Here is a 92,514-nt window from a genome sequence, read left to right as displayed (position 1 = left end):
AACCCTGTGTTGGTGAGGCTTTGGGAGTACTCCCAAAAGAGCCGAAAAACAAAAGTCGAACAAGTCCCCGCTGGTGCGCGATTGTATCGCGTTCCGTTTTTGCAGCCCTCGGACTCTATAATGCGCTTAGCGGTTCGGAACCGCTTAGCGCGTAGGCTTTTTCAAATGCGAGAGTAAAGTGATGCCCCGCGGTGCGCGATTGTATCGCGTTCCCTCAGTAAGGGATGTCATCTTTTTGAAAAGATTATATCCCTGAATTGGCCGCCGCTGGTACGATTTTGTAAATCATGCCTCTGCCAGCAAGGCTGAAAAAGTTGCAACAGCATTTTTATATTAATGGCCCTGGCCAATTTAGCTCTTCATAAAAGCTGTTTTCCCTTTTTGAGGGAAAATGTCGACAGTTGAGCTTGCCAAATCCCGTACTTTACGTCGGGGACAAAAGGGTAGGGTTAGTGATATTTGAAATTTAAGGGTTCTTTACCCCTCTCCCTGTAGGGAGCTCCCCTCAGGAGGGGAGCCAGTTTTCGAACGGTGCTGCATTACAAAGTATCATCCCGCTGGTGCGAGCTTGAATCGCGTTCCGGCAGGGTGGCCGCCGCTGGTACGATTTTGTAAATCGTGCCTCTGCCAGCAAGGCTGAAAAAGTTGCAACAGCATTTTTATATTAATGGCCCGCTGGTGCGAGCTTGTATCGCGTTCCGTTTTTGTAGCCCCGGACTTTTCTTTACAGGAGCTAATCGCATTCGTTGGCCGCAAAACAAAATAGCCCAACAACATTCTCTGGTTTCCAAAGTAAAAGGCGTGTTACATTTTTGTAATTTTAAATTGCATTAAACGTGGCTTTGGGAAACAGTTGTTTACGGTGTGTTGCAACAAATAAATTAATCGAATTGTAATATTATTGTAATTCCGGTGTAATCGTGTTGCGTCACTTTTGCCCGTGTAAAAAAACAGACAAAATTCAATCTTAAGTTATAAATGAAAAAAATGTTTTTGCTCTTGTTAATGATTCCAGGAATCGTAATAACAGGATTTAGTCAGGAAAAAGACGAAGCTTTTAAACCAAATGGAAAACCACTGGCGTTGATTTTTACCAACTTTCATACTGCATTTTCTGATGGCGAATCTGCCTCGGAGTTTGAAAATACCCGTGCTTATTTAGGTTACGAGTACAATTTTAGCGAGGATTTTTATGCCAAAGTTGTTTTCGATGTGGGCGATCCGAAGGATGGTGGAGATCATCAATTATCGGCATTTCTGAAAAATGCTTACGTGCAGTATTCGAAAGATAATCTGAAAGCATCCTTCGGAATGATTTCAACCACCCAATTCAAAGTTGCCGAAAAATTGTGGGGAAACCGTTACATGATGAAATCGTTTCAGGATGAGTACAAGTTCAACTCAAGTGCCGACCTTGGTTTTAACATCGATTACCAATTTGCCGATTTTATTAGTGCCGATTTTTCGGTGATCAACGGCGAAGGTTATAAAAAAGTTCAGAGCGACGATTTATTGCGCTACGGACTGGGTACTACCATTAAACCGGTAAAAAATGTATTGGCTCGTGTGTTTGTGGATCAAACCGGCGACGAGGTAAAACAAAAGTCGCTGGCTACTTTGTTGGCTTACACCAACGGAAAATTCACATTGGCCGGAGAATATAACTACCAGTCGAACTACAAAATGGTTGACGGTCAGAATCATTATGGAACATCGTTCTACAGCTGGTACAAACCAAACAGCAACTGGAAATTGTTTGCCCGTTACGATGATCTGAACTCGGATAAACTGGAAGGCGAAACAGAAGCATGGAATAGTAGTAAAGATGGTCAATTAATGATTGCCGGTGTTGAATATGCTCCTGTAAAAGGGGTGAAATTTACGCCAAACGTTCGCTTCTTTAATCCTGACAAGGTAGATGCAGAGAATATAACCTACCTGTATTTAAGTGCTGAGTTTAAATTTTAATCAGCCACAGAAAACAGAAAACTAGAAATTTAAATAATTAAAAATGAAAAATTTAGCCTTACTGATTTTAACCGTATTTATTCTGGGAGCTTGCTCTAATTCGTCAAACAAACAAGGCGGAGAAAAAGCCGGAACCTCGAAAGTGACTTTAACAGCTGCGGGAGCTACTTTCCCGATGCCCTATTACAATATGGTTTTTAAGAACTATACATCTGAGTTTGGTACACTGCTTACTTATGGCGGAATCGGTTCAGGCGGTGGTATCCGCAGTTTAACCGATAAGGTGGTTGACTTTGGTGCAACCGACGCTTATTTGAGCGACGATAAACTGGCAGAAATGCCTGCTGAAGTAGTTCATATTCCGACGGTATTGGGTGCTGTTGTTATTGCTTATAACCTTCCTGGTGTTGATGACCTCAAACTATCGAACGAATTGCTGGAGAAAATTTTCATGGGTGAAATTACCAACTGGAACGATCCGGCAATTAAAGCCAACAACGAAGGTTTGGCACTTCCTGATATGGAAATCACTTTCGTACATCGTTCGGATGGTAGTGGTACAACTTACATCTTCAGCGACTACATGACTAAAATTAGCCCGAAATGGGCTGATGCAATAGGAACAGGAAAATCGTTGCAATGGCCGGTTGGTATGGGCGCTAAAGGAAATCCAGGCGTTGCCGGTACCATTAGCCAAACCGAAGGAGCTATTGGTTACATTGGATCGGAATATGCTTTTGCGCAGAAAATCCAAACTGCATTGGTACAAAACAGCGCAGGCAATTACATCGAGCCTTCAATTGCATCGGTTAGTGCTGCTGCAAAAGGTGAGATTCCTGCTGATACCCGCATCATGCTTACAAATTCTGCCGATCCTGAATCATACCCGATCAGCGGATTTACCTGGATCATTCTTTACAAAGAGCAAAACTACGATGGTCGCTCCAAAGATCAGGCGCTGGCAACAGTTACTTTCCTTGATTGGCTGGTAAGTGCCGATGCACAAGGTGATGCCGAAAAGGTACACTACGCACCGCTGCCGGATGCAGCTGCCGAAAAAGCCAAAGCAATTTTACGTTCGGTTACCTTCGGTGGGCAACCCTTGTTGAAATAATTATAGCGCTTCCAGGCTTCCTAAAAGGGAGTAGAAAATATTCAATAACGAATATCCAATGTAAAACAACTTAAAACGGATCAATTTGAAGTTGATTTGGATATTGATTATTCAAAATTGGATATTTAGAATTTTAAGAATTGAAAAAACGAAATGAATAATTCCACGGTAAAAAGTTTTAATAAGTCCCCCATTGGGGGATTTAGGGGGCTTTTTAACAGCGATAAAATAACAAAAGGCGTTCTCCTGCTTTCTTCGTTCGTAATACTTTTTGTAGCCGGAGGAATGATCTTTTCGTTGGTTGAAGGTGCCATTCCGGCACTGAAAAGTTTTGGGCTGCGATTTATTTGGTCGAACAACTGGAACCCAACCGAAGGGAAAGAGAACTACGGAGCGCTTCCGTTTATTGCCGGAACAATCATTACATCGGTAGCGGCGCTGCTTATCAGTTTGCCTTTATCATTTTCGGTTTCATTGTTTCTGGGCGAATATTACCGCGGAACCCGAATGGCAAAAATACTGGGTACTATGGTTGATTTGTTGGCCGGAATTCCTTCAATTGTTTACGGTTTGTGGGGTTTTTATGTGCTTCGCCCGCTGCTTATCGATTTGGGATTACCCAACCAGGGATTTGGAATTTTCACTGCCAGCATAATTCTGGCGATTATGATTATTCCTTACGCCACTTCGCTAAGTAACGAGATTATTACCATGGTGCCGAACGAGCTGAAAGAAGCAGCTTACTCGCTTGGAGCTACCCGTTCGGAAGTGATCTTTAATGTGGTGGTACCATCAGCACGATCGGGAATTATCGCCGGTTACATTCTGTCGTTTGGGCGTGCATTGGGCGAAACCATGGCCGTAACAATGCTCGTTGGTAACGCCAATATTGTCCCCGATGGATTTTTCGGTACCGGAAATACAATGGCTTCGGTAATTGCCAATCAGTTTGGCGAAGCCGATGGCTTGAAACTCAGCTCGCTGATTGCGATAGGTTTGTTGTTATTTCTGCTAACAGGTATAATAAATGCCATTGGTAAGTTCATTATAAAACGAATGGGATAAGATGAATTCTGCAGCAAAAATAACCGCGGCCAACCTCAGCCGAAGAACTTTGAAAGACAAGCTTTTCAAAGGACTGGTGCTCTTTTTATCGCTTATCACCATTTCGCCGATTGTACTGATTATTTACAAATTGGTGGAAAAGGGTTATCGTCAGATCAGTTTGAATTTTATCATCAAAACGCCTCCAAATACTTTCGAGGCTATGACAGCTGTTAGCAATGGCGAGCTCATTCCCGGAGGTATTGCAAACGGTATTACAGGTACCTTGTTAATGGTGGTTCTGGCGTCGGTTATTTCCATTCCGGTTGGTGTTATTACAGGCATTTACCTGTACGAGAATCCGGGAAAACCACTGGCAAACCTTACCCGAAACATTTCGGATATCTTGCAGGGTGTTCCTTCTATCGTACTCGGGCTTATTGCTTACATGTGGATTGTAAAACCCATAACCAGCGGCTTTTCGGCACTGGCAGGTAGTGTGTCCTTGTCCATTATGATGTTGCCAATGATTGTGCGCTCAACGGAGGAAACGCTGAAAATGATTCCTCAATCGATAAAAGAAGCAGCTGTTGCATTGGGTGTGCCGTATTACAAGGTAATTCTGCGTGTGCTTATCCCCACCGGATTTAGCGGTTTGCTAACTGGAATTCTGCTCGGTATCTCGCGTATACTCGGAGAAACCGCACCATTAATGCTAACAGCACTGGGCAGCTCGGTAATTAATTTAGACATTACCAAACCAACAAGTGCGATCCCGTTGTTAATCTGGGAGTTTTACAACGACCCGAATATGGTTGACCTGATTTGGAGCTCATCGTTATTACTGATGGGAATGGTGCTGACCCTAAACCTGGTATCGAAACGAATTGCTGCCCGAACGAAATAGTAAAAAACAAATGAAGGAAGATAATCTAAATATCAAAGATCCTGTACTTTCAATTCGCAATCTATCGGTTGCGTACGATAAGGGGAGTTATGCTGTAAAGGACGTTTCGGCCGATATTAAACGAAACGCGGTAACAGCAATTATGGGCCCGTCGGGATGTGGAAAAAGTACCATGTTGCGTGCCATTAACCGCATGCACGAATTGTACGAAAACATCGAAACAAAAGGATCGCTAATACTAAACGGAAAGGATATTACTGACATGCCAACCATTCAATTACGTCGTATGGCCGGAATGGTATTTCAACGTCCGAATCCGTTTCCAACATTGAGCATTTACGACAATGTAATTGCCGGATATAAACTGAACGGCATTCGTTTAAAGAAAAAAGAACGCGACGATGTGGTTGAACGCTCGTTGCGCGATGTTACCCTTTGGGACGAGGTTAAAGATACATTGCATAAAAAAGGAACATTCCTTTCAGGTGGTCAGCAACAACGACTTTGTATTGCGAGGGCGCTGGCTTTTGATCCGGAAGTGATTTTGCTTGATGAACCAACCTCGGCACTCGATCCTGTAGCGACTTCAAAAATTGAAGATCTGCTGGTAAAGTTGAAAGAGAATTATTCGATACTGATGGTGACACATAACATGTCGCAGGCAGCGCGAATCTCTGATTATTCAATGTTTATGTACCTTGGCGAATTGGTAGAATACGGTAAAACAAAAGATATGTTTACCAACCCAAAAGACCGTCGTACAGAGGAATACCTGACCGGAAAATTCGGTTAATTTTTTTAACTTCATTAAAATTCTACAGTTATGACTTTAAAGAAGGATGATGCCATAAAAGCGATAATGAGTGATTTTGAAGACTTCGCTAACCTCGTACTTCACCAGCTCGATTTATTGGAGACGCTCATTTCTACCGGCGAAACACAATTTCCAAAAGAACAAAGTAAGGAGTTGTACGACAACGAGAATAAGCTGGATAAATTGGAAGTTAAAATTAGCGACAAGATTATTAATACCATTACTTTATATCAGCCGGTAGCTTCCGATATCAGGAAAATTATGGCCTGTTATCGTATAATTATCAGTCTCGAGCGGGTTGGCGATATGGTAATTAATGTGCTGCGTTTTGTTGAAAGCATTAAAACTCCGAAAGTGTATACCGAACTTTCTGAAGTGGTTTCAAACATGCTTATTCAAAGTGCCAATATGGTAAACAAATCTTTACTGGCGTTTACCAACGACGATAAAGATTATGCAATCTGGACCATTAAAAACGATGCAGTAGTTGATGAGCTCAACAGAAAGATGTTGAAGAAGGCCATCAAAAAAAGCACATCTTCAAACGATGATAAAGAACTTCTGCTAAGTTTTATTAATATGAATAGTATGGTTACAACCATCGAACGTATTGCCGATCAGGCCACAAATATTGCCGAGGCTGCTATTTATTCCATCGAAGGTAAGGATATACGACATAAAGATTTGAAGTAAACTCAGGTTATTATGAAGGATAATGTATTTTTAGTATCCTGAATGTTAGAGTGAAAATTATTTATCATGGGATCAAATCCGAAAATATTAATTGTTGACGACGAAAAAGATTTATGTGAAATTTTGGAGTTCAACTTGTCAAGCGAAGGTTTCGAAACATCAGTGGCACATTCTGCCGAGCAGGCACTAAAATTACCATTGGAAGAATACGACCTGATTTTGCTTGATGTGATGATGGGCGAAATGTCGGGTTACAAAATGGCTGATAAGATAAGGAGGGAATTACAGCTTACTCTGCCTATTATTTTTATGACTGCCAAAACCGCAGAAAACGATATCCTTACAGGATTTAATGTTGGTGGAGACGACTATATTTCAAAACCGTTTTCAATTAAAGAAATGGTGGCACGTATTAAAGCTGTGCTGAAACGTGGCCGACAAAACGTAAGGCAAACCAAGGTGTACAAAGTTGAAGGTCTTGAGGTGGATGCAAACAGTAAAATGGTACAGATTGACGACGAGCCAATTAGTCTTACCCGAAAAGAATTTGAAATTATTACCCTTTTGCTAAAACACCAGGGGCAATACATTGGCCGAAACGAAATACTCGACAGGGTGTGGAACGACGATGTTATTGTTACCGAGCGAAACGTGGATGTTAATATTGCACGACTCAGAAAAAAGATTGGCAAATACGGTCAATATATTCAAGGAAAATCAGGATATGGTTACGCTTTTAAGCAGCCATAAACTCTATAAGAAATAGAAAAATATAAACAATTAAAACAATACAAAGTGCCGATTCAGCAAACATTCAGACGGAAAATCTTTTACTACTTTATAGCGGTATTTTTACTGTTTACAGTAGCCATATTGTTGTTTCAGTTGCAGCGCGAGAAAAATTACAAAACATCGCAGCTCGAAAATACATTGCGTAATGTTACCGAAGTTGCCCACAACTACATCGAACATTACAACTTGATGGAAACGCAAAACTTTAGCAGTGCAGATATTTTAAAAGATTTGATACCGCAAGCCAATATTCGCTTAACCATTATCGACAAGCGGGGAATTGTTTTGTACGACAGTTTTGTGTACGAATATCAAAAAATGGAAAACCATTTCGAGCGTCCCGAAGTGCAAAAAGCATTGTTCGGGGGCGAGGGAGCCAATATTCGTCACTCGGAAACCACCGGTACCGACTTCTATTATTATGCCCAAAATTTCGACGATTATTTTGTGCGTGCTGCCATGGTTTACGATATTAACGTAGAGAATTTCCTGAAAGCCGAGCGTTTGTTCATCTTCTTTATTATCGCCATTTTCCTGGTAATCTGGCTGGTGATTAATGAGCTTACAAAACGTCTTTCCATATCAATTACCAAGTTGAAAGACTTTGCTATAAAAGCCGGAAAGAATGAATCCATAAACGAAGAAGAGGGTAAATTCCCCGACAATGAACTGGGTGAAATTGGTTCGCAAATAGTAAAAATCTACAATAATTTGCACGATGCAAATAACTCAATTGCGTTGGAAAAAGACCGCCTGGCTAATCACATGAATATTCTGAATGAAGGGATAGGATTTTTTACGCCACAAAAGGAGAAGATGCTGGTGAACAGTAACTTCATACAGTTTGTGAGTATCATTTCTGATACTATGACTATCTCTGCAGAAAACTTCTTTACTATTCCGGAATTTGAAAAAATCAACAAATTCCTGGAAAAATACTTACACAAAGACACAGAGTTCCAGAGTAACGAACTGCCGCAAATTGAGTTTACTATACAAAAAGACGACAGTTATTTCAAGCTGATGTGCATTGTGTTTGCCGATAAGAGTTTTGAGATTCTGATTACCGATGTTACCAAACCGGAAAAACGACGCCTGCTAAAACAGCAGTTGACATCAAATATTGCACACGAGTTAAAAACACCGCTGGCTTCAATAAAAGGATACATCGAAACATTGATGTCGAATCCGAATATCGACAAGGAGAAACAGCAGTACTTTATCGAAAGAGCAAGTAAACAAGCCGAACGCTTAAATCTGCTTTTAAACGACATTTCGTTGCTGAATAACATCGAGGATGCAGGGGAATTGTTCGAGATTAAGCCGGTGCACATCAAAAATATTGTGTCTGACGTGGTTGAGAACCTGGAAAGCAGAATGGCTGCCAAAAACATAAAGTGTAAACTGGATATTGATAAAGATGTGGTTGTAAACGGAAACGACTCGCTGCTTTCGTCCGTATTCCAAAACTTGTTGGAGAACTCGATAAATTATGCCGGAGAGGATATAAAAATAGAGATTCGGAATTACCTGGAGGATACCAAATTCCATTATTTCAGTTATTCTGATAACGGCAGGGGAATTCCTGAAGAACACCTTAACCGTATTTTTGAACGTTTCTACCGCATTGATTCAGGACGTACCCGCGAACTAGGCGGAACAGGCCTGGGACTGTCGATTGTTAGAAACGCCATCCAGTTGCATAAAGGAAATATCTCGGCCCGCAATAAACCTGATGGAGGTGTCGAGTTCCTGTTCTCGCTGGCAAAACAGTAAATTCCGAGCGAATAGTTCAACGCCAAAATTGATAAACAAAAGGCTTCCGGTAGTTCCGGAGGCCTTTTTTTGTGGAAGACAATTTTGAATGAAAGCAATTGTTTCTTTTTGTGCCGCTTTTTAATGGGGCAGTTTTAATTTTCGTCCGGAAATGCCATCAGCGTTGAACAGCTTTCGTCGCCGGACGATGTACATAACAACCTTCTACCCGGGGCGACGCAATTCAAAGAATTACTCTGCCCCGGGCTAAAATATCACGCACTTTCAGCGCTTTACATAGTGAAGCCCCAAGGGGGCGAGAAGCAATAACCCGGTGCGACTGACGGCAGTCAGGAAGCGCCGGGAAGAAGAATGATAAAGATCTCGTCCGGCGAAGAAAGTTGGATAGAGATCGTTCGTACCCCCGGACGAAAATGAAATAGAGCTTGTGTAGAGAGGGTAAATCAGTACAAGGATTAAGATTCGAAATCACTTATTGCAATAACATTTCACCATTCCCCAGATAATTACAAAACCATTAAAACAATGTAATACAAGTTTAAATAGTCTTTAATTTGCCTGTAACATATATCGGGTTGCTTTGCCTGTGTAAATTCTATGAGTTTATAAATAAACACTGCAACTTTTAAAATATATGAAACGTTTTTTCATTAGCATTCTATTGCTAATTCAGGTAATAGTAGTTACAGCTCAAACCGGGACTATCAAAGGAACTGTAACCGACGCCAAAACAAAAGAGGCTCTGATCGGGACCACCGTATTAATCAAAGGAACAACACAAGGAACAATTACCGATTTCGATGGAAATTACGTAATACCTAATGTAGCAGTTGGTAGCCATACCATCGCTGTTTCTTTTATTTCGTACGATTCACAGGAATTTCAGGTTGAAGTAAAACCCGACAATAACGTAGAATTAAATGTAGCGTTATTACCGGCAACACTCGAAATAGAAGGAGTTCAGGTGGTAGCAAAAGCCAGGCGCGAATCGGAGGCTATGTTGCTTGTCGATCAGAAAAATGCTTCGGGAATTAAAGAGAGTATCGGATCGAAGCGAATGTCGAGCCTCGGCGTTTCTGATGCGGCTACGGCTACATCAAAAATTACGGGCGTTACCAAAAACGAAGGTAGCGGCGATATTTACATTCGTGGTTTGGGCGACCGGTATTTAACTACAACCATGAACGGATTGCCAATTCCGTCGGATGATGTGGAGAAGAAAAACATCAATCTGAACCTGTTTTCAACAGACATTATCGGTAATGTTGGAATCAACAAAACCTTTTCAGTTGACACCTATGGCGACCAGTCGTCGGGAGCGGTAAATATCGGGTCGAAAACCTATTCTGAAGATTTGGAACTGGAAGTTTCGACCGGAACCTCAACCAATATTGTAAAAGATGGAACTTTTGGTGATTTTAAAGCCACTCAAAACATTAATGATGTAAACTTATTTGGTGGTTACAGCCGCACTTACGCCACCGGCGATGCTTTAAAATACCAAAGCTGGAACACTGAGGATCAGAAATTTCCTCTGAACCGTGGTTTATCGTTAATGGGAGGTAAAAAGTTTGAATTGTTTGACAACGATTTCTCGTTATTTGCATCACTTTCGCACTCAAACGATTTTGAATACCGCACCGGTACCTATCGTAAATACCGCTCGAATGTATTGGACAATTCGTTTACCGATGCCGAAACATTTCAAACCGAATTCAACACCACCGGTTTGCTCAACCTGGCTTACGATATTGATACAAAGCATTCGTTGAATTTCAACAGTATGGTGATTTTCAAAACGGTTGATGAGTTGTACGAACAAGGTAGAAACGGCGAAGGATACGCCTACGACCAGTTGCCGCAGCAGGAAGCTGCATTTACACGCGACCAGAACCTGAAAGAAACGCAGTTAATAATTAACCAGTTACTCGGAACACACGATATTACGGAAAACAACCGCCTGGACTGGGCTATAGGGTATAACATTGTTAATGCCGACGAGCCAAACCGTATTCATAACGAAGCAAATATGCTGGATGAAAATACAGTTGGGTTTGCTTATGTTGGCGACTTTCAGCAAAAGAAGTCGATGCAAACCATTAGCGACAACGAACTGAATGGTTACCTGAAAGACAACATCACTTTTATTGATGAAGATGACAAAACACTGAAACTGAATTTCGGTGGTAATTTCCGGATGAAAGGGCGTGATTTCTATTCGCTTCCGTATGGAGTTCGGGCAAAAAATGTAACCGTACACTCAATCGACAATATGGATGAAGCATTCCTTAATCTTGGTCTGTACGAAAGCGGAGACTTACGAATTCGCGAAGTAGATCCTGATTTTTACAATGCTACATTGAATGTTTATGCCGGATTTCTGAACGTTGATTTCGGAAAAAATAAATTCAGCGGTAACGTTGGAGTACGTTACGAACGCGATGATTTGGAGGTGAATTGGAACGTAACCAACTATGTAGGACGAGTTGGCAGCCTTAATGAATCGTACGATAATATTTTGCCGGCCTTAATGTTAAAATACCAGGCTACCGAAAAACAATCGTTACGTTTTGTAGCCAGTAAAACAATTACACTTCCTGAGTTTAAGGAATTAGCGCCCTTTGAATATGTTTCCCCAACCGGCCGTGTAACAAAAGGTAACCCTGACCTGATAAAATCCGATAACTATAACTTCGACCTGAAATGGGAATTCTTCCCTGCTCGCGGAGAGTTGTTTTCGGTAACGGGGTTCTATAAAATGATTAATGATCCGATAAATAGGGCACAAACACGAGGTTCATCAGGTAACTTTTATTTTGCGAATACCGGCGAACGTGCCGACGTTTACGGAGTGGAAGCTGAAGCCCGCTTTGGTATCATTAAAGCAGAAACTACCGGAACACCGGATTTGAATATGACACTGAACGCTACCAAAATGTGGCACAATCAGGATCTGTACGATATTTTCCAATACAACAGTAAAACCGAAACTGAATTACAGGGAGCTGCCGGATTTATTTTTAACGGTGCTTTAAGTTATTCAACCAATACCGATAATGAGTTTCAGGCAACGTTAACCGGTAACTATTCATCGGATAAAATTCTGGCATTGGGTGCACCTGAAGACTATGTAAACAGTGCAACTTTATTCAATAACGAAATTATAGAGAAAGGATTTACTACGGTAGATTTTGTAGCGAGCAAAGTGATAAACAAAACATTCGCGGTGAAATTTTCTGCGAAAAACCTGTTAAATCCTGAAATCGAGCAAACACAGGAAATAAAACCTTTATCGGATGAGGCCTTCACCGATGTGGTCAACTCCTACAAAAAAGGTATCAACCTAAGTTTAACTCTTAAGATAAGTCTGAATTAAAAAATTAGTGGAACGTATAATTTAAACGATTTTAAAATGAAAAAATTAACAATCAAATTTTTAAGTCTTGCTTTATTAGCAACAGCAGTTTTTATAAGCTGCGATGACGATGATCCTATTACACCAACGCTTACTGTTGTTGAAAAACTCGACAATGGTATTATGGAAGGAACCCTTGAAGAGAATTACACGCTTAGCGCAGGAATGTCGTACAACCTGAGTAGTTCTTTTATTGTAGCCGATGGTGCAACACTTACTATTCCTGCCGGAACAAACATTATTGCCGAAGCAGGTGGTACCGATGTTTACCTTGCGGTATTAATGGGTGGTAAAATTGAAATCAACGGTACTGCAAGCAGCCCTGTTGTAATGTCTTCGCCCAATGCCAATCCCGGCGATTGGGGTGGTTTAACCATCTGTGGTAAAGCTACTACTACTGCCGGAGCGAATTCAGAAGCTGAAGTGGGTGGTTTTATCTATGGTGGCGATGATGATACCGATAATTCAGGATCGGTTACGTACCTGGTTATTAAAGGAACAGGTGCACAAATCAACGAAGAATCGCAATACAACGGTGTTTCTTGTTATGCATTGGGTTCGGGAACAACGCTGAGTAACATCGCGGTAATCAACGGATCGGATGATGGTATCGAGTTTTTTGGCGGAACAGTTTCGGTTACTAACATCTTTTTGCAGAATAACGAAGACGATGCTATCGACTGGACTGAAGGTTGGAGCGGAACAGTTAACAACGCCTATGTTGAGCATACTATCGAAGGTTTTTCAACTGTAATTGAAGGCGATAAAGACAATAACAATCCTAAAATTAACAACCTGACAGCGGTTTCTACAACCGGTGGTACTGCATTGCAGTTCAAAAAAGAATCAGGAATGACTATCACCGGCTTGTCGTTGAGCGGTTATTCAGTATCTATCGATATGAAAGACGATGGCCCCTTGGCTAACGTAATTATCGATGGCGAAGAGGCAGACCCTACAAAAAGTTACAATGCTCCTGCAACGGTTGATCCAAGTGAGTGGACATGGATTGACGCAGAACTGGCAGAGGTGGTAGAATTGAGTGGAAATGTTGACTCGGATGTTACACTTGATGCCAGTAAAACTTACCGTTTAACCGGTTCGTACATTGTTCAGGATGGTGCTTCCCTGACTATTCCTGCGGGAACAAAAATTCACGCTGATAACGGTGGTACTGATGTTTACATCGCAGTATTGATGGGTGGTCAGATCTTTATTAACGGAGAAAATGATAATCCTGTTGTAATTGCATCAGACTTAAGCCAGCCGGGCGACTGGGGAGGTTTAACAATTTGTGGTAAAGCAACAACTACTGCCGGCGAAAATGCAGAAGCTGAAGTTGGTGGATTTATTTACGGTGGTACTGATGATTCGGACAATTCGGGATCAGTTACTAACCTTGTAATTCGCGGAACAGGTGCACAAATCAACGAAGAATCACAGTATAACGGTGTATCATTGTATTCTGTTGGATCAGTTACTACTTTGGAAAACCTTGCAATTTTCGACGGATCTGATGATGGCATCGAATTCTTTGGAGGCACTGCATCAGTTACAAATATTTATGTTGAAAACTGCGAAGACGATGCGATCGACTGGACTGAAGGTTGGAGCGGAGGAATTACCAATACTTATGTATCGCATACTATCGCTGGTTTCTCAACGGTTTTCGAAGGCGATAAAGACAACAATAATCCCGTATTTACCAATGTAACGGCTATTTCAACTGTTGACGGAACAGGGTTGCAGTTCAAAAAAGAATCGGGAGCTACAATTACCAACTTGCATATGGAAGGTTATGCAATCGACCTGGATATGAAAGACGGAGGTGCTTTATCGAACGTACAAATTGATGGCGCCAATCCAGACGTTACCTTAATGGATGGCGAAACCAGCAAATACACCCTGAATTCAGGTAAAGATGCTGATGCCATCGACATTTCAGGCTGGACATGGATTAACGCTGAGTTATAGGATCTAATAATGAATTTAAACGACAATCAAAAAGAGGTTATAAAGCATTGATAATGCAGTGTTTATTAAAGTCGGCCTAAAAACCGATTTTAAAAGCTCCGGTTCTTCCGGGGCTTTCCTCTTATTGAGTTCACACGTATAAGAATGAAGAAATTATTGGTTTTAGTTGGATTTTTGGCTTTGATAACCACTGCATCGAAAGCACAAAAAATTGAAGAAATTGATGGAATTTATTACAAGAATTCCAAAAAGTACACCGGAACTTACCAGGGGTATTACGACGATAATACGTTGCAAAGCGAGGTGAAAATAAAGAATGGCGAAAAACACGGAAAAGCAACCATTTATTTTAAAAACGGGCATGTTAACGAAATACGTTCGTACAAACACAACCAGATGCACGGCAAGTGGGTGATGTATAACGAGCACGGAATTAAGGTGTCGGTTGCACGGTACAAAAACGGCAAAAAACATGGTAAATGGATTATTTGGAACGACTACGGAAATTTATTGTATGAACTGGAATATGATAATGGAGAAAAAAACGGAGTCTGGAAGAAATACGACGAGCAGGGAAACCTGATAAGCGAACGAAAATATTAATTGTTTTCCAGCACAATTTAAAACGGATTTAATTAAACTGTAATCGTAGTGTAACCTCGCCGTAATTGTCATCCTGTATTTTTGTAGTACAAGATCGACAAAACAAAAAATGAATAGTATGAAGAAGTTACTAATTGCAGCGTTACTTGTTATTTCAGTTTTAGCGGTAAATGCAAAAGAATACGATAACAAATCGAAAAGTACTGATGCCGAAAGCCAGGCAACAATGGTAGTTTCAGGTTCTATCGCCGACGAATTATCAGGGGAGTCGCTTGTAGGTGTTGAAGTAAAGTTGGAAGGAACCGATAGGAAAGCTTACACCGATTTTGATGGAAACTTTACGTTTACAGGTGTTAAGCCGGGAGAATATAAGATTGTTACAACCTACATTTCTTACGAGAAAAAATCGGAAGTTGTAAATGTTGAAGCTAACAACGACAATATTAAAATAAAGCTGCAATCTTCTAAATAAGAGGTTGTAGTAACTTAAGATTGAATCCGCCTCTGAGAGCAGAGGCGGTTTTTGTCGTTTTTATTTTTTGGGGAAATAGAGTGTTAAGTGAAAACCCTGGAATTAGCAATATGCTATATATCAAATGAAAACCATGCGTCAGCTGACGCATGGTTTTTTTGTGGCTCAAATGTTACATTTTGTAATTCGCATTTTGTATATTGCAAAATGCGAAAAAATAAAACAATATGAAAACGTTGCAGCCAACAACACCTTTTGTTACAACAGGTTATTTCGGTCCGCAATATTTTTGCGACAGAGAAAAGGAAACGGAAACACTGATTTCGAATATTAACGGAGGCCTGTCTACTACTTTAGTTGCCATCAGAAGAATTGGAAAAACTGGACTAATACAGCATCTGGAACAAAAATTGTCAGCTAATTTGATTTGTATTTATGCCGATATTCTGGCAACAGAGAATACGAATGATTTCTTAAATAGCCTGGCAACAGCCATTCTGAATTCGGTGCCGGAGAAAACCGGAGTTGGTAAAAGAATCTGGAATTTCATAAAATCTTTGCGTCCGGTAATTTCTTTCGATTCATTATCAGGCGAACCAAATGTTACATTCACAGTTCAGGAAAAAGAAAGTGAACATCACATAGCATCGCTTTTTGCCTTTCTTGAGCAGCAGGATAAGCGGGTTTTGTTTGCAATCGACGAGTTTCAGCAAATTCTTAATTATCCTGAAAAAAATACAGAGGCGTGGTTGCGTACCATTATTCAACAGTTAAAAAACGTGGTTTTTATATTTTCAGGTAGTCAGCAACATTTAATGAGCGATATGTTTTCAAATCCTGCCCGGCCATTTTTTCGAAGCACTCAGTTTCTAAAATTGGATAAAATTAGCTTTGAAAAGTACCAGTCGTTTATTGTAACGAAATTTGCGGAGCATAAAAAAAACATTTCTTCTGAAACTGCTGCCGAAATACTGCGATGGACAAATAGGCATACCTATTTTGTGCAATTGCTTTGTAATCGGGTTTATATTCATGCGGGGAAAAATATAAGTACTAAAACCTGGAATGAAGAGGCATTGAAGATTTTGAAAGAGCAGGAGTATGTGTTTTTTGGCTATCGCGATATGCTCACCAAACAGCAATGGAATTTATTAAAAGCAGTAGCTTCCGACGGAAAGGTTTACAACATAACATCGAAAGATTTTATGCAAGATCATAAACTGGGAAGTCCGTCAACGGTTAACCGTTCTGTGAATTCGCTATTAAAAAAAGAGTTGATTTTTCAGGAACGAGGCATTGATGGAAAACAATTCTACAGCGTTTACGATGTTCTTTTTCAGCGTTGGATTCAAAATTTGTAATTATGATTTGTATTGTACTAAAAAACAATAACCCTTTTTACTGCCTGGCTAGCGAAGAGTATCTGCTAAAAAATTTCGACGACGATATTTTTATGCTTTGGCAAAGCGATAAAACCGTGGTGGTGGGCAAACACCAAAACGCACTGGGCGAGGTGAATTACCGCTACGTGCGCGAGAATGCGATTACTGTTACACGTCGTATTTCGGGTGGCGGAACCGTTTATCACGACGCCGGAAATGTAAATTTTGCCTTTATCAAAAACGTAAAAAGTCCGGCAGAAATTTCGTTTAAACAGTTTACCGAACCGGTGGTGGAAGCATTGGCCCAGTTAGATATTGAAGCTACAACATCGGGCAGAAACGATTTGCTGATTAAAGGGTTAAAGATATCGGGAAATGCCGAGCATGTTTTTAAAAACCGCGTGTTGCACCATGGTACTTTGTTGTTTAACTCCGATCTGGAAAATCTGGGAAATAGCATAAAAGTTATTCCCGGGAAATACACGAGCAAAGCCGTACAGTCGAACCGAAGTAAAGTGGCTAATATTTCTCCGTTCCTGAAAAACGAAATGGATATTGAGGCATTTATCGATTTCCTGATTGGCGTACAATTGAAAAAAGATGGCGCTGAAAGTTATACGATTTCAGCGGCCGATAACGAAGCAATAAACAAGTTGGTTGACGACAAATTTACTACCTGGGAATGGCGCTGGGGCTACTCGCCAAAATACACTTTTACGAATAAAGTGGAAATCGATGGACGAACACTCGAAATTCATCTGGAAGTAAAAAAGGGGCATATCGAAAGTGCCAATTTGCAAGGCAACTATTTTGACGCCGCGTACCTGGCCGAATTAACAGCAGCACTGGTAGGGAAGCAGCACTTTTACGAAACTATTCGCGATGTTCTAAAAACGGATAACGAAGAGTTGATTTACGCTTTCTTCTAAACAATAAAAAAGGCAGCCGATGCAAAGAAGGCTTGTGCTGTACGACCGAATGTTTTTATTTTATACCAATTTGATTATAAAATGCCGTATTGGATATGCCGGTTATTTTCCGTTTGTACAAGGCGAAAAATTTTAGCATAGCCGAGCTACGTTATAATTTTTCAACGCAGTAGAAACGGAAAATAACAAATTTATATGCGGCATTTTGTGGTCATTTTGGTATTAATCCCATTTTTGCAGGTAAATTATTTCGAAATGAAGAAAACAAATGCTGCCCGTTTACTCGACAGCAAAAAGATAGCGTACGAGCTGGTTGAATACCATGTTGATGAGGTGGATTTAAGTGCCACACATGTTGCCGAATCGTTGGGACAGAATGTGGAGCAGGTTTTTAAAACCCTGGTTCTGCGAGGCAATAAAACAGGCGTTTTTGTAGCTGTAATTCCCGGAGCCGCCGAACTTAATTTGAAAAAGGCCGCAAAAATATCGGAGAATAAAAGTGCAGAAATGGTGCTGATGAAAGAATTGTTGGGGCTCACCGGTTACATTCGTGGCGCGTGTTCGCCAATGGGCATGAAAAAACCGTACCCGATCTTTATTCACGAAACCTGCATGAATTTCGAAACCATTTTTGTGAGTGCCGGGAAACGCGGTATGCAGATAAAAATCAATCCCAAAGATATGGTTGTCTGCACCGGAGCCCAGGTTGCCGACCTGATTGATTCGTGATTTCCTCCCGTTTTTCATCAATACGGCTTCTTCTGTATTAATTTTTAGATCATAAGGAATTTTATTTTTTTACTTTCCCCACGAATCTCTATTTTTGCACTCACTTAAAAATCAGATGGCTTTGCGCATTGCGCACAACACCATATAAAAAACAAATAATGAATAAACCGACAGTTGTAAGCGGTATACGACCGACTGGATATTTGCACCTTGGAAACTACTTTGGAGCCGTGCAGAATTTCTTAAAAATGCAGGACGATTTTAACTGCTACTTTTTTATTGCTGACATTCACTCGCTGACTACGCACCCAACGCCTGAGAATTTACAATCGGGAGTGCGCCAGGTGCTGGCCGAGTATCTGGCTTGCGGCATCGATCCTGAAAAATCAACGATTTTCATTCAGAGCGATGTTCCTGAAGTTTCGGAATTGTACGCTCTATTAAACATGAATGCCTACTTGGGCGAACTGGAACGTACAACATCGTTTAAAGATAAAGCTCGTCAGAACCCGGATAACGTAAATGCCGGATTGTTGACTTACCCCGTTTTAATGGCTTCGGATATTATTATTCATAAAGCACATTTTGTACCGGTGGGAAAAGACCAGGAGCAAAACCTGGAAATGGCGCGTAAATTTGCCAAACGTTTTAACCGCATGTACAAAGCCGATGTATTCCCGATTCCACGTCCGTATACTTTTGGTGGCGGCGATATGATTAAAGTTCCGGGATTGGACGGCAGCGGAAAAATGGGAAAATCGGAAGGCAACGCCATCAACCTTTACGAAGATCCAAAATCGATTCGCAAGAAGGTGATGCGTGCGGTTACCGATTCAGGTCCAACAGAAATGAACCAGGAAAAACCGGAAGCTATTCAGAACCTGTTTACACTGCTGGATATTGTTTCTACACCCGATACAGTGGCGCATTTCGATGAATTGTACAACAAGTGCGAAATCCGTTATGGCGATCTGAAAAAACAACTGGCAGAAGATATTATCGCTTACACATCGCCAATTCGCGAGCGGATTATCGAGATTCTGCAAGACGATGCTTACCTGGCAAAAGTGGCTAAGATGGGTGCGGATAAGGCCCGCGAATCAGCCGCAAAAACATTGCAGGAGGTGAAAGATGTAATCGGTTTTAAGAAACTGTTTTAGGAAGAACATAAAATAAATTGTCATTTCGACGACGAAGGAGGAGAAATCTGTTCATTGAAGCGAAAGATTTCTCAGTCATGCTTCCTTCGAAATGACAGGAACAATCAAAATGAGTATAGAAAGAGAATTGCAAAAACACACTTCGGTTTGTGAATTATGCGGATCGGAAGATAACCTGGGGGTTTACACCGTGCCGCCGGCAACACAGGAAAGCGAAAAAGACAGCATTTATATTTGTGCAACCTGCTCGGGCCAGATTAACGATCCGGAGACAATGGATGCCAACCACTGGCGTTGTTTAAACGACAGCATGTGGAGCACCGTTCCGGCTGTTCAGGTAGTGGCCTGGAGAATGTTAAACCGACTGAAAGCTGAAGGCTGGCCACAAGACCTGCTTGATATGCTTTACCTCGACGAAGAAACTAAAGAGTGGGCCGAAGCAACCGGTGAAGGAATTGATCCGGACGATGTGGTAAAACACCTCGACAGCAATGGCGCTGTTTTACAAGCCGGCGATACCGTTGTGTTGATTAAAGACCTGAACGTAAAAGGCGGTGGATTTACTGCAAAACGTGGAACAGCGGTTCGTAACATTTCGCTGGTACACGATAATCCTGAGCAAATTGAAGGAAAAGTTAGTGGTCAGCAGATTGTTATTCTTACACAGTATGTGAAGAAGAATTAGGAAGAGTTTATTCCTGATAAGAAAAGATGCCATCTTTATTTACTTTAGGTAGAAAGATGGCATCTTTGTTTTAGGAGAGTGATAGCCTCACTTTGAGTGAGACTATCACTTTTTTTATAGCATTTTTGTTTTAATAACTTCTTGCAAAACGGTAGTCTGTTAGCCATAAAAACTTTTCAATTATTGCACGGCTGGCGATATCGTTACACAATTATTTTTTCTTTGCCGCAGGGTTGCATCAGGCAAACCATAAAGTTTAGACCCGTGTTGCAATGTTGCGAGAGGGGTCTAACGAAGTTTAGACCTATGTTGCAGAGCTGCGGGAGGCTCGCCACAAAAATTTCAGCCTGTTACACAGCTGCAGGAAGCCTTCCACAAAAGTTTCCGGGGTGTTACACAGTTGCGGGAAGCAATCCATAATATTTTTTTGCTTGTTGCAGTGCTGCGGCAAGGGTGCAAAAAAGTTTTCTGGGGTATTACACGGCTGCAGGAGGCCTGTTTGTGAGGTGATTACAGGATTCTGCGAAAAAATAGCGATAGCGTCACCCGGAGTGAAGCTATCGCTATTTAGGAAGAATTTATTCGGAATAAGAAAAGATGCCATCTTTCTACATAACGTAAAAAAAGATGGCATCTTTGTTTTAGAGACAGGTGATGGTCTCACTCCGAGTGAGGCTATCACTCTTTTACCATTATTCGCTCAAATCTTTAATTCTGATGTTCTTGAACCACAATTCTGAGCCGTGCCCCAGGAATCCGATAAAACCTTTATCGTTTTGTAATCCCGGGTGGTTTTTACCGTCCTTGGTACCGTGCTCGCGAGCATCAGCAATATCGCCATCCAGTATCACTTCGCCGTTTAAGGTAATTTTAATCTTAGTTCCTTTAACGATTACTTCTTGCACGTTCCATTCGCCAACCGGTTTCTGGAAGCCGCGTTTTGCAGCGATGGTTCCGTAAACCGAACCGTGGTACTGGTACTCGTGCAGGTTGGCATAAATTGGCGCGGTATTATCCAGAATTTGTAATTCCATACCCACATAAGCGGCATCGCCTTCAAGTGGGGCACGAATTCCCAGACCGTTATTGGCGCCCGGAGTGAGTTTAAACTCAAAACGGAAAACAAAGTCGCTGTATTCTTTTTCGGTGAAAAGGTTGCCGTGGCCGCCCATTTGAGGGTTTACTACCAACTCGCCGTTTTCGGCATAATAATCGGTCTTGTTACCTTGCCAGCCGTCGAGGTTTTTACCGTTGAAAAGTGACACAAATCCTTCGTCGATCTCTTCCTGCGTTAATCCAATTTCTTTGGTGTTGATCTCACGAACATACACATCGCGGAAAGCCAGCTCGTTGCCGTGCGCCTGCAGTTCGATTGTTCCTTCGCTGAAAATCGGAATGCTGCGGTCCCAGTAGTTGTCCATTTTTACGTTGTCAACCACCAGTTCACCATTCAGGTAAACCGTTACATTTTCGCCAATCATGGTAATGCGGAAAGTGTTCCACTCGTCAATCGGGTTATCGGCAACCAGCAATGGATCGCGCACATTGTCGGCATTGTTGTTATACAAACCACCCGAGCCAACCTGGGCACCTACTTCAACGCGCGAGGTATCCCAGATTTGCACCTGAGGTGTTCCGCGCAGGTAAATGCCGCTGTCGCCTTCTTTGCTGATGCGCCAGTCAACAATCATATCAAAATCGCGGTAATTTTTTGTCGATACCAGGTTGCCGCCATGACCATTGAAAACAATGCATCCATCTTTTACGCTCCAGTTTTCCAGCATCGCTTTGTTGGCTTCCTGCTGCGCTTTGGCACGTTCTTTTTCGCTCATTTTGGCAATGGCAATTGGGTTGCCACCGGCAATCATTCCCTGCCAGCCATCAAGGTTTTTGCCATTGAACATCGATACAAAACCATCGCCTTTCGGCATGTTGTTCAGGTAGTTTTCAATGTCGATTTTGTAGTACTGGCTGTCGCCGCCTTCCATAACCGAAGCTGCTTTTTCAAGGGCACCACGAACAATGTTGCCATAAAATTTACCTTGTAATGCAATGTCTTTAATTCCAAGAGCCGCACTTTGTTTTAAGGCCTTGTTGTCGAGGAAACTTTCGAGGTACACCAGCGCCAGGAAGGTGCGCAGGTTGCCAATCGATTTTACCATGTAGTTTTTATCAGCATCCGAACCGGCATATTCCATAATCTTACGGAATTGCAGTAACTTCTGGTCGTCGGGCAGTTGAGCCGAATTTACCATGCGGGCAAAGTTGATGGCCGCTTTTGCCTGGTAGTCGCCGGTGCTGTTTTGGCAAATTTCGTATAACGATTTCGCGGCGGAATAATCTTTCCAGTTGATTAAAGCTAAAAAGGCTGCTTGTTTTTGTTCGCCCGAAGAGGTGTTGAAATAGTTACTTACAGTTTTAAGGGCAGCGTCGCCGCCAATTTCGGGTAGTACAGGGAAAATCCTGGCTTTTTTGCTGGTAGCGGCAAGTGCCGAAAGTACCTTTCCATTGGCTTGTTGTTCTGCGTTTTGGCCTTTAGTTGCTGCAACCAATGCCATTTGTACGGCTGTAATTTCGCTTTCGTTCGAAACCGAAAGTAACAATTTTAGCAAGGCATCGGTATTCTCGTAGGTTGAAACGTGTTTTAAAGCATCGAAAGCTGCAGCTTTTTCAGCAGCATTGGCTGAGGCGGTTGCAGCCAAAATTGCATCGAAAGATTGCGATCCGGCTTTGGCACCGATAAGATCGATGAAAGCGGCTTTGGTTTTCCCGGTTGATTGGTCGAGGTTCGCGGCGATCAGGAATAAATGTTCTTTGTCAAGCAGGGTGTTCAACACCTTTGTTATTGCTTCAATGTCTTTTCCCTCTGCCAAATGTGCTGTTAATGTTGGAATGGCTTCACTTCCCTGTAGTTTTGCCAAAGCGGTTATTGCTTCTGTACGAACAACTTCAGCATCCGAATTAAGGCTGGCCAAAACAAAATCGTTCGCCTGCTTGCAACCCCGTCTTCCCAGCATGTCTATAATCTCTGCCTTAACTTCTGCGTTGGCAGTTTCTGCTTTGGCAATCCAATTTCGTGTGTCGGCAACTCCGCCGGTTTTTTCAGCAATATGTAAAGCTGAATAGCGGAAAGCTTTGTCGGCATTATCGACAGCATCGAGCAAAAGCGGAGTGGCTTCGTAACCCAAATATTTGGCAGAAATGGCCAGGGCTGCCGAGTAGTTGTGTAATTTATCGGTAGCTGTGTTGGCTTTAAAAATGGCTTTGCAGGCTTTCTCCATCAGTACCAGTTCTCCGTTTGCCCCCAGTTGGTTGGTGTAAGCAATAAATGCTTCGGCAGCGTTGGTGGCTTCGTAATTAAAGTCGCCGGCGGCTTTTAATAATGTTTTGTATGAATCAGGAGATCCGATATTTGCCAGCGCTGCCAGTGCTGTTTTTTGCATTGGCTCGTTTTCGGCCTCAACCAAAGGAGTGATCAGTGGTACGGCGCGTTTACATTTTAATTCGCCTAAAGCTCGAACGATGGTCATTTGTGTATTTCCTTCAGTTTTTGGAAATGCCGCAAGAAACACCTCTGCTGTTTTCGGATCTTTAGTAGAGAGGATGGTTTGTGCTGCCGGTTCTGCCAGGTGCTCATCGGTTAAGTAGTTTTTTACCTGCTCAACCGTTTTCTCGCCTGCAACCAGGTTCAGTTGGTTAAGCAAATACGTTTTTACCTCCACGTCGTTCTCCTTACTGAGCGCTTTTAAAAGGTTCTCTTCGGCAAAAGCACGTTCATCAGTTTTGCCAAACTGGCTGGCATAACGCGAAAAACTATTCAGCGCAAAACGCACTGCAGTATCGTCGCCGGTACCCAGCGGAACAAGTTGTGCTGCCAGTTTCTGATAGCCTTCGTTGCCCATCAAAAAGATTTCGTTCATCGCTTTGTCGCGGTGCGTGAGGTTTTTCGTTGGCATTTGTGCCAGAACATCGGCAACTTTGGTGTCGAGTGTTCGCTTGTCCTGCGCCATTCCGGCCATACTCAGGCAGGCCAGCAACAGAATCGTAGTAATTTGTACTATGTATTTTTTCATTGTCATTAATCCTTTTTATTAATCCTTACTAATTCATCCTTCATCCTTTAAATCGTCCACGGTGCGCGCATTGGTTGATTGATCAGACGGTTTGCCCCTTCATCATCAATAAACTCCAGTTTTTCAGGATCGAAATGCAATGTGCGTCCCAATCGAACTGCAGTAATACCAAGGTTCACAAGTGTTGCCGACCGGAATCCGTTGGTCTCGTTCAGTGCAAACTTCTTGCGGGTTTTTACCGATTCAGAGAAAATGCCGATCTGCGGTTCAGGATCAGGTAAGGTTTTAATAAAGCTTTGCAGGTTAGGAATGTCTGATTTGAAGCCCTGGTAGATTTTTCCGTGTGGTCCTTCAATGTAGGCTGCATCTTTGTCGCGGTTTTCGCCATCAAGAATGATTTGGCAACCATCGGCATAAGTATAAGTCACACGTCGCCAGGTACCCACGGCATCGTAATGTTGTTGTGGTGCGTCAACCTCAATTTTTACCGGGCTGGTATCGTCTTTGCCCAGCATGTATTGAACAGGGTCGAGGTAGTGTTGCCCCATATCGCCCAATCCGCCGCCATCGTAATCCCAGTAGCCCCGGAAGTTGGCATGAACACGCTCGGCATTGTAAGGTTTGTACGGCGCAGGCCCCAACCACATATCGTAGTTAAGGTTTTTCGGTACCGGTTGCGGAGCAAGGTTGTGTTTGCCTTGCCAGTAAAATTTCCAGTTGTAGCCGGTAATTCCGCTTACGGTAACTTTTAGCGGCCAGCCCAGAATCCCGCTATCGATTACTTTTTTTAGTGGCTTAACATCGGTTCCCAGTCCGTAAAACTGGTCTTTAAAACGGAACCAGGTGTTCAGACGGAACATACGTCCGTGGGCATTTACGGCTTCCATTACTTTCTTTCCTTCGCCAATGGTACGGGTCATTGGTTTTTCGCACCAAATGTCTTTTCCGGCTTTGGCGGCTTCAACAGCCATAATGCCGTGCCAGTGAGGTGGCGTAGCAATATGCACAATGTCAACTTCGGGGAGTTGGCATACTTCCCGGAAATCAGTGAATTGTTTCACATCGTAATCAATCAGGTTTTTGGCCAGTTTCAGGTGTTCGGTGTCCACATCGCAAATGGCAACTACACGCGTGCCCTCGTAAGGAATATGACCGCGGCCCATTGAGCCAACACCGATAATAGCTTTTGTTAATTGGTCGGATGGTGCAAGATATCCGTTGCCGCCCAACACGTGGCGCGGAACGATAACCAGGCCGGCTCCTGCAGCCAGCGCACCTTTTATGAAACTTCTTCTCGAAGTCGATTTCGTACTCATTGTTAATTGGTTATAGATTAAAATTTAAAATCAGTTTGAATGGATAAAAATATAAAAGTAATGAAAATAAATTCCTAAGAAATTAAAGACTTATTAAAAAAATGCAAAACCAAGCTGATTGATTATGGCTTCAATTCATTTTTTCCACACGCCAAAGTTTCATTCGCCTGCCTTTTTTCTATCTTTAAATCCTTTCGATTAGTAGAATCGCTAAAACTATTAAAATGAAAAACATTCCGGTGATTTCGATAACAGGAAAATCGTTGGCCGAAGCTTACGAAACTGCACTTATTTACTTGTATGGAAAAGGAACCCGTTTTAAAACACAGTACGACCGGCCGGGAGATCCGTTGAGTATTGATTGTACGATGAATTTAACGATTCTGGAGCCAGAGACCGATCCGATGATACACATGGCCTTTCCGGGTGGTGTTGAAGATTTGCGCGAATACGTGTTGGAACTGGAAGGATTGAAAGACCACCTGGTTAAAAACATGAATGATCCGGAAGATAAACGTCCGGAATATACCTATCACGGGCGTTTACAAAACTATGGTGTTTGGAAAGAACTGGTGGACGGAGAATCAAAAGAAGTTGGTGATTTTAAGGTTGACCAGATAAAAAATGTGATTAATAAACTGGCCGAACAGCCTTTTACGCGGCAGGCACAAATGATTACCTGGATGCCCAATGTTGATTTTGCCTGCGACGATCCGCCAAGTTTACAATCGTTGTGGTACCGTATCCTGGAAGACGAAGACGGTACCTGGTGGCTGAACAGCAACATCCGCTACCGAAGCAACGATGCCTGGAATGCCGGATTTTTGAATATGTTCGGATTTATTCAATTCAGTAAAGATGTTATTGCAGCCGGAATTGCCGAAAAAACCGGTAAAGCCGTAAAACTGGGGCGTATGAACTGGCAGGCCGATTCGTACCATATTTACGGAAAAGATATTCGCACGGCAAAAGAACGCCTATTTGGGCGCATTAACGATATGGCTTTTGAAGAGCGCACCATGAATTTTAACGATCCGCTAATTCGGAAAGTGTACGACAATGCTGAAGGCGAAATAATTGAAAAGATTAACAAATTAGGTCACCAATAATTAGAATCACACCAAATATATAAATCCGTTACGTCATGCTGAATTTATTTCAGCATCTTTCTTTTCGTAGAGAGATTCCGAAACAAGTTCGGAATGACGTGCCCGAAATTTAAGACTTAACGTGCTAGTAGATATTTAAAACGCTTCATTAAACTTCTCCATCGCAATTCTTTTTACCTCTTCCATCGGAATTTCTCTACCCAGCTCTTGCTGAATGGAAGTAACTGCCGACGAGGCAAATCCACACGGATTAATGTAATTGTAGTAACGCATGTCGGTATTTACGTTTAGCGCAAAACCATGCATGGTAACATAGCGACTCACACGCACACCGATTGCACAAATTTTTCGTGCACGTACTTTATGGTCGGGTTGCAGCCACACGCCGGTAGCTCCTTCTTTTCGTCCGGCTTCCAACCCGTATTCGGCAACGGTTGCAATAATGGCATCCTCCATTCTTTCGATGTATTCGCGTACGCCGATTTTATAGTATTCCAGGTCGATAATCGGGTAACCAACCAATTGCCCCGGGCCGTGGTAGGTAATATCGCCACCACGGTTTATCTTGAAATAGGTGGCTTCAATCTTTTTCAGAAATTCGGCATTAGCCATCATGTTGGCTTCGTCGCCACTTTTACCCAGGGTGTAAACATGCGGGTGTTCCACCAAAATAAAATGATTGTGAGACGTGGGTTTGCCCGTGCTTCTTTTTTCGGCTATGGTTTCCTGAAGTTTTTCTTCCTGGTAATCCCAACATGCTTTGTATTCTTTTAAGCCAAGATCGACGAAATTAAAATCTGCCATTTTGCTCTAGATTGAATCAGATTGATAAGAGATTGAATTAGATTGATTGTACAACTTATGCTTTAACATGTTCTTCGGCGCGGTACGAACTGCGCACCAGCGGCGAACTCTCCACAAACTTAAAACCTTTGCGGATGCCGATGTTGCGGTATTCTACAAATTTCTCTGGAGTAATGTATTCAACCACAGGCATGTGTTTAGTTGTTGGCGCCAGGTACTGACCGATGGTCATTACTTTACAACCGGCTTCCAGCAAGTCGTCCATTGTTTTCAGCACATCTTCGTGTGTTTCGCCCAAACCAAGCATAATCCCTGATTTTGCCCGGCCAAAATTGTCGGCAACGTATTTTATTACCTCCAGGCTACGGCGGTATTTTGCAGCAAAACGAATAAACGGAGTGCGTTCTTCGGTGGTTTCCAGGTTATGCGAAATCACGTCCGGACCGGCATCGATTACCTGCTGTATCAATTCTGTTTTTCCTCTGAAATCAGGAATCAGCACTTCAATTTTTGTTTCCGGATTTACGCGTTTCACTTCGCGAATGGTTTCGGCCCAGATTCCGGCACCCTGATCTTCCAGATCGTCGCGGTCAACCGAAGTTATAACGCAGTGTTTTACGCCCATAATACGCACCGATTCTGCCAGCTTTTTAGGTTCTTCCAAATCAGGAGCAAGCGGCATTCCATTTGGTACGGCACAGAATTTACATTTGCGGGTACAGATGTTTCCTAAAATCATAAACGTGGCTGTTCCGCGGTTCCAGCATTCGCCAATATTCGGGCAGTTTCCGCTGGTGCAAATGGTGTGCAAACCATGTTTATTTACCAGGTTTTTTACCTTCGAATAGCTTTCTCCCTTCGGCATTTTCATCTTCATCCACTTGGGCAGGCGTTCCCTGCCATTCAACTCATGTGCCATAACAAATTAATTTTGTGCAAATGTAAAAGTTTAAAATCAAACTAAAATTGATTAAACTCCTAACTCTCAAAATTGTTTTGAAAAAAAGCATAGTTTAAACAACTGTGTTATTTTTGTATTACAAGCTGAAAACAATGAGACAATTCATTATACTACTCCTCTTAATAACGGGATTGAATACCGGATTTGCGCAACAACAGCGCTCCGAGGTGCAAACGAAATCGAGTTTGGCCATTCGTTATTACAATGCAAAGGACTTTGAAAAAGCAGCGCCTTTGTTAAAAGAGGTGTACGAGTTGACGCGCAACAGCACGTACTTCCGATATTACATCAACAGCCTGATAAGTTTAAATGAATTTGCTGAGGCAGAGTCGGAGCTTCAACGTGAGATAAAAAAACAGAAAACGCCGCGGCCGGAATATTACGTACATCTGGGGCAGGTTTATAAAAGCCAGAACCGTAATGAAGAAGCCCTGCTAATGTTTCAGGATGCGATTAGCAAAATACCCGCCAACCGCGGCGCTTATTTAACTACTGCCAATTCGTTTTTGGGCTGGGGCGAATACGGTTTGGCGCGTGATACCTATTTAAAAGGGAGAGCAACTTTGCCCGAAGAATCGTTTAATTACGAACTGGCGCGTTCACATCTGTATTTGCGCGATTACACCAATATGATGGAAGAGTACCTGAACCTGTTGCGCGAAGATGAAAAACACCTGGCGCGGGTGCAAAGCAGTTTGTCGTCGGCTATGCGGCTGGATATCGACGATGGTTTGCGCGACCAGTTTCGGGGGCAGGTACTAAAACGTATTCAGGCCGAACCTAGAATAATTGGCTACAATCGTTTGCTGATCTGGTTTTTTCTGCAGGAAAAGAAATTTTCGAGTGCGCTGCGCCAATCGGTTGCTCTAGATAAACGAACCGGAGCAGAAGACGGGCAGATTGCACAATTGGGCGATATGGCCTTGCGAAATAAGGAGTATGCCCAGGCTCAAAAAGCCTACGAATATTTGATGGATAAAGGAGAAGAAACACCATATTTCTCACAGGCTTATGCCCGGAATATTCATGCCAAATACATGGAATACACCAACGAGGGAGGCGGTAATCTGGAGCAGGGGCAAGCTTTAGCCACCGATTTTGAGAACGGATTACTTTACCTGAGCATTGGCCCGGCAACTTTGAATTTGGTGCGCGAGTATGCGCATTTGCTGGCCTTCTACCTGGATGATACCGAAAAAGCTATTACAGTACTGGAGAAAGGAGAGAAAGTTCCGCAGCTGAAACCCGAAGAACTGGGGCTGCTAAAAACGGAAATGGCTGATATTTATGTATATGCCGACGATCCGTGGGAAGCCATGCTCATTTATTCGCAGGTAATTGAAGCCAATAAAAAGAATTCGCTGGGCGACGAGGTGAAGCTGAAAAAAGCAAAACTGGGTTACTATATGGGCAACTTTAGCTGGGCAAAAGCACAGTTGGATGTGTTAAAAGCCAGCACTTCGAAACTAACGGCCAATGATGCAATGGAGCTGTCGATGCTGATTGGAAATAACCTTAACCTCGATACAACGGCAGTTCCTTTAACCATGTTTGCGAAAGCTGATTTGCGCTTTTTTCAAAACAAAAGCGATGAGGCCATGACCATTCTCGATGGTTTGGCAGAATTATATCCGTATCATTCGCTGGTGGATAATATCCTGTTCCGCAAGGCTAAAATTGAAATTGATAACCAGAACTACGCCATGGCTGCCGAATACCTGCAAACTATTGTTACCGATTTTAGTTACGACCTGCTGGGCGACGATGCTTTGTACCTGCTGGCCGAAATTTACAACTACCACCTGGGGCAGGAAGAAAAAGCCAAAGAGCTGTACAAACAAATGCTAACCAGTTACCCGGGAAGTGTGTTTACCGAAGAATCGCGCGAGAAATACCGGGAGCTTCGAAAAGTTTATCCTGATAAAGAGCCGGAAAATAAAGAAGGGTTGTTTATGCGGGCTATTGAGGAGGCGGAGTTTTAAAGATAACAGTGGTGATATGAGGTCGTGGCGGTCAGGCGAGAGTCTGAGTGTCTGACCGAAACTGAGGATGTGACGAGATTCGACTTATCGCCCCGAAGCTTCGGTGCTTACCCCAGGTATGACTTATTCCTCGCGTTAGGTTTATTTTTTTATTTGTATTTATATTTTGTTGTTCTTTTATCTCCATATTTTTCTATAATCCCATTGTCAACAGCAGATTTTAAATCTCTACTCGCAGTTGCCTGAGATATATTTTTGAATGCCCTTAAGTAGTCTTGTCTTGAAAACATTCTTGTTCCGATGATTTCTTTAAAATTCATGATTCTGTCATCGTTCGTCAGACTGATATTTTGAACTTTTAACAAATCTTCCAATGCATCTTTTATTATTTCGAGCATGAACTCTATAAAAAAAGTTGAGTTTCCTTGTTTGTCCGATTTCCCTAAAACACCATAATATTCTTTTTGCTTTTGTTTTATGAGACTTTCAATGGGAAGAAATTCGAAAACAGGGGAGTGTTCTTTTAAAATCATGGTTTGCCAAAGTCTTCCAATTCTGCCATTCCCATCAATAAACGGATGTATAAATTCAAATTCGTAATGGAACACACAACTTTTAATCAGAACTAAATCATCATCGTTCTTTAGATAGTTAAACAAATCAGACATTAGCGAACGAACCAAAGCTCCGGGAGGTGCAATATGGGCGATATCACTACCTTTAACAATTCCAACCGAACCGGTTCGAAGTTTTCCCGGATTCTCAATCAAGTCTTTCATTAAAATCTTATGTGCTTTACACAACGATTTTAATTCGAAGACTTTGAATTTATTAAGTTGATTGTAAATGCTGATGGCATTTTTTACTTCCAAAATATCTTTCTTCGGAGCAAGAATTCTTTTGTTTTCCAGTAAGTCTGTAATTTGCTCAACTGTCAACGTGTTCCCTTCAATTTCGAGTGAGGATTGAATCGTTTTTATCCGATTTCTTTTTCTTAATTCTGTTGGAGGTTTATTTAAATGAGCAGCATTAACTTCTCCAATTTTTTCTGAAATAGAAGCAATTAAGTTTAAAATCTTACTTGTTATTTCGTATGGTGGTTTCATAGTTTATTTATTTGATACTATCATTTGATATTATCAAAAATAGTCATAATTGTTTATGCGGCAATTCTTTTTCCCAATTAAACCTAAAGTATATATAACTGTATTTTAAATATATATCTTAATGGTGGTTGCTAGTGTAACTTGCAGATATTGTTTGTTTTGTCCTCGAAAATATGGCCTGACAGATTTTGTAATGTGCAAATTACACGCGAAAAATCTCCTTTGGCTAATCCGTGTTGTTGTTTTTTTGCATAGCATTAGGCAGAAAACCATTCAATTTCTTTTTGTACTTTGGTGTACTTATTTTACCCGTTTATGTCGCAAACCGTAAAAACCTATTTATACGCCGGATTGGCGGTGTTATTCTGGTCAACCGTGGCCACATCGTTTAAACTGGCGTTGCACGAGTACGATTTTATTCAGCTTATATTTTATGTGTCGGCAGTAACGGTAGTGTTGCTGTTTTTTGTTTTGGTAGCCCAACGAAAAACGCATTTAATATTTCGGCAGACCAAACGCGAGTGGTTGTATTCGCTGCTAATGGGGGCTTTTAATCCGCTGCTTTACTACCTGGTTTTGTTTAAAGCTTATTCGCTGCTTCCGGCGCAGGTGGCGCAACCGCTGAATATGATCTGGCCCATAACGTTGGCACTGCTGTCGGTACCGATGCTCAAACAGAAGATCAGCTGGATAAGTTTTGTGGCGCTGCTCATCAGTTTTGTTGGCGTGTTTTTTATCTCGTCGCAGGGTGGTTTCGATGGATTTGGCAGTACAAACCCGCTGGGTGTTGTGCTGGCGGTTGGAAGTTCCGTACTGTGGTCGTTGTACTGGATTTTTAATGTAAAAGATACCCGCGATCAGGTAGTGAAACTCTTTCTCAACTTTGCTATTGGTCTTATCTACCTCATTCCTGTTGTGGCACTATTCTCATCGTTTAAAGTATATTGGGGCGAAGCATTTATTGCCACCATTTACTCTGGTGTTTTTGAGGTGGGTATTACTTACGTATTGTGGTTAAAAGCCATGAACCTGACCAGCAGCAACGCCAAAATTGGCAATCTGGTATTTTTTGCTCCTTTTCTGTCGCTTGTATTTATTCACCTTATTTTAAAAGAAACCATCTACTTTACAACTTTTATTGGTTTGCTATTTATTGTTTCGGGTGTGCTGGTTCAGCAACTCGACCGGAGAAAACGGAGGTGAATGATGATTTGCGAATTTTCAATGACATTGTGAAACTTAGTGAGTACTTAGGGCCCTTTGTGGTAAAAATTGAACCACAAAGATTCACAAAGAAGGCACGAAGTAACACAAAGAATGATTAACGATTTGTGATTGAATAGGTAATTGGCAAATAGAAATAGGCAATCAAAAAAAAAACTTTTAATTAAGAAAGTAATCGAATGTGCTCTATGTGTCTATTGTGGTTCAAAAAAACAATATCAGTACCTTTGACGGCAGCTTAGCAACAAATTACTATTTTCAACGAATGGATAAACCGCTTCGTATATTGGGCATCGACCCCGGCACAACGGTAACCGGCTATGGTTTGGTAGAGATTAGAAATAAAAAACCGGTGATTTTGCACATGGGAAACATTACGCCCGGGAAATTCAAGGACCATTATCAGCGCTTGAAAGTGTTGCACGAGCGGGCACTGCACCTTGTAAAAGAATATCATCCCGATGTGATGGCCATTGAAGCGCCTTTTTACGGCAAAAACGTACAGTCGATGTTAAAACTGGGGCGCGGACAAGGCGTGCTTATGGCTGCCGCATTGATGTTCGATGTGCCGATTCACGAATACGCTCCCTTGCTGGTAAAACAATCCATTACCGGAATGGGACGCGCCTCGAAAGAGCAGGTGGCTTATTTTCTGCAAAAAGTGTACGACCTGAAAGACTTGGATAAGGTACTCGACGAAACCGATGCAGTTGCCGTAGCCATTTGTCATTTTATACAAATGAACAAGCCGCAAAAATCGAAGGCGTATAAAAACTGGGGCGACTTTGTTAAAAAGAATCCGGGTAAGGTAAAGTGAGTTTGATCTGGAACACGATCACTGCTAATTGTATTTTTTGCACCGTTCTTTAGAGCGGTGTATGAAGGCAGTAACAGAGTAATTGATTTTTAAGGATTTTTGTAAATTCAATTCTACAAAAATCCTTAAAAATCTGATTAAGATGGCGAAATCCGTATCACCGCCTTAAAAGACGGTGCAAAAGTAGTTTAAGCAAAAGCTTTTTCCAAGCGCTCAAGCGCTTCCTGCAGCACACTGCGCGGGCAACCGATGTTGAGGCGAAGAAAACCGTCGCCGCCAATTCCAAAACGCCCGCCATCGTTTAGTGCCACACCCGCTTTTTCAACGGTGAATTTTGCCAGCTCATCGTTTTTCATGCCATAATCCGAGAAATCCATCCAGATCAGGTAAGTGGCTTCCGGTTTCATTACTTTAACGCGCGGAAGTTTTTCCTGTACAAATTTTTCAAGCAGCTGATAATTTCCCCACAGGTAATCGAGCAGCTGTTCCAGCCATTCGTCGCCGTGTGTATAAGCGGCTTCCAATGCTACCGAGCCAAAAATATTTCCCATTCCCAGATGTCCAACGCCAATGGTGCGCTCGTAAGCTGCCAGTTTTCGTTTGTTCGGAATGATTACCAGCGATGAGGTAAGCCCTGCAACATTAAATGTTTTACTTGGTGCCATACTAACCATGCAGTTCTGCGCCACCTCTTCCGAGATGCTGGCTAATGGAATGTGTTTATGGCCGTTGTAAATCAGGTCCGAATGAATTTCATCCGAAATAATCATGATATCATTTTCCAGGCAGATAGCTGTCAGTGCAACCAGTTCTTCGCGTGTCCAAACCATTCCTCCTGGATTTTGCGGATTACAAAGCAGCAACAGTTTGGTGTTTTCGTCGATCTTCGATTTCAGATCTTCCAGATCGAATGTATAACGACCATTTTCTTTTTTCAGCGGATTCTCGATCATTTTCCGGTTGGTGCCTTTCACGCTGTCGAAGAACGGGAAATAAACCGGTGGCTGAACGATAACACCGTCGCCCGGTTTTGAAAAGCTTTCAATTGCATAAGTCAGTCCTGCCACAACACCCGGACTGAACGAGATCCATTCTTTTTTGATGTCCCACTGATGGCGCCGGCTCATCCAGTTAATCACTGCTTCGTAGTAGGAATCGGGGCGGAATGTGTAACCAAAAATCTCGTGTTCGGCACGTTTTTTTATGGCATCAACAATAAAATCGGGTGTTTTAAAATCCATGTCGGCCACCCAAAGTGGCAGTGCATTGGCCGAGTTGAAAAATTGTTCGAGTGCATCGTGTTTTAGGCAGTTGGTTCCTTTGCGCGGAACTATTTCGTCGAAATTGTATTGTTGCATTGTTACAAGGCTTTTGTTATTCCTTATTGTATCGGTAAAACGGTTAAATTTTAAGCTTCCGAAGATAATTTAAATCGCCAACCTTTTCAACTTTCAGTATAAAATCAAAACGGTTTAAATCCATGCACAGGTGAAAATCGCTTTCGGGCGACCAGCTTTCGGTAGCCGGATCGAAAAAACGGGCGCCATCGGTTTCTTTAATCTTTTGTACCATTGCCGGAAAATCGTTTGGCCGGCCTTCCAGTTCTTTTTTTATGTATTCGGCGCAAAGCGAGTCTTCGGCGGTGGGGTAGCGGCAGGCAAATCCCATGCATACCAGCGATACTTCTTTTGGATTGGTTTTTCGAATGTAATTAACAATAGCGCCTGCATTTACAAAACTGCCGGTAATTATTTCGTCGGCATTTATGGCATTTGTAATTCCCTGTGTGCCCGAACTTGTGGTCTGAACCATTGTTTTGGCTGTAATAACTGCATTGTTAATATGTGTTGGCGAATTCCCAAAATCAAAACCTTCCGGTTTTCGCTCATGTCGCTCGCCAATTAAAAGGTAACCGGGATTATCCTTTTTTAAGCGATAAGCCAAATCGATATCACCAACCGGAATAATGGTTTCGACTCCTTTATTAATGGCATAGCAGGCTGTGGAAAAGGCCCGCAAAACATCGATAATAATAACTGTTCCTTTTGCTTCTCTGGCACCTTCTGCGAGATGCAGGATATTGATATGCATATTTTACTATTTATTTAGAAATTACTAAAAATTATTTAACACGCCATAAATGAAAATGGCACGAAAATTGTGTTTCAAAGTGTCTTCTTTACATAAAGCCTTTTAATAAGGATGTTGTGCAAATTTATAAAAATATATAGTTGGGCTGAATGTTAAATTATCACAACATTTTTAATTATTTTAATATGTTATTTGACATGCATGCTGTAAAACATGTATGTTTGCAGAGTGATTTTAAAATGAAAACAATTTAAGAAAATAGTTATGAAAACAATTAAATTTTTAACAACAGTGTTGGCGCTGGCAATTGTAGCAGTTGCATCGGCCGTAGAGAAACCGAAAATGGATATCGTACCTTTGTCAGAGGATAGAGCGGTTGTTTCTATTCTTAATGGAGGTGAGGCATTGTTCGAGTTGAGCATTCGTGCTAAAGATGGAGAGTTGGTGTATTATAAAGAATCTGCAAGTCCAGCTCTTACTTATCAGAAGATTTTTGATTTTAAAAATATTGAAGATGGTGATTATTCAATGGATCTTCGCGTAAACGATACTCGTTTGGTGAGAGACATTAATATTTCTTCAAAAGGTATTGTTGTGGGTGAGTCGAAAATGAGAATTGATCCTTACTTCGGATTTGCAAACAATGTATTAAAGCTTACCTATTTAAATTTCGACAACGAAAAGCTGAGTTTGAATATTTATGATGAGAGCGGTTTGGTGTATGCGTCGAAATTGGGTCAGGATTTTAATGTTGCAACAGGTTTTGATCTTTCGGCTTTGGATGCTGGTCGGTACGAAGTAATATTGACTTCAGGAAATAATGACTTTTTGTTTAGTTTAGAAAAATAGATTAGAAAATGTTATTGGTTTAAGAGGCTGTCGGGAATTCCGGCAGCCTTTTTTGTTTTTTAATCCGGCTTTAAGTCGGATTTTTTTATTAGCTGTTTGAAAAAGCGGGGTGTGTTTTTACGAGGAGGAGAATTGCGGATTGGTAGTTGGTTTTATGTTGGTGGGGTTTTGGTGTTTTTAGGAGTGAAAAGTTGTGGTTGGTGTTGTTGTCGAGAGCGACTTGTTGGAGTCGTTAGTGCTTGAAAATAAAGACTATAAGGTATTGTAATCGACTGAATTAACGATTTTTTGAGAATATGCTAAGATATGTTTAATATGGCTGTATTCTAAATGGCACGATAATTGTTAAGCGCCAATTTCGCCGTAATAAGGCTTGGAAACAAGCATGTTAACGCTGTGTTAATAATCTTGATGTTAAGCCGAATGTTAAATATAATGCAGTTAATTAATTTTTTTAACATGTTATTTGGCATGTATGCTGTAAAACATATATGTTTGTAGTGTCATTCAATGTTAAACAAAAAAGAATGGTTATGAAAACAATTAAATTATTATCTACAGTATTGGCAGTTGCGATTGTAGCAGTTGCAACAGCCGTTGAGAAGCCAAAAATGAGTGTAACTCCGTTGTCAGCCGACAAAGCGGTAGTAACAATTCAAAACAACAATGCATCCTTGTTCGAATTGAGCATTCATGCCCAGGATGGCGAGTTGGTTTATTACAAGCAAACAACAAAGCCATTGAGTTCTTACCAAAAGATTTATGATTTCAAAAATCTTAAAAACGGAAATTATTCCATGAATCTTCGCGTAAACGACACGCGTTTAATCCAGGATATCCAGGTAGCATCAAATGGTATCTATGTAGGCGATTCAAAATTAAGAATTGATCCTTACTTTGCTTTTGCCAACGATGTTTTGAAACTTTCTTATTTGAACTTCGATGAGGAAAGATTAAGCTTGAACATTTACGATGAAAACGGTTTGGTTTATAAGTCGGATTTGGGAAAAGCGTTTAATGTAGCTTCAGGATACGATCTTTCAGCTTTGAAAGGTGGAAAGTACGAAGTGATTTTGAGTTCTTTGAATAATGAATTTACGTTTAGTTTAGAAAAATAGTCAGAAAATGTTATTGATTTAGATAAGGCTGTCAGCGATTAACTGATAGCCTTTTTTTTATCTTTTATTTTCTGGTTAATGGTTAAAACCCTGCAATTTTATTGCCGCTGCTTTAGTTTCTTAAATTTCCATTATAAAAGGAAGTAGATTTGAGTACAGAGATTTGAGTATTGAGACTCACTTTCTTTTTCTCTCTACTCATTACTCAATACTCATTACTCAATACTCATTACTCAATACTCATTACTCAATACTTAATGCTCAATACTCATGTATGTTTTGTCAATTATTCTTTTTTGAATTTCATTCAATCTTAAAACTATGTACTTCCATTGCATAGTAGTTTATTTATCCCTGCTTTTTGATGTTGGAGCCGGTTGTTGAGATCGGTTTTTTTTGTGTTGACCGACGCTAACTTGCCGTTGGTCGACTAATTGCCAAATGGCGTAACGAAAGGTGCTGTTTTTGTGTCTATTAAGTAAGAAACAATTAAATGAAAAGTCATGAAAACAAAATTTTGGACTGTTATAGTCCTGGCATTTTTTGTTGCAGGAGCGGCAAGTGCCACCGAGTTACCCAAAATGGAATTTGTACAGGTGAAAGAAAACACGGCAATGCTTGCCTATAGTTTTTCTCACGAAGCACCCTTGCAGGTGAGTCTTACCAATTTCGACGGAGAAGTGCTATACCACAAAGAAACCGAGCATCAGACCGAGTTTAAAAAAATGTTTGATTTTTCGGGGTTGGGCGATGGGCTGTATTGTGTTAGTATCAATTACGGCAATCAGAGTATAAACCGTGTTGTGAAAGTAGAGGATAAGAAAATTAGCGTAAGTAACGCAACGTTTTGTTACGAGCCCTATTTTAGGGTAAAAGGGAAAATGGTGAATGTGTCGTTTCTAAATACCAGGAATAAGCCGGTGTATGTAAATATATACCAAAACGGAGAACATATCGACGGGTCGAATCTTGGCCGCGATGTGAGTATTCAAACCCGCCTGGATTTTAGCCATTTAAAAAGAGGTACCTACGAAGTAGTGTTAACCGACTGCGTGAAAGATCACCGATATACACTAAAATTATAAAAATGGTGTTTTTAATCTGTAATTGTTGACTCCCCGACTTTCTTTATTTGCCCAACGAAAGTATCAGCTTTGCAAGGTTTTGTAGAGCTTTTTTTGTTTTTGTAGTTCTGTGTGTTCGTATTGTTGTGCATTTGCTGTCGCAATGTCTTTTATCTAGTCGTTGGAAACGAAAGAAATCTGCTGAAGCCTGTAATTTAAATCATAAAAGTGCACCAACAATATTAAACGATTTTATGCTTTGTAAGTCCAAAGCAATGTTCTCTTAAAATTTTACTGCAAGGTGCATATTAAAATAGAAAATCTAAACAAAATTTACAAGGGAGGCAGTTACGCTGTTAATAACCTCAACCTTGAAATTCCAAATGGTATGTTTGGCCTTTTGGGTCCAAACGGGGCTGGAAAATCAACCCTTATGCGCATTTTGGTAACCCTGATGAAACCAACAAGCGGCAAAGTATATTTCAACGATTACGAACTTTCGAAACATCGCCGCGAAATTCGCTCGATGTTGGGTTATTTACCTCAGGATTTTAGTTTTTTCTCGAAACTAAAAACTTCGGAGTTTTTAGATTATGCCGCCCGTTTGGCGGGGATGAAAAGCGGAACAGCACGACGAAGTGCGGTTGATCAAATGCTGGAAGAAGTGGGTTTGTTTGAAGTGCGCGACCGGAATGCCAATAAACTTTCGGGCGGTATGAAACGCCGCTTGGGAATTGCCCAGGCGCTGATAAACGATCCGAAGATTATTATTGTGGATGAGCCTACCACCGGCCTCGATCCCGAAGAACGTATTCGTTTCCGTAACCTGCTTTCAACCATTAGTACCCGCGACGTAATTATCATCCTGTCAACACATATTGTTGGCGATATTTCGAGTACCTGCGATAATATGGCATTACTCAACCAGGGGAAACTGGCTTTTGCCGGATCGCCCGAGCAGCTCGTAAAACAAGCCGAAGGCCATGTTTGGCAGATTGAAGCTACCGAACAGGAGTACCTGGAAATAAACGAAAAATATCCTGTAATCTCTACCATCCCGATCGATGGTGGCTGGGAAGTGCAGGTTGTTGCCAATGAGATTGACGGGTATCAGGGAAAACCCATGGAACCGAACCTGGAGCACGCTTATGTGCATTTTATGGAAAACAAACTAAACCAATGGTCTAACGCTTAAAACCGGATAAATGATTTCGTTACATAATATATTTTCGATAGCAAAATACGAGCGGAAAACACTTTTTCGCAGCTGGTTTTTCCGCATATTCAGTATTCTTTCGTTGCTGGTACTGTTCGGATTAAACTTCGGAATGGTGATTGAAGGCGGTGGCGGCGAAAGCTGGGCCATTCGAGCGATTCCGAGTGCAATCCCGTATTTTAATTTGCTGATTTTAAATGTGGCTCAGGCAGTAATTGCGGTGTTTCTGGCCTCCGACTTTTTAAAACGCGATAAAAAATTGGATACCACCGAGGTAATATACATGCGGTCGATGACCAACGGCGAATACGTTATCGGAAAAACACTGGGCAACATGCAGGTGTTTATGATTCTGAATATAGCGGTGGTTATCCTGGCACTTATTTTTAATGCGCTGGCAAAAGGTACTCCCATCGATTGGGTTTCGTACGGCGTGTATTTGGTGCTGATAAGTATTCCAACCCTTGTTTTTATTATGGGGCTGTCGTTTTTGCTGATGAGCGTAATCCGCAACCAGGCCATCACTTTTGTGTTGGTGTTGGGGTATATCGGGATTACCCTCTTTCTTTTACAGGCCAAATATTATTACATTTTCGATTATATGGCCTTTAACATTCCCATGTTAAGTTCCGATATTATTGGATTTAGTAATCTTAGTGTAATTCTTATTCATCGCGGCATATATTTCGGACTGGGTTCAGGCTTCATTTTCCTTACCATTTTCTTGCTGAAACGTTTACCTCAGTCGGAGGCAATGACCTACGTTTCGCTTATTTTTAGTGTTGTATTTATTGGTGGTGCCGGCTTTCTGGCTTTTAATCACATTAATAGTTTCAAAAAAACAGCAGCTTTACGTGCTGATATTATCGAGCTGAATAATCAATATGTAAGCGAGCCGCTGGCCGATGTGCTTTCGCACGATATTGTGCTCGATCATAACGGCGAATCGTTGAGTGTGCAATCGGCAATAATGCTGAAAAACAATTTGCAGCAGCCTTTGTCGAAACTGATTTTTAGTTTGAATGCAGGCCTGGAAATTACCGATCTGAAAGTAAACGGAAAAACAACACCGTTTTTACGCGAAGATCATCTGGTTATCGTTTCCGATCAGCCTGGTTTACAACCGGGCGATAGTGTAAAAGTTGAATTTTCCTACAACGGAACTATCGATGAAGCGTATTGTTACCTGGATATCGACGAAGAATTACGGCAGGAAAAATACGGACAATTTGTATTGAATGTTGACAAGCGTTATGCTTTTGTAACGCCCGATTATGTGTTGCTTACGCGCGAAGCCAACTGGTATCCGAAAGTTGGTGTTACCTATAGCACGGAAGATGTAAGTTGGTACAAACCCGGGTTTGTGGATTATTCGTTAACCGTTAACACAAAAGAAGGATTACAAGCGGTTTCGGAAGGTGAAAGGACAGAGGTTTCGGCAGGTAAGTTCCATTTTGAGCCGCAAACACCGCTCACACAACTTTCGCTGGCCATTGGTAATTACGAATATAAAAGTCTGGAGCATAATGATTTTGAATTTGGCATCTGGCTAATCGAGGGGCACGACCATTTCAGCAATGCTTTCCCGGAATCGAAAGATACGTTGGCCTCAATAATTTCCGAACGTTTCGAAGATTTTAAGCGGGGTTATAATCTCGAGTACAATTCCGAGAAATTGGCATTGGTTGAAGTTCCCGCGCAGTTTAAAACCTACGAGCGCATGTGGACATCGGTGCAGGAAGTTATTCAGCCTGGGCAGGTGCTCATTCAGGAAAAAGGCTACATGTTTCGCGAAGCTGATTTTGAAAAGCAAAAAGAACGAATGGGGCGCTGGAGAGGCCGTGGCGGCGGTGCCGAAATGACCGATGAAGATAAAGAGTTGCGCGTTCTTGAGCAGTTTCTCGAGAAATTTACCGAAGAAAATGAAACCGAACGCCGCTGGTCGCGCGGAGAAATGAGCATGGAGCAGTCGCCAAATCCGTATTTTATTTTTCCTTGGTTGTACAATTTTCAAAACAATATTCAATCGGATAAATGGCCGATTACCAACCGCGTTTTCGAGGCTTATCTAAAAAGTCAGTCCACCGATATGCGATCGCTGTTTATGAGTAGCATGAGTGGCGAAAGCCCCGAGATTATGGCAAATATCGCCCTGCAGGATTATTCGTTCGAAGAAATTCTTGCTGATCCTGACCAAAGCGATATCATAAACAGCGTAATTAAACTGAAAGGCGATGTGCTTTTCTCTACCATAAAACTGGAGGCTGGTGAAGAAGATTTTGAAGATTTTCTGCGCGGTGTGCTGGAAAAGTACAAGTACCAGAATATTTCGTTTGAGGAATTTGACGAAGAAATAAAAGACCGGTTTGGTATCGAGCTGGAACCGATGATGAACAGCTGGTTTACAGCAAAAGCATTGCCGGGCTACCTGGTTTCGCCCATAAAGGGTGTAAAGGTAAAATCGGGAGATGCCATGAAAACCATGATCTCGTTGAAAGTAACCAACTTTTCGGATGTTGATGGTTTGGTAAAACTCACTTTCCGGCTTGCAGGTGGTGGCGGCGGCCGTGGCTTTGGCCCTCCGGGAATGGGCTCGGAAGATACCGTAGATAAGCTGATTGAATTGGCAGCTCACCAAACCAAAGAAATGAGCTACCTTTTTGATGGTGTGCCACGTATGGTGATTTTTAACTCTTTAACATCGAAGAACGTTCCGCAAACCTATATGGAAATGTTTCGCGAAGTGGAAGAAGACCTGAAAGCCAGAGTGTGGGAGGGAGAGCGTATCAGTTCAACACCGGTTCAAACAAAACTGCCTAATGAAGAAATTGTGGATAACGAAGATCCGGGCTTTGAAATAACCGAAAATCACCAGGTTAGCTTGCTCGAAAAACTAATCGTAAAAGAGGAAGAAACAAAACAAAAATATTCGAGTGTAAACAGGTGGAGGCCTCCGTTGTCGTGGACGGCCACAACCAGCGACGAGTTTTACGGCGAGTACGTTCGTTCGGCCTACTACATTAAAGGTGGAAATGGCGAGCAGGTTGCCCGCTGGAATGTGCCGGTGAAAGAGGCCGGTTACTACGATGTGTTTTACCACTTTTATAAAGGGCGCGGATTTGGCCGTAACCGCGGAGAAGAAAAAGGAAGTTTAAACTTTATTATTCATGGCGACGACGGAGCGGAAGAAGCTTTCCTTGATTCGCAAAGTGCCGAAACAGGGTGGGTGCATTTGGGCTCATTTTATTTCTCATCGGAAAAAGCGGTTATCGAATTAACCGATAAAACCGACTTGCGAATGATATACGCCGATGCAGTAAAAATCGTGAAATTATAAAATAAATCAGCATACGTTGCGAACTAAATCATTGTAAAGCAGTGGCGAATTCGGAACGGAACAATTGAAGAAAAATTTTAACTAAGATGAAAACAAAAATCAAACTTATGCGAAAGCTGGCAATTGCCGTGTTTGTTATGGCGGCTGCTACTTTTGCTGTTCAGGCACAGGAGGCCTTAACCCTGGAAAGGGCTTTAAGTATTGCCGAAACGGGAAGCCCTGATTTGAAGCTGTCGTTATTAAATCTCGAGCGTTACCAAAAAAACCTGGAAGCCCAGCGGGCCGCTCTGAAATCGCGTTTCTCGCTACAGGTTAATCCGGTAAATTACAGTAAACAGCGGCGTTTCGATAACCGTGTTTCCGAATGGTACACCAACGAAAACTTCGAAACAAGTACCTTATTTACCGTTGCTCAGCCAATTTTAATAACCGATGGTACCATCTCGCTTACCAACGAGTTTGGCTGGTCGAGTAATAATTCCAGTTCTTCGTTCACCGAAAGTGAGGTGTTTTTTAACAACCTGTATTTGAACCTGAACCAGCCCTTATTTACCTATAATACCTTAAAACTTCAACTGAAGGAGCTGGAGCTGAACTTTGAAAATGCCCGGATAAGTTACGCCATGCAATACTTAAACCTGGAGCGAAATGTAACCGAATTTTTCTACAACGTTTATATGGCGCAAATGAACTTGTCGATTGCAAAAGACGAGCTGGACAATACGCAAAAAAGTTACGACATAATTAAAAACAAGGTGGAAGCCGGTTTGGCTGCAAAAGAAGAAGAATACCAGGCGGAATTGAACCTGGCTACGGCAAAATCTACTTTGCAAAACAATGAGGTGGCTTTTGAGAATGCCAAAGATCAGTTGAAGCTTTATTTGGGCATGGATCTTTTTGAAGATATAATGATTCTGGCCGATGTAAGCGTAAATCCTGTTCCTGTTGATTTGGATAAAGCCATTGAAAATGGTTTGGAATCGAGAATGGAGTTGCGTCAGCGCGAAATCGATGTGGAAACCAGTCAGTTCGATCTTATCCGTACCAAATCGCAGAATGAATTCAGAGGCGATATGAACCTGCGTTTTGGTATTACCGGCGATAACAATGAGTTGGGTAATATTTACCAGAATCCAACAAAAAGTCCGTCGGTAGGTATCAGTTTTAATATTCCAATTTTCGACTGGGGCGAGCGTAAAGCAAGAATTGCCGCCGCCGAAGCTGCTATCGAATCGCAGGAGTTGAACCTGAATGAAGAAAAGAAACAAATTGTGGTTGATATTCGCCAGGTTTACCGTAACATTCTTAACCAGTTGAACCAAATTGAACTGGCAAAACAAAATGAACGCAATGCACAGCTAACCTACGAAATTAACCTGGAGCGTTACGAGAACGGCGACCTGACTGGTATGGATTTAAACCTGTATCAAAACCAGCTGTCGTCGCAAAAAGTGGCATTAAGCCAGGCACTTATAAATTATAAAATCGAATTGCTAAACCTTAAAATACAATCGCTGTACGATTTCGAAAAAAACGAAGCCATTATTCCTGAGGAATTGTATGTAACCGATAATCAAAAATAAACCATGAAAATTATACCAAAAATGAAGCATATAAAATTACTTATCCTGTTAGGTGTTGTTGTTGCCGCCATTTCGTGTAACAACCAAACCGGTTCTGAATCAACAGAATTAGCTGTTCCTGTTTCAGTTGAAAATATCAAACTTAAAAGTATTCAGCAGTTTGTAAGTACTACCGGAACGGCAAAAGCAGTTTACGAAACCGAATTGAGTTCTGAAATTGAAGGAAATTATATTTTACAAACCAACCCAAGAACGGGCCGCAAATTTCAACTGGGCGACCGCGTTGAAAAAGGGCAGGTTATTATAAAACTGGAAAATGCAGAATACCTGAACGGACTGAATATTGAATCGACAAAACTGAACCTTGAGATTTCGGAACAGGAATACGAAAAGCAAAAGTCGCTGTACGAAAAAGGTGGTGTAACCCTGCTCGAAATGCGTAACTCTGAAGTGTCGATGATTTCAGCCAAAAACAATTACGAAAGTGCTGAAATACAGTTGTCAAAAATGCAGGTTGTGGCGCCTTTCTCAGGAGTTGTCGTTGCACTGCCTTATTACACCGAAGGCGTTCGTGTGTCGGCCGGCGAAAGGATGGTTAGCCTGATGAACTACAACAAAATGTATGTAGAGATTAACCTGCCCGAGAAAAACATTTCGGAAGTTACAACCGGGCAGGAAGTAATGATTACGAACTATACGCTTACTGAAGATACGCTTGTGGGGCATGTTACTGAACTGTCGCCAATTATCAGCGACGAAACACGCACATTTACAGGTAAGCTCGAAATTGATAATCCGGAGCTGAAACTGCGTCCGGGAATGTTTATAAAAGCCAACATTATTACGGCTCAGAAAGACAGTGCTGTTGTTATTCCGAAAGACGTGATAATGACCGGTTCGCGTGGAAAGTATGTGTTTATTGTTGGGCGTAACAGCGCTGCCAATGATCGACGTATCACAACAGGTATCTCCAACCAGGATGAAATTGAAGTTACTGAAGGCCTCAGCGCGAACGACCGTTTGATTATAAAAGGATTTGAAACACTCCGCGATAATTCAAAAGTAAAAGTGATTTTATAGTGTAGCCGGTAAAACAAAGACAAATCAGTTATGAAAAAATTAACGCAATTTTCTGTCGATTACCCGGTTACCGTTTTAATGGTGGTGCTTGGCGTTTTGTTGCTGGGCTACATTTCGTACGATAAACTGGGGGTCGATCTGTTTCCCGATCTGAACTCACCCCGCATTTTTGTGGAAGTGACTTCGGGCGAGCGACCTCCGGAAGAAATGGAGCAGCAGTTTGTTGAAAACATCGAAGCGCTTGCCATTCGCCAGTCCGACGTGGTGCAGGTAACTTCTTCCTCAAGGGTAGGATCGGCACAAATAACCGTAGAATACGCCTGGAATAAAGATATGGATGAAGCTTTTCTCGACCTGCAAAAGGCCTTGAATACGCTTACCCAGAATTCCGATATTGACGAACTTCAGATCACTCAACACGATCCAAACACTACGCCGGTAATGATAATCGGGCTGAAGCACAACGAAATTACCAACATGAACGAGCTGCGAAAAGTAGCTGAAAACTACGTGCGTAACGAGTTGGTTCGTTTGGAAGGTGTTGCCGAAGTTGAATTGTCGGGCCAGGAAGAGAGTGAAATAATTATTGAAACCGACATTTATCGCCTCGATGCGCAGGGGCTTACAATGGACGAAGTGGCATCGCGTATTCAGAATTTTAACCGCAACGTTTCGGGTGGGCAAATTACCGACATGGGTACACAATACATCGTAAAAGGTGTATCGCTGTTGCAAACGGTTGAAGATTTTGAAAACCTGATTGTGGGTTACAAAGCTGTTAGCAGCACCGAAACTGCTTCTGCCTCTCAAAACCGCGTTTCAATGGCACCGGTTTATCTGAAAGATGTAGCTGCAGTTTCCATTGGTAATAAAGAACCAACAAACATCGTTCACATCAACGGCGAACGTTGTTTGGGGCTTTCCATCTACAAAGAAACCAAATTCAATACTGTAAATGCGGTTGAGCAAATCAACGAAGCTTTGGTAAATATTGAAAAAGCACTTCCCGGCTACGAATTGATTGGCGTAACCAACCAGGGCCGTTTCATCAGCAGTGCCATTGGCGAAGTGCAGGAAACAGCCTTGCTGGGTATTCTGCTGGCCGTGGTGGTTTTGTTTGTTTTCCTTCGCCGTTTCGGAACCACGCTGATTGTAAGTGTTGCCATTCCAATTTCGATTGTGGCCACTTTCAACCTGATGTATTTCAACCATCTCACCATAAATATTATGACATTGGGAGGGCTCGCCTTAGGTGCGGGTATGCTGGTTGACAATGCCATTGTGGTTTTGGAGAATATTTTCCGAAACCACGAAAATGGTATGAGTGTAAAAGATGCGGCAATTAACGGAACAGCCCAGGTGGGTGGCGCAATTACGGCATCAACACTTACAACGATTATCGTATTCTTACCGATTGTGTATTTGCATGGTGCTTCGGGCGAGTTGTTTAAAGATCAGGCCTGGACAGTGGCTTTTTCGCTGCTTTCGTCGTTGGTAGTGGCCATCTTTTTAATCCCGATGATGTACCACCGTTTTTACAGAAAACAAACTGCACCGCTGAAATCAAAATCGGTAAAAGTCGGCGGTTATGGCCGTTTCTTATCAAAAGTAATTGATGCGAAATGGATGGTGATAATCATTACAACTTTAGCCATTGGTGGCGCCGGATTGTTGATCCCGCACATTGGTACCGAGTTTATGCCTAAAACACAAACGCATGAGCTCACTGTTAACCTGAAATTGCAGGAAGGAACTGAATTGGAACGTACCGAATCGACAGTGAAAAACCTGGAAGGTATTTTAATGGATTACCTGGGCGATAATTTGGATAAAATTTATTCGCAGGCCGGTCCGTCGTCAAGTATTTCAGGCGACCAAAATGCTGTTTTTGAAGGTGAAAATACGGCAGAGTTAAAGGTTATTCTTAAACCTGAAACAACCATTTCAACCGAGAGTATTGTAAAAACACTCGATCAGTTAACGGCTGATATTGAAGGACTGGAAGTTAGTTTTTCTCAGGAAGAAAGTGCGCTGCAATCGATTCTGGGAACCGACGAAGCTCCTGTTGTGGTTGAGGTTCGTGGTGAAGAGCTGGACGAAATTGAGCGCGTTGTTAACCAGGTAAAAGAAAAAATGCAGGGAGTTAACGGACTGTTTAATATTCAAACATCGATTGAAGATGGTGCGCCTGAGGTTGAAATCCACGTTGACCGTATGCGCGCCGGAATGTATAACATCGATATCAATAGTGTAATTTCGCAAATGCAGGATCAGTTGCAGGGGAAAGATGCCGGCGAACTGGAACGCAGCGGCGAAATGCAGGATATTACCATTAAGGTTCCTGAGAAAGGTATCGATGAAATCGGTTCGCTGATTATTACATCGGGCGATCAGGTTTTCCGTTTAAGTGAAATTGCTGATATCAGTTACGGCGTATCGCCTAAAGAAATATTCAGAAGGAATCAAAACCGCATAGGAAAAGTTACAGCACAATTGGAAGATGGTATTCCGCTGGATCATGTGGCAAACGACATCCGCATGCAAACAGCAAGCATTGATTTATTGCCCGATTACCGAATCATGGTAACCGGTGAAGAGGAAAAACGGCAGGAATCGTTGACGAACCTCACTTTTGCGCTGTTGCTTTCTATTGTGTTGGTTTACATGGTGCTGGCCTCGCAGTTTGAGTCACTCATTCACCCGTTTACCATTCTGCTGACAATTCCGCTGGCCGTTGTGGGTAGTGTTCTCGTCTTCTTTATTCTCGGAAAAACATTCAACATTATGGCCATTATCGGGGTGATTATGTTGGTGGGTATTGCCGTAAACGACTCGATTATTCTGGTCGATCGGATCAATCAGCTTATCCGCGAAGGAGTTGAACGAAAACAAGCCATTCTGCAAGCCGGGCAGCAACGTATCCGACCAATTGTAATGACCAGTTTAACAACCATATTAGCCCTGTTACCACTTACCGTTGGTTTTGGCGAAAGTGCATCGCTGCGTTCGCCAATGGCGCTGGCAGTGGTTGGCGGTTTGGTAACATCAACCTTGCTTACCCTTATCGTAATCCCTTGTGTTTACGATGTGTTGGATAGGGTGAGGAGTGTTTTTGTGAAGACGAATTAGAACACAGATGACGTTGATTTAACTGAAACTCGCTGATAGATGCAAACAGATTACAAATATGCCGATTTAACCGAAGCAATAATTAAGTGCTTCTATAAGGTTTACAATGAATTGGGATATGGTTTTTTGGAAAAGGTCTATCAAAATGCACTTTTAATAGAATTGCAAAACGAGGAGTTGAAAGTTGAATCGCAGAAACCAATAAAAGTAAGTTATCAGGGAGATGTGGTTGGAGAATATTATGCAGATATTATTGTTGAGGATGTCGTGATTCTTGAGTTAAAAGCAGCCGAAACTGTGACAGAAGCACATGAGTTTCAACTGATAAATTATTTAAAAGCGACTGATATTGAAGTAGGATTATTATTAAACTTTGGTAAAAAACCGCAAGTGAAAAGAAAAGTATTCACAAATCAAATTCTGCGATAATCTGTAAAATCAGTGTCATCAGCGTTCCAAAAAAAGAAAAAATGAAATTCATTATCAACAGAAAAATATTCATCAGTATGCTGTTTTTGGGATTAACCATGTTGGGTTACATCTCTTACAAACAGTTGCCGGTGGAACTCATGCCAAATGCCGAGCTCCCGATGCTGTATGTCCAGATTCAATCGCGGATTGAGGTGGATCCGAGCTACCTGGAAAACCAGGCCGTTATTCCGGTTGAAGGAGCAATCGGGACAATGGAAGGCATTGAAGATATGGAGTCGTTCATTAACAACCGCTCGGCATCCATACAGGTAAATTTTAAACAGAACGTCAACTTTAAATACACCTTCCTGAAATTGCAGGAGAAGATTGACCTGATTGCGAGCGAACTCGACGATAACTTTATTGTAACGGTTAACCGTGTTGATCTGGACCAGCTTACCAACCAGTTTATGGAGCTGCAGATACGCGGTAGCGGTGGTGTTGATCGTGTGCGGAATATCGTTGACCAGGAAGTTACTGCCCAAATGGAAAATATCGACGGGGTAGCTTCAGTATCGGTTTTTGGTGGTAAAGAGCGTTCGATTGAAGTAACCTACGATGCGGGCGCCTGCGAGGCCTACGGAATTACACCGGCACAAATTCAGAGTGCTATCTCCGGCAATTCAACCAACCGAACATTTACCGGTTACCTGCACGATGCGCAAAAGCAGTATTTTGTGCATGTTACGGCCGAATATGACAAGGTTTCTGACATCGAGAATATTGTGGTGGCCGATGGTCCGATTTATTTAAAAGATGTAGCCGATGTATTTTTTGGTGTAAAAGAGGAAACATCGATCAGTCGTATAAACGGGTTGGATGCGGTTTCGATGAGCCTGGTGAGCGACTCGCAGGCCAACCTTATCGAACTGTCGCATAACGTACAGGAAGAGATTGCCGAATTAAACCGAAAACTGGCGGCCAAAGATGTGCAAATCGTGGTTCAGACTAACCTGGCCGAAACCATGGAGAAAAACATCGATCAGATTATCGACCTGGCGCTGGTTGGAGGTTTGCTGGCCATTTTTGTACTTTGGATGTTCCTGAAAAACCTGCGCATTGTTTCATTTATTGCACTGGCCATCCCCATTTCGGTATTTACCGCTTTCAACCTGTTTTACGCGTTCAATATTTCGCTGAACAGTTTAACCCTGGTTGGTTTGGTATTGGCCATTGGTATGCTGCTCGACAATAGTATTGTTGTGCTCGAAAATATATACCGGCTCTCGGGCAATAAAATGAGTCCCGAGGAATCGGTAACCCAGGGAACAAAAGAGGTTTGGCGTTCGATTGTAGCGGCAACACTTACCACCGTAACCGTATTTTTACCCTTTGTTTTCTCTACCGATTACATGGTAAAGCTGCTGGGTAACCACGTGGGTGTTTCTATTATTTCAACGCTTATTGTTTCGTTATTTGTGGCTTTGCTGCTCATTCCAATGGCGGCTCACGTGCTGTTGCGCAAAAAACGGCAACACAATGTTTTTTACGAAAAAGTAACCACCAATAACCGCATCATTCAAATTTATATTCTGCTGCTAAAAGCCAGTATGCGTGTTCCTGCGCGTACTATTATCGGTGCGCTGGTATTCTTCTTTTTAACCGTATTTATTGTGTTGGCTATTAGCGTAACCAATCTGCAGGAGGTTGAAGAGGAGCAATTCAATATTTACGTTACCATGCCAACCGGAACAACTTTGGAGGCTACTGATAAAGTAGTTGCCGATGTGGAAAGCCGTTTGGAGGATATTGCAGAGAAACAAGATCTGTCGGCGAATATTGAAGCAGAGGAAGCAATTCTGACCTTCATTCTTCGCGAAGATTACAAAGATATTGATGACCGGACCATTGCCGAAATCAAAAAAGATGTTGAAGACCGTATTCGAAATGTTTCGCAGGGAGAAGTTGGCCTTGAAGCACCTACGTCGAGTGCGCGTTTCCGTGGTGGTGGCGGCGGTGGCCGTTCAGGCACTCAGGGATTCCAGCAGTTTATGGGAATTGGTTCGAACCAGGAGCGCGTGGTAATAAAAGGTGAAAACTTTGAGGTAATGAAAGGTGTGGCCGAAGACTTACTTTACTACATCGAAGACCTTGAAACAATTCGCCGGGCAAACATCAGCGTGTCGAACAACCGGCCCGAAGTACACATGTATTTCAACCAGATGCTGCTGACTGAATACGGAATTACACTTCAGAATATAACCTCGGAGCTGGGAACATTTACAAGACAGTTTACCTCGGGAGTGAATTTTAAGCAGGGAACTGAAGAATACGAAATTGTAATTAAAGAAAAATTACCCGATGGTGTTGACGAAGAAGACAATGAAAAAGGCATTGAAGATCTTCGCCGCCTGCAGGTAAGCAATAACCAGGGCGCTACCTACGATATGGACGAACTGGCCGATATGGTGTATGCCGAAGGTATGGCCAGCGTTACCCGTGTAAACCAGGAGAAGCAGATTGAACTGACCTACAGTTTTATTGACGAAGCCAGCGAATCGAATGATCTGCTTGAAGCATACCGCCTTGAAATTGATGAAATAATTGGTGCCTATAAACTGCCGTCGGGAGTTGCCGTTGAGGTGATTCACGAAGAGGATCAGTATGCCGAATTTAAGTTTCTGATTGCCGCCGCATTTATTCTTATTTTAATGATTTTGGCATCGGTTTTCGAATCGGTATCAACGCCATTTGTGCTGATTTTCTCTATCCCGCTGGCCGCCATCGGGTCATTCCTGGCGCTGATATTTACCGGAAACAGCCTGTTTAACGCCAACACCCTGATGGGCTTTATCATCCTGATCGGAGTGGTGGTGAACAACGGAATTATATTGATTGATTATACCAATATTCTCCGAAAACGGGGCTACCGGAAGTCGCGTGCTTTAATGGCCGCCGGCCTTTCGCGTGTTCGCCCGATTTTAATTACTGCAATTACAACTATCGTAGCCTTATTTCCGTTGGCAATGGGGCAGGCCGAATATGTTGGAGCCATTGGCGCACCGTTTGCCATAACTGTAATTGGCGGTTTGGCGCTCAGCACGTTGTTAACACTCATCTTTATTCCAACCCTGTATGCCGGAATGGAAAATGCCCTGAATTGGATAAAATCACTACATCTTGGCTTAAAACTGGGAATGTTAACGGTGTTTATCATCGGTGCTGTTCTTATTTTCCTGCGGGTAGATAGCTTTGTATGGCAGCTGCTCGATTTTATTCTGTTGGTTATTTTGGTGCCGGGTGTTGTCGCCTTTACCATGACCAGTTTGCGGCAGGCCAGCGAAAAAGTGATCGATGAAAACGAACCGATAAGCATTAAAGTACGGAGGCTGGTAAAAATTTACGACCGCGATTCGCGTTTTATGCGCGAGTGGAAATCGGGATTAAAAATCCGCGAACGTGCCGGCCTGACAAAAGATTATAAACATTTCCGCGATTTTTCAGATCTCGTTTGGCAAGTGCCGCTGTTTATCTTTGTGGCTTATTTTACCTTCTTCTACATTGAAAGTCATTTGTGGATGTGGGTATTGTCGCACGGTGTCTTCTTCTTCCTTTTCCTGCTGCGGGTGCCATTAAACCAGGTGCTGATAAATAAACATGAAGCGACCGGGAAAGCCTTCTACCTTAAACTGAATAAGTGGATTTACAATATTTTATTCTGGATTGTGCCACTTGTGTTCCTGCTCTATTTCTACAAAGACTGGGATAACCTGGGCATGGTAATTTTCCTTGCAATTATCTGGTACATTTTGCTGGTTTTCTATGCAACTGCAGAATACATTCACAATAAAGATGTAAATATTGCGCGTATCGAGGGGCGTTTTGGAGTCCTTCGCCGTGGATACTTTAACATGGTTCGCCAAATTCCGCTTATCGGAAAACGCAAGAAACCTTTCAGGGCATTGAATGGTGTTACGCTGGAAATTAAAACGGGTATGTTTGGATTACTCGGGCCGAACGGTGCCGGTAAATCAACTATGATGCGGATTATTACCGGTGTGCTCGAACAGAGTTACGGAAAGATATGGATAAACGGAATGGATACCCAAAAATACCGCGAAGAGCTGCAGGGTTTAATTGGTTATCTGCCACAGGCTTTTGGTACTTACGAAAATATGTCGGCCTGGGAATTCCTCGACTATCAGGCAATTCTGAAAGGTATAAAAGATACCAAAACGCGTGAAGACCGCCTGGAATATGTATTAAAAAGTGTTCATATGTGGGAACGCCGTACAGATAAAATCGGTGCCTTCTCGGGCGGTATGAAACAGCGGATTGGTATTGCACAAATTCTGCTGAACCTGCCACGTATTTTGGTGGTTGACGAGCCTACCGCCGGTCTCGACCCGCGCGAACGTATTCGTTTCCGTAACTTGCTGGTAGAGCTGAGCCGCGAGCGGATCGTAATTTTCTCGACGCACATTATCGAGGATATTTCGAGCTCGTGTAACCAGGTTGCGGTAATCAACCGCGGTAACCTGAAATATTTCGGAACACCTAACGATATGGTGAATATGGGCAACAATTTTGTTTGGCAGTTCTCGGTTCCGGCTAAGGAATTTGATAATATGGCCAATAAACAAATGATTGTTCACCACATGCGCGATGGCGAAAATATTAAGATGCGTTGTTTGGCCAAAGAAAAGCCCGCACCTGATGCGGTTAGTGTATTGCCAAACCTCGAGGATGCTTATTTGTGTTTGTTAAAAGACTTTGTATAAGGAATTATGGAACGACAATTCGATATAAAAAACAGGCTGTACATTTTAATTAAAATGATACGGTATAACTTAAGAATCATCTTTGCCAACCGGTTTATTTGGTTTTTAATTGCAGCGCTTGCGTTCTTTTTGTTTTTTGCCGTACAAACGGTTTACAACGGCGGCTCCATGTCGGAAGATGTGGTGTATAACTTACTGATATTTCCGGGCATTTTGCTCATTTTCTACCCCTCGGTTTTTGGCATACAAAACGACGACGACTCGCGGATGCTGGAAATACTTTTCGGAATTCCGAACTACCGTTATAAAGTCTGGCTGGTACGTTTGATAATGATCTATACGCTTGTATTTATTATTACTTTTCTGTTTTCAGCATTGGCTTCGGTACTGCTGTACAAAATTAATCTGCTGGAAATGTCGTACCAGTTAATGTACCCGATTATCTTTTTGGGATCGATGGCATTTATGTTCTCCACCATTGTTAAGAATGGAAACGGAACGGCGGTAACCATGGTTTTAATTGGTGTGGCACTGCTGATTTTGCGCGAAGACCTTATGCGCGGTACGCAGTGGGATGTATTTCTGAATCCCTTTGAAATTCCGAATAACCTGAATGAAGTGATTTGGGTAGGAATTATCCGCAAGAACCGGATTTTTATGGCGATCGCCACACTGGTATTTGTTTTGTACGGTCTTTTTAACCTGCAGAAACGCGAAAAGTTTGTTTAATGACATTGCTTAGTGATAGCCTCACTCCAAGTGAGGCTATCACTATTTTAGCAGCCGATTGCTTTAGCTTTTTTGAGTCTTGCCGGCTGAGGGTTAAGAACAAAATGACTGAAAGTCATATTTATTTCAGCCCAATGCAACGCATTGGGTAATAGTTAACAAACAAAAAATGGAACGGCGCCCTGAAAGGGCAATTTAACCTGCCCTTTCAGGGCGCTGTTGGAAACAAACCATAAAAAATACCAAGGTGTTGCCTTGGGCTGAATTAACAAAGGCTTACAGCCTTAACCTAATGGCATAGGTCTTCGTTGTTTAGCGGCTTATTGCTTTAGCTTTTTTCAGCCTTGCCGGCATAGGCACGATTTTCAGAATAGCGTCGGCGGGGTAAGTGCCGAAATCCGCCATATCTATATAACAGAGACCTTCAAGGTTTCAAAAACCTTGAAGGTCTATTGATGCTAAGCTTTCCTCCGATTTAAACTTTGGGAAAGGTGAGAACCACAACTTTTTCATCCTTCCGGCTGAGGCACGATTTACAAAATCGCGCCAGCGGGGGCTTTTTCCTTTTAGTCAATATAAGTTTCTTTTAAAACCGATTTTAATTCCTGAATTTCTAAATCTTGTAATTCTCCAAAAACTTTTATTATTCTTTGCCTGTCAATTGTCCGGATTTGGTCTAAAACAATCCAGCCTATTTTATTGTCATGCTTTACTTTTACTCGTGTTGGATATTTTTTTGAACTTGATGTCATTGGCGCAATTACAATTGTCCGCAAATATTTATTCATCTCATTTGGGGAAATTACCACACAAGGTCTGGTCTTTTTAATTTCACTCCCAATTGTCGGGTCAAGATTGACTAAAATGATTTGATATTGTTTTATTTCCATTCTTCCAGGTTTTCATCGTCAAAAACATCGTCAATCAATAAATTGTCATCTCCACTTTTAGCCATTTTTTCAAAAGCTTTTTCCCATCCTTTGCGCGGTTTTGAAATTGGTTTTATAATAATCTGCCCTTTATCCATTATTAAATCAACAGTGTCTTTAATGTTGTACCTGTCAAGCAGTGTTTTACTTAACCTTATCCCCTTTGAATTTCCTATTTTTATAACTGATACCTCCATAATCAAGTACTTAAAATGTAATTACAAAGTTATAACATATTCCCGGGGTTTCAAAATTAAGATCAGAGCTTAAGCGGGATACGTTCACTTCTGGTAAGTGACATCCCTTGTTTTTCCGCTGTTGCAAAGCGGGCTTCCGCAGCCATCAAAAGTGTTTCCTCACCCCCGCGAACATCGTTATCACTTCAAAATTGGTAGTTATCACCGTAAAATAAGTCGTCATCACCAAAAAAATGGGCTTATCACCCGTTGGCCAGGTCTTATCACCTGTAAATTTATCGTTATCACCCGGTAGATGGGTGTTGTCACTTGCATTTTGTCGGTTATCACCGGAGATATTTTACAAAATGGTAGTGATAGAAGGATTTAATTTTATGCTTTGTAGCAGGGTATAACTCGTAAAGTTGCTTATGTGCTCACTCAAAACGAGGGCATCCGTAATTCCCAAAAACTCTTAACTTTGCAGCGCAATTTTTAAAACTTCACGCATAAGCAATGGAAAGAAGAGATGTGGAAATAATGGCGCCCGTAGGGTCGTACGAATCGTTAATGGCTGCCATACAGGGAGGAGCCGGATCGGTGTATTTTGGTGTTGAAAATTTGAATATGCGTTCGCGTTCGTCTAACAATTTTAATCTCGACGACCTGCGTAAAATTGTACGAATTGCCAGCGAAAATAAGGTGAAAACGTACCTTACCATGAATGTGGAAATTTTCGACGGCGAACTCGAAGTAATGCACGAAGTTATTAACGCGGCCAAAGAAGCCGGTGTTTCAGCAGTAATTGCTGCCGATATCTCGGTTATTCAGTACGCTCGTTCAATCGATCTGGAAGTACATATTTCAACACAGGTAAACATTACGAACATCGAGGCGGTAAAATTCTACTCCAATTTTGCCGATGTTGTGGTGTTGGCGCGCGAAATGAATCTGGGCCGCGTGTGGGAAATCAGCGACCAGATTAAAAAGCAAAACATTACCGGGCCAAACGGCGAACTGATGAAAATTGAAATGTTTGTGCACGGTGCGTTGTGTATGGCTACCAGCGGCAAATGTTACCTCAGTTTGCACGAAATGAACTCGTCGGCAAACCGTGGTGCCTGTTTGCAAACCTGCCGCCGCGCTTACACCGTTACCGATAAGGAAACCGGTGCCGAGCTGGAAATCGACAACGAGTACATTATGTCGCCCAAAGATTTAAAAACCGTTCATTTTCTGAATAAAATACTCGATGCCGGCGTTTCGGTACTTAAAATCGAAGGGCGTGCCCGTTCTGCCGAATACGTTAAAACCGTTGCGCAGTGTTACCGCGAGGCTGTTGATGCTTATTTCGATGAGGAATTTACCGACGAGAAAGTGGAAGACTGGAACAATCGCTTACAAACCGTGTTTAATCGCGGCTTTTGGGATGGTTATTACCTTGGTCAGCGCCTGGGCGAGTGGAGTAAAAACTACGGATCAAGAGCCAGCAAGCGCAAATTGTATATCGGGAAATGTACCAACTATTTCAAAAAAATTGGTGTGGCCGAATTTAAACTCGAAACCAATAACCTGAAAGTAGGGGACGAGATTATTGTTACCGGCCCAACAACCGGGGTTTATCAAAACACCGTAAGCGAAATTCGTTTCGATTTAAAACCGGTTGAAGAAGGGGTGAAAGGGCAACGAATCTCGGTGCCTATCGACGAAGTAATCCGCCGGGCCGATAAACTTTACAAGCTGGTTGATGCATCGCAGGTAAAAGAAAGACGATAGATTTATTTTACATTGTTTCCATTTCTGATAAAAACGGCTTAAATTAATAGCTGTAAATCAAAGAGATGGTTGTGAGAAAATTGCTATTTGTTTTTGTGTTGGTTGTGGTTGGGGCATTTTCAGTAAATGCACAGCTGCTTGGTTTAAGGATTGCGGCCAATTCCGGAATGCTAATTTCTGAACTTGGAACTTCTGATGTGCCACATCCCGATGCTTTGCTCGCTTCGCCGGCTACCAGCAGCGAAAAATTTACCCCGCAACTATCGGCAGGCCTGGAAGCAGAACTGCTGATTCAGATTTCCGAAAAAACGTATTTTGGGGTGGAGCTGGATTATACACATCTTAAAGGATTTAACGACGATCCGCCCGTTTTTAACTATTTTCTAACGCCTTATTTTCAGCAATACCAGAATGAGTTTATAATTTCTCCGCTAGAATACAACACCCGCTTGTTTAATGTGGCGGTTAACTACAAATATTTTTTTATGCCCGACAAGGTTTGGACTCCCTTTGTAAAACTTACCGGAGTTGTGGCTTTGGTGGGTACCGAATTAAAGTACAGAGATTTTTCTCCAGAAGAATATTTTCCGGATGTTGATTGGAATTTAATAGACTATGCTTTTAATGAAGGGGCAGATGTGCTTTATGCGCGGGGCACCTCTACCTCGGAGCAGAAAAAATGGCCGGCATTTCATGTGGGCGGAGGAATTGGTTTTGATTATGCGCTTAGCGATCGCTTATTGTTTGAAATTGATGGAACATGCACGGTTTTGAACTCGGGAATAATTGATGGGGTGCCTAATTTTACCTACTCCCGCGAAGAAGGTGCTGAGCTGCTAAAATACAACCGGCGTTTGTCGTTAACCACACAAATAAGTGTAGGATTGGTATATCTGTTTGAAATTGGTGACGGTGGACGCGGTAGCGGAGGTCGAATTGATCCGAATCTGCCATTCTTCCGAAACAAACATTAGGGATAGTTTTAATGTATAAAAGCAAAGGAAGCGATGAATATGCATCGCTTCCTTTTTGAAAGACAAACAACTAATTACCTTTTCAACTTTGTATTAAGTTTTTCCATCAACCCCTTTAAATCTTTTCAGGTATACAAAGTTGTTTTGATTTACGCGTACACCACTTTATTGTTTCGAAATAAAGCAGGATTAACAAAAATTAATAATAAATCACATTTAGTCAGGCAATTATAAAGCTGTACCTTGTCTATAATGTTTTAAATACTTTTTCAAGAAGTGCTTTTGTGGCTAGTACTCCTTCACGCTCCGACAGCTCGGTGCCTTCAAATTCAATACCCACAAAACCTTTATAACCGGCCTCGTCAACAATTTTCATCAGGCGGTAATAATCCATATTTGCTTCGTCGCCTGCGGCATTAAATACATTGGTTTTTGCACTCACGCCTTTTGCATAAGGCATTAGAAGTTCAACACCTTTGTAGCGGTCGTATTCTTCGCCGGTGTCGCGGTTAATCATAAAGTTTCCGAAATCGGGTAACGTACCCACACGTTTGTGGTCAACCATTTTCATTACGCCCGAAAGCCAATCGCCATTGCTCGATAAGCCACCATGGTTTTCAACAATAACGTTAATTTTTTGGGTGTCGCCATATTCGCAAAGCATGCGTAATCCGTCGGCGGCCAGTTTTTGTTGTTCTTCGTAGGTGCCCCGGCTACCTGCATTTACGCGAATGGAGTGACAACCCAAAAATGCAGCTGCATCAACCCATTTTTTATGATTTTCAACTGTTTTTAAACGCTCAGCTTTTTCCGGATGGCCAACCATTCCTTCGCCATCGCACATAATAAGCACGTTGGTAACACCTTCGTTTTTGGCAATTTTCTTTAATTCGCCCAGGTATTTTTCGTCCTTTGCTTTGTCTTTAAAAAACTGGTTAACGTATTCAACGCCGTCAATTCCCAGTTCACGGGTAACTTTCGGAAAGTCGAGGTTGGTCATTTCATCGGCAAACAAAGCCTTGTGGAACGACCATTCGGCCAGTGAGATCTGGTAACGCGATTTCGCACTATTCATTGCAAATGCCGGTGAAACAAGCATTGTTCCTGCCGTAGCAGCAGCTGTAGTTCTTAAGAAGTTCCTGCGATTTGTTTTCATAATTCTATAAATTTAGTTGATATCAAGTATGTTTTAAATTCTGAAATATATTCGTTTTATAAACAGGTAATAGCATAGCAGCCATTCCAAAGTGAGAACGCTTAAGGCGGTTATGAAGTTTATTAAAAATTCGGGAGTGTTAAACCAATTCAAAACACCTGAGGTAAAAATGGCCACGAATCCGTTTAGCCACTGTCCGCCAACCGTATTCGAGAAAAGGTAAATAAAAATGGAGTTGGTGCCCACAACCACAAACGGAAAAATCCATTGGTTGATCTTTTTTATGTCGATAAGCCAGTAGCTAAAAGCCAATACCAGCAACGCCCAGCCACCCGATGCCAAAACAAACGACGAAGTGGAGATACGTTTTATAATTGGTGTTACCGAAGTCCAGTCTAGTACATAGCCGAACACTAAAATAACCAAACCGCCAATTAGCAAGCGCTTTACTTTTTCAGCCTGACTTTTACCCGATTGCAGCAGTTGCCCGGCCACAACACCCCAAATGGTATGGGCCGCTGTAGGAATGCAGTTGATGGCTACCCAGCCGCCGCCGTTGTTAATTTTGCCCATAAGTAATATGTCAACCCAACTACCAAAATTATGGTCTTTTACAAAGGGTTGATTGTAGCCATCAAGCGGAAAAGTTCGGTAAAGAAGTTCGGTTAGCAGCAATAAGCCCAGCGAAACAATAATTTGAGTTGACCATTTGCAGCGCATTAAAAAGTAAGCGATTAAAATGGTTACCGAAAGTTGCGATAAAACGTTCCAAAGCTCCCAAACTAGTTTGCGGTTGTAGCCGCAGTGCAGCCCAACGCCAAATGCCAAAAGAATAATACAGCGTTTTATAATGTGCCGGGTGATTGTGGCCGTTGAGTCGCCCCGTTTTTTACGTTTTGCATACGAAAAAGGCATTGCCACACCAACAATAAACATAAAAAAGGGTTGAATGAGGTCCCAAAACCGTAATCCGTTCCACGGATGGTGATGAAACTGTAGAAAGAAACTTTCGAAAATGGTTCCGTTAACAGGAGGTTGAATTAAAACCGACCACAAATGTGTTCCTTCAGCTACCAGCAGAAACATGGTAATTCCGCGAAAAAAATCCAACGACAAAAGGCGGTCTTCAGAAAAGAGTTTACTTGACTTTAAGCTCATTAAGGTATTAGTTAGTAAAAACAAATGTAGCAATATTTCCGGTTAAATTGTAAGTGAACATTCGTTCTCCATACTATTGATTCAGGACTAATTTTTATCTACCTTGAAGAATATTTTAAATTTAAGCACTATGAATGAGCAAGTAACAGATTATCTTGAAATGGGTTACGATCTGCTGATAACTCACGGATTAAAAGTGATCGCAGCCATTGTAGTTCTGATACTGGGTTTTTGGATTATAAAAATAATTACCCGGAGAACTGCAAAAGTTATGGAGAAACGTAACGTTAATGTTTCGGTGAGCGGTTTTTTACGAAGTTTAATAAACATTCTTCTAAAGGTGATGCTTCTGATCAGTATTGCCAAAATGGTGGGGATAGAAACCACTTCGTTTATCGCGGTGCTTGGTGCTGCCGGACTTGCCGTTGGCATGGCCATGCAGGGAACCCTGGCGAATTTTGCTGCGGGAGTAATGATTCTGGTTTTTAAACCCTTTAAAGTTGGCGATCTGATTGTTTCGCAAGGGCACCTTGGAACAGTAAAAGAGATACACATTTTTGTTACTATACTTTTAACGCCCGAAAACAAAACCGTGATTTTACCAAATGCAGCGGTTTCGGGCAACGACATTGTAAATTATACCACTGAAGGGGTGATTCGGGTGGATATGGATTTTGGTATCTCGTATGGTTCGAACATTAAACAGGCCAAAGATGTGCTTATGAAAATAATTGAAAATCATCCGAAAGTGCTGAAAGAACCGGCACCTTTTGTTGGCGTAAAAGGCTTGGGCGACAGTTCGGTAAATCTGGCCGTTCGTCCCTATACTTTGCCTGCTGATTACTGGGTTGTATATTTTGATGTGTACGAAGCCGGTAAAATTGCACTCGATGAGGCCGGAATTACCATTCCTTTCCCTCAAATGGATGTGCATTTAAATAAGCTGGAGAAATAGGTTCAGAGATAAAAAAAAACTCCGGGAATTTTCCCGGAGTTTTTTTATACGTATTTGTAACGCTTTATATTTCGTTTTGGCGTTTTTTCGAACTCTTCGTCAACCAATTCAATGCGGCTAATATGTTCGTAACGCGGCAAATCGGCATTGGCCTTTTTTTGGTTTTCGGCCATTATCGCCGGCAGTTCTTTTTCGTCAATGTTATCCGCTTTCATCGATTCAAAATCGGGATAAACCAGTGCTACAAGTTTGTGATCGCGCTCAACAACCACACACTCGGCAATATAATTTTGGTTACAAAGTTTAGCTTCAATTTCTTCGGGGTAAATATTTTGCCCCGATGGGCCAAGCAGCATATTTTTCGATCGTCCGCGAATATAAATGAAGTTGTTCCGGTCAATCACGCCAAGGTCGCCGGTTTTTAACCAGCCATCTTCGGTGAGCACGGCTTTTGTTTCCTTTTCGTTTTTGTAATAACCCAGCATTACATTCTCGCCTTTTACCTGAATTTCGCCAACCACGTTGTACGGATCTTCCGAATCGATTCGAACTTCCATGCGATCAACAAGCGTTCCGGCCGATGAGCGCATTGTTTTATTCCACGCTTCGTAGCTAATCAGCGGGCCACATTCGGTCATTCCGTAGCCAATAGTAAACGGAAAATTAATGCGTTTAAAAAAAGCCTCCACATCCGAGCTCAGCGGTGCTCCGCCGATTTCAATTTCGAAGAAGCGTCCGCCAAATGTTTCAACCATTTTTGTCCTGATCTTTTTCAGAATGACAGTTGAAATGACCGGTATTTTCAGCAGAAATTTTACGGAAGGCTTTTCAATTGCCGGTAGAATACGTTTTTTGTAAATCTTTTCAATTATTAACGGTACTGATAGAATAAGGTGAGGTTTTATTTCTCCAAAAGCTTTTGTAATAACGGCCGGCGATGGCATTTTACTCAGGAAAGTAATGTGGCATCCTTTACTCAGCGGGAATAAAAATTCGAAAAGCAGGCCGTAAACATGTGCCATTGGCAAAAACGAAACAATTCTGTTGCCGGGTTTTAAAGGCATGTGTTCCTGTGCAAAAATTACATTCGACAACAGGCTTCGTTCGGGTATCATTACTCCTTTTGTAAAACCCGATGTACCCGATGTGTACGAAATAATACACATTTCTTCCGATTCCCATTCTTCAAAAACAAATGCTGTTTTATTTAATGGGTTTTCCTTATAATATTGAAATCCGTCGTTCAGTTTGAATTGTATATTTTCGTCTTTTGCGGCGTGTAAACTAAAATCTTCAAGCTTGATTATGGCTTGCAGCTTTTCCGACGATTCAAGATCAACCTTTTCCAAATGCGTGTTTGCTCCAATAACCAGTTTCGATTCAGAGTGGTTGATAATGTGGTTCGTATCGTTTTTATTAAAATCGGGTAGAATAGGAACAATAACAAGCCCGGCAGAAATGGCCGAAAGAAATGTTGTTGCCCAGTTTGATGAGTTTCTTCCCAGTACCGCAATTTTGTCGCCGCGTTGTAAGCCGGCAAGCTGATAAAATAAGTGAAGCGATTTTATGGTTTTGGCAATGTCCTTATAATGGTAATCTCCGCCTTCATAATCGGAAAAAGCCGGTTCGTCCCAGTTTTCATGAAAGGCGGTTGTAAATAGTTTTGCCAATGTTTGATTACGCATTTCAAGCAATTTTAAATTTAATGGGTAAAAATACCATATTTCACATTAAAACAAATTGTTTGAACACAAATATGATTGCTGTAGGAGGTGAAACCGGTATCGCTGCCAAAAGTTTGTAATGGAAACAAAAAAGCCAACCCTTGAGGTAGTGGGTTGGCTTTATGCCCCTTGTTTTGTTTATCTTGATTTAACTATTAGTTTGCTTTCAGGGACAGTGAAGGAAAGTTTGCGTTTGTGTAGTTATAAACCGCGGTGTTTGTAACTTCAATCAAGCATAAACAAGGAACCGAATGTGAGGAGATAAATTCTTCTTGTTTTTATTATATCAATAATGAAAAGAACTATGTCTTAATTGCAATACAAAACTATGCAAATGATCTGAAATAAAATTAGGTATTTTATAAACGGTAGGTTCTGGCGAATAAGCGGTAGGTTTTGGCGAATAAACGGTTTTGAGCCTACTCAACTATAGGCACCAAAAGTGTAATTTTTGCTCCCGGATTTGTTTCTCCAGGGTAAAGTTCTTCGTTCTTAATTTGGGTTTTTACCCGGTATTTTTCGCCAATTAGCTGAATCCTTTTTTGAGTAAGGTTGGAAGCCATATTCAGATGGCTTTTCGTTTTTGAGAATGCTTTTGATTTCTCGAACCCAATTCCATTATCTTCAATTACTATCCGGATACTTTTTTCATTAATGTATATAAAGCGGATGGTAATTTTTCCGTTGCCCGACAATTGGGAAATGCCGTGCCAAATGGCATTTTCAACAAACGGTTGTACAATCATCGAAGGAATGTAATAATCGTCTTGCTGCAACTGCTCGTCGAGAATTACACTGAAATCAAAATGGTTTTCCATTCTGAATTGTTCCAGCTCAATGTAGTTTCTTAAACGTTCCACTTCGTCATCCAATAAAACGGAGTTCGATTTAATGGAATTCATGGTTTGCCTTATTAGTCGGGCAAAGCGAGACAGATAAGCACCTGCTTCTTCGGATTTATTCTGTAGTAAAAACTTTTGAATCGAACCCAACGAATTGAAAATAAAATGGGGGTTCATCATCGATTGTAAAGCCCGGTTCTCGAGTGTAACAAGCTGGTTGTCTTTTTCGCGCTCGCGAAGTTGACGGAGGTAGTAGCTTCTTACCAGCAAAAATCCCAGAAACAACAGGATAAGCAGTGCCCCGATCTTTGTAATTATGCGTTGAAAAAAAGTAGGAACTACGGTAACCGGAAGTTCGATTACTTCGCTGTAGGGTTCCATATTTTTTCTCGATTTCAATTTAAAAGTATAATGTCCGGGTTTTAGGTTAAGATATACCACTTGTTTTTCGGTACCGGTAATCCAATCGTTATTTACACCTTCCAGCATGTAGGCATAGTTTGATGGCGACGAAGAGAAATTAAGACTCGAAAATTCAATGTTTAAGCGGTCTTTGCTTTTGTATATAATTTCGCCTTTGTCAAGCGCAATTTCTTTTTCATCGAGTGTTACTTTCGAAAAATAAGGTTTTGTGGGGATCATAACTGCATTAACACATTCGCTAACGGGAATAAGTGTTAGCCCGTCGTCGGAGGCGACATATAAAATTTCGTTGTGGCAATACAGGTCGTTAATATTGTTGAATGTAATATTTAGTCGGTTAAGTACTGCAGTTTTGCCCTGAATAACCTGTGTTGGATTTGAAATAAAATAAACCGTTTGCGGATTATACAGAAAAAGCGTTTTATCATAGTAAATCATATCTTTTATTTTCAGGTTGATATGATCTTCGAGATTGTTGATAAGGCTGTATTTGCTGTTGCTGTGCATTAAAACAAGTTCCGAATTGTCGGCTTCTTCAATTTGAAGGACTTCGGTGGTTGAGTCGATGCTTATGTTCGAAGCGATCCATTTTCCGTCGAAAGCACTGTAAGTAGAATCGGTAGAAATCTGTCCGTTTGAAACAACATAGTTTGTGTTCCCATTTACAATCAGATCATTTTTGTAGTTTAGAAACATATTACGTATTCGCCCCCAGCCGGTGTAGTTTATACGAAATTGCGGGTAGTTGTCTTTAAGTTGACGGAAGAATAAATTGTCGTTTAAATAAAAATTCACTACCGATTCGGATGGGTCAACTATTGGTTTTTTAACATGAATATTCGACTTGTTAAAATTGTCGTATTTAATGGTGTTGCTTTTCGGGTCGATTCGAAGATTCCTGTAAATGTACAATGGCGTATTTATGCCACTTATCAGCAATGTATTGTCGCTTAATTGTGTTATCTGGTCGAGTATATATTCACCAACATCCATTTTTTTGTCGAAAAGTTTCCCATCCTTAAAAATGAATAATGATTCGCCGTTTGTTAGCCACAAAAAATCGTTATTTGATGGTGCTATGGCTCTTACTCCTTTCTCGTCAAACTCGTCGGTCTCTATGGTTTGGTATTTTAAAATGCCGTTGTTTATTTTAAAAACACCGTAGGTAGTTGAACTTGTCCATAAGTTGTTTTGATCATCAATCACCACGTTTTGAATTTTATCCATCTCGTGGTGAAACACCAGACTGTCGTTTTTAAAACAATACAAGCCGTTGTCGAATGTCGATACCCAAAGGAATTCATCCTTAACCAGCATGTCGTTTACCACCTGGGCATCAATGTGTACAAAGTTTTTCGAAATAAGCTGTGAACCCTGAAACAGGTGAATATTCCCATCCATATCGCATACATAGGTAACGCCTTCGGGCGATAGGGTAACGCGGGTTACATTAAAATCAAGCGGGTGGATTTTTATTATTTTATCTACTGTACTTTTTTCAACTATGCGGCTATTATCCCAAAACAGGAGATTGTTATTAGTGTTTCTGGTAATATTAAAAATAACAGCTCCGTTTACACTCGATGGCAGGTAGTCGATAAAATGGTTGCCTTTTATCACCGAAACTTCTCCGGTGCCATTGTACAGGTAAATGGTTGAATCTTTATCCTGAAACAGATCGTGGTAATAAAAATCGGTTTTTATTTCGCTCAGGAACGGAGCATTTTTTTCGTTAAACACCTTGTTTTTATAGATAAAGTTAACCGAGCCATCAATATTCAGGCACCAAATCCGTCCTTCCAGGTCTTCTTTCATACGGGCAATGCGGTTATAGCTCATCCCGTTTTTAGTGGTGTACCGAACATAGCTTGTGCCATCAAAACGAACTACACCGGCAGATGTGCCGAACCACATAAAATCATTCTTATCCTGTAATACACAAAACACCTTATTGGTGGGTAATCCATCGTCAATTGTATAATTGGTGATAAACGGATTTTGTCCGCAAACAAGCTGAGAGATGAATAAAAATAGTGCAGGTATTAACAGGGCTTTTTTCACTATTCAATTGTTTTGGAGTATTTTGAAACAGCTTCTTTAAACTCGGTGTATTTTCTGCGCGAAATAGCCAATTCTGTTTGGTCGTCCATTATTGCGTAGTTGCCTTCGAAACTCGAAAATCCCCGAAGAAAATTTAAATTGATCAAAGTGGATTTATGAATGCGAATAAAAACCGAAGGATCGAGAATCTTTTCAATGTCTCCTACTGGTCTGGTCGATACTACTTTTTCGAGGCCCGACAGATGAATTACAGAATAAGCTCCATCAGCTTCAATATATCTGATTTTATCTATTTCTAGAATTTGAAAACCAAACTTCTGGATTACCGTAATTTTGGGGGCATAAACAAAACCATTGTTGGCCTGGCGGGTAAGGTTGTTTAACGATTCGCCGTACGTTGTTTGTATATCCTGGTTTTGGCGGCGAAGATCGAGATGCGATGTAGCCTTCGATACCGCTTCTTTTAATTCTTCCGGATCAATGGGTTTTAGCAGGTAATCAATGGCGTTTGTTTTTATGGCGCGCAAGGCGTATTCTTCGTAAGCTGTGGTAAAAATAATGGCGTAATCTTCTTTTGGAATACTATTCAGAAAATCGAAGCCATTTTCTCCGGGCATCGAAATATCGAGGAAAATTAATTGTACATCCCATTGGTTTAGTAATTCACGTCCCTGGCTGGCCGAACCGGCCGTATCGCAAATATTAATATTCGGGCAGTTGCGTTGAAGTAAGATCTTCAAAGCCTCCTGCACGTTCTTTTCGTCGTCGATAATTATGGCGTTGTATTTAGTCATCACTAACAAAGATAGGATTAATTGTAAAAAATAATTTGCTTTTATATAAGCGGTAGGTTCTGGCGAATAAGCGGTAGGTTCTGGCGAATAAACGGTAATTTTTACACGTTATAATTTGCCGGTTTTTAGCTTGTTCTTCATCAATTTTAAGGGTTAACACCACATTAACACAAGTATAATTCGTTGAAGATAAAGGACTGAATGGTCTTTAACATTCGGTTAACAGGATGCAATTAAACTTTATCCCTATATTTCTGTCACAGAAGCTGAAAACAATTAAATAGAGAAAACAAGTTATGCAACGATTAAACAAAGTTCTTTTAACAATTGCTCTTGCACTTGGTGCAGGAGCTGTAATGGCAACAGGAAATTTAAGTGTAAGTATTTCGGAAGGCGAAGGTGCTGAGGCCCACGTTCGTGTTACCAATGCGGTAGAAAGCCAGTTTGAAATGGAAATTCGCAACGGGAATAATGATATTATTTATTACAAGCAAATTCAGCAGCCGTTGAAACTGGTTTTGAACACTTTTGATTTTTCGAAACTAAGCAATGGCCAATACACTTTCTTTGTGAAGATTGACAACGAACAAAATGTTTCCACGCTGGCCGTTAAAAATGGTAAAGTAAAAGTTATTGATCAGGTAAAACAGGTTGATCCCTACTTTGGTTTATTCAACGATCAGTTGAATATCTCCTATCTGAATCATGGTGCGGGCGATGTAAAATTGTTCCTGTATGATGAACAAAACAATAATCTGATCCATGAAGATTTACTGGGATCGGAGTTTGCGGTGCATCACGCCATTGATCTTTCGAATCTTAAAAATGGCAGCTACGAGGCTGTTTTGGTAAGCAGCAATGGAACCTATGAATACGACATTACGCTCAATTAATATTTTTCGTAAGTATAGTTAGATTAGTTAGTTTTGGTAGAGCGAATCCGAATGGGTTCGCTTTTTTTATACTAAAACTGAAGGTTAAGCAGTGGCCTCTTTTTGTAGTTTAATCAGTAATGAAACACTATAATCATCTACCAAATCTATCTTCCTATCTGTAAACATCAGAAATACTGCTTTTTTAACGCTGGTTTTCAATCCGATAGTTTCTCCTGGAGATTTTCTTAAATTAACATCGTATTAACATGGCAGTGAAATGCCTGTTAATACAGGACTTTTGAACTGTTTGCATATGAAGTGTTTAATGAAACATAGAAAAAGATGAACAAAAAGAGCCTGAATTCCTTTTACTTACAGAAAACAAATTGAAAACAGAAATTAAAAATTTAGAATCATGAAAACTTTATTTGTAGGAATTTTGGCAATGTTTACAGTAAGCGTTGCTATGGCATCAGGAAATTTAAAAGTGAATATGGCTGACAGCGAGAGCGAAGCTACAGTAATGAAAATTTCGAACTCGGAAATGGTTAATTATGAAATTAAGTTAGAAGATGCATGGGGTAACCAAATTTATGAGATGAATACTGAAATCCCTCGAAGCGAGATTAACAAACGTTACGATTTATCCAATCTTGAAAACGGAATGTATTGGTATTCAGTTAAAACGGGTGATGAAGAAATTCGTAAGCAGTTGTCCGTAAATTATGGAGAAGTTGAAGTAATGGATGTGCGAAAAACTGTGGATCCTTATTTTTACCAGGACGGAGATCAGATTAAATTAACGTATTTGAACTACGAAAGCGAGGACATAAGACTGTATGTTTACGACAATAACACATTATTGAAAGAAGTAGCATTGGGTAAAGATTTTACAATACATAAAGCTATCGATTTTTCGGATCTGAATGACGGAGAATATGATGTTGTACTTACCAATGATTATAACATCTACGAAAATCGTGTAATAATTAATTAAGGCTTGATTGAAAAGAAAAGATAGAGGGCGGATTCCAATTTGGGAGTTCGCTTTTTTTTTATGCGATAAAAGCCGGTCCCAAACGGAACCGGCTTCAATTTTTCTTGATTCATCGAATGACTACAAGTCATACGATGAATCAACATCACAAACAATATTCATAGCATAACTTTAAGTCATACCATTAATATGTAGTGACTAATCCTATTTATAGCTCTCTTTCCGATGAAGAATCCGGCCAATTTCAATACAATCATCAAGCACATCAAACAAGATACGGTAATCGCCAATGCGTAAGCGATAGGCCGGTTCGAAATTGGTAAGTTTTTTAACGTTTGTAACGTCTGGAAAATCTTTTAAGGAAATAATTTTAGTGTGAATTTTTTTTCTGAGGTCAGGGCTAATCCGTTTTAAATCTTTAATGGCAGAATTACGAATTCTAATCTCCATATTTAAGATATTCATCGAATGGAATGGATTCCTCGTTTCTGGTTGCCCTGAGAAGTTTTAAATCATTCATGTCTTCTTTCGAAACAATTTCCAATCCTTCATCTTTAAACGATTTTAGCAAACGAATAACTTTGTTCGCCAGCTTGTCGTTATTGATATTTATTGTAATTGACTTCATTATTAGTACTTATCTCTTACAAAGCTACAAAAATAATGCAAAACTTATTAATAATAAAAGCCGGTCCCAAACGAAACCGGCTTTCTGTATTTTGTCATTTTTTTAACTTTTAACTTTATCCTTTTGCCTTGATCTAATCTTCCTTGTAGGCTTCGATTAAAATCTCAAGGATTTTTTTGCCTGCGCCAGCAACGCTGGTTCCAGGGCCGAAAATGGCAACTGCACCGGCATCGTACAGGTATTGGTAATCCTGGTGAGGAATTACACCACCACAAATAACCATGATGTCGTCGCGGCCCAGTTTTTTCAGCTCGGCAATAATGGCAGGAACCAGTGTTTTATGACCTGCTGCCAGCGAAGAAACACCTACAACGTGCACGTCGTTTTCAACGGCTTGTTTGGCACTTTCTTCCGGAGTCTGGAATAATGGTCCCATATCAACATCGAAACCAAGGTCGGCGTAACCGGTAGCAACAACTTTTGCACCGCGGTCGTGACCATCCTGACCCATTTTGGCGATCATAATACGTGGCTGACGGCCTTGCAATTCAGCGAATTTCTTCGCTAAAGCCTGAGCTTCCTGGAACTCCGACTTGTCTTGTGCTTCTGCTTTATACACGCCTTCAATAGTTCTGATTACTGCTTTATAACGTCCTGCAACTTTTTCACAAGCATCCGAAATTTCACCTAACGAAGCACGTTTTTTAGCGGCTTCAACCGACAAGGCCAACAAGTTGCCTTCGCCTGTTTCTGCAGCTTTTGTAATGGCTGCCAACGCTTTTTGTACGTCTTCTTCGTTACGCTCGGCACGCAATTTTTCCAATCTTTCGATTTGCGATTTACGAACTGCTGTGTTGTCGATATCTAAAATGTCAATCGGATCTTCTTTTTCCAAACGGTATTTGTTGATACCTACAATTGTTTGTGATCCACCATCAATACGGCCTTGTGCACGTGCTGCAGCTTCTTCAATACGCATTTTTGGTACACCGGTCTCGATGGCTTTGGCCATACCACCAAGTTTTTCAACCTCTTCGATTAATGCCCATGCTTTTTGTGCCAGCTCGTGTGTTAATGCCTCAACATAGTACGAACCTGCCCATGGATCAGCTGAACGACAAAGTTCAGTTTCCTGTTGGATGTACAGCTGCGTGTTACGTGCAATACGTGCCGAGAAATCGGTTGGTAATGCAATCGCTTCGTCAAGTGCATTGGTGTGCAAACTTTGTGTTCCACCCAATGTGGCAGCCATTGCTTCAATAGCAGTTCGGCCAACGTTGTTAAACGGATCTTGCTCAGTTAACGACCAACCCGAAGTTTGCGAGTGTGTACGCAGTGCCATCGATTTTGGATTTTTCGGGTTAAATTGTTTAACCAGTTTTGCCCAAATCATACGCGCTGCACGCATTTTGGCAATCTCCATAAAGTGGTTCATTCCAACCGCCCAGAAGAAAGACAAACGTGGTGCAAAAGCATCAATATCCAAACCGGCTTTAACACCTGTGCGTAAGTAATCCAAGCCGTCGGCAAGGGTGTATGCCATTTCAATGTCGGCAGTTGCACCAGCTTCCTGCATGTGATAACCCGAAATCGAGATCGAGTTGAACTTTGGCATATTCTGAGAAGTGAACTCAAAAATGTCGGCAATAATTTTCATCGAGAATTCTGGTGGGTAAATGTAAGTGTTACGCACCATAAATTCTTTCAGAATATCGTTCTGAATTGTTCCTGAAAGTTGCTCCAGTGTAGCGCCTTGTTCCAGTCCTGTAACAATGTAAAATGCCAATACAGGAAGAACAGCACCGTTCATGGTCATCGATACCGACATTTTATCCAAAGGAATCTGATCGAAAAGGATCTTCATGTCCAGGATAGAGTCGATTGCCACACCCGCTTTACCAACGTCGCCAACCACACGTTCGTGGTCCGAGTCGTATCCGCGGTGTGTTGCCAGGTCGAATGCCACTGACAAACCTTTCTGACCGGCCGCAAGGTTACGACGGTAGAATGCGTTTGATTCTTCGGCAGTTGAGAAACCAGCGTACTGACGGATAGTCCAGGGACGCATGGCGTACATTGCCGAGTAAGGTCCGCGGAGGTAAGGTGCCAAACCTGCTGCGTAGTTCAGGTGCTCCATTCCTTCAAGGTCTTCTTTGGTGTAAACCGGTTTAACAGGAATCTGCTCCGGTGTTAACCAATCTTTTTTGATGTTGTTTTGTGCAGCCCAGTCAGATGCTTTCGCCTGCTCGGTAGCTGCTTTGATATTTATATTTTTAAAATTCGGTTTCATAATTCTTTTGTTTTAACACGAAGACACTAAGTCACGAAGATTAAAAGTATCCGTTAATTTTTCGTTTAATACCTTGTTTGATTAATGGTACATTAAAATTGATTAGATAACCCAGTTTCATGTCTGCCAGTTTCATGTAGGTTAGAGTTTGTACCTCGTGAACCGGCAACAACATTTCAACAGCTTTCAACTCAATGATAACGCACTTTTCAACTAATATGTCAATGATAAATTCTTTCTGAAGAATCTTGTCTTTATAGACAACCGGCAATTTAACCTGCCTCTCAACAGTAAGACCACGTTCTTTCAACTCTTCAACTAAACAAATTTCATAAACCGATTCGAGCAAACCAGGTCCTAATTCTGAATGCACTTCAAAGGCAGCATCCACAATCTGTTTCCCAATTTTTTCTATTTCAGTTTTCGAGATCATCTTTGAGTCTTCGAGTCTTTGTGTTTAATTATATCCCCAGTTTTTCTTGGTAACCTTTTAACTCTTCCAAAATGTTGCTTTTCACATGAATGAAGTTGGTGATACCTTTTGCTTTCAACTCGTCTGCGCAAGCAGGAGCTCCGGCAACAACCAAAATTTCTTCACCCAATTGCTCAGCTACTGCAGGAACAATTTCAGCATACTCATCATCCGAACTACAAACCACAACAATGTCGGCGCCTGCTGCTTTTGCTGCGGCAACACCTTCTTCAACTGTTGCGAATCCGTTATTATCCTGTACGTCGAAACCGGCAACGGCAAAGAAATTACAGCTGAATTGTGCGCGTGCCTTACGGAAAGCAAGGTTACCCATGGTAAGCATAAATGCCAGCGGGCGTTTGTTTTCGCGTGCGTACATGTCGGTTGTGTAGCGCAATGCTTCAAATGGTTGAGCACCGCGGTAAGGTTTCAGTGTTTCCACTTCAGCACCTTCTTCGGCCAGGTCAACTGCTTCGAACAATGAACCGTCGAAATCAGCTTTCATGTTTTCTGTGAAGTTAGGGAACTGGTTGGTTCCAAGGATATTTTCGCGACGCTGAGCGATCTTTTTGTTGCGATCTTCAGCCATTGCTTTAACTTCAGCCTGAACAAAACCTTCTTTGAAAGCAGCAATGAAACCACCTTTTTCCTGAACGGTTAGGAAAAGTTCCCATGCCTGATCAGCTAAGGCTTCAGTAAGTGTTTCAATGTAGTAAGAACCTGCTGACGGATCGGCAATTTTATCGAAGTGCGATTCTTCTTTTAACAGGATTTGCTGGTTACGTGCAATACGCTCCGAGAACGGAGTAGTTTCTTCGTAAACCGCGTTAAACGGAAGTACAGTTACCGAGTGTGCACCACCCAAAGTGGCCGACATTGCTTCGGTTTGTGTACGCAGCATGTTTACATACGGATCGTAAACGGTTTTGTTGAAACGGTTGGTTTCGCTGTGAACGATCATTTTTGCCGAACACTTGCACTCTGGTCCGTAAGCTTCAACAATCTTTGACCATAAAAGTCGGCCGGCACGCAACTTGGCTATTTCCATAAAATAGTTGTTGCTGATACCCATGTTGAATTTAATCGCTTTAGCTGCATCGTCAACACTAACACCGGCTTCGGTTAATTGTGTTAAGTACTCGGCTCCTTGTGCCAGCGCGAAGGCCAACTCCTGAGCGATTGATGATCCGCTGTTTGCGAAGAATTTTCCGTGAACGCCAATTATGCGGAAATTCTTAACAGGTTTTGCTGCTTCAACAGCCTGAACCAGGTTTTTTACTGCATCTTCTTCCAGTTTACCTTTTAACACGAAAGTTCCAATAGGATCGATGGATGCCGAAGCAATCACTTTATCGTTGTCCCAGTTGCCTTCCGAAACGTAAGCTGCAAAAGCTTCGGCGCAGTTGCAGTTGTCGCAAGGGCAAACCAGGTTAACTTCGGCTGCTTCCAGACAAATGTCTTTAAGCAACACGCCCAGGCTTTCCTTGGTAACCGAACCACATTCGCTGAAAAGGAAACCCAAAGAGGTGATGCCTTTCCCAAGCACTTCCAAAGCTTTTTTGTTAGCTTCTTCAAAATCGGTAACAAAGATGTTTTGACGAATGAACCAATCGTTGTTGGTTTTATTGTTTCCCCGCACATATGGAAATTCTCCCGGTAAGCTTTCCAGGTAGTCTTTTCCTGCAAGGTTTTCCTGACGGTAATACGGGCGTACTTTGAATCCCTCGTAAGTTTTCCAAACCAGCGAACGCTCGTAGTCTTTGCCTTTTAAATCGGCATTAATTTTTGCTTCCCACTCTTCTGTTGTGATGGGTGCAAAATCGGTGAACAGTTTTTGCTCTTTATCTGCCATGTTGAAAATTGTTATTGAAAATCGAGTGGCAAAATTAGGGGTTTTAAAGGTACGCACCTCAGAATCACTATGGTTTTTGACGAATGTTAACAAAAATCATGTTAATCATGGGGTCAATTTAAAGTTGAGGTAAGATAACCCGTAATAACAGACAGTCAACTCTTTATATAATGTGGTGATTTACGTGAGGAATTCTATAAAAACAGTTCTTGAAATTATAGGAAAAACACACTTATGCAACGATGTATTTAATAGGTGGTTTTAATATTAACATATTTTAACAAAATTGCTGAATGCCTCGAAAATAGGGGTGTATGGATGATTTAGAAGCTAGAATGTGTATTAAAAAATAAAAAAGATTAAACAAAAAGTGTTTAAGATTGTATTAGTTGGTGTTGAACAAATTGAAAACAAGAAAACAATTTCAGAGAACGAAAACAGAAACACGTATTTACACACTTTGAAAACTAGAATTATGAAAACGATTGAATTTTTTAAAAAGACAAAAAGCCGGTTTAATTTTCTACCGGTAGTGCTATTAGCTTTGGTAATTGGGTTTACCTCATGCGACGATGACGATGATCCAGCTCCGATGCCGGAAATGGAAGCAGAGGAAGAGAAGACTATTGTAGATGTAGCTGCCGAGGCAGGTTCATTTAATGTACTGATTCAGGCAGCACAAAAAGCTGGCCTGGCCGATTTCTTAAGCACCGAGAAAAATATTACCGTTTTTGCACCAACCGACGACGCTTTTGCAGCTTTGTTAACCGATTTGGGTGCAAGCAGCTTAGATGATCTGGATGCAGCAACTTTAGCAGCGGTTCTGAAGTACCATGTTGTTGGTGATTTAGCTTATTCGAACAACCTTTCGTCGGGAGCAGTAGCTACTTTAAATACCGATTCACCTGATGAAACTCCTCTTTCAATTTTGGTAAATGTTGATGGAGGTGTAATGGTTAACAACGCCACTGTAACCACTGCCGATGTTATGGCTTCAAATGGAGTTATTCATGTTATCGACAAAGTATTGCTGCCACCAACAGTGGTTGATCTGGCCACTTATTCGGAAAGTTTTACATCGCTGGTGAGTGCTGTTGTTAAAGCCGATTTGGCAGGAGCTTTAAGTGGTGATGGACCATTTACTGTGTTTGCACCAACAAACGATGCTTTTGCAGCGCTTTTTGCCGCACTCGGAATCTCGGATTTGGATGAGGTGGCAGTTGAAGATTTAACCTCGATTTTAACTTACCACGTGGTTGGCGATAATGTAATGTCAACCGAACTGTCAGCTGGGAGTGTTGCATCAATCTCGGGCGAAGAATTTGAAGTAACCATTGACGGTGAAGTAATGATAAACGGTACAGTTAAAGTAGTAGCTACCGATATACAGGGAACAAATGGTGTTATTCATGTAATTGATGCCGTTTTGGTTCCTGAAATGCAAAAGTCGAATACCATAGCCGATATTGCTGTGGCTAATTCGGAGTTTTCAATTCTGGTTGAGGCGCTAATGAAAGCTGACCTGGTTGGAGCTGTTGCAGATAGTGAGGCAGAGTTGACTGTTTTTGCGCCAACCAATGATGCTTTCGTTGCGCTTCTTTCTGAGTTGGGAGCTACCTCGCTGGATGATGTGCCGGTAGGAACATTAACCGATATTTTACTGTATCATGTTATTGGCAGTAAAGCCATGTCAACCGATTTGGCCAGTGGTTATTTCCCAACATTATCAACATTTAGCGACAATAATCTGTCGATGTACATTGAAGTTGGCGAAGGTGTAACGATTAACGGAAATACAATGGTTACAGCTGCCGATATTGAAGCCGACAACGGAGTGATTCACGTAGTTGATAAAGTTATTCTTCCGCCATCGGTAGTTGATATTGCTATTGCAAACGAAAATTTTAGCACGCTGGTTAGTGCAGTTGTAAAAGCAGGTTTGGTTGATGCTTTAAGTGGCGAAGGACCGTTTACCGTATTTGCACCTACCAATGCAGCTTTCGATGCATTGTTTGCCGAGCTTGGAATAGCGGGAATTTACGACCTGACTGCCGAGGAGTTAACGCCAATTCTTTTGTATCATGTAGTGTCGGGTAACGTACTTTCAACCGACCTTGCAAATGGCGAAGTGCCAACCTTAAAAGAGGGAAGCAGTATTACTGTTGATCTTTCATCAGGAGTAATGATTAACGAAAGTAACGTTGTAGCAGCCGATGTGCAGGGAGCGAACGGTGTTATACATGTTATTGATAAGGTATTGCTGCCGTAATTAGATGATATGGATTGCAATGAGACAGCATCTTTCTGTCTCATTGCAATTAAGATTTTCCCTTAAACTGAAAGGTAATATATTGACGACTTAGAAACAGAGACAAACAAAAAATTAATGGTATCATGAAAACAGTAAAACAAATTTTTTCGATTGCGCTGGTGGCGGTAATGACTTTTGGTCTGGCTTTAACTTCAGCAGCAAAAAGTAACGACGACACTTCGTCGGCCACAGTAGTAGAAATTGCCGTTTCAAATCCTGATTTTTCAATTCTGGTTGAAGCGGTTACCAAAGCCGATCTGGCGGGAGCTTTAAGTGCTGACGGACCGTTTACCGTGTTTGCGCCAAACAACGCTGCTTTTAAAGCCTTGTTTGCCGATTTGGGAGTGAAAGGCGTTGAGGATTTGACGGCAGAACAACTTACGCCAATTTTAACTTACCACGTTGTATCGGGCAAAGTAATGTCGAGCGACCTGTCGAATACTTCAGTTGAAACATTAAATGGTAAGAAAATTAAAATCGACTTATCAGACAATGTAAAGATTAACGATAGCAAAGTAATTGCTGCTGATATTGACGGGAAAAACGGAGTAATACACGTAATCGACAAAGTGCTTATTCCTGCTGAAAAATCGGGTGATTGCAACTAGGATATCTCATACGCTATGACACTTAAGTAAAGATTTACCATGACAAATTAACCGGCTTCGAAAGGAGCCGGTTTTTTCGTTAAAGATTGTAAAAATGAAATGAAGCTGCAGAATTCATTTTAATTATTCCTGCTAATTTTTATAAATTGCGTTTCTTGAAATGGAGGATATTTTGAATGGAAAAGCTAAGATGGAGTAAGCAAATATTTGGGTCGAAGCTCGAAATCATGCAGGGCGATGAAAAAGTCGGAAACATTGACTGGGAGAGCATGGTGGGTTCAAAAGCACAGGCTATTATTAATGGTCGTTACTTTACGCTTAACCGTGAGTTTTTTCTTTCGAAACTGGAGATTTACGATGGAAACAGCAAATCGCTGCTGGCCATGGTAATGGTAAATGTGTTTAACCCGCGCAGCGATGTGTTGATAAACGGCAAACGTTTTGAGCTGGAGATAAAAAACTTCTGGCAATCGAGCTGGAGCTGGAAATACAACGGTGCTGAGATTGTTACTTTTACTTCGCACGAATTTATCTCAAAAGACAAAGGAACAATTGAGCTGGCAACTCCTATGAACGAAGAGGTGGAAATTCTTATCCTACTGGGTTTGTTTGTTCGCAACCAGTTTATCCTTTTTATGCTGCTTATTTTGGTGGTGTTGTTCTTTGTGATTGTCTGATTTTAAATAGTACAAAAAAAACCGTTCCTGCGTACAAGAACGGTTATATATGTTGAGTAAGTTTTCTACCCGTCCGTCAGCTGATGGACAGTAAGAAACCTTACGGAAAAGCGCCAACGCTATGTTGGCACTTGTTATCTTAATCAATGTTCATGTCATTTCGAAGGAGGTATGACTGAGAAATCTGTTTCAATCGAAGAGATTTCTCCTCCTGCGTCGTCGAAATGACAGTGGTTATCGAATTTCCGATCCGTTTTTAACCGCCTTATCCGGCGAAACGATTGACAGAGTTCCATCCGCATTTTCAGCACAAAGGATCATTCCCTGCGATTCGATACCGCGCAATTTTTTAGGTGCGAGGTTTACTAGGATTGAAACCTGTTTGCCAATCAATTCTTCCGGCTGGTAATACTCGGCAATTCCGGAAACAACAGTTCGCTGGTCGATTCCGGTGTCGATTTTCAATTTCAGCAGCTTTTTGGTTTTGGCTACTTTTTCACATTCGATAACCGTTCCGGCACGAACATCCATTTTGGCAAAATCATCGAACTCGATGTTTTCTTTTGCCGGAGCTGCTTTGGCTTCCGCCATTTCGTTGGCTTTTTTGGTGGCAGCCAGTTTTTGCAATTGCGCCTCAATTACTTTGTCTTCAATCTTTTCGAAAAGTAATTCAGGCTTGTTTACTTTGTGGCCGCTTGGCAACAAATCAGTTTCTCCTAATTTTTCCCAATCCATTTTTTCAAAGTTCAGGAAGCCACGCAGTTTTTCCATGCTGAAAGGCAGGAACGGCTCCAGACAAATGGTAAGGTTGGCGGTAATCTGCAAGCAGATATTCATGATTGTTTTTACACGCTCGGCATCTGTTTTTACCACTTTCCATGGTTCTTCGTCGGCCAGGTATTTGTTCCCCAAACGCGCCAGATCCATTGCATTTTTCAGCGATTCGCGAATACGGAAACTGTCGATACTTTTTTCAACTTCGCCTTTAATTTTTGCTATCTCGGCCAGTGTTTCTTTGTCGTGATCAGTTAATTCGCCACGGGCAGGAACTTCGCCATCGTAATATTTTTGCGTAAGTACCAGGGCGCGGTTTACAAAGTTTCCGAGCACAGCTACCAACTCGTTATTATTGCGGTTCTGGAAATCTTTCCAGGTAAAATCGTTGTCTTTTGTTTCCGGTGCGTTGGCGGTCAATACATATTTCAGCACATCTTCTTTTCCCGGGAAATCTTCCAGATATTCATGCAACCAAACAGCCCAGTTGCGTGATGTTGAAATTTTATCGTTTTCCAGGTTCAGGAATTCGTTAGCCGGCACATTTTCCGGCAGATTGAAAGTTCCTTCAGCCTTTAGCATGCTCGGGAAAATAATACAGTGGAAAACAATGTTGTCTTTTCCGATGAAGTGCAACATGCGTGTTTCCGGATCTTTCCAGTAAGTTTCCCAGTCTTCGGTCAGTTCTTTTGTTGCCGAAATGTAACCGATGGGCGCATCAAACCAAACGTACAATACTTTTCCTTCAACTCCTTCAACGGGAACAGGCACACCCCAATCGAGGTCGCGGGTTACGGCACGTGGCATCAAACCACTGTCGATCCACGATTTGCACTGTCCGTACACGTTGGTTTTCCATTCTTTGTGACCTTCCAAAATCCATTCTTTTAGCCACGGTTCGTACTGATCGAGCGGCAGGTACCAGTGTTTGGTTTCTTTTAAAACCGGCTGGTTTCCGCTGATGGTTGACGTTGGATTGATCAATTCGGTCGGGCTTAACGAAGTTCCGCAGCTTTCGCACTGGTCGCCGTAAGCTTTTTCGAAACCACATTTTGGGCAGGTTCCTATAATGTAGCGGTCGGCCAAAAACTGCTTGTTGGCTTCGTCGTAATATTGCTCCGATGTTTTTTCTACAAACTTACCTTCGTCGTACAATTTCTTGAAGAACTCAGCAGCCGTTTCATGATGAACCGGCGAACTTGTACGTGAGTAAACGTCGAACGAAATGCCAAATTTCTCGAACGAATCTTTGATGATTCCGTGAAACTTGTCAACCACATCCTGCGGTGTAATGCCTTCGTTTTTGGCCTTCAAAGTAATTGGAACCCCGTGTTCGTCGGAGCCGCCAATCATAATTACATCCTCGTTTTTCAGGCGGAGGTAACGTGCATAAATATCGGCAGGAACATAAACTCCGGCAAGGTGACCAATGTGAATTGGGCCGTTGGCATAAGGCAGTGCTGTTGTTATTAGCGTACGTTTGAACTTACTCATAATTCTATTTTGGCGGAATCGCGATAAATGCAAACTTCTTCATTGTTTCAAAATTTTAAAATCCTCATTTACTTCAGTAGACTCCGGTTTTAAAATTTCTCACGCCTCGAATTTTATCATTTCTGGCGATTCCATTTTTAACTGATTTTAGGGCTGCAAAGATAGCAAAAATCAGAGAGCTATTTTAAAACTATTACCTTCGTAAAAAAATTAGTTCGATGGCACAATTTTCACATATTATCTTCGATCTCGACGGAACATTAACCGACAATACGCTGGGCATAAAAAATTCGTTGAAATATGCGTTGGAGCGAATGCAGGTTGACGGCTACCACGAAAATATTCTGGACACTTTTATCGGCCCTCCGTTGCAGTGGGGATTTAGCACGCAGTTTGGAATGAGCGAACGCGACACAAAACTGGCGGTGGAGTATTTTCGTGAATATTACGGCGAACATGGCTGGCATCAGAACGATCCGTACGACGGAATTATGGAGTTGCTGGCCGAGTTGGATGCGCAGGGAAAACGGATGTATGTGGCCACTGCGAAACTGGAAAAGTATGCCAGTAAAATTATCGAACATTTTGAAATGGACCGCTACATTATTCAGTTGAAAGGAGCCGATTATCATGCAAAAAAGGCCACTAAAAATGAGATTATTGCGGATGTGCTGACGATGCAACAATTGGTGCCGTCGGAAGAAATTGTAATGGTTGGCGATACCGTTTACGATATTGAAGGCGGTAACGAAAATGAAATATCGACCATTGCCGTGGGTTACGGTTTTGGGAAAGAGGAAGATTTGCGTGCAGCCAATCCCGATTATTTCGCTGCGGATGTGGAAGAGCTGTACGAGATTTTAGCCGGTTGAGGCAGTTTTACCATTTACTTTGTATTTTTGAATAACTTCAAACTTCTGACAAATTTTATGATAGCACTACAACCCATAAAACCCGGCTCAACAATACGAATCGTTTCACCTGCCGGAAAAATTGATAAAAAATATGTGATGCCCGCTGTTAACTGGCTGGAAGAGCAAGGGTACACCGTAAAGCTTGGCGAACATGTTTTCGCCCGGCATTTCCAGTTTGCCGGCACCGACGAACAACGTGCTGCCGATGTGCAGGAAGCACTTGACGATTCCGATTGCGACGCCATAATTTGCTCCCGTGGCGGTTACGGAACAGTTCGTATTATCCAGCGCCTCGATTTTACCCAATTTCTTAAAAAACCAAAGTGGTTGGTGGGATTTAGCGATATCACCATTTTGCACTCGCGCTTGCATAATCTTAACGTTCCTACCATTCACGGAGTGATGCCGCGCTACTTTTTAGATGGCAAAGGCGCACCGCGCGAAGATTTAATGTCGATGATGAAACTAATAAAAGGAGAGGGGATAAGTTACGAGGTGGATGCCACTGAATTCGATCGTCGGGGTGCAGCTACCGGGCAATTGCTTGGCGGGAATTTGTCGATCGTAAACAGTTTGCACGGTACAAAATATGACATTGATACAGCCGGTAAAATCCTTTTCCTGGAAGATATTGACGAGTTTTTGTATCACACCGATCGTATGGTACACCAGCTGAAATTAAGCGGGAAACTGGATAATCTGGCCGGCCTTATTTTGGGTGATTTTACCGATATGAAAGACAATGAATCGCCTTTTGGTCAAACGGTTCATGAGATTTTTGCCGAAGCAGTAAAAGATAGGGATTACCCTGTTTGTTACGGATTTCCCGGAGGACACGACAAAAAGAACCTGGCGCTGGCTTTTGGCCGCGAATGGCAATTGGACGTTGCAGAAAGCGGAACCCGGTTGAGATTGAAAGGAGATTGATGTTGAGATTGAAAAGAGATTGATAGTAAGATTGATGAGAGATTGAGCACTGAGGCTGTGAGATTATGAGAATCGAGACTGCGAGAGGATAAAATTGATAAATTGTAGCTTAAAGCCGTTTGTTTTTTCCCTCTGTGCAACTCTTTTACTTCTCGGAGTAACTCTGTGGTAAAATCAACTAGATTGAAAGGAGATTGATGAGAGATTGAGCACTGAGATGATGAGAGAACCGAAGAATTGTAAAACTGCTAAATTGTAATATTGCTTGGCGCCTTCGCGGCTTTGCGAGAAATGAAACATGTCCTTATTTTTTCCTTTACACTTTTTACTTTTGCCTTGTTGTTACTTTTGCTCCCTACGCTACGGTCAGGATTTGGCTGTGGCCGATTTTCAATTTGTAGTGTAAAGTCCTCCTCAACTTTTGCCTTTCTCCTTTGTACTTTTGCCTTTTTACCTTTACCTTGAACGCTGAACTTTAAACGCTGAACAAAAATGGTATCAACGCGCGAATTGGGTGATATAGCGGAAGGCCTGGCACAGGATTATCTTCGAAAGCTGGGCTACGAGATTAAAGCCACCAACTGGTACCACGGGCATTTGGAACTGGATATTGTGGCGCAGGATGGCAACGAGCTGGTTATTGTGGAGGTGAAAGCCCGCTCGGGGTTGCGTTACGAACATCCGTCGGAAGCGGTAACCAACTCAAAAATAAAGCGCATTGTTGAAGCTGCTGATGCTTACATTATCGAACACGAAAGCGAGCTCGATACCCGATTTGATGTTATCACCGTAATTTTCTTTCAGCAAGGCCACGAGCTGGAGCATTTTAAAGATGCTTTTTATCCAACCATGTAAGGGGGCGAAAATTCAGGTTTATTCAAAGTCACCCCTCTTTAGTTCTCCCCTCCAGGGGAGATGTCGAACAAAGTGAGACAGTGGGGTGAATGATGGAATAATAGTTAAACATTCAGTATTAAACCACCACAACATTTTTATTTCAACCCGAATCTGCTATTTTTAGGCTTTCCAAATTAGCTAGTATGAATATTGAAGAGATCCGCGAGTATTGCCTGCAAAAAAAAGGAGTTACTGAAAGTTTTCCTTTTAATGAAACCACGTTGGTTTTTAAGGTGATGAACAAGATGTTTTGTTTGCTGGGCCTTGATAATCACCGGGTAAGTTTAAAGAATGATCCGGACAAAAATATTCAACTCAGGGCGCAGTTCCCGGCTATTTACGAAGGTTATCATTTGCACAAGCAACTTTGGAATACCATCGAGCTAAATGGAACGGTTCCATCAAAACTGATGGAGAAAATGATTGATGAATCGTACGACCTGATCGTTGCGAGCCTGACCAAAAAGTTAAAAGAAGAATTAAAAAATTTATAAGTACTATGAAGTTATTGTCAATGTTAGCAGCGTTACTACTGATGGTGTCAGCTGTTTATGCAGAGGGTGAAAAAGAAGATTTTACCATTGTTAAAGAGGTGGAGCATACACCGGTAATCAGCCAGGGACGCACCGGAACCTGCTGGAGTTTTGCTACCACCAGTTTTTTAGAATCGGAAGTTATGCGCCAAGGATTTCCCGAAACCAATTTGTCGGAAATGTTTTTTGTGTATTACAATTATAAAAACAAGGCGTTTCAGTACCTGCTTTATCATGGTAAAAACAATTTCGGGGAAGGAAGCCTTTCGCACGATGTATTGAAGGTTGTGGCCGACCAGGGTGTAATGTTGTACGATGAATTTCCCGGGATACAAAAGGATGGAAAATACAACCATTCGACGCTGGTAAAAGAGCTTCGCGACGAAACGGAAAAGATTGACAAGGAAAAGAGAGGAAAAATTGATGTTTCAGACTTAAAAGGATTCAAGTCGGCATTGAAAAGCGAATTGGGCAGGTTGCCGGAGAAAGTAGAGCTGGAAGGCAAAAAATATTCGCCATCGGAACTTCGCGATAAATTTGAAATAAATCCGGATGATTATGTGGAGCTTACCTCGTTCAGTCATCACCCGTTTTGGAAGCAATGTGTTGTTGAAGTGCCCGATAACTGGGCGCATGCATCGTACTATAATTTACCACTGGATGATTTGCTGGATGTAATGTATTATGCGCTGAACAATGGTTTTAGTATTGCCTGGGACGGCGACACCAGCGAAGAAACTTTTGTGCACAAAAGGGGAAAAGCCGATGTGCCGAAGAAGTTGCAGGGAAAAGTGGATCAGAAAGAGCGCCAGAAAACGTTTTACGACCGCACAACCACCGACGATCACCTGATGCACCTGGTTGGTTTATCGAAAGATGCCGAAGGAAAAGATTGTTTCTATACTAAAAATTCGTGGGGTGCCGATAGCAACGATTTAGGTGGTTATCTGCATATGACCGAAGATTACGTACGCCTGAAAACCATCGGAATTATGGTACACAAAGATGCCATTCCTGCAGCCATCAAAACAAAACTTGGAATATAATGCGCGAATTTAAGTTGAGTACTGAGCATATTGAACTGGTAAAACTGTTAAAGCTTTTGCGGATTGCACAAACGGGCGGCCACGCAAAAATCATCGTCGAAGATGGCGAGGTAATTCGTAACGGCGAACCCGAGTTCAGAAAACGAGCCAAGCTGGTAAAAGGCGATGTGCTCGAAATTATGGGCGAAACCATAAAAATAGTATAGCACGAAACGCTGTTGTACGATACCATGAATTGAAAACACAGCTTGAAACAACTATTCGATACAGGCGCTTAGCGGATCAAACCGCTTAGCGCTTTTTTGTTGCGCTTCTTTGGTTTCCAATCTGCGCGTGTCAGTTAAATCAGCGTCGTTAGCTTTTGTTTTTATATAAATTCTTTTCGCGCTGATATTTCTAAAGCAGATGATGTTCAAAATATTCAATACATTAGCTAATAAATATAACCGTTTGCCCATGTTCAAAAAGATTCTCGTACTGTTGTTAATCAGCCTTGTTTTTAATGCGTTTGTGTCGGCGCAGTCGGGCCAACCGAAATACCATGTAATTATCGATACCGATGGTGCGATTGACGACATGCGTGCTATTTCAATGTTTTTGGCGCAGAATGATACGCGGGTTTTAGCCATCACCTGTTCGCAGGGAACACTGGCGCCCGATTCCATTTTTGTAAAAGTAAACAATCTGCTCTCGGCATTTCATCGCGAAGAAATTCCGGTTGGATTGGATAAAAACCTGGAGAAAGAATTGCCGCCCTGGGCAGCATACACACAAAAAATCAAGTGGGCAGCAAATCAAAACTCGCAGCCTGTAATACAAAAAATCAGTTCCGGAGATTTGATATCGTCAGTATTTAAAAATTATCCTGAAAAAATAACGTTGGTGGCCTTGGGGTCGCTTAAAACGTATGCGGAGTTTGTGGGAAAGTATCCGGAATATGTAGAAAAGATCGAGCGAATTGTTTGGTACAATAATCCATATATTGAAACCGATTTTAATGAATCGGTTTCGCTCGAGAGTTATACATATTTCAAACAAAAAAACCTTCTGATGGATGTGGTTGGGAACAATACCGACCATTACAATGTTGATGAGGCCTACCTGGAAACCATTAAAAATACCAATTCGCAATACGCCAAACAGATTGTCTGGGTGCACCAACATCCGGAGATTGTTTCGCGAATGCAGGCAGAACATCTGCAACTTTGGGACGATCTGGTGGCGCTTTATCTGGCGGTGCCCTATCTCTTTCAAACCGAAAAGGCAGGAGGTGAAGTTCGATATGTAACTGTGCAAAACGATTTACCCGATGAAGTGGTTTTCAAGGCCATTTCTGCCCTGTTAGAGTGCGGGCAATAGTTCGGTGTTTAACTATCTTTCTTGTTGATGCTGCTATGTACCGGTTGGCCTGCGCCAAAATGCACAAATCGAACTTCAGAAATTATCAATTGAGTTAAATGTTGCGTACAGCCAAAACCATTTATTTCCCGAAAATTTTTCCCGGAATTATTACAGATGCGATACCAGAAAACGTTTGGGGAATGTTTCCTGTAAGTGCTTAATCTTCGTATTTAAACGATACTTTTAGTTTAACACGATAACATTCAATTTCACCTTCGGTAATGTGAATGTCCATTTTCTTCACTTCTGCAATTCGTAAATCGCGTAATGATTTTGATGCCATGCTTATGGCATTTTGTGCTGCTTGCTCCCACGATACAGGGCTGCTTCCAACCAGCTCAACAATTTTGTAAACGCTGTTAGGCATAATTTTCGTTTTTTTTTGGTTATTACTAAGTTGTAAATGGTTTCATTATGTACGCAGCGTAACCATAAATAGTTATACGCACAGCTAATTTTAGCCGAACGTTATAATCAATAAAAACGAAGCAGAATAAAAGGGGAGTGTGCTATAACCGAACCAGAAATAATCGACCGGCAACAACAAGCAAAAGCAAAACCAGAACGATGATATTAAATATCAGGTCTTTTGTTTCTTTTCTTTTTGAATGAAGGAAAGTGGCCAGAACCATAATAATAGTAAGCCCGATGGCCGCTATCGGAATCAAAATTTCCAGAGTAGAATAAACGCCTGGCAGAAAGAGTCCTAATCCACCCAGCACTTCGAAGGCACCTATTAATCGCAGTCGTTGTTCGGTAAAATCTTCGATCCATTCAAAAACTTTTATGAGGTTGTTTTTAGTTAAAACAAGTTTCAGCGAACCTGTAGTAAGAAAGAGAGCTGCAATAATAATTTGGATAATCCAGAGCGCTATATTCATAATTACAGTTTTTAAAGCGTTGAGTTGTTTTATTCCTCTTAAAGGATTAACTGTTAAACAGTAACCCAATATTACTTAAATTGTTGCTTTGTTCTACCTATCCTCTCCTTTTTTTTCAGTCATTTACAATTATTTGAGCGAAGTGTGAATGTTTATTTTCTGTAAACCCAAACTTCCGACCCCGGATTGTCTTCCATATATTTCACTTTCGCCGCATCGGCCTCGCTAAAGGTTTTGTAGCCGGCAATTCCTACAATAAAGAAACGACCTTTTTTCCCAACGTGAAAGGCGTCGTATCCTTTTTGTTGCAATTCGTGCAAATAATTATCGGCATTTTCTTTTACCGAAAAGCTTCCGCCCACCAGATAGTACTTCATTGAGTCCTGCTCCTGAGCCGTCATTTCAGCAGGTTCGGGTATGTTTTGTGTGGTATCGGCAGCCAAAGTCGAGTCTTCTGCGGCTATTGTTACCGAGTCTGTTGCAGCAGTATCAATAGCGGCCGGTGCTTGTTCAATTGCCAATTCTTCGGCACTGTTTGTTGGAAGCTGTGTTTCTGCGCCGTTTCTTTCGCTATGGTTAAATCCTTTCAGATAAATAAATACAGAAACAGCAAGTAACGGAATAATAATAAGCAGAAACAACCATGGTTTCCTCTTTTTGGCTTCTTTTTCCTTTGGTTGAACCTCCTGTTTTTCTGCTTTAATTTCCGGCTCTTTAACCAGCGGTTCTTCCGTAACGATTTCTTCCTGCGGTTCAGGTTTTGTTACTTCCGGTTCATCTTCTGCCTCTTCCGCTGTTTCTTCTTCCTGCGTTTCAGTCGTTTCATCGTCCGGTGTTTCAATCGTTTCATCGTCCGGTGTTTCCGCAGGCTGTGGTTCGCTGATCGACATGGCGCCAAGGCCAAACGAATCGAGTAGTAAATTCTCTTCTTCCGAGGCCTCAAAAACAATTTCTCCCTGTTCGTTGTACGAAAGTGCGCCCACTCCTTCAACAAAAACCTTGTCGCCTTTGTCGAGTTTAAAAAGCATCTCGTCGCGTTCTTTTTCAATACGAACCAATGCATTAAAATGCGATATGTGGAGTTTCTCGGCAATATGGCCAACCAACAATCCGTCGTTGTTTTTTAGCTGCCCGTTAAACGTAATGGTTTTCGACGGAGGTTTTATTTCGTCGCTCTCATCGCTAATTTCTGCCGGCCGGTATTCCGAAACAAAAGCCCCCAATCCGGGAATGATTACAATATCGTGCTGTAGCAGAAGTGTGTATATTTCTTTTCCGAAGCTCACTTGAATGAATTTAGGCAGTAAAATTACAAAACATAAAGTAAACTGCAACTGCCCAAAAATTAAGTTTTTACAAAAGCCTGCCAAGGAAGTGAACGAAGTGTCGGTTTCTGCATCGTTTTTTTCTACTTTTGTTGCTCAAATCAGTAAAAATAATGGCAAAAAAGATTTTAGTTACAGGCGGAACCGGGTACATTGGTTCGCATACTGTTGTTGAATTACAGAATTCGGGCTACGAAGTTGTAATTGTTGACAACCTTTCAAATTCAAGTATCGATGTGCTGGATAACATCGAAAAAATTTCAGGAATAAAACCGGCGTTCGAACAGTTTGATTTGGCGGATGCTGCAAAAACCGACGAGTTTTTTAGCCGTAATTCGGATATTGAGGCAATAATTCATTTTGCAGCCTCGAAAGCCGTTGGCGAATCGGTACAAAAACCCTTGCTTTACTACCGCAACAACCTGGTGTCGTTGATGAACCTGCTGGATTGCCAGTTGAAATACGGGGTGGCAAATATTGTATTCTCATCGTCGTGTACGGTTTACGGACAGCCCGATGTTTTGCCGGTTACCGAAGACACGCCACGCAAAGATGCCGAGTCGCCATACGGAAACACCAAACGTGTAAACGAAGATATTTTAAGCGACAGCATTGCCGCTTTTCCGCAATTAAAAGGAATTGCACTGCGCTATTTTAACCCGATTGGAGCACATCCGACTGCACTGATTGGCGAATTGCCGCTGGGTGTACCCCAAAACCTGGTGCCCTTTATTACCCAAACAGCCGCCGGTTTGCGCGACGAGCTAAAAGTGTTTGGCAACGATTACGATACGGTTGACGGATCGGCCGTACGCGATTATATTAACGTGGTTGATTTGGCCAAAGCACACGTGGTAGCCATTGAGCGACTGCTGGGAGGCAAAAACAAAAAGAACTACGAAATTTTTAACCTCGGTACCGGAAATGGTTTGTCGGTGTTGGAAATTGTAAACGGTTTTGAAAAAGCAACAGGCGTTAAACTAAATTACAAAATTGTAGGTCGTCGTGCCGGCGATATCGAAAAAATTTGGGCCGACACTACTTTTGCCAACGAAGAACTGGGATGGAAAGCTGAAAAAGGAACCGAAGAAACGCTGCTTTCGGCCTGGAACTGGGAGAAAAAGGTTCGCGGAATAAAGTAAGAAGAAAGAATAGCACGTTTTATTTTTATAGGAAGGCTTTGTTTAACAACAAGGCCTTTTCTTATTTATTCAGTGAGGATCAAATTACAGGAGAGAAACGAACTGTAATTTGATGGTCGAACTAATCCCGATAGCAGAGCGTATCGGGCAAAATGAGTTTATTCTCCGATGCTTGCATCGTTTTTAATTAAATTCCATATTGATAGCCGTTAGCTTGTCACTACGGTGTACACATAACTATTTTAGGGGGCCTGCTTTACAATCGACTTTTAATATGCGGCGCAAGGTAGGGTTGTATTTCAAAAATCGGTAGCAGCTGCGCCTTTTTCATTTTTCTCTTCTATCCCCGGTGCTGCGCTCCCTGCGGGTGCTTCCCCCGGGCTATTGATTATGCACCCTTGGTGCTTAAAGTCCCGAAGTGGGCGACAGGCAATAGCCCGGTGCGAGTGGCTGAGTTTACGAAGACGTAAAGCACCGGGTAAAAGATCAATAAAAAAATCGTTCGGCGTCTAAATTTGATTAGAATTGGACAGCTTGTCCCGAACGAAAAATCGTTGCAGAATCATTTGAAAATGGGAATATTTAAGATTGTGTGTACACCGTAGTTAGCTTGTCAGGAGGTAGTTTATTCGCCGTTTATTTTTTGCGGCTGCGGCAGTTCAACGTAAAAGGTACTTCCTTTTTTGGGAGCTGATTTCACATAAATTTTCCCCTTAAGCTTTTCGGTAAAATCTTTGCATATTTTTAGGCCAAGACCTGTTCCTCTTTCGTTCCCGGTTCCCGGCAGCGATTCGGCAGTACCTTCTTTAAAAATACTCTTCAATTGTTCCGCGCTCATTCCCGTTCCTTCGTCTTTTACCGAAATTACGGGTGTGCCGTTTTCGTTTATCTGGCAATCAACATAAATATTCCCCTTTTTAAACGAATATTTTATGGCATTGGCCAACAGGTTGCGCAAAATGGGGTGAAGGAATTTCTTATCGGTATAAATTGAAAGATCGTCTGGTACCTGATTAATAATTTTTACCCCTTTTAACCCGGCTCTGTTCGAAACATGGAGGCTTACCTCCCCGATGATTTTATTAAGTGGTATAAGAACCGGCGTAAATGTAATGTGGTTGGTTTCGAGCGAAGCCCAGTCGAGTATATTCTGAAGCAGTTCATCGGCTTGTTTTGCCGATTGCTGAATATGCGAAATAAATTCCTGATCTTGCTCTTTTTCCAATCCCGATTCGGTAAGTAATATGTCCGAGAAACTCACGATATTGCTGTAAAAACTTCTCAGATCGTGCCCGATAACCGAAAACAACTTGTTTTTTGAGGCAATAAGCTCTCTCAGTTCATTCTCTGCTTTTTTCCGCTCGGTAATGTCTCTTACATAAGCGATCAAACGTTTATTCCCGTTAAGGTTAATAAACTTGCTGTTTATCTCGGTTGGGAAAATAGTCCCGTCCTTTTTTTTGTTTTCGCGCTCCACATAAACCTCGCCCGTTTCCATGTCTTCAGGAATTACATCGGGCAGCAATTCAGCAAATTCATCCGGAACCAGGTCTTTTATCGTTAACTGTAACATTTCTTCGCGGGTGTAACCAAACATCTGGTGTCCCATTGTATTGCAATCCAGAATTTTCCCACGCTCATTTTCCACATATATTCCATCGAGCGACAAATCAATCAGTGTTCTGAATTTAATTTCACTTTCCTGTATGCTTCTGGTTTTTTTCTGGTTTTTGTTAATCAAAAGCGCAATGAAAAATCCGGTTGTTCCACCAAACACGATTGATAATGCCAGGGATGGAACCGTAAATGGATTGATTTTTAAGAATAAGAACTGAAGGAAAGATAACAGAAAGATTATTGACAGACCACTTGTAATCCCTGTAAAAAGCACCGACTTTGATTTGGTTTTCATTAGTTTCTTAATTTAGGCGATATAAATATAGAATTTTTATTGACTACATTTATAGGCGGATACTTCTAATATTTAAACGATGTAAAACCACTAGTGTCCATTAAAAATAGGCGAATGAAAAAGATTCTTTCGCTTCTTTGCATTTCGCTCAGAATGACAGCGAGTTCTGATTTTATAAGATGGTGGTGGGGATATTCTGGCGGTTATGCCGCCAGAATATCCCCACCACCATCCAGCCTCTTGAGTCGTCTGTCATTCCGAGAGTCCACCCATTTTTAATGGGCATAATGAGGTAATGACAGTAGATATACCGAACTTAGCAGCAAGCCTGCACAGTTTGACCGTTCTTTGTA

72 protein-coding genes are annotated in these 92,514 nt (G+C 41.7%); 48 read left to right on the top strand and 24 right to left on the bottom strand.

Features of this window, described 5'->3' with window-relative positions; translation table 11 throughout:
- Positions 1-978 precede the first annotated feature (978 nt).
- From BMW53_RS12920 to BMW53_RS12840, 17 genes are all read left to right on the top strand, one after another.
- The gene (locus BMW53_RS12920; protein ID WP_139178148.1) at positions 979-1,968 is read left to right on the top strand and encodes a hypothetical protein; all 990 of its coding nucleotides are present in this window, start codon (positions 979-981) and stop codon (positions 1,966-1,968) included.
- A 43-nt stretch (positions 1,969-2,011) separates the two neighbouring features.
- Positions 2,012-3,082: a phosphate ABC transporter substrate-binding protein PstS gene (gene pstS / locus BMW53_RS12915; protein WP_038558003.1), complete on the top strand. Its 1,071-nt coding sequence runs from the start codon at positions 2,012-2,014 to the stop codon at positions 3,080-3,082.
- 153 nt (positions 3,083-3,235) lie between these two features.
- Positions 3,236-4,147: a phosphate ABC transporter permease subunit PstC gene (gene pstC / locus BMW53_RS12910; protein ID WP_081804814.1), complete on the top strand. Its 912-nt coding sequence runs from the start codon at positions 3,236-3,238 to the stop codon at positions 4,145-4,147.
- 1 nt (position 4,148) lies between these two features.
- Complete coding sequence (gene pstA / locus BMW53_RS12905) at positions 4,149-5,033, top strand: phosphate ABC transporter permease PstA (protein WP_038558005.1); 885 nt, start codon at positions 4,149-4,151, stop codon at positions 5,031-5,033.
- Between the two features lie 10 nt (positions 5,034-5,043).
- Positions 5,044-5,826: a phosphate ABC transporter ATP-binding protein PstB gene (pstB, locus tag BMW53_RS12900; RefSeq protein ID WP_038558007.1), complete on the top strand. Its 783-nt coding sequence runs from the start codon at positions 5,044-5,046 to the stop codon at positions 5,824-5,826.
- A 30-nt stretch (positions 5,827-5,856) separates the two neighbouring features.
- Positions 5,857-6,540, top strand: coding sequence for a phosphate signaling complex PhoU family protein (locus BMW53_RS12895; RefSeq protein WP_038558009.1), 684 nt, complete (start codon positions 5,857-5,859; stop codon positions 6,538-6,540).
- Between the two features lie 66 nt (positions 6,541-6,606).
- A complete protein-coding gene (gene phoB / locus BMW53_RS12890) occupies positions 6,607-7,290 on the top strand; it encodes a two-component system response regulator PhoB (RefSeq protein WP_038558011.1) in 684 nt (227 codons plus the stop codon).
- 45 nt (positions 7,291-7,335) lie between these two features.
- Positions 7,336-9,108, top strand: a complete 1,773-nt coding sequence (phoR, locus tag BMW53_RS12885) for a sensor histidine kinase (protein WP_038558012.1) — start codon at positions 7,336-7,338, stop codon at positions 9,106-9,108.
- A 634-nt stretch (positions 9,109-9,742) separates the two neighbouring features.
- On the top strand, positions 9,743-12,484 hold the full coding sequence (locus tag BMW53_RS12880; protein ID WP_038558015.1) for a TonB-dependent receptor: 2,742 nt from the start codon (positions 9,743-9,745) through the stop codon (positions 12,482-12,484).
- A gap of 36 nt (positions 12,485-12,520) precedes the next feature.
- The gene (locus tag BMW53_RS12875; RefSeq protein ID WP_038558017.1) at positions 12,521-14,497 is read left to right on the top strand and encodes a beta-helix domain-containing protein; all 1,977 of its coding nucleotides are present in this window, start codon (positions 12,521-12,523) and stop codon (positions 14,495-14,497) included.
- 144 nt (positions 14,498-14,641) lie between these two features.
- Positions 14,642-15,100, top strand: a complete 459-nt coding sequence (locus BMW53_RS12870) for a toxin-antitoxin system YwqK family antitoxin (protein WP_038558019.1) — start codon at positions 14,642-14,644, stop codon at positions 15,098-15,100.
- A gap of 118 nt (positions 15,101-15,218) precedes the next feature.
- Entirely contained in the window at positions 15,219-15,572 is a 354-nt protein-coding gene (locus BMW53_RS12865) for a carboxypeptidase-like regulatory domain-containing protein (RefSeq protein WP_038558021.1), read from the top strand.
- Positions 15,573-15,799: 227 nt separating this feature from the next.
- Positions 15,800-16,933: an AAA family ATPase gene (locus tag BMW53_RS12860; RefSeq protein WP_074780738.1), complete on the top strand. Its 1,134-nt coding sequence runs from the start codon at positions 15,800-15,802 to the stop codon at positions 16,931-16,933.
- A 2-nt stretch (positions 16,934-16,935) separates the two neighbouring features.
- Positions 16,936-17,883, top strand: a complete 948-nt coding sequence (lplA, locus tag BMW53_RS12855) for a lipoate--protein ligase (RefSeq protein ID WP_038564511.1) — start codon at positions 16,936-16,938, stop codon at positions 17,881-17,883.
- A 255-nt stretch (positions 17,884-18,138) separates the two neighbouring features.
- On the top strand, positions 18,139-18,612 hold the full coding sequence (gene ybaK / locus BMW53_RS12850; protein ID WP_038564514.1) for a Cys-tRNA(Pro) deacylase: 474 nt from the start codon (positions 18,139-18,141) through the stop codon (positions 18,610-18,612).
- A 158-nt stretch (positions 18,613-18,770) separates the two neighbouring features.
- Complete coding sequence (gene trpS / locus BMW53_RS12845; RefSeq protein ID WP_038558023.1) at positions 18,771-19,772, top strand: tryptophan--tRNA ligase; 1,002 nt, start codon at positions 18,771-18,773, stop codon at positions 19,770-19,772.
- Positions 19,773-19,881: 109 nt separating this feature from the next.
- Positions 19,882-20,457 (top strand): PhnA domain-containing protein, encoded by a 576-nt coding sequence (locus BMW53_RS12840; RefSeq protein WP_038564516.1) that lies wholly within the window; start codon positions 19,882-19,884, stop codon positions 20,455-20,457.
- 692 nt (positions 20,458-21,149) lie between these two features.
- Here BMW53_RS12840 and BMW53_RS12830 read toward each other — a convergent pair.
- Entirely contained in the window at positions 21,150-24,530 is a 3,381-nt protein-coding gene (locus BMW53_RS12830) for a DUF1080 domain-containing protein (protein WP_038564519.1), read from the bottom strand.
- Positions 24,531-24,577: 47 nt separating this feature from the next.
- Entirely contained in the window at positions 24,578-25,846 is a 1,269-nt protein-coding gene (locus BMW53_RS12825) for a Gfo/Idh/MocA family oxidoreductase (protein ID WP_038558026.1), read from the bottom strand.
- 224 nt (positions 25,847-26,070) lie between these two features.
- Between BMW53_RS12825 and BMW53_RS12820 the strand changes: the two genes are divergently transcribed.
- Entirely contained in the window at positions 26,071-26,955 is an 885-nt protein-coding gene (locus BMW53_RS12820; protein ID WP_038558028.1) for a thymidylate synthase, read from the top strand.
- Between the two features lie 135 nt (positions 26,956-27,090).
- Here the strand turns inward: BMW53_RS12820 and lipB are convergent, their stop codons facing one another.
- Together lipB and lipA are read right to left on the bottom strand one after the other, a co-directional pair.
- Positions 27,091-27,759 (bottom strand): lipoyl(octanoyl) transferase LipB, encoded by a 669-nt coding sequence (gene lipB / locus BMW53_RS12815; protein WP_038558030.1) that lies wholly within the window; start codon positions 27,757-27,759, stop codon positions 27,091-27,093.
- Between the two features lie 55 nt (positions 27,760-27,814).
- Positions 27,815-28,678, bottom strand: a complete 864-nt coding sequence (gene lipA, locus BMW53_RS12810) for a lipoyl synthase (RefSeq protein ID WP_038558032.1) — start codon at positions 28,676-28,678, stop codon at positions 27,815-27,817.
- A 134-nt stretch (positions 28,679-28,812) separates the two neighbouring features.
- Here lipA and BMW53_RS12805 point away from each other — a divergent pair, with 134 nt between their 5' ends.
- Positions 28,813-30,702 (top strand): tetratricopeptide repeat protein, encoded by a 1,890-nt coding sequence (locus tag BMW53_RS12805; RefSeq protein WP_038558033.1) that lies wholly within the window; start codon positions 28,813-28,815, stop codon positions 30,700-30,702.
- Between the two features lie 149 nt (positions 30,703-30,851).
- Here the strand turns inward: BMW53_RS12805 and BMW53_RS12800 are convergent, their stop codons facing one another.
- A complete protein-coding gene (locus BMW53_RS12800) occupies positions 30,852-31,808 on the bottom strand; it encodes a Fic family protein (RefSeq protein ID WP_038558035.1) in 957 nt (318 codons plus the stop codon).
- Positions 31,809-32,123: 315 nt separating this feature from the next.
- Here BMW53_RS12800 and BMW53_RS12795 point away from each other — a divergent pair, with 315 nt between their 5' ends.
- The gene (locus tag BMW53_RS12795; RefSeq protein WP_038558037.1) at positions 32,124-33,011 is read left to right on the top strand and encodes a DMT family transporter; all 888 of its coding nucleotides are present in this window, start codon (positions 32,124-32,126) and stop codon (positions 33,009-33,011) included.
- 286 nt (positions 33,012-33,297) lie between these two features.
- Positions 33,298-33,849, top strand: a complete 552-nt coding sequence (ruvC, locus tag BMW53_RS12790) for a crossover junction endodeoxyribonuclease RuvC (RefSeq protein ID WP_038564522.1) — start codon at positions 33,298-33,300, stop codon at positions 33,847-33,849.
- Between the two features lie 188 nt (positions 33,850-34,037).
- Here ruvC and BMW53_RS12785 read toward each other — a convergent pair whose 3' ends face one another.
- The gene (locus tag BMW53_RS12785; protein WP_038558039.1) at positions 34,038-35,207 is read right to left on the bottom strand and encodes a MalY/PatB family protein; all 1,170 of its coding nucleotides are present in this window, start codon (positions 35,205-35,207) and stop codon (positions 34,038-34,040) included.
- A 43-nt stretch (positions 35,208-35,250) separates the two neighbouring features.
- Complete coding sequence (locus BMW53_RS12780; RefSeq protein ID WP_038558041.1) at positions 35,251-35,940, bottom strand: 2-phosphosulfolactate phosphatase; 690 nt, start codon at positions 35,938-35,940, stop codon at positions 35,251-35,253.
- A 264-nt stretch (positions 35,941-36,204) separates the two neighbouring features.
- On the opposite strand from BMW53_RS12780, the gene BMW53_RS12775 reads away from it, so the two are divergent.
- The 11 genes from BMW53_RS12775 (at position 36,205) to BMW53_RS12725 (ending at position 55,237) form a co-directional block, all read left to right on the top strand.
- Entirely contained in the window at positions 36,205-36,789 is a 585-nt protein-coding gene (locus tag BMW53_RS12775) for a hypothetical protein (RefSeq protein WP_038558044.1), read from the top strand.
- A 533-nt stretch (positions 36,790-37,322) separates the two neighbouring features.
- Positions 37,323-37,907, top strand: a complete 585-nt coding sequence (locus BMW53_RS12770; protein ID WP_139178146.1) for a hypothetical protein — start codon at positions 37,323-37,325, stop codon at positions 37,905-37,907.
- A gap of 503 nt (positions 37,908-38,410) precedes the next feature.
- Positions 38,411-38,992, top strand: coding sequence for a T9SS type A sorting domain-containing protein (locus tag BMW53_RS12765; protein WP_038558048.1), 582 nt, complete (start codon positions 38,411-38,413; stop codon positions 38,990-38,992).
- Positions 38,993-39,272: 280 nt separating this feature from the next.
- Entirely contained in the window at positions 39,273-40,166 is an 894-nt protein-coding gene (locus BMW53_RS12760) for an ABC transporter ATP-binding protein (RefSeq protein ID WP_038558050.1), read from the top strand.
- Between the two features lie 10 nt (positions 40,167-40,176).
- On the top strand, positions 40,177-43,524 hold the full coding sequence (locus tag BMW53_RS12755; protein WP_038558052.1) for a golvesin C-terminal-like domain-containing protein: 3,348 nt from the start codon (positions 40,177-40,179) through the stop codon (positions 43,522-43,524).
- 86 nt (positions 43,525-43,610) lie between these two features.
- Entirely contained in the window at positions 43,611-45,107 is a 1,497-nt protein-coding gene (locus tag BMW53_RS12750; RefSeq protein WP_038558054.1) for a TolC family protein, read from the top strand.
- Between the two features lie 21 nt (positions 45,108-45,128).
- Positions 45,129-46,187, top strand: a complete 1,059-nt coding sequence (locus BMW53_RS12745) for an efflux RND transporter periplasmic adaptor subunit (protein WP_038564524.1) — start codon at positions 45,129-45,131, stop codon at positions 46,185-46,187.
- A gap of 30 nt (positions 46,188-46,217) precedes the next feature.
- Entirely contained in the window at positions 46,218-49,316 is a 3,099-nt protein-coding gene (locus BMW53_RS12740; RefSeq protein ID WP_038558056.1) for an efflux RND transporter permease subunit, read from the top strand.
- Positions 49,317-49,355: 39 nt separating this feature from the next.
- Complete coding sequence (locus BMW53_RS12735; protein WP_038558058.1) at positions 49,356-49,745, top strand: GxxExxY protein; 390 nt, start codon at positions 49,356-49,358, stop codon at positions 49,743-49,745.
- Between the two features lie 41 nt (positions 49,746-49,786).
- Entirely contained in the window at positions 49,787-54,508 is a 4,722-nt protein-coding gene (locus BMW53_RS12730; protein ID WP_038558060.1) for an efflux RND transporter permease subunit, read from the top strand.
- Between the two features lie 54 nt (positions 54,509-54,562).
- Positions 54,563-55,237, top strand: a complete 675-nt coding sequence (locus tag BMW53_RS12725; RefSeq protein WP_217642946.1) for a hypothetical protein — start codon at positions 54,563-54,565, stop codon at positions 55,235-55,237.
- A 566-nt stretch (positions 55,238-55,803) separates the two neighbouring features.
- Here BMW53_RS12725 and BMW53_RS12720 read toward each other — a convergent pair.
- Positions 55,804-56,127, bottom strand: coding sequence for a type II toxin-antitoxin system PemK/MazF family toxin (locus BMW53_RS12720; RefSeq protein ID WP_038558063.1), 324 nt, complete (start codon positions 56,125-56,127; stop codon positions 55,804-55,806).
- On the bottom strand, positions 56,118-56,363 hold the full coding sequence (locus BMW53_RS12715; protein WP_038558066.1) for an AbrB/MazE/SpoVT family DNA-binding domain-containing protein: 246 nt from the start codon (positions 56,361-56,363) through the stop codon (positions 56,118-56,120). Before BMW53_RS12715 ends, BMW53_RS12720 begins: the two co-directional genes overlap by 10 nt.
- A 495-nt stretch (positions 56,364-56,858) precedes the next feature.
- On the opposite strand from BMW53_RS12715, the gene BMW53_RS12710 reads away from it, so the two are divergent.
- The gene (locus BMW53_RS12710; protein WP_038558068.1) at positions 56,859-58,118 is read left to right on the top strand and encodes a peptidase U32 family protein; all 1,260 of its coding nucleotides are present in this window, start codon (positions 56,859-56,861) and stop codon (positions 58,116-58,118) included.
- Between the two features lie 71 nt (positions 58,119-58,189).
- Positions 58,190-59,092 carry a hypothetical protein gene (locus BMW53_RS12705; protein WP_139178144.1) on the top strand — a complete coding sequence of 301 codons (903 nt, stop codon included), beginning with the start codon at positions 58,190-58,192 and terminating at the stop codon, positions 59,090-59,092.
- Between the two features lie 247 nt (positions 59,093-59,339).
- Here BMW53_RS12705 and BMW53_RS12700 read toward each other — a convergent pair whose 3' ends face one another.
- Entirely contained in the window at positions 59,340-60,248 is a 909-nt protein-coding gene (locus tag BMW53_RS12700; protein ID WP_038558074.1) for a sugar phosphate isomerase/epimerase family protein, read from the bottom strand.
- A 33-nt stretch (positions 60,249-60,281) separates the two neighbouring features.
- Positions 60,282-61,406, bottom strand: coding sequence for an acyltransferase family protein (locus BMW53_RS12695; protein ID WP_038558076.1), 1,125 nt, complete (start codon positions 61,404-61,406; stop codon positions 60,282-60,284).
- 130 nt (positions 61,407-61,536) lie between these two features.
- Between BMW53_RS12695 and BMW53_RS12690 the strand changes: the two genes are divergently transcribed.
- Positions 61,537-62,361 (top strand): mechanosensitive ion channel family protein, encoded by an 825-nt coding sequence (locus BMW53_RS12690; RefSeq protein ID WP_051567797.1) that lies wholly within the window; start codon positions 61,537-61,539, stop codon positions 62,359-62,361.
- 44 nt (positions 62,362-62,405) lie between these two features.
- Here the strand turns inward: BMW53_RS12690 and BMW53_RS12685 are convergent, their stop codons facing one another.
- The 3 genes from BMW53_RS12685 to BMW53_RS12675 all read right to left on the bottom strand — a co-directional run bounded on the left by BMW53_RS12685 (position 62,406) and on the right by BMW53_RS12675 (position 68,205).
- On the bottom strand, positions 62,406-64,046 hold the full coding sequence (locus BMW53_RS12685) for an AMP-binding protein (RefSeq protein ID WP_038558078.1): 1,641 nt from the start codon (positions 64,044-64,046) through the stop codon (positions 62,406-62,408).
- A gap of 458 nt (positions 64,047-64,504) precedes the next feature.
- The gene (locus tag BMW53_RS12680) at positions 64,505-67,411 is read right to left on the bottom strand and encodes a sensor histidine kinase (protein WP_038558080.1); all 2,907 of its coding nucleotides are present in this window, start codon (positions 67,409-67,411) and stop codon (positions 64,505-64,507) included.
- The gene (locus BMW53_RS12675; RefSeq protein WP_038558083.1) at positions 67,411-68,205 is read right to left on the bottom strand and encodes a LytR/AlgR family response regulator transcription factor; all 795 of its coding nucleotides are present in this window, start codon (positions 68,203-68,205) and stop codon (positions 67,411-67,413) included. Before BMW53_RS12675 ends, BMW53_RS12680 begins: the two co-directional genes overlap by 1 nt.
- Before the next feature lie 296 nt (positions 68,206-68,501).
- Between BMW53_RS12675 and BMW53_RS12670 the strand changes: the two genes are divergently transcribed.
- Together BMW53_RS12670 and BMW53_RS12665 are read left to right on the top strand one after the other, a co-directional pair.
- Positions 68,502-69,098 carry a hypothetical protein gene (locus BMW53_RS12670; RefSeq protein WP_038558086.1) on the top strand — a complete coding sequence of 199 codons (597 nt, stop codon included), beginning with the start codon at positions 68,502-68,504 and terminating at the stop codon, positions 69,096-69,098.
- 397 nt (positions 69,099-69,495) lie between these two features.
- Positions 69,496-70,077 (top strand): T9SS type A sorting domain-containing protein, encoded by a 582-nt coding sequence (locus tag BMW53_RS12665; RefSeq protein WP_038558088.1) that lies wholly within the window; start codon positions 69,496-69,498, stop codon positions 70,075-70,077.
- Positions 70,078-70,281: 204 nt separating this feature from the next.
- On the opposite strand, the gene BMW53_RS12660 is transcribed toward BMW53_RS12665, so the two are convergent.
- From BMW53_RS12660 to BMW53_RS12640, 5 genes are all read right to left on the bottom strand, one after another.
- On the bottom strand, positions 70,282-70,527 hold the full coding sequence (locus BMW53_RS12660; RefSeq protein WP_038558090.1) for a type II toxin-antitoxin system RelE family toxin: 246 nt from the start codon (positions 70,525-70,527) through the stop codon (positions 70,282-70,284).
- Positions 70,517-70,705 (bottom strand): hypothetical protein, encoded by a 189-nt coding sequence (locus tag BMW53_RS12655; protein ID WP_038558093.1) that lies wholly within the window; start codon positions 70,703-70,705, stop codon positions 70,517-70,519. Before BMW53_RS12655 ends, BMW53_RS12660 begins: the two co-directional genes overlap by 11 nt.
- A gap of 133 nt (positions 70,706-70,838) precedes the next feature.
- On the bottom strand, positions 70,839-72,995 hold the full coding sequence (gene scpA, locus BMW53_RS12650; RefSeq protein WP_038558095.1) for a methylmalonyl-CoA mutase: 2,157 nt from the start codon (positions 72,993-72,995) through the stop codon (positions 70,839-70,841).
- A 40-nt stretch (positions 72,996-73,035) separates the two neighbouring features.
- Positions 73,036-73,428, bottom strand: a complete 393-nt coding sequence (locus BMW53_RS12645; protein ID WP_139178142.1) for a GxxExxY protein — start codon at positions 73,426-73,428, stop codon at positions 73,036-73,038.
- 28 nt (positions 73,429-73,456) lie between these two features.
- The gene (locus tag BMW53_RS12640) at positions 73,457-75,319 is read right to left on the bottom strand and encodes a methylmalonyl-CoA mutase family protein (protein ID WP_038558097.1); all 1,863 of its coding nucleotides are present in this window, start codon (positions 75,317-75,319) and stop codon (positions 73,457-73,459) included.
- A gap of 475 nt (positions 75,320-75,794) precedes the next feature.
- Between BMW53_RS12640 and BMW53_RS12635 the strand changes: the two genes are divergently transcribed.
- From BMW53_RS12635 to BMW53_RS12625, 3 genes are all read left to right on the top strand, one after another.
- Positions 75,795-77,588, top strand: a complete 1,794-nt coding sequence (locus BMW53_RS12635) for a fasciclin domain-containing protein (protein ID WP_051568163.1) — start codon at positions 75,795-75,797, stop codon at positions 77,586-77,588.
- A gap of 125 nt (positions 77,589-77,713) precedes the next feature.
- Complete coding sequence (locus BMW53_RS12630) at positions 77,714-78,238, top strand: fasciclin domain-containing protein (RefSeq protein WP_038558099.1); 525 nt, start codon at positions 77,714-77,716, stop codon at positions 78,236-78,238.
- Between the two features lie 176 nt (positions 78,239-78,414).
- The gene (locus BMW53_RS12625; protein WP_074780732.1) at positions 78,415-78,915 is read left to right on the top strand and encodes a hypothetical protein; all 501 of its coding nucleotides are present in this window, start codon (positions 78,415-78,417) and stop codon (positions 78,913-78,915) included.
- A 234-nt stretch (positions 78,916-79,149) separates the two neighbouring features.
- Here BMW53_RS12625 and metG read toward each other — a convergent pair whose 3' ends face one another.
- Positions 79,150-81,183: a methionine--tRNA ligase gene (gene metG, locus BMW53_RS12620; RefSeq protein WP_038558103.1), complete on the bottom strand. Its 2,034-nt coding sequence runs from the start codon at positions 81,181-81,183 to the stop codon at positions 79,150-79,152.
- A gap of 218 nt (positions 81,184-81,401) precedes the next feature.
- Between metG and BMW53_RS12615 the strand changes: the two genes are divergently transcribed.
- The 7 genes from BMW53_RS12615 (at position 81,402) to BMW53_RS12580 (ending at position 86,859) form a co-directional block, all read left to right on the top strand.
- Positions 81,402-82,055: an HAD hydrolase-like protein gene (locus BMW53_RS12615; protein ID WP_038558105.1), complete on the top strand. Its 654-nt coding sequence runs from the start codon at positions 81,402-81,404 to the stop codon at positions 82,053-82,055.
- Between the two features lie 57 nt (positions 82,056-82,112).
- Positions 82,113-83,024 carry a S66 peptidase family protein gene (locus tag BMW53_RS12610; protein ID WP_038558106.1) on the top strand — a complete coding sequence of 304 codons (912 nt, stop codon included), beginning with the start codon at positions 82,113-82,115 and terminating at the stop codon, positions 83,022-83,024.
- A gap of 492 nt (positions 83,025-83,516) precedes the next feature.
- Complete coding sequence (locus tag BMW53_RS12605) at positions 83,517-83,879, top strand: YraN family protein (RefSeq protein ID WP_038558108.1); 363 nt, start codon at positions 83,517-83,519, stop codon at positions 83,877-83,879.
- Positions 83,880-84,064: 185 nt separating this feature from the next.
- Positions 84,065-84,415 carry an MmcQ/YjbR family DNA-binding protein gene (locus BMW53_RS12600; protein ID WP_038558110.1) on the top strand — a complete coding sequence of 117 codons (351 nt, stop codon included), beginning with the start codon at positions 84,065-84,067 and terminating at the stop codon, positions 84,413-84,415.
- A gap of 5 nt (positions 84,416-84,420) precedes the next feature.
- On the top strand, positions 84,421-85,500 hold the full coding sequence (locus BMW53_RS12595; protein WP_038558112.1) for a C1 family peptidase: 1,080 nt from the start codon (positions 84,421-84,423) through the stop codon (positions 85,498-85,500).
- A complete protein-coding gene (locus BMW53_RS12590; RefSeq protein WP_038558114.1) occupies positions 85,500-85,706 on the top strand; it encodes an RNA-binding S4 domain-containing protein in 207 nt (68 codons plus the stop codon). The genes BMW53_RS12595 and BMW53_RS12590 overlap by 1 nt, the downstream gene beginning before the upstream one ends.
- A gap of 250 nt (positions 85,707-85,956) precedes the next feature.
- Positions 85,957-86,859, top strand: coding sequence for a nucleoside hydrolase (locus BMW53_RS12580; protein WP_038558118.1), 903 nt, complete (start codon positions 85,957-85,959; stop codon positions 86,857-86,859).
- A gap of 199 nt (positions 86,860-87,058) precedes the next feature.
- Here BMW53_RS12580 and BMW53_RS12575 read toward each other — a convergent pair whose 3' ends face one another.
- From BMW53_RS12575 to BMW53_RS12565, 3 genes are all read right to left on the bottom strand, one after another.
- A complete protein-coding gene (locus BMW53_RS12575) occupies positions 87,059-87,268 on the bottom strand; it encodes a dodecin family protein (protein WP_038558120.1) in 210 nt (69 codons plus the stop codon).
- Positions 87,269-87,410: 142 nt separating this feature from the next.
- Positions 87,411-87,782 carry a DoxX family protein gene (locus tag BMW53_RS12570; protein WP_038564538.1) on the bottom strand — a complete coding sequence of 124 codons (372 nt, stop codon included), beginning with the start codon at positions 87,780-87,782 and terminating at the stop codon, positions 87,411-87,413.
- 152 nt (positions 87,783-87,934) lie between these two features.
- Entirely contained in the window at positions 87,935-89,068 is a 1,134-nt protein-coding gene (locus tag BMW53_RS12565; protein ID WP_139178140.1) for an HU domain-containing protein, read from the bottom strand.
- A 152-nt stretch (positions 89,069-89,220) separates the two neighbouring features.
- Between BMW53_RS12565 and galE the strand changes: the two genes are divergently transcribed.
- The gene (galE, locus tag BMW53_RS12560; protein ID WP_038558124.1) at positions 89,221-90,249 is read left to right on the top strand and encodes a UDP-glucose 4-epimerase GalE; all 1,029 of its coding nucleotides are present in this window, start codon (positions 89,221-89,223) and stop codon (positions 90,247-90,249) included.
- 625 nt (positions 90,250-90,874) lie between these two features.
- On the opposite strand, the gene BMW53_RS12555 is transcribed toward galE, so the two are convergent.
- Positions 90,875-92,161, bottom strand: coding sequence for a PAS domain-containing sensor histidine kinase (locus BMW53_RS12555; RefSeq protein ID WP_038558126.1), 1,287 nt, complete (start codon positions 92,159-92,161; stop codon positions 90,875-90,877).
- Positions 92,162-92,514 lie beyond the last annotated feature (353 nt).

The sequence above is a fragment of the Draconibacterium orientale genome (genome assembly GCF_900111425.1).
Classification (GTDB): domain Bacteria; phylum Bacteroidota; class Bacteroidia; order Bacteroidales; family Prolixibacteraceae; genus Draconibacterium; species Draconibacterium orientale.
This window is presented reverse-complemented; position numbering and strand designations above follow the sequence as displayed.

Bases quoted from the DNA above. Each gene is read 5' to 3' on its own strand.
- BMW53_RS12920 (WP_139178148.1), top strand. From the start codon at position 979: ATGAAAAAAATGTTTTTGCTCTTGTTAATGATTCCAGGAATCGTAATA.
- pstS (WP_038558003.1), top strand. From the start codon at position 2,012: ATGAAAAATTTAGCCTTACTGATTTTAACCGTATTTATTCTGGGAGCT.
- pstC (WP_081804814.1), top strand. From the start codon at position 3,236: ATGAATAATTCCACGGTAAAAAGTTTTAATAAGTCCCCCATTGGGGGA.
- pstA (WP_038558005.1), top strand. From the start codon at position 4,149: ATGAATTCTGCAGCAAAAATAACCGCGGCCAACCTCAGCCGAAGAACT.
- pstB (WP_038558007.1), top strand. From the start codon at position 5,044: ATGAAGGAAGATAATCTAAATATCAAAGATCCTGTACTTTCAATTCGC.
- BMW53_RS12895 (WP_038558009.1), top strand. From the start codon at position 5,857: ATGACTTTAAAGAAGGATGATGCCATAAAAGCGATAATGAGTGATTTT.
- phoB (WP_038558011.1), top strand. From the start codon at position 6,607: ATGGGATCAAATCCGAAAATATTAATTGTTGACGACGAAAAAGATTTA.
- BMW53_RS12880 (WP_038558015.1), top strand. From the start codon at position 9,743: ATGAAACGTTTTTTCATTAGCATTCTATTGCTAATTCAGGTAATAGTA.
- BMW53_RS12875 (WP_038558017.1), top strand. From the start codon at position 12,521: ATGAAAAAATTAACAATCAAATTTTTAAGTCTTGCTTTATTAGCAACA.
- BMW53_RS12870 (WP_038558019.1), top strand. From the start codon at position 14,642: ATGAAGAAATTATTGGTTTTAGTTGGATTTTTGGCTTTGATAACCACT.
- BMW53_RS12865 (WP_038558021.1), top strand. From the start codon at position 15,219: ATGAAGAAGTTACTAATTGCAGCGTTACTTGTTATTTCAGTTTTAGCG.
- BMW53_RS12860 (WP_074780738.1), top strand. From the start codon at position 15,800: ATGAAAACGTTGCAGCCAACAACACCTTTTGTTACAACAGGTTATTTC.
- lplA (WP_038564511.1), top strand. From the start codon at position 16,936: ATGATTTGTATTGTACTAAAAAACAATAACCCTTTTTACTGCCTGGCT.
- ybaK (WP_038564514.1), top strand. From the start codon at position 18,139: ATGAAGAAAACAAATGCTGCCCGTTTACTCGACAGCAAAAAGATAGCG.
- trpS (WP_038558023.1), top strand. From the start codon at position 18,771: ATGAATAAACCGACAGTTGTAAGCGGTATACGACCGACTGGATATTTG.
- BMW53_RS12840 (WP_038564516.1), top strand. From the start codon at position 19,882: ATGAGTATAGAAAGAGAATTGCAAAAACACACTTCGGTTTGTGAATTA.
- BMW53_RS12830 (WP_038564519.1), bottom strand. From the start codon at position 24,530: ATGAAAAAATACATAGTACAAATTACTACGATTCTGTTGCTGGCCTGC.
- BMW53_RS12825 (WP_038558026.1), bottom strand. From the start codon at position 25,846: ATGAGTACGAAATCGACTTCGAGAAGAAGTTTCATAAAAGGTGCGCTG.
- BMW53_RS12820 (WP_038558028.1), top strand. From the start codon at position 26,071: ATGAAAAACATTCCGGTGATTTCGATAACAGGAAAATCGTTGGCCGAA.
- lipB (WP_038558030.1), bottom strand. From the start codon at position 27,759: ATGGCAGATTTTAATTTCGTCGATCTTGGCTTAAAAGAATACAAAGCA.
- lipA (WP_038558032.1), bottom strand. From the start codon at position 28,678: ATGGCACATGAGTTGAATGGCAGGGAACGCCTGCCCAAGTGGATGAAG.
- BMW53_RS12805 (WP_038558033.1), top strand. From the start codon at position 28,813: ATGAGACAATTCATTATACTACTCCTCTTAATAACGGGATTGAATACC.
- BMW53_RS12800 (WP_038558035.1), bottom strand. From the start codon at position 31,808: ATGAAACCACCATACGAAATAACAAGTAAGATTTTAAACTTAATTGCT.
- BMW53_RS12795 (WP_038558037.1), top strand. From the start codon at position 32,124: ATGTCGCAAACCGTAAAAACCTATTTATACGCCGGATTGGCGGTGTTA.
- ruvC (WP_038564522.1), top strand. From the start codon at position 33,298: ATGGATAAACCGCTTCGTATATTGGGCATCGACCCCGGCACAACGGTA.
- BMW53_RS12785 (WP_038558039.1), bottom strand. From the start codon at position 35,207: ATGCAACAATACAATTTCGACGAAATAGTTCCGCGCAAAGGAACCAAC.
- BMW53_RS12780 (WP_038558041.1), bottom strand. From the start codon at position 35,940: ATGCATATCAATATCCTGCATCTCGCAGAAGGTGCCAGAGAAGCAAAA.
- BMW53_RS12775 (WP_038558044.1), top strand. From the start codon at position 36,205: ATGAAAACAATTAAATTTTTAACAACAGTGTTGGCGCTGGCAATTGTA.
- BMW53_RS12770 (WP_139178146.1), top strand. From the start codon at position 37,323: ATGAAAACAATTAAATTATTATCTACAGTATTGGCAGTTGCGATTGTA.
- BMW53_RS12765 (WP_038558048.1), top strand. From the start codon at position 38,411: ATGAAAACAAAATTTTGGACTGTTATAGTCCTGGCATTTTTTGTTGCA.
- BMW53_RS12755 (WP_038558052.1), top strand. From the start codon at position 40,177: ATGATTTCGTTACATAATATATTTTCGATAGCAAAATACGAGCGGAAA.
- BMW53_RS12750 (WP_038558054.1), top strand. From the start codon at position 43,611: ATGAAAACAAAAATCAAACTTATGCGAAAGCTGGCAATTGCCGTGTTT.
- BMW53_RS12745 (WP_038564524.1), top strand. From the start codon at position 45,129: ATGAAGCATATAAAATTACTTATCCTGTTAGGTGTTGTTGTTGCCGCC.
- BMW53_RS12740 (WP_038558056.1), top strand. From the start codon at position 46,218: ATGAAAAAATTAACGCAATTTTCTGTCGATTACCCGGTTACCGTTTTA.
- BMW53_RS12735 (WP_038558058.1), top strand. From the start codon at position 49,356: ATGCAAACAGATTACAAATATGCCGATTTAACCGAAGCAATAATTAAG.
- BMW53_RS12730 (WP_038558060.1), top strand. From the start codon at position 49,787: ATGAAATTCATTATCAACAGAAAAATATTCATCAGTATGCTGTTTTTG.
- BMW53_RS12725 (WP_217642946.1), top strand. From the start codon at position 54,563: ATGATACGGTATAACTTAAGAATCATCTTTGCCAACCGGTTTATTTGG.
- BMW53_RS12720 (WP_038558063.1), bottom strand. From the start codon at position 56,127: ATGGAAATAAAACAATATCAAATCATTTTAGTCAATCTTGACCCGACA.
- BMW53_RS12715 (WP_038558066.1), bottom strand. From the start codon at position 56,363: ATGGAGGTATCAGTTATAAAAATAGGAAATTCAAAGGGGATAAGGTTA.
- BMW53_RS12710 (WP_038558068.1), top strand. From the start codon at position 56,859: ATGGAAAGAAGAGATGTGGAAATAATGGCGCCCGTAGGGTCGTACGAA.
- BMW53_RS12700 (WP_038558074.1), bottom strand. From the start codon at position 60,248: ATGAAAACAAATCGCAGGAACTTCTTAAGAACTACAGCTGCTGCTACG.
- BMW53_RS12695 (WP_038558076.1), bottom strand. From the start codon at position 61,406: ATGAGCTTAAAGTCAAGTAAACTCTTTTCTGAAGACCGCCTTTTGTCG.
- BMW53_RS12690 (WP_051567797.1), top strand. From the start codon at position 61,537: ATGAATGAGCAAGTAACAGATTATCTTGAAATGGGTTACGATCTGCTG.
- BMW53_RS12685 (WP_038558078.1), bottom strand. From the start codon at position 64,046: ATGCGTAATCAAACATTGGCAAAACTATTTACAACCGCCTTTCATGAA.
- BMW53_RS12675 (WP_038558083.1), bottom strand. From the start codon at position 68,205: ATGACTAAATACAACGCCATAATTATCGACGACGAAAAGAACGTGCAG.
- BMW53_RS12670 (WP_038558086.1), top strand. From the start codon at position 68,502: ATGCAACGATTAAACAAAGTTCTTTTAACAATTGCTCTTGCACTTGGT.
- BMW53_RS12665 (WP_038558088.1), top strand. From the start codon at position 69,496: ATGAAAACTTTATTTGTAGGAATTTTGGCAATGTTTACAGTAAGCGTT.
- BMW53_RS12660 (WP_038558090.1), bottom strand. From the start codon at position 70,527: ATGGAGATTAGAATTCGTAATTCTGCCATTAAAGATTTAAAACGGATT.
- BMW53_RS12655 (WP_038558093.1), bottom strand. From the start codon at position 70,705: ATGAAGTCAATTACAATAAATATCAATAACGACAAGCTGGCGAACAAA.
- scpA (WP_038558095.1), bottom strand. From the start codon at position 72,995: ATGAAACCGAATTTTAAAAATATAAATATCAAAGCAGCTACCGAGCAG.
- BMW53_RS12645 (WP_139178142.1), bottom strand. From the start codon at position 73,428: ATGATCTCGAAAACTGAAATAGAAAAAATTGGGAAACAGATTGTGGAT.
- BMW53_RS12640 (WP_038558097.1), bottom strand. From the start codon at position 75,319: ATGGCAGATAAAGAGCAAAAACTGTTCACCGATTTTGCACCCATCACA.
- BMW53_RS12635 (WP_051568163.1), top strand. From the start codon at position 75,795: ATGAAAACGATTGAATTTTTTAAAAAGACAAAAAGCCGGTTTAATTTT.
- BMW53_RS12630 (WP_038558099.1), top strand. From the start codon at position 77,714: ATGAAAACAGTAAAACAAATTTTTTCGATTGCGCTGGTGGCGGTAATG.
- BMW53_RS12625 (WP_074780732.1), top strand. From the start codon at position 78,415: ATGGAAAAGCTAAGATGGAGTAAGCAAATATTTGGGTCGAAGCTCGAA.
- metG (WP_038558103.1), bottom strand. From the start codon at position 81,183: ATGAGTAAGTTCAAACGTACGCTAATAACAACAGCACTGCCTTATGCC.
- BMW53_RS12615 (WP_038558105.1), top strand. From the start codon at position 81,402: ATGGCACAATTTTCACATATTATCTTCGATCTCGACGGAACATTAACC.
- BMW53_RS12610 (WP_038558106.1), top strand. From the start codon at position 82,113: ATGATAGCACTACAACCCATAAAACCCGGCTCAACAATACGAATCGTT.
- BMW53_RS12605 (WP_038558108.1), top strand. From the start codon at position 83,517: ATGGTATCAACGCGCGAATTGGGTGATATAGCGGAAGGCCTGGCACAG.
- BMW53_RS12600 (WP_038558110.1), top strand. From the start codon at position 84,065: ATGAATATTGAAGAGATCCGCGAGTATTGCCTGCAAAAAAAAGGAGTT.
- BMW53_RS12595 (WP_038558112.1), top strand. From the start codon at position 84,421: ATGAAGTTATTGTCAATGTTAGCAGCGTTACTACTGATGGTGTCAGCT.
- BMW53_RS12590 (WP_038558114.1), top strand. From the start codon at position 85,500: ATGCGCGAATTTAAGTTGAGTACTGAGCATATTGAACTGGTAAAACTG.
- BMW53_RS12580 (WP_038558118.1), top strand. From the start codon at position 85,957: ATGTTCAAAAAGATTCTCGTACTGTTGTTAATCAGCCTTGTTTTTAAT.
- BMW53_RS12575 (WP_038558120.1), bottom strand. From the start codon at position 87,268: ATGCCTAACAGCGTTTACAAAATTGTTGAGCTGGTTGGAAGCAGCCCT.
- BMW53_RS12570 (WP_038564538.1), bottom strand. From the start codon at position 87,782: ATGAATATAGCGCTCTGGATTATCCAAATTATTATTGCAGCTCTCTTT.
- galE (WP_038558124.1), top strand. From the start codon at position 89,221: ATGGCAAAAAAGATTTTAGTTACAGGCGGAACCGGGTACATTGGTTCG.
- BMW53_RS12555 (WP_038558126.1), bottom strand. From the start codon at position 92,161: ATGAAAACCAAATCAAAGTCGGTGCTTTTTACAGGGATTACAAGTGGT.